This is a genomic window from Sphingomonas sp. Leaf67 (genome assembly GCF_001421965.1).
Taxonomy (GTDB): domain Bacteria; phylum Pseudomonadota; class Alphaproteobacteria; order Sphingomonadales; family Sphingomonadaceae; genus Sphingomonas.
This window is the reverse complement of the sequence record NZ_LMLP01000001.1, coordinates 786285-901627: the sequence shown is the minus strand read 5'-3', so window position 1 is coordinate 901627 and position 115343 is coordinate 786285. Positions and strand designations below refer to the sequence as shown.

The window sequence follows — 115343 nt, the reverse complement described above, 5'->3', positions numbered from 1 at the left end:
ATCGCTGGCGGGAAACGGTGCAGGATGGGGAGGTCAAAGGAGCGGGCATGGGTGAGGTGTGGGCGAAGCTGGCAAGGGACGCCGATGGCCGGGTGACCGCGATCCTGCCGCTGGTCGACCATATTCTCGACGTCGGTGCCGCGATGGCGGCGCTGTTGCCGGGCTGGACCCGGCCACTCGAAGCGGCGGCGGGGCGGCCACTGACGGGGCAGGACAGTGCGCGGCTTATCGCACTCGCGGCGTTGCACGATCTGGGCAAGGCCAATCGCGGATTTCAGGCGCGGATCGACCCGAAGGCGAACCAGAAGATCGGCCATACCGGCCCGGTCGCGGCGCTGCTGAACCATTCGAAGTTACGGGCGGGGGAGGCGGCGCGGGCGATCGGAGCGATGCTCGACGCATGGGGTGCGGCCGAGCATTTCGCGGCGGTGATGGCGCATCATGGCAGGCCGGTCGATGCGTTTGCCTTTCCGCCCGATACCGGTGTCTGGATGAAGTTCGCCGGATGCTGGATGCCCGAGCATGGTCACGATCCTGCCGCCGATGTGCTGCCGGTCATCGCGGCCGTCTGCGCGCGCTGGCCGCTGGCATGGGCGGCAGGCGAGCCGCTGCCGCAGGCACCGCGCTTCGTCGCGCTGTTTGCCGGGCTGGTGACGCTGGCCGACTGGCTCGGGTCCGACAGCGACCGCTTTCCGATCGAGGGACCGTACGGCACCGACCGGATTGCGGTGCGGGAGGTGGCCGCGGCGGCAGCGGCGCAGGCGCGCGGACTGGTGCCGTCGGCCACGCCGCCCGGCGATTTCAAGGCGGCGTTCGGCAAGGCCCCCTTCGCCTTTCAGGCGCAGGCCGCCGCCGACGACCTCGGCCCCGTCGCGCTGATCGAGGCGGAGACCGGGTCGGGCAAGACCGAGGCGGCGCTGTGGCGCTGGATCGAACTGCGGCGGCGGGGGCGGGTCGACGGCCTGTTCTTCGCGCTGCCGACGCGGTCGGCGGCGGTGCAGTTGCACCGGCGCGTCGACGCCATGCTGAAATCGGTATGGGGAGCCGATGCGCCGGAAGCGGTGCTCGCCGTGCCGGGCTATCTGCAGTCGGGCGACGCCACCGGGCAGGCGCTGCCGGATTATGCCGTGCGCTGGGACGATGGCGAAGCGGGCGGCAAGCCCGACGCGCGTTGGGCGGCGGAACGGGCCAACCGGTTCCTCGCCGCGCGGGTGGCGGTGGGGACGATCGATCAGGCATTGCTCGCGACGTTGCCGGTGCGCCACGCGCTGTTCCGTGCGGGGATGCTCGCGCGCAGCCTGCTGGTCGTCGATGAGGTCCATGCGTCGGACGCCTACATGGCCGGGCTGCTCGACCGGTTGCTGACCCATCATGTCGCGGTGGGCGGTCATGCGCTGCTGCTGTCGGCGACGCTCGGCGCGCGGGCGCGGGCGCAGCTGCTGCGGCAGCCGATGATGTCGCACGATCAGGCGGTGGCGGTCCCCTATCCGGCGCTGTCCGGTCGTGATGCCGTCCGCGCCGTGGCCGGGGCGGGGCACGAGAAGCAGGTTCGGATCGAGACGGCGGGCGAGATCGACGATCCGGTCGCCATCGCCGAACGCGCGGTGGCGGCGGCCCGCGCCGGCGCGGCGGTGCTGGTGGTGCGCAACAGCGTCGGCGGCGCGGCCGCTGTGGCGCAGGCGGTGGCGGCACGCGCGCCCGAACTGGCGTTCCGGGTCGGCGACGTCGCGACGCTGCACCATGGCCGGTTCGCGCCCGACGACCGGCGGCTGCTCGACGCGGCGGTGGAGAGCGCGTTCGGCAAGACGCGCGGTGCGGGCGGGCGGGTGCTGGTCGGCACGCAGACGCTCGAACAGTCGCTCGACATCGATGCCGATCTGCTCATCACCGATCTGGCCCCGATCGACGTGCTGCTCCAGCGGATCGGACGGCTGCACCGGCACGTGCGCGAGCGCGGTGCCTTTGCCGAGGCGCGCACGATCGTGCTGCGGCCGGCCGAGCGCGATCTGACGCCGTTGCTGACGCGCAAGGGCGGGTTTCATGGCCTTGGCGGGCATGTCTATCCCAACCTTGTCCAGCTCGAAGCGACGCTGCGGCGGATCGAGGCGACGCCCGACATCGTCATCCCGCGCGACAACCGCCGGCTGGTCGAAGGCGCGCTGCATCCCGACGCGTTGGCCGAGGTGGTGCGCGATCAGGGCGCGGCGTGGCAGAACCATGCCGCCATGCGATCGGGCGGGGTGTCGGCCGATGGACAGACCGCCGCGCAGGTCGCGCTCGACCTGTCGCAGCGTTTCAGCGAACTCGACTGGCGCGATGCGGAGAAGGCGGTGACCCGGCTGGGCGGGCGCGACCTGTTGATCGACCTCGACCCGCCGCTGCCCGGGCCGTTCGGCAAGTCGATCCACCGCATCCGGGTGCCGCACTGGATGGCGGGCAATGCGACGACGGTCGAGCATGACGGCGGTGGCGACTTCCGGCTCGGCGACCGCCTGTTGCGCTACGACCAATGGGGGCTGCGACACCGGTGAGGCGACAGCGCCGGTCATGGCCCGGTTGACGTGTCGGCGCGATCGTCGGAGGTTCGCGCTTTGTCACGACCGGAGCCGCCATGACCGCATCCGCCGCCGCCGCGGTCCCCTCCCTTCCGACGCTGCCGGGACGGCGGGCGATGCTGGTGTACGGGCTGCTCGGCTTTGCCGCCGGGCTGCCCTTCTACATGTTCTCGACGGTGCTGGTGCTGCGGTTGCAGGCGCATGGCGTGGCGCTGACCGTGCTGGGCTTCTTTGCATGGGTGCAGTTGCTGCCGACGCTGAAGTTCGTGTGGGCGCCACTGCTCGACCGCTATGACGTGCCGGGGTTCGCGCGCTTCTGGGGCAAACGGCGCGGGTGGATCATGCTGGCGCAGCTGGGCATCGTCACCGCGATGGCGGCGATGGCGTGGACGTCGGACGATGCGTCGCTGCCGCTGACCGCGTTGTTCGCGGTGCTGCTCGCCTTCTGGACCACGACGCTGGAGGTGGCGGCGGACGCGTGGCGGATCGAGCTGTTCCCGACGCAGGACCAGCAGGGGCCGATCGTCGCCGCGAACCTGTGGGGATATCGCAGCGCGATGGTCGCGGCGGGCAGCGGGGCGCTGTTGCTGGCCGACCATGGCGGCTGGGCGCTGGCCTATCTGGCGATCGCGGTGGCGGCGTTCCTGCCGTTTCCGATGCTGGTGGCGATGCGGCCCGATGCGGCGCGGGGTGGCGGGCGGATGGTGGCGCTGGCGACCGGGGTGCTGGGCGGGGCGGTGATTCTGGGCGTGGTCGCGGCGGTGACGGCGACGGTCGGCTATGCCCTGTTGCAGACGGCGGCATCGATCGGGATCGATGCCACGAGCAACGTGACGCCATGGGTGCTGGGGCTGTGCATGGTGCCGTTCCTTGCCATGGCGGCGGCGGTGCCGTGGATCCGGACGCTGCCGGCCACGCACCGGGCGCGGACCTCGACCGCGATCGGGCCGTATGTCGATTTCTTCTGGCGGTATCGGACGGCGGCGATCGTGCTGATGGCGTTCGTGTCGCTGTATCGGATGGGCGACGTGCTGGCGCTGAACCTGTCCAAACCGATGATCAAGGAACTGGGCTATTCGCTCAGCCAGATCGGGCGCGCCGATGGCGTGGTCGCGCTGGTGGCGAGCATGGTCGGGGTGGGCTTGGGCGGCTGGATGGTGACGCGGCGGCCGATGGCATGGGCGCTGGCGGTCGGGGCGGTGGTGGCCGCGATCGGCAATTTCGGCTTCGTCTGGCTGGCGCACCAGCAAGTGAGCGAGGCGATGCTGTATGTCGCCACGGGCCTCGACCAGTTCGGCAACGGCTTTGCGGGGGCGGTGTTCGTCGTCTATCTCTCGCTGCTGGTGAACCCGCGCTATCCGGGGGCGCAATATGCGTTCCTGACCGGCTTTGCGTTCCTGTTGCCGCGGATGCTGGCCGGGGCAGGGGGATCGATGGTCGGGGTCATCGGCTATGACGGGTTCTTCCTGCTGTCGGGTGCGCTCAGCCTGGCGGCGATCCCGATCCTGCCGGCGCTGACCCGCATCCGTGCGAGGAAGGACGACGCATGATCGACCGCGCCTTTGCCCTCGCCGCCGCCCATGTCGCCGACGGGCGGATACCGGGCGCGACGCTCGGCATCGTCACCGCCGATGGCAGGCGCACGGTGCGCTTCGCCGGGCTGGCGCAGCGCGTGCCGACGGTCGAGCCGCTGACCCGCGACCACTGGTTCGACCTAGCCTCGGTCAGCAAGGTCATCGCGACCACCCGTTTCGTGCTGCAACTGGCGGAAGACGGCCGGATCGACCTCGACCGGCCGCTGACCGATGCGATCCCCGACCTGCGGCAATATGACGTGGCGGGCGCCGCCGAGCGGCGGCTGACGTTCCGCGACTGTCTGGTCCATCGCACCTTCCTGCCGGCGGTCGAGCCGATCTATACCTATGGCGACGATCCCGCCCGGCTGCGCGCGTTCGTGTTGCAGCGGGCGTGGCGGCAGGGACCGCCGGTCTATTCGGACATCAACTTCATCCTGTTGGGGCTGGCCATCGAACGGATCATCGGTGCCGGGCTGGACGCGCTGCCGCTCGGGTCGGGCCTTAGCTGGGGTCCGCCGCCCGGACCGGCGGTCGCGACCGAGCATTGTCAGTGGCGCGGGCGGGTGCTGGTCGGCGAGGTGCATGACGAGAATTGCTCGTCGATGGGCGGGCGGACCGGTCATGCCGGGCTGTTCGGGACGGTCGATGGCGTGCTCGATTTCGCGCTCGGGCTGCTCGACGGCAGCGGGGCGTCGGCGGCGATGCTCGATGCGATTCGGACGCCGGTCGAAGGGCATCGGACGGCGGGCTGGGAAATCCGCTTTCCCGGATGGTCGGGCGGGCAAGCGTGTTCGGCGGACACGATCGGCCATACCGGCTTTACCGGGACCGGGCTGTGGATCGATTTCGAGCGCGGGCTGGCATGGACGCTGCTGACCAACCGGGTGCATCCGACGCGGCATTTCGACAGCGGGATTTTTGCGTTGCGGCCGGCGACCGGGGATGCGGTGGTGGCGGAGTTCGATGCGGCGGGCGGTATATAGTTTTTTTGCGTTTGGAATCAGGTGGTTGGGAGATCTCGCGCGTTTCAAAGGTCACAAAGGTCACACTTGCCGCGTTTTGGTGTGACGTTTTGGGTTGGGGCGCGGAAGGGCGGGGATGGCGATGGGAAAGAGCCTTGCGGTGGTAGCGGGGCGGGGTGGTGTAGGAAAGCGTGACAGGTTTGCCTGATCGTCACCCCGGGGTTGATCGAGCTTTTGCAAACGTCGCAAGCCTGGCCAAAAATGCGCCGTACCCCCGCGCAGGCGGGGGGCCAGAGCCAAGCAAAACATCGGCTTGTGCCTGGAACCCTGGACCCCCGCCTGCGCGGGGGTACGGCAGGGGACAGGAGTCGGTACTTTCGCAGAGGTCTCGCGGAGGCCTGGGTCCCGCTTCCCGGCCTGCATTCCCCGGCGGGTGGGATCGCCCTCACCCTTCCGTGGCTTTGCCGCTCCCTCCCTTCCCCGTCGGGACAGGGAAGGTTACGGCCCCTCGATCACTTCCCGCAATACGCCCAGAAACTCGCTGGCCAGTGCGCTGGGCGGGCGGTCGAGCAGGTGCATGGCGTGGAGGTCGAAGGTCAGCGACGGCTTCAACGGCCGCATCGCGAGACCTTCGGAGAGGGACGCTTCGGCGGTGAAATTGTCGACCACGCTCAACCCCACGCCCGCCCGGACCAGCGCGGCGGCGATGTAGAAGGTGCGGGCGGAGGCGATGTCGTGCAGTTCCAGCCCCAGCCGGTCGAGTTCCTGCGCGAACAGCTGGCCGATCGGGCCGCTGGCGGCGAGCGTGATGAACGGCCGCCCGGCCAGCTGCGGCAGTTCGATGCGCGGCGGGGAATCGGGCAGGTCGGCTTCGCGGTACAACGCGACCAGCTCGCCTTCGCCGAGCCATATCTTGCCCAGCGGTGCGCCGCGCGGCACTTCGGCGGCGATGGCGATATCGGTCTCGCGTTCGTAGAGTTTGCGCAGCAGGTCGTCATGATGGACGGTTTGCAGGTCGAAGCGCACGTCGGGGCGCTTCGCCATGAACCGTGCGACGGCGGTCGGCAGCGCGCCGAGCGCGAGGCTGGGCAGCGCCGAAATACGCAACGTCGCGCCGCCGCCGCTGCGCAGGTTGCGGCCCGCCTCGCGAAGCGCGCGGACCCGCTCCTGAATGTCCGCCACATCGCCGAACAGGGCATGGGCGTCCTCGGTGGGCACGAGGCGGCTGTTGGTCCGCTGGAACAGTTCGAAGCCGAGCAGCGTCTCGGCATGGCGCAGCGTCTTGGACACGGAAGGCTGCGAGATGTTGAGCGCGCGGGCCGCCGCGCTGACCGATCCGTTGACGTAGACGGCGTGGAAGATTTCGATGTGGCGCAGGTTCATGGGGCTGCCTGCCCGCGATAGCGCGCTTCGTCCAGCCCGTCCTCGGCGCGCGCCACCAACGTCGCGACGGTCAGGTTGGCGCTGGCCGAGGGGACCGTCCGCGTCATGTCGAGCAGCCGGTCGAACGGCAGCACCAGCCCGACGACCAATGCGGTCTGTTCCGCGCCGACCCCGACCGCACCCAGCATCGCCGCCAGCATGAACAGCGAGGCGGACGGTACCGGCGCCGTCCCGAACGCGGCGAGCGCACCGGTCAGCAGCATGACGCCCAGCATCCATGCGTCGGGGACGATGCCCAGCGCCTGCAACGCGAACTGGCCAAGCAGCCCGACATACATCGCCGTCCCGTCCTTGCCGATGCTGGCCCCCAGCGGCAGCACGGTCGAGGCGATCGGGCGGGCGATGCCGAGATGGTCCTGCGCCACGCGCAACGCCACCGGGAGTGTCGCCGAGGAGGAGGCGGTCGAAAACGCGACGACCAGCGCATCGATGATTCCGTGAAAGAAGCGCGCCACCGGCAACCGCGCGACGAAGCGCAGCAGCCCGGCATGGACCAGCATCTGCGTGCATGAGGCGAGGATCACGCACAGCGCCAGCCAGCCGACGTTGACGAATACCGCCATGCCGTTCGCCGCGACCGCATTGGCGATCAGCGCGAGCACCCCGAACGGTGTCACCTCCATGACGATGCGGACGAGGTGGAGCAGGACGGCAGCCAGCCCCTGCAACAGTGCCACGACCGGCTTGCCCGCTTCGCCCGACACGACGCTGGCGATGCCGAGCAGGACCGCGACGAAGATGATGGCGAGCATGTCGCCCTTGGCCAGCGCATCGACGATGTTGACCGGGACGATGCCGAGCAGCTGGTCGGCGGGCGTCACCGCCGGTCCCGGCACATGCGGCGCGACCCCGGCCAGCACGATGCCGTCGCCCGGTTGCAGCAACAGGCCGAACCCCATGCCGATCGATACCGCGAGCAGGGTGGTGAAGGCGAACAGCGCGACCGTCCGCCCGCCGATCCCGCCCAGCCGGCGCGGATCGCCGAGCGATGCGATGCCGGCGGCGATGGTGACGAGCACCACCGGCACGACCAGCATCTTGATGAGGCGGACGAACAGGTCGCCGATGATCTTGATCGCCGCCGCGGCCTGTGGCCATAGCAATCCGATCGCGATGCCGAGCAGCAGCGCGCCGACGACGCGCTTCCATAGCGGAATCGCGAACCAGCCGCGCATCAGGCGGCGTTGCCCCAGAAGCCGGGGGCGGGCGGGGACAACATGCCGTACCGGTCGATGACGCCGCCGGTGCGGTCTTCGCTGAGCCAGAGCGGCCCGTCGAGATCGACGAACGCGGCCTGTGCCCCGAGCAGCATCGCGGGGGCGATCCCCAGCGACGAACAGACCATGCACCCGACCATCAACCCGAACCCCTTTGCGCGTGCCGCGTTCGCCAGCGCCAGTGCTTCGGTCAAGCCGCCGGTCTTGTCGAGCTTGATGTTGACCACGGCGTAGCGGCCGGCGAGTGCGTCGAGATCGGCGGCGGTGTGCAACGCTTCGTCGGCGCAGACCGGGACCGGGCTGTCGAACCCGGCCAGCGCGCCGTCCTCGCCCGCCGGCAGCGGCTGTTCGAGCAGGTCGATGCGCCATTCGGCGAGACGCGGTTTCAGTGCCTCCAACGTGTCCAACGTCCAGCTTTCATTGGGATCGACGATCAGCCGGGGATCGGGTGCAGCCGCACGGACGGCGGCGATCTGTGCGGCGGGATCGCTGCGGTCGACCTTGATCTTGAGCAGCGGGACGTGCGCGACCTTCGCCGCCGCGCGCGCCATCGCGTCGGGATGATCGAGGCCGATGGTGATCGCGGAGGGCAGCGCGGCCGGCTCGGCGATCCCGGCCAGCGTAGCAACGCTGGTCCCGGCGAGGCGCGCTTCGAGATCCCACAGCGCACAGTCGACCGCGTTGCGCGCCGCGCCGGCGGGGAGCAGCGCGGCAAGGTCGGCACGGGTCGCTCCGGCGGCGATGTGTGATCCGATCGTGCGGATCGCAGCGAGGGTGTCGTCGATGGTCTCGCCATAGCGTGCATAGGGAACCGCCTCCCCGCGCCCGATCGCCTCGCCCTGCGCAATTGTCACCGTGACGACATCGGCCGCCGTCTTGACCCCGCGCGAGATGCGGAACGGGGTGCTCAGGCCGAAACGGTCATGGGCGACGTCGAGATGTCGAAGCATGTCTGCATCCAGTCGATGATCGGGTCCGCGCCGAAGCGATATGGGTCGGTGCACGGCAGGCCCAGCGCCGCGCCGGTTTCGGCGCACAGCGCGCGCGCTTCGTCCTCGCCCAGCTTCGCGGTGTTGAGCGCCACGCCGACCGCCTGCACGTCGGGGCTGGTCAGCCGCGCGACCGACAGGTTGGCGGCGAGGCAGGTGGCGAGGTCGGGCAGGGCGTAATGCGGCAGGCCGCGCATATGGTCGCGCGACGGATCGTGGCACAGCACCAGCGCGCGCGGCTGTGCGCCGTGGAGCAGCCCGGTCGACACGCCGGCGAAGGACGGGTGGAACAGCGATCCCTGCCCCTCGATCAGGTCCCAGCCGTCATCGTCGCGCGCCGGGGTGATCGTCTCGATCGCGCCCGAGATGAAGTCGGCGACCACCGCATCGACCGGTACGCCCGACCCGGCGATCAGAATGCCGGTCTGGCCGGTGGCGCGGAAATCGGCGCTGATCCCGCGTGCGACCATCGCATCACGCAACGCCAGCGTCGTATACATCTTGCCGACCGAACAATCGGTGCCGACGGTCAGCAACCGGTTGCCCGCGCGGCGCCTGCCATTGCCGACCGGCAGGTTGGCCGGCGGATCGCGCACGTCGAACAACTGCACGCCGGCTTGCCGCGCGGCGCCCACGATCTCCGGCACGTCGCGCAGCCGCTGGTGCAGGCCGGAGGCGATGTTCATGCCCACCGCGATCGCCGCCAGCGCGTCCTCGATCAGCGCGTCGCCCATCGTCCCGCCGGCATTGGCAATGCCGAGGATCAGCGTATTCGCCCCGGCTGCGCGCCCCTGCGCCGCATCCATGCGCGGCAGGCCCAGCGTCAGCGGGCAATCGTTATGCCGCCATTCCCCGACGCAATCGTCCGGCCGGAACGCCGCGACGCCCCGCGACGTCTTGATGCCGACCGCGTCGTCGGAATGGCCGAGATAGAGGAGAAAGGGTCCGGGGATCATCGCGCACCTGCTGACTGTCGGAACGATGGGATAGGGCCGGGGCGGGCGGATCGCCGTATCGCGCGAAAATGTCGACCTATAGATGGAAGCTATGGTGAGCTTTCCCCGCGCCGGAAGCGAGGGGAGTCAGGTCGCAGGACAGTGCGCGGGCGTCGGGCGCAGCAGCACCCGTCCCGGCGCGGCACCGGTGGTCGCCCCGTCCTTCAACGCCATCCGCCCGTTCACGAACAACGCCTTGACCCCGACGCTCGGCACCCGCGGGTTCACGTAATCGGCGCGTGGCGCGTAGCCTGCGGGATCGAACACCACGACATCGGCATAGCGACCGGGCTTCAGATACCCGCGCCCCGCCATCCGGTACATGTCGGCGGTGGCACCGGTCGACTGGCGGATGAACTGGCCTAGCGTCAGCACCTTCCGCTCGCGGACATAGACCTGATATTTGCGGGGAAAGGTCGCGTACTGGCGCGGATGGCCGTTCGATCCGTCCGAACTGGTCACTACCCATGGCTGGCGCATGATCCGGTCGACATCGGCGTCGATCATGTTGAAGCTGGCGACCGAGACGCCGGCGGGTTCCTTGCCGGTCGCATCGGCCACGCGCAGGATGCGAATCGCCGCGTCTACGGGATCGATGCCCCATTGGTCGGCCATCTGTCCCAGCGTCCTGCCGGTCCATGGCATGTCCCCGCTGGTCAGCAGCAGCGATTCCCTGCCGCCGCGACGGCGCAGATTTTCGGCCATCTCGATCTTGATCTTGGCCAGCGTCGCCGGATCGTCGAGCCGGGCGATCAGTTTCGGATAACCGCCGTCATTCGCCCAGCGCGGGACGAGCGCGGCATCGACGCTCGACCCCGATGCCAGCCACGGATATTGGTCGGCGGTGACGTTCTGCCCGGCGTTGCGCGCTGCCTCGATCACGGCGATCAGCTCGGGTGCCTTGCCCTGCACGTCGACGCCGAGGGCTTTGAGATGCGCGAAATGGACCGGCATCCCCGCCTGCCGCCCGATCTCGATCGCTTCCTTCGTCGAATTGAGCAGGCCGATCGTATAGTTGGATTCGTCGCGCTGGTGCGTGTCGTACATGCCGCCCCGGATCGCCGCCTCGCGCGCGACCGCGACCACTTCGTCGGTCTTGGCGAAGCTTTGCGGAGCATAGAACAGCCCGGTCGACAGGCCGTATGCGCCGGCGCACATCGCCTTTGCCACCAGCGCCTTTTCCTGCGCCAGTTCGGCGGGCGAGGGGGCGCGGTCGTCCTGTCCCAGCACGCGTCCGCGCACCGCGCCGAAGCCGATGAACGGCGAGACGTTGGTGCCGATGCCCGCCTTGGTCAGCGCGGCGGCATCCTCCGCGACGTCGGGGGTGCCGTATCCGTCGACGCCGATCACGATCGTCGACACCCCCTGCGCCAGCCATGGCAGGTTAAGCCGCGCGGTGGCGTCGGGGGAGCGGATATAGCTGTCGGGATGGGTATGCGCGTCGATGAAGCCCGGCGCGACGATCGCCCCGCGCGCATCGACGATCTGCGCCGCCCGCGTGCCCCGTGACCGCCCGACATAGACGATGCGGTCGCCCCTGATCTCGACATCGCCGGTGATCGGCTGGCCCTCGCCACCGTCGTAGATAGTGCCGCCCCGGATCACGACATTGACGTCGGGTACCGGCGCGGCGCCGATCAACAGCGCGCACAGCGCGATCGGCGGCAGGCGGGTCATCGGTTCTTCCTCTTCAACGTCATCCGGCGCGCGACCTTGCCATCGATCGCGACGCGACTGAACAGCAGCGGCAGCATCCGCCCTTCGATCCACGGTGCATATTGGTCGCGATAATAGGGCGAGCGCGGGTCGTTCGACTGGCCGGGAAGGTTCAGGAACAGCGAATTGTCCCACGCGCCGACATCGATGACCTGCATATAGCTCGCCCCGCCGCCGACGCGCCAGCCGGGGCCGTCGCCCAGCCAGCGGGCCATGACCGTGAAGCTGTCGCCACCCGATCCACTGCCCTCGATCGCGGGAAAGGCGGCGGCGATCGCCGGGATACGCGACAATGGATGCGCGATCCGTACCTGATGCAGCCGCCCCCAGCGCCACGTCGCCGGATCGGGACCGAGCAAGCCCTGCGCCGTCTCCCAAGACGACGCCAGCGCATCGCGCAGCATCGCCGGATGCTGTGGCAGCAAGTCCAGCAGCACCGAGGGATCGATTTCGGTCACCAGCGGCCTGGCCCGGGCGGGGACGATCGTCGCCAGCATCCGCTGCGACAGGTCGCGCCACAGGATTTCGAACAGCGCCGCCGGACCGCTGTCCGCCGCCAGCCGCCCGTCCCAGCGGCGCAGCATGTCGCCGGCGGGCGAGGGGGTGGGGGGCAGCAAGGCCACCAGTTGTCGCGCCGGGGTCGACAGCGTGTCGAATTGCAGCGCCACGCTGTCGGCGACGCTATGCTTGGGCTGGCGGGCAAGCACCTCGGCGATCCGTTCGTAGCGATAGGGCGCGCGGAACGAGAAGGCGGGGATGCGGTCGCGCGGCCAGTTTGCCGGCAGGTTGTTCTGGTTGGCCGACGCGAACCAGCCGTTCTTCGGATTATACTCGTTGGGCAGCGCGGTGAAATCGGTCATGCCGGTCCAGTCGAACCGTCCGTCGCCCGGCACCGGCAGCAGTCCGTCGCCCTGTTTGCGCACCGGCGCGAAGCCGATCACCTGCCACCCGGTATTGCCGTCGATATCGGCATAGTGAAAGTTGGTCGGCGAGGGGTGGAGGCGGAACGCCTTGCGCAGCGATGCCCAGTCGCGGGCGAGGTTGATCGCGATCATCGCGAACGATCCGCCGCCGCCCGGCAGCATCGCGATCGACGCCAGCACGCTCGCGCGCCGCTTGGCCGGATCGTGCATCACCACCGGTCCCTGCACCGAATAGCGCAGCGTCGCGACATAGGGTGCGCTGCCCTTGACCGGGATCGCCACCTCGACCCGCTCGAACCGCTTCCACCCGCCGTCATGGCGGTAGCGTTCGGGATCGGCGGGATCGAGGTCGAGGATGAACAGGTCCTGCTGATCGATATGGAAATTGGTCCGGCCGAACGCGAAGCGATCGGTATGGCCCTGCATGATCCCCGGCAGCCCCGGCGCGCCGCCGCCGATCACGTCCAGTCCCGGTGCGCTCAGATGCACGACATGGCGCGGCCCGAACCCGCCAATGCCCAGATGCGGATCGTTGGCGAGGATCGGGCGGCCGGTCGCGGTGCGGCTGCCCGCCACGGTCCATGCGTTGCTGCCGGCATTGGCGCGCTCGGCCGGTCCCTCCGCCGGCTCGCGCACCGGGGTATCGGGACCGAAGGGCAGGCCGCCCTGTCGCAACACGCCGAGATCGGCGGGCGACATGGCGGTCACGTCCAGTCCGGCAGGGACGGTCATCCGCCACGCCGGGCGCAGCGGCGCGACGATCGCGTCGAGGTCGAGTAGTCCGATCGCCGCCAGCTGCGCGCGGCGGACTTCGTCATCGGCGTTGCCGATCGCGCTGCCGCGCGCCAGCACCATATCCTCGATCGCCCATTTGATCGGGGTCACGCCAAGGATCGCATATTCCTGCGGCAGCAGCGTGCGATCGGCCAGCACCTCGTCGATGCGGGCGTTGATCCCGGCGATATAGGCGCGGGCGCAGGCCAGCACGTCGCCGGGCACGCGGCGCAGTTCGGCATGCAGGTCGCCGCGATAGTGGAACAGCCGAGCCGTCGCGTCGTGTTTCGCGAAATCCTCGCCGAACGCCTCGGCCAGTCGGCCCAGTTCACGGCGATGCGCCAGATCGATCTGGAACAACCGGTCGCGCGCGACGACATAGCCCTGTCCGTAGAAGGCGTCAGGGATCGTCGCGGCGCGGATATGCGGCACGCCGTGCACGTCGTCGACGATCTCGACCGGTGCGGTGAGCGTGTCGCCCCGCGGCGCGAAGGCGCGTGCCTCCAGCGCGAACGGGGTCAGCGCCAGTGCGGCGGCCGATCCGGTCAGAAAGGCTCGGCGGTGCATCATCGGCGTCCCTTGCGTTGTGCCGTCCCTCGTCCGACGGCGACGGGCCGATCCTATGTCAGCGTACCGGCGACCGGGTATGACAACCACTGTCCGCGCCATAGGGCATGTTTATGGCATAGGCATCGTTGGCCTCTCGTAATCCGCCAACTTCATCGTCACGCCGGGCTTCGCCGGGGTACGGCTCGGTTTGGTTTGGCGCGCGACGTTCGCAGAAGTCTCGGTCGTGCCCGGGGTGACGAAGCGGAAGCCGGTCACCAAACCATAACACCCGTCTATGCCCTGCCGAAACGATAGCATCACGTCTCGCTTGACGCGCATCCCTGCCGACGCGCAGCTTCGCCGATATCCGACACGACCGGCGCGCGAACGACCGGGTCGGCGGATGCCGCAGGAAAGCGCAATGTCAATGTATCGGCCCGAACCGGGGCCATAGGGGGCCATTATGACGACTTCGATGCACTTTCGGCGGTATCTGCCTGCCCTTGCCCGCGCCTCCAGCCTCGTCGCGCTGTGCGTCGCCGCGCCGGCCTTTGCCCAAAGCGCCGATCCGGTCGCGGTCGAGCAGGCCCCTGCAGGGCCGCAGGCCGATGGCGGTCCCGACATTCTGGTCACCGGATCGCGCGTCGTCCGCGACGGGTTTCAGGCGCCGACCCCGCTGACCGTGCTGACGCAGCAGGATATCCAGAACGGTTCGCCGTCGAACAACATCGCCGATTTCGTGAACCAGCTGCCGGCGCTCGCGGGCGGCTTTACCCCGGCGAACTCGCGGCTGAACCTGTCGAGCGGGCAGGCGGGCATCAACACCATGAACCTGCGCAATCTGGGGTCGGAGCGGACGCTGGTGCTGCTCGACGGTCGCCGTTCCGTCGGCTCGACCGTGACCGGACTGGTCGACGTCAACACCATCCCGCAGGCGCTGGTGAAGAGCGTCGAGGTCGTCACCGGCGGCGCGTCGTCGGCCTATGGCTCCGACGCGGTCGCTGGCGTCGTCAACTACGTCCTCGACAAGGACTATACCGGCCTGAAGGTCGCGATCGACAACGGCGTCACCGACAAGGGCGACGGCGGCAATTATTCGATGAGCGTCGCGGGCGGCTGGTCGTTCGGTGGCGGGCGCGGGCACCTGCTGCTCAGCGGAGAGGTCGCGCACCGCGACGGCATCTTTCAGGTCGATCGCGACTGGAACGCGACCGGCTATGTCCGCATCCAGGACCCCGCCTGGACCACCAGCAGCACGACGCCGCGCTATCTGATCCGTCGTCAGGTGGGTGCCGCCAACTCGACGCCGGGCGGCCTGATCACCGCGTCGGCGGGCGCCACCGCCAACAGCCTGCGCGGCCTGTATTTCGGCGATGGCGGGCAGGTCCTGCGCTACCAATATGGTGCGCTCACCTTCCCGTCGCCCACCGGCAGCGCCCCGCCGACGCTGACGCAGGGGGGATCGTGGCAGGTCAATGATTCGGGCCGCCGCATCGGCCTCGACCCGCGCGACGATCGCCACGGCGTGTTCGGGCGGCTGAGCTACGAAGTCGCCGACGGCGTCGAGCTGTTCGCGGAAGGGGCGTATAACCAGCAGAAGATCTTCTTCAACGCCGGGCCGAACCTGTCGACCGGCGTCGCGCTCAACGCCACCGGTTGCGGTGCCGCGGCGACGTCGGCCGCAGCACCGCTGACCTGCAACGCCTTCCTCTACAACGCGCTCGGGCGCGCGGCGCTGACCGGCGTTACTGGCGTCACGCTGGCTACGACCGCCGCCGACCTGCCGTTCCGCGCCGTCGACAACGAGCGGGAAGTGCAACGCTATGCGATCGGGGCGGAGGGCTCGACCGAAGTGTTCGGCAAGCGCGCGACGTGGAACCTCTATGGCCAATATGGCCGGACCGACCAGCATTCGCAGCTGCGCAACATCATGAACAACGCGGCGATGAACAACGCGACCGCCGCCGTATTCGCGCCCGCTGGCAATGCCGCCGGCTATGCGGCGGGGTCGATCCAGTGCCTCATCAACGTCGACGCCAACCCGAACAACAACGACCCGGCCTGCGTGCCGCTGAACCGGCTGGGCGTGGGCGTCGCGAACCCCGCCGCCTTTGCCTATATCCTCGGCAATCCGTATCGCGACGAGCTGATCGAGCAATATAACGCCGCCTTCAACGTCTCGGTCACGCCGTTCGCGACCTGGGCGGGCGATGTCAGCGTCGCGCTGGGCGCGGAATATCGCAAGGAAAAGATCCGCGGCTCGGTGCCGGCCGAGTTCCAGCCGGTTTCCTCGACCGACGCCAATGGCCGCCCGATCACGTCGAACCGCTGGTCGGTCGGCAACTACCTGCCGACCAATGGCGAATATGACGTGAAGGAAGCCTATGTCGAAACGGTGGTCCCGCTGGGCATGGGGCTCGAATTCAACGGTGCCGCCCGCGCGACACGCTATTCGACCGCCGGCTATGTCACGACGTGGAAGGCTGGCGCGACATGGCAGCCGATCGAGGACATTCGCTTCCGCGCCACCCGCTCGCGCGACATCCGCGCACCCAACCTGAACGACCTGTTCCAGGGCGGCTCGGCCAACAGCGATGCGATTCGCAACCCGATCTACACCGCCGACGGCGCCAACGGGCCGGCGACGTTCAGCTATTCGGGCTTCGTCACCGGTAATCGCGCGCTTGGCCCCGAAAAGGCCGATTCGTGGAATGCCGGCGTCGTCATCGCGCCGCGTTTCCTGCCCGGCTTCAACCTGTCGGTCGATTATTTCCGCATCGACGTGAAGCAGGCGATCACGACCTTCAGCGCGCAACAGATCGCGGACCTGTGCTATTTGCAGGACCAGCAGTCGTTCTGCGACGCGATCTCGGTCGATCCGGTCCGCACGCAGAATCCGGCACAGCCCTATCTGCTGATCCGCAGCCAGCCGTTCAACGCCGCGAGCCAGCTGGTGAAGGGGGTCGATATCGACGCTTCCTATCGCCTCGCGCTCGATGAATTGTTCGCCAGGGCGGAGGGCAATTTCACGGTGCGCGGTATCGCCACGCGCTACATCGACAATCTGCTCGACAATGGCGTGCCGGGCACGGTGGTGCTGAATTCGGTCGGGGTGAACGGTGGTCAGTTCAGCACGCCCAAATGGATCTACCGCGTCAGTGCGGCCTATGACACGCCCGACTTCTCGATCACCGCGGTCGGTCGCGGCGTCAGCGCGGGACGCTATGCCGCGAACGGGATCGAATGTTCGACCGCCTGCCCGCCAAACGACGCCAATTTCTTTACCTATGACGACAACCGCGTCTCGGGCACCTTCTACGCCGATCTCAACCTGACCCAGAAGATCCGCTGGGACGGGGCGGAGGCGCAGTTCTTCGTCAACGTGACCAACCTGTTCGACCGCTGGCCGCTGCTGCTGCCGGAAACCGGTCTGGCGGCGAACCCGACCTATTCGGACCTGCTGGGTCGCCGCTTCCGCGTCGGTATCCGGATGCAAACGCGCTGAACCACGTTGCCCGACCGCCGGGTGTCGGCGGCGGTCGGGTGGCGTTCCTGCTCGGGCGGCCACGCTGCTGCGTCAGTCGCGCGCCGTCGCGGCTGCCAAGATTGGTTCCAACGGTTCGTCGCAAAGTTCCAGAATGCTGTACCCGTGTTAAGCAGGTCGCAATCACGCGTGGATACAGACACGCGCAGGAACTTCGATGCGACATTTTCTCGTTCATCTTCTGCTTCTCGCAGTCCTTGCGGTGGCCCGGCCGGTCATGGCGGCCGCGCCGGCGGATGCGTGGGACGGCTGGCGCACCGCACGGTTCCTGACGCTCGATGCGACCGCCGGACTGCCGCATGCCACGACGACCGCGATCGTGCAGGGCAGCGACGGGCTGATGTGGATCGGCACGCGCGGCGGGCTCGCCCGCTATGACGGCCAACGGCTCAAGGTCTTTCGACAGGTCTTGCGCGACCGGGCCAGCCTGCCCGACAATTATATCCGTGCGCTCATTCCCCTGCCGAATGGCGGGATGCTGGTCGGTACCAATGTCGGCGGTGCGGTCCGCTTCGATCCCGTTTCGAATGCGTTCGTCGCGTTGCGGGGGGCGGCGGGGGTCGGCATCGGCACCCGCATCCTCGCACTGGCGTCCGATGGACAGGACGGGGCGCTGATCGCGTCGGACCATGGCGTGTTCCGCTACGACGCGCGGCGCAACCGCGTGGTGTCGCTGACGGAACCCGGCAGCGATCTGGCCGGCGGTGCCCTGGCGGTCTTTCGCGATGCCGACGGCACTATCCATGCCGGCGGGGAAAAGGGACTGTTCGTCCGCCGGACACGGGACCGCGCCTTTTCCCGCGTCGCGACCCCGACGATCGGCGATGTGTGGGCGATCCAGCGCGGGCCGTTCGGCCGGTTGTGGATCGGGACCGGCGCGCAGGGCATCATCGTACAGCTGACCGATGGCCGCTTCGTCCGGCCGCGCGCGCTTTCGGGTGATGCCCCGCTGATCGGCCACCGCACCATCCGCGCCTTTGCGACCGGGCCGGACGGGACGCTCTGGGCCGCTACCGATGGCATGGGCCTGTTGCGCATCGCGACGCGTGCGCCGTTCTCGGTCAGCGCGGTGCGCAACATCCCCGCCAATCACGCCTCGCTCGCCGGCGACACGGTCCGCGACGTGACCATCGACCGTACCGGCCGCCTGTGGGCGGCGACCGATGTCGGGGCGTCGCATACCGACCCGGCGCTCGATTCGATCTTCACCGTGACCAACGCCATGCCCGATCCCCGCCGGTCGCTGGCCGATCGCAACGTACGCGGGCTGATGGTCGACAGCCACGACCGGATCTGGGCCGGATTCAGCAACGGGGTGATCGACCGGATCGATCGTGTCGGCGGTACCATCCGCCATCTGCGCCTTTCGGGCGAACAGGCCGGACAGGATGTGACCGCGTTTCTCGAACAGCCTGACGGGACGGTGCTGGTCGGTGCGCGCGGCATCGTCGCCATCGATCCGGCGACGATGACGCCCCGGTCGCTGCCGGTGCCGCTGCCCGGCGACCTGCCGGTAATCTCGCTGGCGCGATCGGGCGACCTGCTGCTGATCGGTACCTACAAGGGGCTGTTCGTCTGGCACGCACGCACCCGGCAACTGCGCCAATATCGTCATGTCGATGGCGACCCGACCACGATCGCCAACAATGAAGTCATCAAGATCGTCGATCCGGGCGACGGCCGGCCATGGATCGCGACGCCCGGCGGGCTCAGCCGGTTCGATCCGGCGACCGGACGCTTCGTCGTCTATCGCAACGATCCGGCCGATCCGGCCAGCCTGCCGCAAAACTATACCGGTTCGATCGTGCAGTCGGGCGGCGCGCTGTGGGTCGGCACCTATGGCGGCGTCGCGCGCGGCACGGCGACGCCGGGCGGCCTGCGTTTCCGCGCGATTACCGAGGCGCAGGGACTGGCCAGCGATAACGTCGCAGCGGTCCTGCCCGACCGGCGCGGCCGGGTGTGGGCGACGGGGGCCAGTGGCATCTCGGTGCTCGATCCACAGGGGCGCCGGGTGCGCGTGGTCAGCCGGCGCGACGGTCTTCCCCCCGATACGTATAATCAGCGCGTCGCCGCGATCACGCGCGACGGCGACCTGCTGTTCGGCGGGACCGGCGGCTTGCTGGTGCTGCGGCCCGACCGGATGCTGACCGCGCGATCGGTGCGATCGCCGACACTGGCCCCGACCGATATCGAACAGGACGGCCGCACCCTGCCGTTCAACCCGTTTCCCGGGCGGCAGGCGATCCGTAGCGATGGCCATGCGCTGCGCGTCGCCTTCGCCCTGACCGATTATGCCGCGCCGCAGGAGGTGCATTACCGGTACCGGTTGCAGGGGTTCGACACTGATTGGGTCGGACTGCCCGATCCGGTGCCGGCGACCGCAATCTATACCAACCTGCCCGGCGGCGAATACGTGTTGCAGCTTCAGGCACAGATTCCGGGCGTGCATCCGCGCACGGTCACGACGTCGGTCGACCTGATCGTCGCGCGCGCGTGGCATGAACGATGGTTCGTGCGGCTGGCGATGGCGGTCGTCGGGCTGGCCGGCGTGTTCGGCATCGTCCACGTGCGGACCATGGTGCTGCGCCAGCGGACCCGCGCGCTCGAACGGATGGTCGAACAGCGGACCGGCGAACTGCGATCGGCCAATGTCACCTTGTCGCAACTGGCCAGCACCGATCCGCTGACCGGCCTTGCCAACCGCCGCACGCTGCTGGCGCGGCTGGAGGCGGCGCGCGAGACGGCGATGCGCAGCGGGCGCGGCTATGCCGTGGCGATGCTCGACATCGATCATTTCAAACGCGTCAACGACGGCTATGGCCACCACACCGGCGACATCGTGGTACAGGCGGTCGCCGCGCGCGTGGCCGGCGGGGTGCGCGCCGTCGATTGCGTCGCGCGCTATGGCGGCGAGGAACTGGCGATCCTGTTCGCCGACAGCGGTCTGGGCGATGCGGCGACGATCACCGAACGCTTGCGACAGGCGGTGGCGCGCGCCGTCATCGACGTGGACGGCGTGGAGATCCGCGTCACGATCAGCGGCGGGGTCGCGGCGGCGACCGGGGACGAACCGCCCGCCGCCGTGTTGCACCGGGCCGACCTCGCCATGTACCGGGCGAAGCGCGCCGGCCGTGACCGGATTGAATTGGCCGATGACCGCGACGACGCCGCGCTCGAACAGAGGGTTGTTCTCTAAAGCACTGCCATCCGGCGCCGGTCGTCGATGGCAAGTGTCAACATGATCCGCGTGGAACAGATCGCGCAATCCAGCGCGGATGCCCTGCCGGCATCGCATTGCAGGCAGTCGCGGCGCGGGCGCGTGCCATCGAGCATCCCCAGCACCAGCCGTTCGTCCGCCGATGCGGCCCCGCGCCGCCCGGTCGCGATCGGCCGGCCCAGCGCGCTTTCGTACATGCTGAACAGGCTGTCGAACACCGGTGCCAGCACGTCCAGCCCGACCGGCCGCAGCAACGCGTACAGGCAGTTCTGCGCATTCTCCCGCTCGTCCCGCGCGGTCCGCCAGCAGCGCGCGATCGTGGTGACCAGCGCCGAACGGATCGGCGACCGCATGCTGCCGGCGGGTGCTGCGACGGTGCGGGGTGGGGATGGGGCAGGGGCCATGATCCGTCTTCAATGGTGTGACCGGACAGTCATGCGTTAAATGCAAACGACTCGCAATAGTAATATGGGGTCAGCGGGGTGCGGTATGTGTAACCTTCGTCACCTTCCGAAACTGCAACACCCCGTCGTCCAGCCGCCCGAACCGGAACGCCGCGTAATCGAGGAAATAATTCTGCCGCAACCGCCACGGACTGCGTGATCCCTGTCCCGGCAACCGCGCCTCCGCCCGCTGGACATAGCCCGAACTGAAGTCGAGCAACGGTCGCCGCTCGATCCCCGCGCCCGGCGCGGCGGGCACGCAATAGTCATGGCCCCGCCGCCGCATATGGTCGAGCACCCGGCACATGCGCCGCGAGACGAGGTCGACCTTCAACGTCCACGATGCGTTGGTATAGCCCATCGCGAACACCAGATTGGGTACGCCCGACACCATCATCCCGCGATAGATCATCTGGTCCTGCGCCGCGAACGGCACGCCGTCGACCGTGATCGCGACCCCGCCCATCAGATGCAGTCTCAGCCCCGTCGCGGTGACGATCACGTCCGCCGCCACCCGCTCGCCCGATCCCAGTTCCAGCCCCTCGGGCGTGAAGCGCCGGATGGTGTCGGTGACGATCGCCGCCGATCCGTCGTTCAGCACCCTGAACAGATCGGCATCGGGCACGAGGCACAGCCGTTGGTCCCAAGGGTCGTAGCTCGGGGTAAAATGCCGGTCGACGTCGCGCATCTGTGGCAGCGCGGCGCGCGTGCCCCTCAGGATGAACGCGCGCATCTGCTTGGGCCAGGCCCGCGAAAACTGGAACGCGGCCAGCCCCATCGCGACATTCTTCCACCGCGCCAGCCGCCCCGCCGCCGCGACTGGCAGCCAGCGATACAGCAAGTCGGCGAGCGCATCCTGCGACGGATGCGCGACGATATAGCTTGGCGACCGCTGGACCATGGTCACCTGTGCGCCCTGTTCGGCGAGCGCCGGCACCAGCGTTACCGCCGTGGCACCGCTGCCGATCACTGCGATCCGCTTGCCCGCGACGGTCAGATCGGCGGGCCATTGCTGCGGATGGACGATCCGTCCGGCGAACGTCTCCTGCCCCTCGAACTGCGGAGCGTAGCCGCCGGCATAGTTGTAATAGCCCGATCCCATGAACAGGAACCGGCAGCGGACGACATGCTCGCCGCCCTCCGCCTGACAGCGCAGCGTCCAGCGCGCATCCGCCGACGACCAGTCCGCCGCGACGATGCGGTGGTGGAAGCGGATATGCCGGTCGATGCCGAACATCCGCGCCGTATCCTCGATATACTCGCGGATATCGTTGCCGGCGGCGATCGTCTTGCGGTCGCGCCATGGCCGGAACGGAAAGCCCAGCGTGTGCATGTCGGAATCCGACCGCACGCCCGGATAGCGGAACAGGTCCCATGTCCCGCCGATCGCCCCCCGCGCCTCGAAGATCGCGTAGCTCTCGTCGGGGCAACGCGTTTGCAGGTGATAGGCGGCATCGATGCCCGACAGCCCGGCGCCGACGATCACGACGTCGAGTTCGGTGGCGGGCGGGGTGGGGGCGGGCGCGGTCATCGCGCGCTTATCCGCCCGCCCGCGGCCCTTGCCAAGCGTCAGCGCGTGCCGAGCAGCAGCGCGGTCAGCACCGGATCGCCGGTCCGGCGCGGATCGGCCCGGATCGCCGCTTCCTCACGGCCGATCGCGCGGAAGATTGCGTTGCCGGCCTGATCGGCGGCGCTGTGCGCCAGCGCGCCGTAATCGATGCCGGTCTGCGCCGCGACGATCGCCGACAGGATTTCGGCGGTATCGGAGCGAAGGCCGCGCGAAAATTCGGGGAACATCGCGTCGATCACCGCGCCCCGCGCCGATCGCGCGAGCAGGTCGGTGGCGGCGGTCGGCCCGCCGCGCAGCACCGCCACCGCATCGGCCAGCGTCAGGCCGCGGATCGAATCGAGTACCACCGGCGTCGCACGATCGGCCGCGTCGACCGCGATATCGTTCAGCGCCAGCGCGACCCGCGAGCGCACCGCATTGGTCCGCAGCATCGCCGCCAGCACGTTGTTCTGCCCGGCGGTTTCCGGCAGCGTCAGCCGCGTCAGCTGATCGTCGTAAAAGCCGCCGGGGCGGATCAGCCGTTCGAATGCGCGCTGGCTCGACAGGGTCAGCAGCCGCCGCACGCCCGCCTCGACGCCATAGCTGCCGAGCGGGGTGGCGCAGCCGCCGAGGATGGCGACCGGCAGCATCAGCGCGGTCGCGCCGAGGATGCGGCGACGGGACATCGGGGCATGGATCATGGGCCGGTTCTCCAGGGGTAGATCGCGCTGCCAACGCAGCCAGGTGCTCCCGGTGCCGCCACCGGCGTGAACCGACGTTGAACCGGGGGTCGTTTTGCTTCCGTTTCGCGGGTTTGGACCATTGCCGAGCGCCGCGTAGCGCCCTAGCTACCGGACCATGGCTGATCCCTATGCAACGCTCGGTGTAGCGCGCGACGCGACCGAGACGGATATCAAGAAAGCGTATCGCAAGCTCGCCAAGGAGCTGCACCCCGACCGGAACAAGGACAATAAAGCCGCGTCCGACCGGTTTTCGAAGGTCACGCAGGCCTATGACCTGCTGACCGACAAGGACAAGCGCGCGCGCTTCGACCGGGGGGAGATCGATGGCGACGGCAATCCGGCGTCGCCGTTCGGCTATGGTGCGGGCGGCGGCGGGGCCGGCGGATTTCGCGCCGGGCCGGGCGGGCGCGGCGGTTTCGACATGGGCAGCGATGCGCAGGGTGGCGACTTTTCGGATATTTTCGAAGGGCTGTTCGGCGGACGGACGGGTGCCTCCGGCGGTGGCGGCTTTGCCAGCGGGTTCGGCAGGCGGCCGCAGCCCAAGGGCGGCAACGTCGCCTACAAGCTGAAAGTGCCGTTCGAGGATGCGGCGACGCTCAGTCCGCAGCGTATTACGCTGGCCGATGGCAAGACGATCGACCTGAAACTTCCCGCCGGGGTCGATGGCGGCACGCAGATGCGACTGAGCGGCAAGGGCGATCCGGGGCCGGGCGGGCCGGGCGACGCGATCGTCACCATCGAGGTCGAGCCGCATCGTTTCTATACCCGCGACGGCGACGATATCCGCATCGACCTGCCGATCAATCTGGCCGAGGCGGTGCTGGGGGCGAAGGTGCGCGTGCCGACCGTCGAGGGCGCGGTGATGCTGAGCGTGCCCAAGGGCGCGACCTCGGGCAAGACGCTGCGGCTGAAAGGGCGCGGTTTCCACCGCAAGGACGGGACGCGGGGCGATCAGTTGGTGACGCTGATGGTCGATCTGCCCGCCGACGACGCCGCGCTGACGGCGTTCGTCGAGGATTGGGACGGGCGGACGACGGACCCGCGCGCACGCTTCGGCGTTTGATGCGGTCCTGACCCGGCCGGAGCGCATTGCATGAATCAGCCGTCCCCGGAAAGTCCCGAGGTCCGCCGTCATCGGGGCCGACCCGCCCTGTCGCGCCTGCGCCCCTCGGCACGGGCGATCGAGGTGGTGAAGCGTGTCGCGATCGGGACGTTCAACGACGGCTTCACCCATGCCGGCAATCTCGCCTATCTTTCGCTGCTGACGCTGTTCCCGTTCTTCATCGTCGCCGCGGCGATCGCGCGCGCGGTCGGGCGCAGCGGCGACAGCATCCATGCGGTCACCGCCTTCCTCGAAACCGTGCCGCGCGACGTGGCGGTGGTGCTGGAACAGCCGATCCTTGACGTGTTGCAGGCACGATCGGGATCGCTGCTGTGGCTCGGCGCGCTGGTCGGTCTGTGGACGACGACCGGCTTCATCGAAACGGTGCGATCGATCCTGCGGCAGGCCTATGGCATCCCGTTTTCGCGGCCCTTCTGGGAATATCGGCTGGGATCGATCGGACTGATCGTCGGATCGGTGCTGATGCTGATGATCGCGTTCAGCCTCCAAGTCGTGCTGGTCGGCGTCGAGCAGCTGATCTACCGCGTGCTGCCGTTCCTGCAGCCCTACGCGGCCTATCTGTCGATCGCGAAGCTGTTTCCGGCACTGGCGCTGTTCGTGGCACTCTACACGCTGTTCTATTCGCTTAGCCCCAAGAAATACCGGACGTCGAATTGTCCGAAATGGCCGGGGGCGGTGGCGACGGCGACCGTATGGATCGGCACCACGCAGCTGCTGCCGCTGGCGATCGACGCACTGGGCGGATATGACCGCACCTATGGCAGCCTTGCCGGCGTCATGATCGCGCTGTTCTTCTTCTACATCGTGGGACTTGGCGTGGTGATCGGCGGCGAATTGAACGCGGCGCTGGCGGAAACGCCCGACCCTGCGCTAGAGGGTGCGGCTACAGACGAAAAAGGGAAAGTCGCGTGAACGGTTTGATGCAGGGCAAGCGCGGGGTCATCATGGGACTCGCCAATGATCGGTCGCTGGCCTGGGGCATCGCCAAGCAGCTGGCCGCGCAAGGAGCCGAACTGGCCTTCACCTATCAGGGCGAGGCGCTGGAGCGGCGCGTCCGTCCGCTGGCGGGCGAACTGGGTTCCGACTTCCTGATCGAATGCGACGTGGCCGATATGGGCGCGCTCGACACGGCGTTCGACACCATCGCCGCGCGCTGGCCGACGATCGATTTCGTCGTCCACGCTATCGGCTTTTCGGACAAGAACGAACTGCGCGGGCATTATTACGACACCAGCCTCGACAATTTCCTGATGACGATGAACATCAGCGTCTATTCGTTCACCGCCGTCGCGAAGCGTGCGCGGGCGTTGATGCCGAACGGCGGATCGCTGCTGACGCTGACCTATTACGGGTCGGAAAAGGTCGTGCCGCATTACAACGTCATGGGCGTGGCCAAGGCGGCGCTCGACATGTCGGTCAAATATCTGGCGATGGACATGGGCCCGGAGAATATCCGGGTGAACGCCATTTCGGCCGGTCCGATCAAGACGCTGGCCGCCAGCGGCATCGGCGATTTCCGCTATATCCTGAAGTGGAACGAGCTGAATTCGCCGCTGCGCCGCAACGTCACGATCGACGATGTCGGCGGGGCGGGGCTGTATCTGTTGAGCGATCTGGCGAGCGGCGTCACCGGCGAAATTCATCATGTCGACGCCGGCTACAACGTCATCGGCATGAAGGCCGAGGACGCCCCCGACATCGCGCTGGCCTGACGGTCATGAGCGTCATCCGCGCGGCGAGCGGCGCCGACGCACCGGTGGTCGATGCGCTGCTGCGCACCTGTTTCCCGCGCGATCAGGAGGCGCGGTTGGTCCAGCAACTGGCGATCGAAGGTGATCTGGTGCTGGTGCTGGTCGCCGAGGATGACGACGCGGTGGTCGGCATGATCGCCGCCAGCCGGATGCAGGTGACCGCCGACACGCGCGAAGTTGCGGCCGTCGCCATCGCGCCGCTGGCAGTGGCGAAGACCGCGCGGGGGCAGGGCGTGGGCGAGGCGCTGGTCGTCGCCGCCATCGCCCATCTGCGCAGCGCCGGGGTCGAACTGGCGTTCGTGCTCGGCGATCCGGCCTATTATGGCCGGTTCGGGTTCGAGGCGATAACGGCATCGGGCTTCGACAGCCCCTATGCCGGGGAATATTTCATGGGCATCCGGCTGAACGACGGGCCGTGCATCCACACGCCCGGTACGGCTGCCCATGCACGCGCCTTTGCGGCGCTGGGGGAGGACGCATGAGCCACAATAGTTTCGGCCACCTGTTCCGCTTCACGACGTGGGGCGAGAGTCATGGTCCGGCGCTGGGAGCGGTCGTCGACGGCTGCCCGCCGGGATTGTCGCTGAGCGAAGCCGATATCCAGCCGTTCCTCGACGCACGGCGGCCCGGGACCAGCCGGTTCACCACCCAGCGGCGCGAGCCGGATGCGGTGCGGATCCTGTCGGGCGTGTTCGAGGGCCGGACGACGGGGACGCCGATCAGCCTGATGATCGAGAATGTCGACCAGCGGTCGAAGGATTATTCGGACGTCGCCAAGGCGTATCGCCCCGGCCATGCCGATTATGCCTATGACTCCAAATACGGCTTTCGCGACTATCGCGGCGGCGGGCGGTCGTCGGCGCGCGAGACGGCGGCGCGGGTCGCGGCGGGCGCGGTGGCGCGGTTGGTCATCCCCGACGTGACCATCACCGCATGGGTCGAATCGATCGGCGGCGATGCGATCGACCCGGCGAACTTCGATGTGTCAGAAATCGGTCGCAACCCGTTCTTCTGCCCCGATGCGGCGGCGGCGTTGCGCTGGGAGGCGCTGGTCGACGGTGCGCGCAAGGCCGGATCGTCGCTGGGCGCGGTCGTCGCCTGTCGTGCCGAGGGCGTGCCGGCGGGCTGGGGCGCGCCGCTCTACGCCAAGCTGGATGCCGAACTGGCGAGCGCGGCCATGTCGATCAATGCGGTCAAGGGCGTGGAGATCGGCGACGGCTTCGCGGCGGCGGCGCTGTCGGGCGAGGCCAATGCCGATCCGATGCGGCCGGGTGAAGGTGGGCCGTCGTTCCTTGCCAACCATGCCGGTGGCATCGCTGGCGGCATCTCGACTGGCCAGCCGGTGACGTTGCGGGTCGCGTTCAAGCCGACCAGTTCGATCCTGACGCCTGTCGAGACGATCGGGCCCGATGGGCAGGCGACGACGATCGCGACCAAGGGGCGGCATGATCCCTGCGTCGGCATTCGCGGCGTACCGGTGGTCGAGGCGATGGTCGCACTGGTGCTGGCCGATCAGAAACTACGGCACCGCGGGCAGATCGGGTGATGGCCGGCCGCCGGTGAGCCACGGTCCGGCGCAGGAATGACCATATTTTACGATGGGTTGAGTGAAGCGGACGGACCCTTCGGGCCGTTCGCGACTTGAGTCCCCTGCTTGATGCAAGGAGACACTCGATGCGCAAGACCATTTTCGCGAGCCTGCTGATCCTCAGCGGCGCGACCACCGCAATCGCGCAGGTACCGACCACCCGGAACCAGCCGACTTCACCGAACAGTACCCCCGGTCCGGTCGATCCGGCCCGTCCGACCCAGCCGTTGCCGCAGACGACCGGCCCGACCAACCCGGTCCCCGAAAGTCCGGCCCGACCCGGCGAATCGACGACGGGCGACACGACGACGACCGACGACACGACCCCGCCGACCACGACGGGCGATGCGCCGACCACGACGCCGCCCGCCGGAACGACCGGCACGCCGCGGTAACAGCCAGCCGCAAAAAAAGCCCGTCCGGAGCGATCCGGGCGGGCCTTTTGCCGTGTGCCGTCGAGGGGCGATCAGTCGGCGAAAGGATCGCGCACGAGTATCGTGTCGTCGCGTTCCGGGCTGGTCGATACCAGCGTCACCGGGCACTGGATCAACTCTTCGATGCGGCGGATATATTTGATCGCCTGTGCCGGCAGTTCGGCCCAACTGCGAGCGCCGGCGGTCGATTCCGACCAGCCGGGCATGGTTTCGTAGACCGGCTCCACCTTCGCCTGATCGGCGGCGTGCGGCGGGAAATAGTCGAGCACCTGATCGCCCAGCCGATAGCCGGTGCAGATCGCCACTTCCTCGAACCCGTCGAGGACGTCGATCTTGGTCAGCGCGATGCCGGTGATGCCGCCGACCGCCGCCGCCTGTCGCACCAGCACGCTGTCGAACCAGCCGCAACGACGCTTGCGGCCGGTCACGGTGCCGAATTCATGCCCGCGCACGCCGAGGCGCTCGCCGGTTTCGTTCTCGAGTTCGGTCGGGAACGGCCCGGAGCCGACCCGGGTGGTATAGGCTTTGGCGATGCCCAGCACGAAGCCGACCGCGCCCGGCCCCATGCCCGAACCGCCGGCGGCGGTGCCGGCGATGGTGTTGGACGAGGTGACGAACGGATAGGTGCCGTGGTCGATATCGAGCAGCACGCCCTGCGCCCCTTCGAACAGGATGCGCTTGCCGGTCGCCTTGGCCTGCGCCAGCATCCGCCAGACCGGCTCGGCATAGGGCAGGACGAAATCGGCGATCTCGCGCAGTTCGGCGATCAGCCGTGCCCGGTCGACCGGAGGCTCGCCGAAGCCGGCGCGCAGCGCGTCGTGATGCGCGGTCAGGCGGTCGAGCTGCGCTTCGAGATCGTCGAGATGGGCGAGATCGCAGACGCGGATCGCGCGGCGGCCGACCTTGTCCTCATAGGCGGGGCCGATACCGCGACGGGTGGTGCCGATCTTGCCGGCCCCGCTCGCATCCTCGCGCAGGCCGTCGAGGTCGCGGTGGAAGGGCAGGATCAGCGTGCACGTCTCGGCGATCATCAGCGTGTCGGGCGTGACCGAGACGCCCTGTTCGCGCAGGCGTTCGATTTCGGCCTTCAGCGCCCACGGATCGAGGACGACGCCGTTGCCGACGATCGACGGGGTGCCGCGGACGATGCCAGAGGGGAGCAGCGACAATTTATAGACGGTGCCGCCGACGACCAGCGTGTGGCCGGCGTTATGGCCGCCCTGAAACCGCACGACCATGTCGGCGCGCTCCGCCAGCCAGTCGACGATCTTTCCCTTGCCCTCGTCACCCCATTGGGCGCCGATCACCGCTACGTTCGCCACGTCCTGAAACCCTCATGCCTGTCGGTATCGGCGCTGCACTAGGCCCCTCGCGCGGCTACGTCCACCTTGGCGACGGATCGCGTGTCAGGAATGTGACGATAGAGTTCGGCTTCCTCGCGCCGGATGCGTTCGCCGAGCCGGGCATACAGCGTGCGGGTGTCGCGTTCGAAGCCGTCGGGATCGCGCTGAATGCGTTCGGCGGTCCAGTCGAGCATATAGCCCCTGAACGTGTCGGCGAGGCCACCGAGTTCGGTGGCGAACCGGTCGGCCAGTTCCGCCGTTTTTCGGTCGGCGCTGCGACGGAGCATGGGGTAGAGTACGCGGTCCTCGGTCGCGAGATGGGCGAACAGCTGCCGGCTGAGCGACCAGCGCGTCGTCGCGATCGGTGCCGGATCGATCGGTCGCGCCTCGGCATGGCGCAGAAGATCGGTCGCCACCGACGCCAGTTGCAGATGTTCGAGGATCAAATCTTCGGCACGGAGCATGGCGGCGGTCCTGCGAATGGGCGATCGGTTTTCGATATGCCCAACTGGTTAAGAATCGGTGCGGCCCGGCCCTCGACATCGCTGGTGCGGGCGCGCAGAACCGGGACACAAAAACAACGATCAGGAGAGCGCATCCATGAAACTCGCCAGCCTCAAGCACGGCCGGGACGGTCGGCTGGTCGTCGTGTCGAGCGACCTTGCCTGGTATGCCGATGCGAGCGCGATCGTGCCGACGTTGCAGGCGGCGCTGGACGATTGGGACCGGGTCGAGGGCGATCTGCGCAACCTTGCCACCGATCTCGACCATGACGTGATCCCCAAGGACCGGTTCCACGAGCGCGAGGCCGCATCGCCGCTGCCGCGGGCGTATCAGTGGGCGGACGGATCGGCCTATGTGAACCATGTCGCGCTGGTGCGGCAGGCGCGCGGGGCGGAGATGCCCGACAGCTTCTGGCGCGACCCGCTGATGTATCAGGGCGGGTCGGACGGCTTCCTCGGCCCCCGCGACCCGATCCCGGCGGGCGACGATGGCTGGGGTCTGGATTTCGAGGGCGAGGTGGTGGTGGTCACCGGCGACGTCGCCATGGGCGCGTCGCGCGACGAGGCACTGGCGGCGGTGCGGCTGGTCGGGCTGACCAACGATGTGTCGTTGCGCGGGCTGATCCCGCAAGAACTGGCCAAGGGGTTCGGATTTTTCCAGTCGAAGCCGGCTTCCGCCTTTTCGCCGGTGTTCGTCACCCCCGATGCGCTGGGCGAATGGTGGAACGAGGGAAAGCTGCACCGCAAGCTGAACGTCGATCTGAACGGGCAGCCGTTCGGCCGGGCGGACGCGGGTGAGGACATGACGTTCGATTTCGGCACGCTGATCGCCCATGCCGCGAAGACACGGGTGCTGGGTGCCGGCACCATCATCGGGTCGGGCACGGTGTCGAACCGCGATGCGGATGGCGGACCGGGCAAGCCGGTAGCCGGTGGCGGGGTCGGATATTCGTGTCTGGCAGAGATCCGCACGGTCGAAACGATCCACGGCGGCAAGGCGGAGACGCCGTTCCTGAAGGCCGGCGACACCGTCCGCATCTGGGCCGAGGACGATCGGCATCACCCGATCTTCGGCGTGATCGAGCAGACGGTGGCGTGAGATGCTGCGCCGGTATCGTCTGTTGACGCCGTTCCTGCTGGCCGGATGCGCTGCGTCCGGTCCGGCGCCGCCGGTCGCCGTCACGGCCCCGGCGGCGGGGCTGGCGACCCCGGCCGACCGGTTCGGGCCGTTGTTCGAGGCGGTGCAGATGCGGCGCATCTTTCCCGACGGCAAGACCTTCGTCGATGCGGTGCCCAAGCGCGCCGATGCCGCGATCCTTGCCGATTTCCGGCGCGGCGACTTCCGGGACGATGCGGCGCTCAAGGCGTTCGTCCTGGCCAATTTCGACGTGCCCGGGCTGCTGCCGGTTCCCGAGTCCGATCACGGCCCGCGCCTGCCGATCGAGCGGCATATCGCCGGTCTGTGGCCGCATCTGACTCGCGATCCGGTGGCACCGCCGCCGGGATCGAGTGCGCTGGCAGTGGCCGACCGGTTCGTCGTGCCCGGCGGGCGGTTCCGGGAAATGTATTACTGGGACAGCTATTTCACGATGCTGAGCCTTGCCGCCGACAACCGGCAGGACCTGATCGAATCGATGGTCGCGGCGTTCACCGATCTGGTCGAGCGGTACGGCCATGTGCCCAACGGCACGCGCAGCTATTATCTCAGCCGGTCGCAGCCGCCGTTCCTGTACCTGATGATGGGGCTGTCGAAGGAAACCGACCCGGCGGTGCTGGCGCGGCGGGTGGCGGCGCTGAAGCGCGAACATGCGTTCTTCACCGCAACCGAGCGGTCGGTGACGCTGCCCGACGGCGCGGTGCTGCAACATTATTGGGATGCGCGGACCACGCCACGGGACGAATCGTGGCGCGAGGATGTCGAAACCGCAAAGGCCAGCGGCCGACCGGTGGCGGAAGTGTATCGTGAGCTGCGGGCCGGGGCGGAGAGCGGTTGGGATTTTTCGTCACGCTGGCTGGCCGATGGCACCACGCTGACGACGATCGACACGACCAACATCCTGCCGGCCGATCTCAACAGCTTGCTGTGGGGCATGGAGCGGGCGATCGCCGATGGTGCGGCCAAGACCGGCGACGCGGCGACGGCGCGGGACTTTGCCGACCGGGCGGCGAAGCGCGGGGCGGCGATCGAGCGCTGGCTGTGGAGCGAGGCCGGCGGGCGCTATGGCGATTACGACGTCAAGCGCCGGCAGCTTCGCGGCGGGGTGACGGCGGCAACCGCCTATCCGCTGTTCGTCGGGTTGACGACGGGCGCGCGCGCCGACCGGGTGGCGGCGACCATCGAGCGACAGTTGCTCGCACCGGGCGGGCTGCGATCGACGCTGGTCGATACCGGACAGCAATGGGACAAGCCCAATGGCTGGGCCCCGCTGCAATGGATCGCGGTCAGCGGGCTGGACCGTACCGGCCACAAGCCATTGGCGGACACGATTTCGCAGCGGTTTCTGGCGAGCGTCGCGCGCGAATATGCGGCGTCGGGCAAGCTGGTCGAGAAATATGACGTCGAGGAGGTCCGGCCGGGCGGGGGCGGCGAATATCCGCTGCAGGACGGCTTCGGGTGGACCAATGGGGTCACGCGGGCGCTGATGGTGCGGGCGCGCGGAAGTTGACGAAGTTGACAGTGTGTCAGGGTTTGTAGCAGGCGGGTGGTGTTAGTAGGTCGTTCATCTGGAACGGCTTTTAAGGTGACGATGCGGCGTTGGCTGTGCGGAAGTTGACACGGTCGCTGCAATTCGTCGCTGCGGTGCAGGTTGAAGCCTCTCGCGGCGATGGTGGCGTGCTGTCACCGGGAGATCCCAGCCTTCGCCGGGATGACGTGGTTGGCGGGCAGACCTGTCAAAGAACGGCGTGGGAATGACATTCGTCGCGGTTGTAGGAAAGCGTCACGCCGTCCACGCCGCGGCGTCGTCCTGCTGGCCGATCAGCGCGAGGCCGTGGGCGACCGAGGTCAGTTCGTTGCCCGACGCCAGCCGGTCCTGCCCGAACCGGTCGGCGAAGGCGCGGCGGATGGCGGGGGTGAGCGAGGTGCCGCCGGTCAGGAACACGCGGTCGATCGCGCTGGCTGCCAACCCGGCGGCGTCGAGCGCGCGGTCGACGGTCGCCATGATGCGGGCGAGGTCGTCGGCGATCCAGTGCTCGAACTGGTCGCGGGTAACCTCCGCCTCGATCGCGATGCCGCCCCCTGCGAAGGTGAAAGTGGCGGCGTCGCCCTTCGACAAGGCGCGCTTCACCTGTCCGACCGCGTCGTAGAGGGGATAGCCCTGTTCGCCCTCGATCACCGCGATCATCCGTTCGATCGCGTCGGGGTCGGTCGCGGCGCGGCGCAATTTGTCGAGTTCGGCCATGGTCTTGCGGTTGCGCATCAGCGCGAGGCGCGACCAGTCGGTGAAGTCGGTGAAATGGCCCGCCGGGATTTCCAGCACCTTGTCGAACGAGCGATAGGTGCCGCCCTTGCCGAGCAGCGGCAGGACGAGTTTGTCGAGGATGCGGCGGTCGAACTGGTCGCCGGCGATGCCGATCCCGGCATGGCCGAGCGGTTGGGCGCGACGGTCGGCACCGGGCGCTTCGAGGCGGACCACCGAAAAGTCGCTGGTGCCGCCGCCGAAATCGGCGACGAGGATGGTGGCGGCTTCGCGCAAGGTCGCGGCATGGCTGAACGCGGCCCCGAGCGGTTCGTAGACATAGAGGATTTCGGCACCCAGCGCGGCGAACATCGCGTCGTAGCGCTGACGGGCGAGCGCTTCGTCGGGGCGGTGGCCGGCATAGGTGATCGGGCGGCCGACGACGATCCGCTTCGCGTTGGTGAGGGCACCCTGCGCGCGGGCCGCCAGCCGGTCGAGAAAGGCGCGGCCGAGATCCTCGAACCGGTAGCGTTTGGTGAAGATCGGTGCGGTGTCGAAGCTGGGGCTGGCTGCGACCGATTTGAACGATTGCAGGAAGCGGCAACCTTCCGGAAAATGGAGATATTCGTCGATCGCCCACGGACCGGCCTCCACCGCGATGCCGCCGGGAACGTCGTCCTGCCAGAAGCACAGCGCCGAGCGGAAGACCGGATCGGCACCGTCGGGACCGTCGAGCGGGACCAACTGCGCATCGTCGGCCGTCGCGCGGGCGAGGACGGAATTGGTCGTGCCGAAATCTAGGCCGAGGGACATGGGGAAGCTCCGGGCAGCGGCGGGCCGCCGTACACCGGTTGCGTGGGTTTGTCTCGGGGGGTGTTGGGCGTCGCGCCTCTCGCACCGTCACCACGGACCAGGACCGATCGACCTTCGGCGATACCCACGGAATTTCGTCATTCCCGCGCAGGCGGGAATCGATGGACGCCGGGGGTTTGGCTGGACCCGCGACGCTGGCGTATAGGGACTCCCGCCTGCGCGGGAGTGACGAAAGAGATGGAGCGCTATTCCTGCACCCGGCGAACTCAATATCGATCCCGCTTGGGTCATGGGCCTCTTGGGCAGGCTGATAGCCGTGAAGGATTAGCCATACCCCGGCGGAGGCCGGGGTCCAGTTGGGAAGACGTTTCGGTAGGTTGCCAACCTCCACCCAACTGGGCCCCGGCCTTCGACGGGGTACGGTTGGGGGGGGACGCTCGCGGTGTTCTCGACCTGAACGGGGGTCCCGCTTGTTCTTCGGGCAGGGGCCGAAGAAGCGGGACCGCGGATCAAACCCAGACCTCTGCGAAAGTATCGATTCCTGCCCCCTGCCGTACCCCCGCGCAGGCGGGGGTCCAGGGTCCCGAGCGCAAGCCGTTGTTCTGCCTGGCTCTGGACCCCCGCCTGCGCGGGGGTACGGAGAGTTTTTGGCTCAGCTGGCGGCTTTCGCAGACGTCTCGATCAAGCCCGGGGTGACAGGTAAGTCGCTTGACGCTTAGCGGGTCGCTCCCGTCCGGGCCGGGGCGGGGGCTGCGGCGAGCGGGGCTCCGGCCGGTGCCGCGCCGGTGGGCGGGGGCGGAAGCTGGCCGTTGGCTGGTGGCGGCGGGGGAGCGCTGCCGTCGGCGGGCGGTGGCATTGCGCCGGGGGCACAGGGTGCGCCGGGGCCACCCGGACCACCGGGACCGCGTGCGCCCTCGGGGCCATGCTTCGGGCCGTGGCCGGGACGCGGCGGCGGTGGGCCGACCGGGGTGACCTTGCCATTCGCGTCGACCAGATAGGAGGCGCGGAGCTGGCCGTCGTCGTAGCGGCCCTGCACCTGCACCGGTGCGCCCTTGGTCACCGAGGCGTCGCGCCCGGCGTCGACCATCGTCCGGCCAGTGCCGTCCTGTACCACGAAGCGGTCGCCGAAGACTTCGGCGACGCGGCCCTTGACCGTGACGACGCCGTTACCGCTGGCGAGCTTGGCGACCGGGGTGGCGATGGTCGGGGCCATTTCGACCGCCGGCCGGGTCAGCGACACCGCGCTCGCCCCGCCCGCCGCGCCGATGGCAAGGCCGATCGCCACGCCCAGACCCAGCTTGCCCGGACCACCGAGAGAAAATTTAGCCATGTGTTTCGCTCCATTCGTTGTTCGATGAAGCCGTTCTAGCGATTCGCCCCCTCGCCACGCTGAACCCCGCGGTTCAGTTTCGGTTTAAGGGCGGTCGGCATTGGCGGTACGGTTCTTGCCAGTGTCGTCGGGCCTGTCGAAGGATTTCGCGCCAAATGCTTCGATGCGAGTGTTCGACGTCGCTCGGCCCCTGCTCAGCAGGAACGGGTGTGGCCGGGAAGGAAAGTGGGACGATCATGCGTATTCTGCTTGTCGAGGACGATCCCGATCTGGGGCCTGCCATCGCGCGGGCGTTGCGTGCGGAACATTGCGCGGTCGATCTGGTGGCGAGCGGGATCGACGCGCAGCATCTGGGCGATACCGAACGCTATGACGTGGCGGTGCTCGATCTGGGGCTGCCCGATCGCGAGGGGACGGCGGTGCTGAAAGGATGGCGCGAGGGTGGCCGCGACCTGCCGGTGCTGATCCTGACCGCGCGCGACGGATGGTCGGACAAGGTCGCCGGGTTCAAGGCGGGGGCCGATGACTTCCTGACCAAGCCGTTCCGGGTCGAGGAATTGATGATGCGGCTGCGCGCGCTGGTGCGGCGGGCGGCGGGGCATGGCGCGACGCGGGTGACCTGCGGTCCGCTGGCCTATGAGACGCAGACCGGGGTGTTCGAGCTGGACGGGCTGCCGATCAAGCTGACCGCGCTCGAATATCGGGTGCTGGCGGCGTTGATGCTGGCGAAGGAAGCGGTGATCGAGCGGCTGGATTTGATGGAGCGGGTCTATGAGGGCGATGCCGATGTCGACTCGAACAGCCTCGAGGTCATTATCGGGCGGCTGCGCAAGAAGATCGGCGCGCCGCTGATCGAGACGGTGCGGGGGCGGGGATACCGGCTGACGGCGGGGGCGGCGTGAGGCTGGCCCGGGCGATCCCGCGTTCGATCCATGGCCGGATGCTGGCGCTGTCGGTGGCGACGACGCTGGTCGCGCTGCCGGTGGCGGGGTTCGCGATCGGCGGGGTGCTCGACCATTTCGTGACGCGCAATATCGACGCGCGGCTGGGCGACCGGTTGCGGTTGTTGCGCGCGGTGGTGCGCGAGGACGGGACGATCGATCGGGCGCTGCTCGACCGGTCGGGACTGGCGACGGCGATCGGGGCGGATGCGGTGTGGCGGATCGATACGCCGGGCGGCACGGTGGGTGTCGGCCTGCCGGCGCTGGACGCGGTGCCGGGACGCGGGCCGCCCGGCCGGCCGGATCGCGGACCGCCGCCGGGGCGGGGGCCGGGATTTGGTGCGCCGTTCGACCTGATCCTGCCCGATGCGACGCGCGTGCATGGGCTGATGCTCGACCTGCCCGGCGATGGCGGGCGCGTGGCGGTGGCGGTGCCGCGCCGTCAGATCGACCAGCCGTTGCGCGGCGCGATGCTGCCGTTGCTGCTGACGCTGGCGATCGTGGCGGTGGTGCTGGCGGTGGCGACCCTGGTGCAGTTGCGGCTGGGGTTGCGACCGCTGCGGGCGCTGCGCGACCGGGTGGCGGCGGTGCGCGGCGGGGCGGCGGCGGATGTGCCCGAGGATCAGCCCGACGAATTGCGCCCGCTGGCGACCGAGCTGAACGCGCTGGTCCGCGACAATGCGGCGGCGCTGGTGACCGCGCGGGCGTCGGCGGCGAACCTTGCCCATGCGCTGAAGACACCGGTGGCGACGCTGGCGATCGAGCTGGGCGATGACCCGCTTGGCGGTCAGGTGGCGCGGATCGATGCGACGATCCGGCACCATCTGGCCCGCGCGCGCGGCGGGACGGTCGACCGGCGCGCGGCGACCGCGCTGCAACCCGCGGTCGAGGGGCTGGCGGCGGTGGTGGCGGCGCTGCACCGGGATCGGGGGCTGACCGTAGGCACGGACGTGCCGGAGGTGTCGGTGGCGGTCGATGCGGCCGATCTGGACGAACTGGTCGGAAATTTGATCGACAACGCCGCGCGCCATGCCCGGTCGAGCGTGCAGCTGTCGGCGGCGGTCAAGGGGGGCATGGCGGTGCTGACCGTCAGCGACGACGGCCCCGGCATCGCTGCCGCCGACCGGGTGCGGGCGACCGATCCCGGCGTTCGGCTGGACGAACGCGGCGACGGCCATGGCTTCGGCCTTGCCATCGTCCGCGATCTGGCGGCGCTCTATGGCGGGCGTCTGACGCTGGGGGAAGCGGACGGCGGCGGGCTGGTCGCCACCGTCACGCTTCCGCTCAGCCGGGAAGCTGGAACCGGAATCGCTGGATATTAGCCGAACAGGCGGTGTTGCCTTCGGGGCGGAAGCTGCTGCGATAGCGCGTCGCGCCGACCATCTTCTGCGCGGCATCGCCGAACACGAACGGCGGATAGGCGGCGATGGTGCGCTGGGTCATGGTGCGCCCGTCGGCGGCGATGTCGAATTCGACCTGCGCCCAACCCTGGAACCCCATCTGCACCGCTTCGGTCGGGTAGAGGCTGCTGGTCGCGCCGTTGCGCTGGATCATCGGGGTCGGTGCGATCAACGCGCATTGATCGCTGGTCAGGCCGGTACGATCGAAACTGGCCTTGGCCTGTGCCACCTCCCCCCGTTGCGCCAGCAGATCGGCCTGCCGCAGCAGCGCCGCCACCTTGAGCGGATGATTTTCGGGCAGCGGCGAGGCGACGACCGCGGCGAGCAGACGCTCGACATCCTCCTTCGGCGTGGGGGGATAGGCATGCGTCGCCAGCATCATCCGGATTGTCGCGGCGGACAGCGGGTCGCGGTTGATTTCCGGCCGGTTCAGCAGCGCGATCAGTTTGCGTGGGAAGGCGTCATAGGGCGTGTCGTTCTGCGCCAGCATGAGATAGGTCATGACGGGTGCAGGCGCCCGCATCGTGGTGGCGAGTGCGATGGCTTCGACGGCGGCAGCCCTGCGTTCCGCTTCGGGTGCGAGCGCCGATTGCGCCAGCCAGGCATCGGCCGCCAGCAGCGCGGAGCGGTCGTTCGCTGCGCGGGCGCGGGTCGCGTCGGCCCGGACCAGTGGCAGCGCGCGCGCCCGGTTCTGTTCCCACCAGTCGTTCGTCGTTCCCTGCGCGCGCATCCAGTCGGCAAAGGCTTCGTTCAGCGGTTCACCGATCGAGGGGCGCTCAACCGCCGTCGAGCAGCGCAGTTCGATACGGGTGGCCCTGCGGAAGAAGGCCGGGATCTTCACCGCTTCGGTCGGCGACCATGACCAGTCGGATACGGCGCGGGCAAAGGCCAGCGCGACGTCGCGCCCGCCGGTGGTGTAGATGGGGTTGACGGCTTCGACGGTGCCGGTGTCGCTGACCGAAAATTCGACGACGGCAAAATCGTCGGGCTTCAGGCCGGTCGCTGCACCGCACGACGCAGGCTTCATCTCGATCGCGGTGGAGAACGCGTCGTCCTTCATCCGGCCAGCACCGGTATAGGCCATGTACGTCTGCGCCTGTTGCCGGTCGCCGTTGAGCAGCGCCGCCAGCGCGAGGTCGGCGCGGGTGGCGACTTCGGAGGAACTCACCCGCTGGTCGAGGCCGCCCTGCTTGCGCAGCGAGTCCTTGAGGACGGTATAGGCTTCCGCCTTCTTGCCTTCGTTCAGCAGAACGCGGGCGTAGCGGGTCTGAATCAGCGCCAGCACGTCCTTGCCGATGCCGGGCGTTTTGGTCGCGAGGTCGCGCGCTTCCTGCGCATAGGCCAGCGCCTTGCCATCGCGGTCGAAGGCGAGCGTCCGCGTCAGTGCGAGCAGCGGGGCGACCCGATCGATCCCGGTCGCGAGCGCCAGCGCGTCGCGGTACGACGCTGCCGCCGCGTCATAGTCGAACGCATCGAACGCGGCGGTGCCGAGCGCCAGATGGGCGTCGCGCAGGTCGGCGGTGAATTCGGCGCCGTTCTTCGTCAGGGCGGGCAGGCCCTGCCGAATGAGCGCCGCGCCGCCCTGCGCATCGCCGCTGCGGGTGACGCAGATGCCCTTGCGCACCTTCACCGCGCCGACCAGCAGGGCGTTCTTCGACCCGGCGGTGCGTGCCTCGATCGCGTCGTACAGCTTGATCGCGTCGCTGCACTGGCGGGCTTCATAGGCGGCGTTGGCGGCATCGAACTGTGCCTGCAGCGTCGCCGGTTTGGCCGGCGCGGCGGGTGCGGGCGCGGTTGCCTGTGCCACTGCCATCAGCCCGTGCAAAATCGCGTCGATCATTCGTCATCCCCTTGTCCCCCGGCAACAAAGCACGCCAATGTGACAGCGTCGATGGGCGGGATGGACGAATGCGACGATATCGGACCTTGATCGCCGGCGCGCTGCTGCTGACCGGAGCCGCTCCGGCCGAACCGGCGCGCTATCCCCCGCGATCGATCCTGCTGTTCGTCGCCTCATGGTGTGCGCCGTGCCACGGCGAGTTGCGGCAGTTGCCGGCGATCGCGGCCGGTGCGGGGGCGTACCGCGTGCTGGTGGTGCCGATCGATCGCGGGCGCGTGACCGACGCGATGCTGCGCGTGGTGCCCGCTGAGCAGTTGTGGCGGCCCGACATGGAGCGGCTGGCCGAATTGCGCGGCGATTTGCTGGCGAAGACGGCGGGGTTGCCGTTCAGCGTCGCGATCGGCGGCGACGGGCGGGCGTGCGCGATGCATCGCGGCGGGATGACGGCGGCGAGTGCGCGGGAGATGCGCGTGGAATGCGAGGGGTAGGGACGTCGGCGACCCCTTCGTCGTTGCCGTGTGGGCGGGGGGGGGTACGGCCGGGTTTCGCATTCGATCCTATCCTCCGTCATTCCCCGCGCGGGCGGGGAATCCGTAGACGCTGCCGGTCGGGCAGGAGGGGGAACGTCAGCGTAAATGGACTCCCGCCTTCGCGGGAGTGACGGGGGCGATGGTTAGAGGGTCACACCACCCGTGCCCGCGCCGCGCAGGGTTAGCGACTTCACGACATTGCCCTGCCGGACGTTCACCTGATTGACCTGTCCGCGATAGACGTCGGTCAACACGCTCGAGCGGACTGCGACCGACTTCGGCTTGCGGGGCGCGCGGCCGGTATAGTCGATGCGGACCTCGGCGTGCGACAGGTCGGTGGTGGCGTAGGTCAGCGGAACCGGTTTGCCGTCGATCGTCAGGACGAAGCGGCGCTCGATATAGGTGCGCAGTGCCGCCATCGCTTCGGGATCGTCGAGGCTGGTCTGCGCCTGCGGGGCGATCTTCGCCAGCGCGGGTTCGATGTCGTGCGCCTCGAAGCGGTGCGACACGGTGACCGTGCCATCGGCCAGCGTCACGACGCTGAGCGAGTCGTGGCCGCGATGCGCCTGTGCCGGGGCGATCACCGCGACGGCGGCGAGGACCGCAAGCGCCCCCCTCATTTCGCCACCGGTGCGGGATAGGTGCGCAGCGAGCCGGGTTTCACCTGCACGTCGAAGTCCTTCATGCGATTCGCCAGATCCTCGATATCCTCGATCTCCAGCACTGCCGGGCGGATGGCACCGCGATAGACATTGTTCGACCGGTCGGCATCGGCGATTTCGAGCAGCGGATCGACCTCCGCCCCGGTGATCGTCTTGGCCGTAACATATTGCCACGTCACCGCCTTGGGATCGTAGCGCCACACTTCGGCGGGGATGCGGACGATCGTGTTGCTGCCGTCGCTGAAGGTCAGTTTCAGCGGGATCGGCATGACGAGCCCGCCGATGTTGCGGAACGAGAAGCGGTAGAATTTGTCCTTCACGTCGAACGCCGCGCGTTGTTCGGGCGTCAGCTTGTCGAGCTTTTCGGCAAGGTCGCGGCGCTGTTGCGGGCTGACGGCCAGGTCGTCCTGCTGGTCGTAGAAGTCGCGGGTCGACGGATCGCGTTCGGTCACGGTCTTCTGCCCGGCATTGTTGCGCACGGTCAGCGACGTGTTCTCGGCAGCGCGCAGCGCGCGGCGTTCGCGGGCATTGGCGTCCAGATCGCGGCCGGCGATGCGGCCCTCAACCACCTTGTCGAGCGCGATGTCGACATGGTCGGTCGAATAGAACCAGCCGCGCCAGAACCAGTCGAGATCGACGCCCGAACTTTCCTCCATCGTGCGGAAGAAGTCGTAGGGCGTCGGCCGCTTGAAGCGCCAGCGGGTCGCATATTCGCGAAAGGCACGGTCGAACAGGTCACGCCCCAGCACCGTTTCGCGCAGGATGGTGAGCGCGGTGGCGGGTTTGCCATAGCCGTTGGCACCGAATTGCAGCACCGAGTCCGACTGCGTCATCAGGGGGACCTGATCGTTCGACAGCATATATTCGGCGATGTCCTTCGGCTCGCCACGGCGCGACGGGAAGTCCTTGTCCCACAGCTTTTCAGCCTGGAACTGGAGGAAGGTGTTCAGCCCTTCGTCCATCCACGTCCATTGGCGTTCGTCGCTGTTGACGATCATCGGGAACCAGTCGTGGCCGACTTCGTGGATCACCACACCGATCAGGCCGGTCTTGGCGCGTTCGGTATAGGTCAGCTGGCCGGTCTTGGCGTCCTTCACCGGGCGCGGCCCGTTGAAGGTGATCATCGGATATTCCATGCCGCCGACCGGCCCGTTGACCGACTGCGCCACCGGATAGGGGTAGGGGAAGGCGAACTTGCCATAGACGTCGATGGTATGGGCGATCGCCTTGGTCGAGTACGCATCCCAGAGCGGACGTGCTTCCTTCGGGTAGAAGGACATCGCCATGACGTTGGGATTGGCGGCGAAATCCTGCCGCACGTTCATCGCGTCCCATGCGAACTTGCGCGACGATGCCCAGCCGAAGTCGCGAACATTCTGCGCGGCGAAGGTCCATGTCTTGGTGCCCGAGGCGCGGCTGCGTTCGGCGGCGAGCGCTTCGTCGGGGGTGACGATGTACATCGGTGCGGTGGCGCTCTTGGCCGCTTCCAGCCGCTGGCGCTGGGTCGCGGTCAGCACCTGATCGGCGTTCTGCAACACGCCGGTCGCCGAGACGACGTGATCGGACGGTACGGTCAGCGCGACCTTGTAATCGCCGAATTCGAGGGTGAATTCGCCGGCGTCGAGAAACGCCTTGTTGTGCCAGCCCTCGTAATCCGAATAGACGGCGAGGCGCGGGAACCACTGCGCCCCTTCGAAGATGCAGTTGCCGTCCTCGCCCGCCTGCGTGAAGCATTCATAGCCCGAGCGGCCGTCGACGACCTTTTGTTCGGCCATCGGGAACGACCAGTCGATCGACAGCGTGACCTCGCCGCCATTGCCAGCGACCGGGGTCGGCAGTTCGATGCGCAGCAGGGTATCGGTGACGCGGTGGGCGAGCGGCTGTCCGTCCGGCCCGCGCACCGCGGCGATGGTAAAGCCACCTTCCCATTTCTGCATCGCCTCGGCCCGGCGGATGTCACCGATGCTGATCGTCGTCGCATCGGGCACGGTCTGCGACAGCTGTGCGATCGAGCTGCGCTTATACTGGTTCTGGTCGAGCAGCAGCCAGAGATAGGGCAGCGCGTCGGGCGAGTTGTTGCGATAGCGGATCGTCTCGGTGCCGGTCACGACCTTCGTCGCTTCGTTCAGCGATACCTTGACGTCGTAATCGACCTTTTGCTGCCAGTAGCGATAGCCCGGCGCACCCGATGCGTTGCGATAATCGGTCGGGGTCGGCCAGTCCTCGCCCTCCAGCTGGCGGAACTTGTCCTGCCAGTCGCCCTTGGTCTGGCGGATCGGATCGGCGAAAGCGGGCGTCGAGGCGAGCAACAGCGCGACCAGCGCGAGACGGGATACGGCGGGCAAGGGGTAGCCTTTCGAACGGACGGACGGACGATCGTTGCCCGTGATACGATGCGCGTCAACCGTGCGGGATACGAATACCGCCCATGCTGTGACATTGGCGCACCGATGGTTGCGGTCGATCGCCGAGTGCGGCAATCGTGCCGTTCGACATGAGAGGGACGAGTGCGCGAGCTATGTGGTTGAACCGGCGGACGATGATCGGCGCGCTTGCTTCCCTGCCGATCGCGTCGCGGGCGATGGCCGCGCGAACCGACGATCCGCAGCTTTTCGCCTATTTCGGGACCGGCAAGGGCGAGGCGACGGGCCTGAAGTTCGCAATCAGCGACGATGGGTTCGCCTTTCGCGAACTGGGCGGCGGGCAAAGCTATCTGGCGCCGATGGTCGGCGAGGCGAAGCTGATGCGCGATCCGTTTGTGTTTCGCGGGGCCGGGCGCGACGCCCCGTGGCATATGGTGTGGACGACCGCATGGGATGGGGTGACGATCGGTCACGCCACCAGCCGCGACCTGCGCCACTGGTCGCCGCAGCGCGCGCTGCCGGTGATGGCGGGCGTGCCGGGCACGCGCAATTGCTGGGCGCCCGAGGCGATCTGGGATGCGAAGGCGCAGGCGTTCGTGCTCTTCTGGTCGAGCACGGTCGCTGGGCGGTTCGCGGAGACGGCGGGGACGTCTGAATCCGGGCACAACCACCGGCTATGGTTTGTGAAGACTCGCGATTTCGTGTCGTTCACCGATCCGGCGGTGCTGTACGATCCGGGGTTCAGCGTGATCGACGGGACGTTCGCGCGCGCGACGGGTGGCCGGCTGCACCTGATCGTCAAGGACGAGACGCTGACACCGCCGCGCAAATATCTGCAGGTCGCGTCGGCCGCGTCGCCGACCGGGCCGTTCGGGAAGCTGGGCACGCCGTTCACCCCATCCTGGGTCGAAGGACCGATGACGACCGCGATCGATGGTGAAACGGTGTGTTACTGGGACGTCTATCGCGACGGCAAATGGGGTGCGGCGGCGACGCGCGATTTCGTGCGGTGGCGCGACGTCAGCGCCCGACTGTCGATGCCGGCGGGCGCGCGGCACGGGTCGCTGGTGCGAATTCCGCGCGCGACGGCTGATGCGCTGGCGCTGGGGCCGGCATGACGATCGCGCCGTTCCTGAACGGCGGCGGTCGCGCGGCGGAGATGATCCGCGCCCGCGACTGGTCGGATCATCCGCTGGGGCCGCCGGAGCGATGGCCCGACGGGCTGTGCAGTGCGCTGAGCCTGGTCGTCAATTCGCCCGAGTCGATGATCCTGTGCTGGGGACCGGAACTCTGGTTCTTTTTCAACGACGCCTATTTCCCGTTGCTGGGGCCACGGCTCGACTGGGCAATGGGCGAACGCTTCGACCGGGTCTGGGCCGATGGCCTCGAACAGGCGATGCCGATCATCGACGCGGCCTTTGCCGGGAATAGCCCGCGCTATGTCGATGTGCCGTGGAAGCTGGACACCGACCGGGGTGCGGCGGACACGTGGTGGAGCTTTTCCTATTCGCGCATCCTCGACCGGCGGGGCGATATCGCCGGACTGTTCATCTTCACCAACGAGACGACGGCGCGGGTGCTGTCCGATGCGGCGCTGAAACGCAGCCAGACCGAGCTGACCACGGCGCTGAACGACCTGCGCCAGTTCAACCGCACGCTGGAATTGCGCGTCGATCAGCGGACGGCCGAGCGCAACCTGCTCGCATCGATCGTCGAGACGACCGATTCGATCGTCAACGTCATCGACCTCGATTACAACTGGATGGCGATCAACCGCGCCGGGGCCGATGCGTTCGACGCGGTGTTCGGCAAGCGGCCGCAGGTCGGCGACAATATCCTCGATCTGCTCGCCGACCTGCCCGATCAGCAGGCCGCGGTGCGCGCGGCATGGGACCCGGCGCTGGCGGGCGAGGAATATACCGCGACAGCCGAGTTCGGAGACCCGGCCCGTGGCCATATGCGCCGCGTATACGAGATGAAGTTCAATTCGGTCCGCGACGGCGCGGGGCAACAGATCGGCGCGTTCCAGTTCGTCACCGACGTGACCGAGCGCCGCCGGGCCGAAACGGCGCTGGGCGAGGCGCAGGCCGCGTTGCGCCAGGCGCAGAAAATGGAAGCGATGGGCCAGCTGACCGGTGGTGTCGCGCATGATTTCAACAATCTGCTGACCCCGATCCTCGGCAGCCTCGACCTGTTGCAACGGCGCGGCAGCCTGTCGCCGCGGGAGGCGCGGCTGGTCGACGGTGCGCTGCAATCGGCGGAACGGGCGCGGACACTGGTCCATCGGCTGCTGGCGTTCGCGCGGCGGCAACCGTTGCAGTCGGGACCGGTCGATCTGCTGGCGCTGGTCGGCGGGATGACCGATCTGATTGCCAGTACCGTCGGATCGCCGGTCGGCGTCCGGAGCGCTATTGCCGACGATCTGCCCCCGGCGCTGGCCGATGCGAACCAGCTGGAAATGGCGATCTTGAATTTGTGTGTGAATGCGCGCGACGCGATGCCCGATGGCGGCACGCTGACCATCGCCGCCGATGCGCCCGATCCGCCAGCGACGGCGGCGGCTGGGGTGGAGCCGGGCCAGTATGTCCGGCTGTCGGTGATCGATACCGGCACGGGCATGGATGGGGAGACGGCGGCGCGCGCGGTCGAGCCGTTCTTTTCGACCAAGGGCATCGGGCGCGGGACGGGGCTGGGTCTGTCGATGGTCCATGGGCTGGCGCTGCAACTGGGTGGCACGATGGCGATCGTCAGCGCGCCGGGGCTCGGCACCCGGATAGACCTGTGGCTGCCGGTCAGCGGTGAAGTCGCGCGGCCGGCGGAGGCGAGCGACGACGAGGTCGGCGGTGAGACCGGGTTCCGGGGCCGGGCGCTGGTAGTGGATGATGAGGCGCTGGTGCGGATGACGACCGCCGACATGCTCCAGAGCCTCGGCTACGAAGCGGTCGAGGCCGACAGCGCGACCGAGGCGGAACAAATGCTGGCGCAGCGGCGCTTCGACCTGGTGGTGACCGATCATCTGATGCCCGGCCGGACCGGCGTTTGGCTGGCCCGAGCGATTGAGGATCGGCATCCCGGACTGCCGGTGCTGATCGTATCGGGCTATGCCGATATCGACGGCCTCGCACCCGACCTGCCGCGCCTGACCAAGCCGTTCCGCGAGGCCGAACTGGCCCGTGCGATCGCCGGGATGGCAGGCATCCCCACCGATCGTTGAAGGAAATTGCGATGACCCGACCCGAAGGGACCGAGGGCTTTACCCTCAACCAGACCATGCTGCGCGTGCGCGACCCGAGCGCCAGCATCGCTTTCTATCAGGACGTGCTGGGCATGACGCTGTTGCAGAAGCTGGATTTCGAGGAGGCGGCGTTCTCGCTCTATTTCCTCGGTTTCCTGCGCGATGGCGAGACGGTGCCGGCCGATCCCAAGGAACGCGCGCGGTTCGTGTTCAGCCGCGAGACGACGCTGGAGCTGACCCATAACTGGGGGACCGAGGACGATGCCGATTTCTCGGGTTATCACAACGGCAATGACGATCCGCGCGGGTTCGGCCATCTGGGCATCAGCGTCCCCGACGTCGCCGCTGCGTGCGCGCGGTTCGAGGAACTGGGCGTCGATTTCCGCAAGCGGCCCGATGAGGGGCGGATGGAGGATATCGCGTTCATCGCCGATCCCGATGGCTATTGGATCGAAATCCTGTCGCCGAACGGCATGACGCAGGCGGTGGTCGATGCCGCGGGAGACGACGCATGAAGGCGGTCGAACTGCGCGCGCCCGGCGGGCTCGACCGGCTGGAACTGGTCGATCGCGCCGATCCGGGACAGCCGGGGCCGGGTGAAATCCGGGTGAAACTGCATGGCAGCTCGCTGAACTTCCACGACTATATCGTCGCCAGTGGCAAGTCGCCCGCCGAGGACGGGCGGGTGCCGATGGCCGACGGGGCGGGCACGGTCGAGGCGGTCGGCGCGGGGGTACGCGACTTTGCGGTCGGCGATCTGGTCGTGTCGTGCTTCTTCCCCGACTGGCAGGACGGCGCGCCGACCATCGGTGACTTCGCGCGGACGCCGGGCGACGGCATCGACGGGTTCGCGCAGGAGGTGGTCGTGCTGCCCGCCAGCGCCTTCACCCTTGCGCCCAAGGGCTGGGACGCGGTCGAAGCGGCGACGATCACCACCGCCGGCCTGACCGCATGGCGCGCCTTGGTCGTCGATGGCGGGCTGAAGGCGGGCGAGCGGGTGTTGCTGCTCGGTACCGGCGGCGTGTCGATCTGGGCATTGCAGATCGCCAAGGCGATGGGTGCGAAGGTCGCGATCACCTCGTCGAGCGACAACAAACTGGCCCGCGCGGCGGCGATGGGCGCGGATTTCACCGTCAATTACCGCAGCGATCCCGAATGGGGTGTGACCGTTGCCGAGTGGGCGGACGGGCGCGGCGTCGACCATGTCGTCGAGGTCGGCGGCCCGGCGACGCTGGCGCAGTCGATCGCGGCGGTGCGGGTCGGCGGGCATATTTCGCTGATCGGCGTGCTCACCGGTCGCGGCGGCGAGGTGCCGACGGCGGCGCTGATGGCGAAACAGGCGCGGTTGCAGGGGCTGATCGTCGGCAGCCGGCGCGAGCAGCAGGACTTCGTCCGCGCGCTGGAGGTGACCGGGATACGGCCGGTGGTGGACCGGCGCTTCGGGTTGGGCGAATTGGCCGATGCGTTTCGGTATCAGGAAGGCGGGGACCATTTTGGCAAGATCGGGGTGGCGTGGTAGGCTTTTGATCTTCGCCACTCGCAACCGTTGTGCTGCGTCGGGATTGCCGGAAGCTCGTGTCGAATGATGTGGGTCGGTCCTTCGATACGCCGCTTCGACGGGCTCAGCGGCTACTCAGGACGAACGGTGAGGGTGAGACGTTTTCCTCTCCCTCCATCCCCCGTTTGGTTCGAGCGGAGGTTCGAGCCTGTCGAGAACCGTAGTCGAGAAGGGGTTGCCTCAAACAATCGAGTTCTCGACGGACGCTTCTCGACAGGCTCGAAGCTGCTCGAACCGAACGGGATTTGGGGAAGCGGTGCGCCTGTTATTGGGTCACCGCCCCTGCATCTCTGACGCTACCGACAACAGTTGGCTGGTCAGACCAGAACCTTCTCCGGCGTCGGCACCGCGCCCAGTGGCGTCGTTGCGTCGATCTCCATCAGTGGTTTCAGCAACCCGTCGCGCAGGTCATAGACCCAGCCATGCAGTTCCAGCGGCTGGCCCGCGGCGAACGCCCGTTGCACCACGTCGGTCCTTGCCAGCGCCACGAGTTGGTCGCGCACGTTCAGTTCGACGAGCCGGTTGGCGCGCTGTTCCGGGGGCAGCAGATCAAGTTCGGTGCGATGGTTGTCGATCACATCGCGGGCGATCGCCAGCCAGTCATGGACATGGCCCTGTACGCCGCCGTCGAGCGCGGCATGGATGCCGCCGCAGCCATAATGGCCGCAGACGATGATATGGCCGACCTTCAGCACCTCGACCGCGAACTGGACCACCGACATCAAATTCTGGTCTTCGGGGTGGATCAGGTTGGCGATGTTGCGGTGCATGAACATGCCGCCCGGCTCGGTATTTGTGAGCTGGTCGGGGGCGACGCGGCTGTCCGAACAGCCGATCCACAGGAATTCGGGTTGTTGGCCCGCCATCTGGCGCGCGAAATAGTCGGGATTTTCCTCAAGCCGTTCGGCGGCCCACGCCTTGTTGGCGAGGAGGAGATGCTTGTATTCCCTCATGCGTACGCAACCTCCTTGCGCGGCGCCATGATCTGCGGCGCGGTCTTTTCACCGATATCGCCGCGCACCAGCACGTTGATCCCGCGATATTGCGCATTTTTGATGAAGCCGTTGATGATGTCGATATTGTCGAGATCGACATAGCTGGTCGCCGACAGGTCGATCACCACCGTGCACTCGTCGGGGACTTTTTCCAGTTCGCGGGTCAGTTCGACCTTGTGGATGAAATACAGGTTGCGCTTGGCGCGGACCATGCAGCTGGCACCGGGGCCTTCGCCGTCCTGTACGAACGTCACCGCCGGGCGGAAATTGCGGGCGATGACGAACACGAAACCGACGATCAGTCCGACGACGATGCCCTTGAGCAGGTCGGTGAACAGGATGGCGAGGATCGTGACGACGAATGGCACGAACTGGGTCATCCCCTGTTTCCAGCGTTTGGCGAATAGCTCTGGCTTGGTCAATTTGTACCCGGTCTGGATCAGCACCGCAGCCAGCGCCGACAGCGGGATGAGGTTGAGGAGCGCCGGGACCAGCAGGACACTGAGCAACAGCCATGTTCCGTGCAGGATCGTCGACATTTTCGACGCGGCGTTCGCATCGACGTTCGCCGACGACCGGACGATGACCGAGGTGACCGGCAGGCCGCCGATCAGGCCCGAAATGATGTTGCCGGTGCCCTGTGCCAGCAGTTCGTGGTTCTTGTTGGTGACCCGGCGCTTGGGGTCGAGTTCGTCGACCGCCTTCACCGACAGCAGCGATTCGAGGCTGGCGACGATCGCCAGCGTGACCGCGACCGTCCATACCGTCGCATTGCCGATCTGGCCGAAGTCGGGAAGGCTGAACAGCTTCACGAATCCGCCCAGACCATCGGCGATCGGTACGCTGACCAGATGGGTCGGCTTGACCTGAATGGCGGGAGCGACCAGCCCAAGCAGCGCGTTGATCGCGATCGATCCGACGACGACGACCAGCGGGCCGGGAACGAAACGCAGCGGACCATCCTTGGGCTTGTTCTTGTCCCACCAGAACAGGAAGGCGATGCTGATCGCGGCGATGATCGTGGCACCCCACACCACCTGTTCGCGCGCGACGAAGAGGATGGTGTTGAAGGTGTTCAGACCGTCGCCCTGACGAAACGCGAAATCGCCACCCGGATCGCCGTCATAGCCGATCGCGTGCGGCACCTGTTTCAGGATCAGGATCAGGCCGATCGCCGCCAGCATCCCGGTGATGACCGACGACGGCACGAATTCGCCGAGCACGCCCGATCGTGAGAAGGACAGCAGGATCTGCATGCAGCCCGCGAGGAACACGGCCAGCAGGAACGCTTCGAAACTGGGCAGCTTGGTGATCGCGTCGAGCACGATCACGGTCAGACCGGCGGCGGGGCCGCTGACCGACAGTGGCGATTTGCTGAGCGAGCCGACGACGATGCCGCCGACGATGCCCGCGATCAGTCCCGAAAACAGCGGCGCGCCCGACGCCAGGGCGACGCCGAGGCACAGCGGCAGCGCGACCAGCGCCACCACGATCGAGGCGGGTGCATCCTGGCGCAGATTGGCGAGCAGGGAGGGTTGCGACATGGCCGGCATTGCCTTGTTCTGAAACGGGGTGCGCCGGGCGCGCTTGGGGGAAGCACGCCCGGCGCGGTGCCCGGGATCGACGGAACGGGGGAGGGAAGGTTCGCCCCGCCGATCTCGCGGGAACGGCTATTCGGCGGCTTCCGCCGTGACGAAATCTGCGGCGAGCCGCTTGGCGGCGGGCAATGCCACCGGCAGCGCCCGATCCGGGTTGATCGGCGCGAACCGGCCGGTCGTGCCGTCCAGCGCGAGGATCGAGCCGGCATGGATGTCGACGAACCAGCCGTGCAGCGTCAATTCGCCCTTGGCGATGCGCGACGCGACCGCCGGATGGGTGCGCAGGTGCGAAATCTGGACCACGACGTTTTCGAGGCTGGCGGCGCGAACCGCGGCAGCATCGTCGAGATCGGGATAGCTGTTTTCGACCACCGAGTGGGCGGCATGGCTATGGCGCAGCCATGCGGCGACGCTGGGCAGTCCTTGCAGCGTTTCGGGCTTCATCAGCGCACCCATCGCGCCGCAACCCGAATGGCCGGACACGATGATGTCGGTGACGCCGAGGACCGCGACCGCATATTCGACGGTCGAGGTGGTGCCGCCATTCTGCTGGGTGAAGGGCGGGACGATGTTGCCGGCGTTGCGGATGACGAACACGTCGCCCGGTTTCGCCTGCAGGATATGTTCGGGCACGACGCGCGAATCGGAACAGGAAATCATCAGGACCTTCGGGCTTTGCCCATCGGTCGCGAGCTTCGAATAAAGGTCGGCATCGCTGCCGAACACATCCTTTTCGAACCCGAATACCCGGCCGATCACGTCGTTCACGCTCGTCTCCCTGAAACTTTCCGGCCGGTCGCAAGCCTGCGCCCTTGGGAAAGGGTATAGACGGAGGATTCTTGCTGCGTTCGCCTGTGGTGTAACGAATTATTGCTGAGCATCGAACGGGGCGGGCAGGATGATCGCGGCACACAGCCCGCCACGTGCGCGGTTGCGAAGTTCCAGCCGCCCGCCTTCGCCTTCCACGGCGCGCTGTACGATCGACAGGCCGAGACCGAAGCCGACCGTGTCGCGTTTGCGCGCGGCGTCGAGCCGGACGAAGGGTTCGAGCACGTCTTTCAACGATTCGTCGGGAATGCCCGGGCCGTCATCCTCGACCCGGACCACGGTTGCGCCATTCTCCACCGCCAGCGCGACGGTGACGCTGCCGCCATAATGGATCGCGTTCTCGACGAGATTGACGACCGCGCGGCGGAAGCTGGAGCGCCGCACGGCACGTTCGAAATGATCGGGGCCGGTATAGTTCGCGTCATGGCCATGGTCGGCGGCGTCGTCGACGATGCTGGCGCACAGTACCGCGAGGTCGACCAGCACCGGGCGTTCGGGCTCGCTCTCCCCGCCGAGGAACGCTAGCAGCGAGGTGACCATCGCCTCCATTTCCGCCAGATCGGTCTGCACCGTTTCGCGGACGTCGCGGTCGGGAATGGCATCGGTGCGCAGCCGCAACCGGGCGAGCGGGGTGCGCAGATCATGGCCGACCGCCGCCAGCGCGCGGGTGCGTTCGTCGATCAGGCGGTGGATGCGCGCCTGCAACCCGTTGAACGCGACGACGAGGCGGCGCACCTCGCTCGGCCCCGCTTCCTCGACGATCGGCAGCGACGATCCGCTGCCGGGTCCGAACCGGTCGACGGCGTCGGCCAGTTGCCGCATCGGGCGCAGCGTCCGCCGGATCAACAGCCCGCCGACCACCATCAACGCGATCGCCGGGATCAGCGCCAGCAGGATGCGGCCGATGGCGAGGTCGAAGGCGCGCAGCGGTTCGAGCGTGCGAAAATACAGCCAGCTTTTGTCGTCGAGCCGCAGCGCGCCACTGACCACCGATCGGCGGCCCTGTCCGATCAGCGTCAGGTGCAGGCCGGTGGGGGCCAGCGTCGGTTCCCATGCCAGTACCTGCTGTTCCATCTCGCGCAGTTCGGTGCCGCTGGCGGGCAGTTCGGGCGCGGTCGCGCGCCACTGGACGGCATAGCGTTCGGTGGTCAGTTCGGCCGCCATGCCGGCGCGTTCGCCGACCGTGCGTTCCTCGACGATCCGCCGCGCGATCACCAGATGTTCGGCCAGCCGGCGGGCTTCGTCGTCGCGCACCGAAAACTGGCTGGCGCGTTCGTACAACAGGACCGAGACGCCGAATTCGATGACGATCGTCAACAGCAGGATCGCGACGATCCGCCCGATCAGGCCGACCGGGAGCGTCGGTATCCGCCGCACCTCCACCGCGTCAGCGCCGCTCTACGGGTACGTTCAGCATATAGCCGACGCCGCGCACGGTGACGATCGGCGGGGTGCCGCCCGCGGTCGACAGCTTGCGGCGCAGGCGGCTAATAAGCACGTCGATGCTGCGGTCCGACGAATCGCCCAGCCGGGTGCGCGACAATTCGATCAGCCGTTCGCGCGCGATCACCCGCTGCGCATGGTCGAGCAGCACGACCAGCAGGTCGAATTCGGCCCCGGTCAGGTCGACGGCGGCACCGGTCGGCGAGGTCAGTTCGCGGCGCGGCAGGTTGGCGGTCCAGCCTTCGAAGTTGTAGATACCTTCCTCGCGCTGCGCCGCCTGCGCGTTCAATTCGCCCCGGCGCAGCACGGCGCGGACACGGGCGATCAGTTCGCGGGTACCGAAGGGTTTGGGCAGATAATCGTCGGCACCGAGTTCGAGGCCGATGACGCGGTCGACCTCGCTGCCCTTGGCCGACACGAAGATGATCGGCACGGCGCTGTTCTGCCGGATCTGGCGGCACAGGTCGATGCCGCTGGTGCCCGGCAACATGATGTCGAGCAGGATCAGGTCGACCGGCCCCTGTTCCAGCGCCAGCCACATTTCGGGTGCCGCCGAACAGGTACGAACGAGATAGCCATTTTCCTGCAACGCGCGTGCGGTCAGCGTGCGGAGCGCGGGATCGTCCTCGACGACGATGATCGACGGTGCGGTCATGGGGGCAGGCTCTCCATCGCGTTCTTCGGGGTCGATCGACCCAGTTCGTCCTTCCCGCGCAGGCGGGAATCCATAAACGCGACGGTTTCGGCTCGATCCGCGGTCGTGGCGTTTATGGATCCCCGCCGGCGCGGGGATGACGAGAGTTGGCCGGCAGGGTTCGTCCAATTTCGCCGAAATGTCCACCGGACCCAGTATCGGTCAATTCACCTCGCGCCCGATCGGATACAGCAGGTAGCGCGCATCATAATAGGGTGTGCGGGCATAGAACCATTGCAGCCGCGCGGTGGCATCCCTGGCAAAGGCGGGGTCGGCGGCGAGTTTGGCGTCGAATTCGGCCTTCAATTTCGGATCGGTCGCCAGCATCCGGTCGGCGAGCGGAGCGATCGCATAGCCCTCGATATATTCGGTGCGGGCGAGCATCGCCGGGGCCATGTTCCACGCCAGCACCCCGTCCTCGCTTTCGGGTTCGAGCAGGAAGGCGGCGAGCAGCCCCAGCGGCTGGTCGGCGGGGACGCGGACCGATCCGGGTGGCATGGTTTCGCGGCAGCGTTCGTGGACGATCGTCGCGTCCAGCGGGACATGGCCTTCGCTGGCGGCTTGCAGCTTCGGTTCGGTCGCGCGCGCCATGTCGAGGTCGAGCGTTCGCGTCGCGTCAACGGTCTCGTAGCGGATGCCGTGCAGCTTCAGCAGGTCGATGACGTGGGGCAGGGTGGCGGGCACCCACCATGCTGTCGGCAGGGTCACCACCTTGTCGGGCAGGCTGCCGAACACCGGCATTCTGAAGGTCAAGGGCTTGGGCAGCCAGCGCAGTTCGTCGCGGCCCGACGCGGGCGACAGGTAATTGTCGTGCGCTAGCCCGAGGAAGTCGACGCTGTAGAGCGGGGTCGGGTTCGCCCGCCACGTCATCGTCGCGGTCGCCGGGCGGTCGGCGCGGTCGGTATCGATCGCGGTGCGCAGGGCCGATGCCTGTCCGGCGGCGATGCGCAACGCTTCCTCGACGAAGACATAGGTGCCGAGCACGCGCTGGCGGTAGGGTTTGAGCGAGTGCGTCTCGACCAGCACGGTCGGGATGTGGGCGATGTCGCCATAGCCGGTCGAGAAACGCGGCGTGTCGACGTCCTGGCTCATGCCCTTTTCCGGCTCGCGATTGTCGAGCGTGCTGACATAATAGCCGGGCGTATGGCCGCCGCGTTTGAGCGCGGCATCCATTGCCGGGCGCAACCGCGTGTCGAGGAACCGGCCGATCGCCGCCGACCGCGCATAGTAACCGCGCCAGCCGGAAAAGGCATAGGTCACGTCATAACGATGGTCGATGCCGTCGGTGACGTGCAGGTCGAGATACAGAACCGGGTCGAGCCGCCGGATCAGGCCGATCATCGCCTGCGTCTCCGGCGCATCGGCCTTCAGATAGTCGCGGTTGAGGTTCAGGTTCTGCGCGGTGGTGCGCCAGCCCATGTCCCGGGGGCCGCGCTGGTTCGGGCGGTTATAGGGACCGGAGCGTTCGTGGCCGTCGACATTGTAGATCGGAACAAACACCAGATCGACCTTGTCGAGCAGGCTGTCCTTGCCGCGCAGCGCGATGTCGCGCAGCAGCATCAGCCCGGCGTCCTTGCCCTCGATCTCGCCGGCATGGATGCCTGCCTGCACCAGCACGACCGGCTTGCCCGCCGCGCCCTTGTGCGCGCGGACGGCATAGAGGTCGCGGCCCTGCGGGCTTTTGCCGAAGGTTTCGATGGTCAGCAGCGGCGAGGCGGCGACCAGCCTGTCGAGCCAGATGCGGGTTTCGGCGTAGCTGGGCGTGGTGGCGAAGGCGCTGGCTTCTGCCGGGGTGATCCAAGGGTCGGTCGGTTTGGCGACCAGCTTCTCGCTGGCCCCGTGCCATGGGCGGACGGGCGGCAGGGGCGCTTCGAGCGGGGTTTGGGCGGTGGCGGTGGTGGCGAGGAGGGCGGCGGCGAGGAACAGGGTGCGCATCGCGCGATCCTAGCCGATGGGTGCGGGGATGCCAGTCCTTCTCCTCTCCCTCATAAGGAAGGGCGTAATCGGCGTCCATTCCTCAACCGGAACGATCCGTTCCGTTACAAGTTGTTGCCGTGCACTATCCCGATCTGGAGCCACGGCGATCGCCACGGCCTATAAATTCAAGCCGCACGAACGGCCGTTCCTGCCCGGTTCGCCCGCCACGCCCGAGCACCCGTTCGCGCGTCGGATCGGCTATTTCGCGATCGGCATGCTGTTGGGGATTACCGGCGGGTTCAACAACGGACTGCTGATCGCCAACCTGCCGCAGATTCAGGGATCGCTGGGGCTGACCCCGGTCGAGGGCGGGTGGCTGACCGCGATCTATTCGATGACCAGCGTGTGCATGTCGATGCTGCTCATCAAGTTCCGCCAGCAATTCGGGCTGCAGCGCTTTACCCGCATCTTCCTGATCGCGTTCCTGATCCTGAACGTGTTGCAGGTGTTCGTGCACAGCTATGGCGTGCAGTTGATCGTGCGGGGTGCGGCGGGGGTCGCGGGCAGCGCGCTGACGACGCTGTGCTTCCTGTATATCATGCAGGCGCTGCCCGCCGCCGCGCGGCTGTCGGGGATGATCATCGGGTTCGGCGCGTCGCAGGTGGCGTTGCCGCTGGCGCGCACCCTGTCGCCGCTGTTGCTGGCCGATGGGCGGATCGAAGCGCTGTTCCTGTTCGAACTCGGGCTGACGCTGATGTGCCTCGCTTCGGTCGCGCTGCTGCGGTTGCCGCCGTCGGACCGGACGCCGGCGTTCGAGCGGATCGATTTCCTGACCTTCGCGCTGTTCGCGCCGGGGATCGCGCTGTTGTGCGCGGTGCTGGTGCAGGGGCGCATCCAGTGGTGGTCGACGCCGTGGCTGGGATACGCCACCGCCGCCGCGATCCCGCTGATCGGCGGTGCGCTGCTGATCGAGCATAACCGCGCCAATCCGCTGCTCAACACCCGCTGGATGCTGGGGCGCAACATCGTCCGCTTCGCGATCGTCGCTGCGTCGCTGCGCATCCTGCTGTCCGAACAGACGTTCGGCACGGTCGGCTTGCTGACCGTGGTCGGCATGGGCAACGACCAGATGGTGACGCTCAGCCTCGTCATGACGCTGGCGTCGATCGCCGGGCTGGTCGTTTGTCTGAAGACGCTGAACATGCAGGATCTGTACAAGCCGGTGGTGATCGCGATCGCGCTGATCGGCATCGGCGCATGGATGGATTCGGATTCGACCAACCTGACCCGGCCGTCGAGCCTGTATGTCAGTCAGGCGATCATCGCCTTTGCCGCGCTCTATTTCCTTGGGCCGATGGTGATGATCGGCATCTTCCGCGCATTGGCGCGGGGGCCGAGCCATATCATCAGCTTCTCGGCGATCTTCAGCATTTCGCAGACGATGGGCGGCCTGGCCGGTACCGCGCTTCTCGGGTCGTTCCAGATCGTGCGCGAGAAATATCATGCGTTCGAACTGACCCAGAGCCTGACCGTCACCGACCCGCTGGTCGTGCAGCGTATCCAGCAACTGGGCGGTGCCTATACCCGCGTCCTCGGCGATCCGACGCTGCGACAGGCGTCGGGCGCGGGGCTGCTGGGGCAACAGGTGACGCGCGAGGCCAATATTCTTGCCTATAACGACGTGTTCCTTGCCGTCGCCATCCTGTCGGCGGCGATGGTGGTGTGGCTGGGGGCGCTGTGGCTGCGCTTCCGGTGGAAGGGCGTGAACCCGCTCGCCGCCGATCTCGCCGCCGTTCAACGCATGCGACAGCAGCAGATGTCATGACCGATACGAAACTCACCGAAGACGAAAAACAGCGACTGGTCGACCCGGTCGAGGTGCCGGGCGAACCGGCGCGGGCGCGGGGATGGGCACCACCGCGCGGGTCGTTGAAATCGACGATCGGGTTCGTCGCACTGTTGCTGGGCGGCGTTGCGCTGGCGCTGTACGCGTGGGGGCTGTGGCCGTTCGGCAGCGCCATTCAGGCGACCGACAACGCCTATGTGCGCGGGCAAACGACGATCATCGCGCCGCAGGTGAACGGGTATGTCACGCAGGTGCTGGTCCGCGATTTTCAGGATGTGAAGGCGGGACAGGTGCTCGCCCGGATCGACGACCGCATCTATCGTCAGCGCGTCGATCAGGCACAGGCCGGGCTGGCGGCACAGCAGGCCAACCTCGCCAATTCGCAGCAGAGCGAACGGTCGAGCGAGGCCAGTCTGGGCGGACAGGCAGCGGCGGTCGTCAATGCGCAGGCACAGCTGGCCCGGGCGCAGGCCGATATGGCGCGGGTCAACGATCTGGTGGCGCAAGGGTCGGTGTCGCTGCGCGAACGCGACCAGACGCTGGCGGCACTGCGCGCGGCACAGGCGGGCGTGTTGCAGGCGCAGGCGCAACGCAGCGTGGCACAGGAACAGGTTCGGACGGTGACGGTCGGGCGCGGCGGGCTGAACGCGGCGGTCGAGAATGCCCGCGCGGCGGTGCGGCTGGCCGAGATCGATCTGGCGAACACGGTCATCCGCGCGCCGCAGGACGGGCGGCTGGGCGAGGTCGGCGTGCGGCTGGGGCAATATGTCACGGCGGGGACGCAGATGATGTTCCTCGTGCCGCCGACCGTCTGGGTCACCGCGAATTTCAAGGAAGCGCAGACGGCGCGAATGGCACCGGGCCAGCCGGCCCGCGTCCGGGTCGACGCGCTCGACCGCGCCGAATTGCGGGGGCGGGTCGAACGCATCGCGCCTGCTGCCGCCAATGAGTTCGCAGTGATCCGGGCGGACAATGCCACCGGCAATTTCGTGAAGGTCGCACAGCGCATATCGGTGCGCATCGCGATCGATCCGCGCGATCCGCTGTTCGGGCGCTTGCGGCCGGGCATGTCGGTCGAGGCGCGGGTCGATACCGGCAGCGGCGTATCGCCGGCGGCACGATGAAGCGGCGGATCGCATGGGCGACGCTGGCGCTGCTGGCCGCGTGCGCCCCGGCCGAACGGCCCCGGCCGCAGGCTGCAGAAATCGCGCCGCCGGGGGGGTGGCGGACGCCGCTGCCGGGCAGCGCGCCGATCACCGCGACCTGGTGGCAGGCGTTCGGCGACCCCGAACTGACCCGGTTGGTGGAGGCGGCGCTGGCCAACAATCCCGACATCGCCATCGCCGCCGCGCGGGTCGCGGAAGCGCGCGGGCAGGAGCGGGTGGCGCGGGCGGCGCGCTTCCCGACGCTCGATGCCGGGGTCGGCCTGATCGAACAGCGTGCGCTCAACGCGTTCGGGACGGCATCGACCGGCACGTCGCTGCAACCGGTGTTCCAGTCGGCGTATGAGATCGACCTGTTCGGACGGGTCGGGCAGACGATCGCGGCGGCGCGATTGACCGGCGATGCCGCTGCGGCGGCCGCCGACAGCGCCCGGCTGGCGGTCGCCGCCGCCACCGCCAGCGGCTATGTGACGTTGCACAGCCTCGACGCCCGGATCGCCACGGTACGGGCGACGATCGCGTCGCGCGGCGAGGCGCTGCGGATTGCCCGGTCGCGCGCGGAGGCGGGCTATACGTCGCAACTCGAACTGCGACAGGCCGAGGCGGAATATGCCGGGGTGACGCAGACGCTGCCGCAACTCGAACTGCTGGCACGGCGGCAGGAAAATGCGCTGGCGTTGCTGACCGGAACGCCGCCGCGCGCGATCGATCGGGGGCGCTCGCTCGACGCGCTGGTCGCGCCGCCGATCCCGGCGGGGCTGCCCTCCGATCTGCTCCGCCGTCGGCCCGACATCGCACAGGCCGAAGCGACGCTGGCGGCGAGCGATGCGTCGCTGTCGGCTGCGCGGGCGCAGTTCCTGCCGTCCCTGCGACTGAACGGATCGACCGGCGAGGTGCTGTCGAGTGCCTTGCCAAATCCGGTCGGCATCTGGTCGATCGGGGCGAGCGTGCTGGCACCGTTGTTCCGGGGCGGGCAGTTGCGCGGCAATTACGACGCGGCGACGGCGCGGCGCGATCAGGCGGCGTTCGCCTATCAGCGCAGCGTCCTGACCGCGTTCCGCGAGGTCGAGGATGCGCTGGCGGCGGTCGATCGGCTGGCGGTGCAGCGACGCGCGTTGGAGACGCAGCGGACCGCGACCGCCGAAGCGCTGCGCCATGCGACCAATCGCTATCGTGCGGGATATAGCCCGTATCTGGAACAGCTGGATGCGCAGCGCGCCTTGTTCAGCGCCGAACTGTCGCTGGAACAGGTGCGCGCCGATCAGCTGACCGCGCTGGTCGCGCTGTATCAGGCGATGGGCGGCGGCTGGGGGGCGGGGACATGATCCGCGTGGCGACGGCGGCCGATATCCCGGCGCTGCACGATCTGGTCGAATCGGCGTTTCGCGGGGATGCGGCACGGGCCGGATGGACGCACGAGGCCGATCTGCTCGACGGACAACGCACCGATCGGGCCGCGCTGGCGGACGTGATCGCCGATCCCGACCGGACGATCCTGATGACCGGCGACGCAACGGGCTGCGTACAGGTGTCGCGCATCGCGCCGGGGCTGTCGGCGCTGGGCCTGCTGGCGGTACGTCCGGACGTGCAGGCCGTCGGACTCGGGCGACGGCTGGTCGCGGCGGCGGAAGACTATGCGGCGCGCGCGCATGGTGCCGGGCGGATCGAGATGACGGTCATCGCCGCGCGCGGCGAGCTGATCGCATGGTATGAGCGGCAGGGCTATGTCAGGACCGGTGAGAGCCGGCCGTTCCCGATGGACGACGTGCGGTTCGGCCTGCCGCGCCAGTCGCTGTCGTTCATCGTCCTGGAGCGCGGATTGTCGCGATGAGGCCTGAAACGACAAGCCCCGCCCGGGGGACCGGACGGGGCCTGCGACGGCAGCGCAAGGGAGTGCGCCGAACCGGTTTAGTCCACTGCAACAAATCCGCAATGGTTCTTTTGGAGACTCGGGTACGTCCTACTGTCCAACAATTGGTCAACCCAGCGCTCGACCAGTGTCGTCAGGCGACGATATGCCGTGGCGTCATCGAAATCGGGGTCCGCGATACGGCGATGCATTATCCCCGCACCGACGGTCATGATCATCTCGGCGAGTTCGGCGCGCGACTCGGCCTGCTCCGGCCGGGGGGCCAGTCCGGTCAGCGACCGCAACAGCGCCTGCTTCACCCTGCGGTTGATATCGTGCGCGATCGTTTTGATGCGGTCGTTGCGGGCGGCCTCCGCGATGATTTCGGGCATGAGTTGTCCCGACTCGATATCCCTGCCGCACTGCAAAAACATGTGGAGCCATTGACGGATCGCAGCGACGTCGCCGCTTTCGACCGCCTGCTCGATTTCCGCCTCGTGCAGAAAGGTCGCGAGGTCGCCCTCGACGATCGCGGCAACGATCGCTTCCTTGTCGGCAAAATCCCGATAGATCTGCCCGACCTTGATCCCGGAAACCGCCGCGATCTGCGCGACTCCGGTGCCGTGAAAGCCATGTTCGGCGAACAGCGTCCGCGCCACTGTCACCAGTTTTTCGCGTCGGGCCGTGGCTTTGCTCGCCCGACATGCGACCCCGCACTGCAACAAATTCACGTCAGATTCACCTGTAAGCCCTTGCCAGTTTCCGCCGGGCGGCGTACGCGCAGCCAATGTGTGAGTGATCGATCACTCACGTTTAGCACATCCGTCGAGGACGTTCATGAAAAATCGCATGGCCCCACTGGCACTGGCGCTCATTCTTTCTGCCTGTGGCGGGGGGGGCGGCGAGTCGCAACCGCAAAAGGGCGCACCACAAGGCCCGCCACAGGTCGGCTTCGTGACCGTTCAGGCACAGCCGGTGACGCTGACCACCCAGCTGCCCGGTCGCACGGCGGCGTATGAGACGTCGGAGGTCCGGCCACAGGTCAACGGCCTGATTCTCGCCCGCCTGTTCCAGGAGGGCGACACCGTCCGACAGGGTCAGCCGCTCTATCGCATCGACCCGGCGCCCTATCAGGCAGCGGTGGCGAGCGCACGGGCCGCATTGTCGCGGGCGCAGGCATCGATCGCCTCCACCCGCAATCTGGCCCGGCGCTATGGCGAACTGGTCAAGATCAACGCGATCAGCCGGCAGGAATATGAGAATGCGGTGACCGGCGCGCAGCAGGCGCAGGCGGACATCGCCGCGCAGCAGGCCGCGTTGCGCCAGGCGCAGATCGACCTGTCGCGCACCACGATCACCGCGCCGATTTCGGGCCGGATCGGCCGGTCGGTGTCCACCACCGGCGCGCTGGTGTCGGCGGCGCAGACCGAGGCGCTGACCACGATCCAGCGGCTCGACCCGATTTATGTCGATATCCAGCAGTCGAGCGCCGACCTGTTGAAGCTGCGCCAGCAGATCATGGACGGCGACCTGTCGCGCGGGAGCGGGGCAGCGCGGGTCCGGCTGAAGCTGGAGGATGGCAGCACCTATCCGATTGAGGGGACGCTGAAGTTCACCGACGTGACCGTCGACCCGGCCACGGGGACGCAGGCGATCCGGGCGGTCTTCGCCAATCCGCGCGGTCTGCTGCTGCCGGGCATGTATGTCCGCGCCGAACTGGCGCAGGGGACCAAGGCGAACGGGATACTGGTGCCGCAGCGGGCGGTTACCCGCGATCCCAAGGGCAGCGCGACGGTGCTGGTCATCGGCGCCGACGGCAAGCTCGCCCCGCGTCCGCTGACCACCGACCGTACCATCGGCGATGCATGGCTGGTGACCGGCGGATTGCAGCCCGGCGACAAGGTGGTCGTCGAAGGCGCGCAGATGTTGCAGCCCGGCACCCCGGTCAAGGGCTATCCATGGACTCCGCAGACCGCCGGCGCGGCACCGCAGGGCGCTGCCCCCGGTGCTGCGGGCGGTCCGCAGGCACAGGCGAAGTAACCGCTGATGTCCCGTTATTTCATCGACCGACCCATCTTCGCATGGGTTATCGCCGTCGTCATGATGCTGGCCGGCGCGATCGCGATCCGCAGTCTGCCGATCGCGCAGTTCCCCGAAATCGCGCCGCCCGCGGTCGCGATCACCGCCACCTATCCGGGTGCCGATGCGGAAACACTCGAACGGACGACGACCCAGATCATCGAGCAGCAGCTCAAGGGCATCGACAATCTGCGCTATTTCTCGTCCTCGTCCTCCTCGGCGGGGACGGTGTCGATCACGCTGACCTTCGAACAGGGCACCGATCCCGACATCGCGCAGGTGCAGGTCCAGAACAAGCTGCAGGCGGCGACCCCGCTTCTGCCGCAGGAGGTCCAGCGGCAGGGGATTCAGGTCACCAAGTCCGCCGCCAGCTTCCTGGTGGTCGTCGGCCTCGTGTCGACCGACGGATCGCACAGCAACAACGACCTGTCCGACATGGTCGTCTCGCAGTTTCAGGACCCGATCAGCCGCGTATCCGGCGTCGGCGAGTTGCAGGTGTTCGGCGCGCAATATGCGATGCGCATCTGGGTCGATCCGCTGAAGCTGAACAGCTATCAGTTGACGATCGGCGATGTCACGGCGGCGGTGCAGGCACAGAACGCGCAGGTTTCCGCCGGGCAGATCGGCGCGTTGCCGGCGCCCAAGGAGCAGATGCTGAACGCCACGGTCAGCGTCCAGTCGCGCCTGCAAACCCCCGAACAATTCGCCAATATCCGTCTGAAGACCAATGCCACCGGCGCGGTCGTCCGGCTGGGCGACGTCGCGCGGGTCGAGATCGGGGCCGAGAATTACGGCTTCGACGTGCAGTATAACGGCAAGCCGGCATCGGGCTTCGGCGTCCGGCTGGCGGCGGGTGCCAACGCACTCGACACGGTCGAGCTGGTCAAGGCGCGCGCGCAGGAAATCGGCCGGACGCTGCCGAGCGACGTCAAGGTCATCTATCCATATGATACGACGCCGTTCGTCCGCCTGTCGGTCGAACAGGTCATCCACACGCTGATCGAGGCGGTGGTGCTCGTCTTCCTCGTGATGTTCCTGTTCCTGCAGAACTGGCGGGCGACGATCATCCCGACCATCGCGGTGCCGGTGGTGCTGCTCGGCACCTTCGGGGTGATGGCGGTCGCGGGCTTCACCATCAACACGCTGACGCTGTTCGGCATGGTGCTGGCGATCGGCCTGCTGGTCGATGACGCGATCGTCGTCGTGGAGAACGTGGAACGCCTGATCCAGACCGAGGGGCTGTCCCCGCGGGAAGCCGCGCGCAAGTCGATGGACGAGATCACCGGTGCGCTGGTCGGTATCGGCCTGGTCCTGTCGGCGGTGTTCCTGCCGATGGCGTTCTTCGGCGGGTCGACCGGCGTCATTTATCGCCAGTTCTCGATCACGATCGTATCGGCGATGGTGCTGTCGGTGGTGGTCGCGCTGATCCTGACACCCGCCTTGTGCGCGACGATCCTGAAGCCGCATGATCCGCACCAGCACGAACAGGGCAATGGCCTGCTGGCGCGTTTCTTCCGCTGGTTCAACGACCGGTTCGAACGCGGGCAGAACAAATATGAAGGCGGCGTCCGGCGCACCACGCGCAACTGGAAACGCTCGATGCTGGTCTATCTGCTGATTGTCGGCGGCATGGTGTTCGTGTTCACGCGCCTGCCCTCGGGCTTCCTGCCCGACGAGGATCAGGGCACGGTGCTGGCGCTGGTGCAGGGTCCGGCGGGTTCGACCAGCGGTCGTACCGAAAAGGGCCTGAATCTCGTGCGCGATCATTTCCTGAAGCAGGAAAGCGCCAACGTCGCAGGTGTCTTCACGATCAATGGCTTCAGCTTCGCGGGGCAGGGACAGAATGCCGGTCTGGTATTCGTCAACCTGAAGCCGTGGGACGAGCGCAGCGGGGCTGAGAACAAGGCGCAGTCGATCGTCGGTCGCGCCATGGGCACCTTTGCCGGGTATAAGGACGGGCTGATCTTCGCACTGGTTCCGCCGGCGGTACAGGAACTGGGCAACGCCACCGGGTTCGACGTGCAGCTGGTCGATACCGGCGGCATCGGCCACGACCGGCTGCTGCAGGCGCGCAACATGATGCTCGGCATGGCCGCGCAGGATGGCCGCTTGGCACAGGTGCGTCCGCTCAGCCTCGACGATGCGCCGCAGCTGAAGGTCAATATCGACGAGGACAAGGCGCGCGCGCTGGGTCTCGACCTTGCCGACGTCAACTCGACGATCGCGACCGCATGGGGCGGCGGCTATATCAACGACTTCATCGACCGTGGTCGCGTGAAGCGCGTCTATATCCAGGCCGATACGCCCTATCGCTTAAGTCCGGAGGATATCGGCGACCTGTACGTGCGCAATGCGACCGGACAGATGGTGCCGTTCACCGCCTTCTCGACGCTCGAATGGGCCAATGCGCCGGTACAGCTGACCCGCTATAACGGGCAGTCGGCGATGCAGCTGCAGGGTTCGCCGGGGCCTGGCCTGAGCACCGGTGCGGCGATGGAGGCGATGGAGGAAATCCATGCCAAGCTGCCGCCGGGCACCGCGCTCGAATGGACCGGCCTGTCGTTCGAGGAACGGCTGTCCGGGGGACAGGCGCCGGCGCTGTACGGGTTGTCGCTGCTCATCGTGTTCCTGTGCCTTGCCGCGTTGTACGAAAGCTGGTCGGTGCCGATCTCGGTCCTGCTGGTGGTGCCGCTGGGCATTCTCGGTGCGCTGCTGGCGGCGTGGCTGACGGGGCTGAATAACGACATCTACCTGCAGGTGGGTCTCATCACCACGATCGGCGTGTCGGCGAAGAACGCGATCCTGATCGTCGAATTCGCCGAAGAGCGGATGGCCGACGGCATGAACCCGATCGACGCGGCGGCGGAGGCGGCACGGCTGCGCCTGCGGCCGATCCTGATGACCTCGCTCGCCTTCGTCTTCGGCGTGCTGCCGCTGGCGCTGTCGACCGGTGCTGGTGCCGGCGGACAGAATGCGATCGGCCGCGCGGTGGTCGGCGGCATGTTGTCGGCGACGATCCTCGCCATCTTCTTCGTGCCGATGTTCTTCGTCGTCGTCCTGCGCCTGTTCGGCCATGGCGGTGACAAGGGCACCCCGTCCGCCAACCGGGACGTCGAACCCGATGGCGGCAACCGGTCCTCCGATGGCGGCGAACCTGCGCCGCAGGGGGCATGACCATGAGCAACCATGTGATGACGCTGCGTAGCCTGATCCTCCTTGCCGCCACCACTGCGCTGGCGGGATGCAACTTCGCGCCGGGCAATGTCCGGCCGGAGGGGGCGATCCCGCTGACCCTGCCGCAGGGCGGGGCGTATCCGCCGCTGGGGGCCGAACAGGCGGACGTGACCGCGATCGCCTATCGCGATTTCTTCACCGATCCGCGGTTGCAGGCGGTGATCGCCACCGCGCTCGACAATAACCGCGATTATCGCGTCACGGCCGCCAACGTACTGGTCGCCCGTGCGCAATATCGCGTGACCCGCGCCAGTCAGGTGCCGGCGACCGGCGTCAATGGCGGCGTCACCTATACCAACAATCCGTTCGGCGCGTTGGGCGGGGCAGGGGGTGCCACCGGCGGAACCGGGACCGGGACCGGCGGTACGGGTGGAACCGGCGGCGGCGGTACTGGTGCCGGCGTCGGCGGCGTGCCGGCGCAGACGAGCAACCTCGAAATCTATCAGGCGTCGGTCGGCTTTTCGGCGTTCGAACTCGACCTGTTCGGCCGGGTCCGCAACCTGAGTCAGGCCGCGCTGCAGGAATATTTCGCGACCGAGGAAGCACAGCGGGCGGCGCGCATTGCGCTGGTCGGCGAAGTGGCGACGGCTTGGCTGACGATGGCGGCCGATCAGGATCAGTTGCGGCTGTCGCGCGAAACGCTGAACAGTTTCGGGCGGACGCTCGAACTGACGCGTGCGCAGTTTCGCGTCGGCGTCATCTCCGAACTGGAGGTGCAGCAGGCCGAAACCACGTACCAGCAGGCGCGCAACGACATCGCGGCGCTGACCGCACAGATCGCGCAGGACCAGAACGCGATCAACCTGCTCGCCGGCACGACCATCCCCCTCGAACAGCTGCCGACCGAACTGGGCGACCGCGATCCGGTGCTGACCGATCTGCCGACCGGCGTGTCGTCGGCGGTGTTGTTGCGGCGACCCGATGTGTTGCAGGCCGAACGGCGCCTCTATGCGGCCAACGCCAATATCGGCGCGGCGCGTGCGGCGCTGTTTCCGACCATCTCGCTGACGGCGACGCTGGGCACGATCAGCACCGCGCTGGGCGGGCTGTTCGGTGCGGGAACACAGAACTTCTCGATCTCGCCGGCCGCCTCGCTGCCGTTGTTCGATGGCGGGCAGCGGCGCGGCAATGTCGAGGTTGCGCGGGGCCAGCAGCTGGCGGCGGTCGCCACCTATGAAGGAACGCTCCAGACCGCGTTTCGCGAGGTTGCGGATGCGTTGGCGACGCGCGGCACGATCGGCGAGCAATTGTCGGCCCAGACCGCGCGGGCACGGGCGGCGGCGACCGCCGAGCGCCTGTCCGATGCGCGTTATCGGGCAGGAATCGATTCGTTCCTCAACACGCTCGATGCGCAGCGGACCAGCTATGCCGCGCGGCAGACGCTGGTGCAGACGCGCCTTGCCCGGGCGACCAATCTGGTGACCCTGTATCGGACACTGGGCGGTGGGCTGAACTAGGCTCGCCCGCTTGCATCATCGCCCGATCGGCATATGCTCTCCGGCATAACATAAAGGAGAGGAACGATGAATCCGATCGAACCGGGCTATGCTGCCGGCGAAAAGAGCATGGTGATCCTGCAAAGCCTGCTCTGCCTGCTGCGCGAGAAGAACCTGCTGTCGCGCGCCGATATCGAGGAACTGGCGGCCAAGGTCGCGAGTCGCGCGGCCGAGCACGACCGCGACCCGCTGCCGTGTCAGTCCGACGCGGTGGTTGCGGCTGCGAGCGAGATGAATCGGCTGGGCGCGTATATCGGCGGGCGCTATGGCGGAAAGCATCGCCGGATGTGATCCGGCGGATGCCATTGTAATCACTACGTCAGAATTTGCAGCGACAGGCATCCCTCGTAGCCGCCAAGCGTTTTAGCGAGGTCCGGTTGCACCGGGCGAGTGTAATAAGCGGGCGGCAAACGCCCTTGAGAGGTTGTCGTGTCTTTGATCGGACCGGACGAAATGTCCTACTTTGTACGCCGTGCGGAACAGCAGTTGGAATTGGCGCAGCAGGCCGACCATGAGCAGGTTGTGCATGCGCATTACGAACTCGCCAACCTCTACCTCGACAAAGCCTATGCCGATGCTGCTGCGGTCGTGGAGGTCGCTGCGCAGGCGGCCTGAACGGTCGTTGATGGTCGTGTTGTTGGCCGACGGTTGCAGTGGACTGGGCGGCGGCGACGCGGTCCGCCCTGAAGCGTGGGCACCGCCTGATATGTAGTCCGCTTTGACCGCTTGGTGAAGGTTGCTCGGTCTGCGATCGCGCACGAACCATGCTGCAAACACCGTAGCCATTCCGAACACGCGGTGCCTGCCGCAAATTGGGAGCAGCGTCAGGAACGAGGCGGGTGGCGTCGAAGTGCCCGGAACGAGGCGCGGCAGGCTCCCGAGCGAGTGACTTTTACGAAAGTCTCGCGTTCCACCGCCTCCATTCCGACGCCGCAATCCCGGTATCGGCCATGGGCATGGCCGATACCAAAACTTCACTGACCTTGCTGGTTCGACATCGCATCGTCGACCGGGGCATCCGCGGCGTCGTCCGTCGCCTTTTCCTCGCCGCGCGTTGAGCGTGACGTCATGCCCGTCGCCGATGCGTCGTCGAGCACCTGCTGATCGGGCTCGATCGGCGGGGGTGGGGGGAGTTCCTCAGCCGGTGCGACCGCGCTCAGATTCTCCATCACCGGCGGCGCGGCTTCGTAATTTTCCTCGGGCAGAGGCGTCGGCGGTGGCGCTTCCTCATCGAACGCGCTGTTTTCGATCGGTGCCTCGTCGACATTGTCGTTCGAACAGGCTGCCAGCCCGGCCGTCAGCAACAGGCCGCTGCCCGCCAGCAGCATCGCACGCCATCCGCTCTTCATCGCCATCCCCTTATCGTGCCGCCAACTGGCTGGCTTCGGCGCGGGCGGCGATCTTGTTCGCCAGCACGCCGTCCCATTTATACGGATCCTCGCGGAAGCTCATCGTGCCGTTGGGCGTCGCGAACGCGGTCCAATACAGCAGATAGACCTTTACGGGGTCGGCAACGCGCGCGCGTACCGTCTTGCCCGACGCCAGCGTCGTGTCGATCTGCCCGGCCGACCAGTCGGGGGTGGTCCGCAACAACAGCCGCGCCAGATCCTCAGGCTTTTCCAGCCGGACGCAGCCATGGCTGGCCAGCCGGTCGAAATTGGCGAAGCCCGACTGGGCCGGCGTGTCGTGCAGATACACCGCGAACGGATTGTCGAAATCGAACTTGAACCGGCCCAGCGCGCTCCGCTCCGACGCCTGTTGCAGGCGACGCCCGCCGCCTTCGGTTTCGATGACGCGGAACCCGTTGCGCTTCAGATAGCCGGGATTGGCGCGTTCCTTCGGCCACAATTCCTTGTCGGCGATCGACGATGGCACGTTCCATGGCGGATTGAGCACGATCGAATGGATCGTCGAGGTCAGCATCGGCGTCTCGTCGCCCGGTCGCCCGGTCACCGCCTTCATCGACGTCACCGGCTGATCGCCGTCGAACACCGTCAGCACCGCCGCGGCGATGTTGACCTGAATGCGGTTCTTTTCCAGCTCGGTCGGCAGCCAGCGCCACCGTTCCATATTTGCCTTGATCTGCTTGATCCGCTCCCCGACGGGGACGTTCAGCGAAGCGATGGTCTGTGCGCCAACCTGTCCGGCAGGGTTCAGGCCATAGCGGCGTTGCGCCCGGCGGACGGCGTCGAGCAGCGCCGGATCGAAGCTGTCGCCGCTGGCCGACAATTCGGAATCCTCGACTGCCAACCGCTTGCGCAGCGCCGCGACCTGCGGACCACGTCCGCCCATGCGCAGGTCGGAACCGGCGGCAACGATCGGCCAGCCGCCATTCGCGGCGATCTTGCGATAGCGCGCAAGGCCCGCGACCAGCGTGTCATATCCGGCATAGGGCGGCGGCAGCGACGCGACCCACGCCGCCAGCCGGTCCTTCGCCACCGCATCGCGAAACGCGGGCAGCGGGTCATAGGATTGCGGGCGCATCGCCCAGTCCTTCTGGAAATCGGCGGTGTCGAGCCGACCGGCGCGGACCGCATGGGCATGGTCGAGCGCCGCCTGCACCAGCGCCGGTCCGCTCAGCGCACCCAGCAGCGGCTCGCGGTCCTTCAGCCCCTGTGCCACCGCATCGCGCGCGAGCAGCCGGGCAAGCTCGCTCTCCTGCGCGGCGGTCAGTGTCGGCAGCGGCAAGGGCGCAAGAATCGGTTGCACCATCGGCGCGGCCATCGGGACGGTCGGCACGACCGGCGGCGGCAGGACCTGCGCCGAAGCGACGTTCGCGAGCGTCAGGCCCGCGCCGGCGAACAGGGCACGCCGCAGCGCACGGGCGAAACATAGGCGGTGATCGGTAATCGCTTTCATCCCAGACTCTGTTGGTACGGTGGTCGTCCTATACGGATCCCAACCTTCCGCACGATGAACCGTTGCCCCCTGGCGACCTGTTACCACAAGCGGGGAACGGTTTCGAACCCCCATGGGTCAGGAAAGATGCCGTTTGTCCAGTTTCCGGGCAAGCGTCCGGCGATGCATGCCCAGCCGGCGCGCCGCTTCGGAGATATTGAAGCCGGTATCGGCCAGCGTCTGGTGGATATGTTCCCATTCCAGCGTCTTGATCGAGGTCGGCGCGGCGGTCAGGTCGGCTTCGGGATTGCCGTCGACCTTGGCGAAGGCCGCCTCGATTTCGTCGGTATTCGCGGGCTTGGTCAGATAGTTGGTGGCCCCCAGCTTGATCGCCTCGACCGCCGTCGCGATGCTGGCAAATCCGGTCAGCACGACGATCCGCATGGTCGAGTCGATCGCCGACAGCGCGGAGACGCAGGCTAGGCCCGATGCGCCGCCCAGCCGCAGATCGACGACCGCATATTCGGGTTCGAAGCCGCGCGCGACATCGTCCAGCCGGTCGGGGCCGCCGATCACCTCCACCGCATAGCCGCGCCGTTCGAACGAGCGACACAGCGTGCGGGCAAACGTCGCATCGTCCTCGACGATCAGCAGGCGACGGTCGGTCATTTCGTCTTCTCCAGCGCCAGCGACTCGATCGGCAGGATCAGCGTTGTCTCCGCACCGCCGCTATCACGGTTCACCGCCTCGATCGTTCCGCCGAGCGGCCGCAGCACGTTGGTCGCGAGATAGAGGCCAAGGCCGGCCCCCTGCCGATCCTTGCTGGTATTATAGGGCTTGCCGAGGCTGGAAAGAATACGGTCGGCGAAGCCGTTGCCGTCGTCGCGCACCGTCAGCCGGAGCATCGCGCCGTCGCGCAGCGCGACCAGCGCGATATTGCGGCCGCCGGCCTCGACCGCATTGTCGAGCAGGTTGGTCAGCGCCTGTGCCAGCGCACGATCGGCAACGATCGGCACGTCTGGTCCCAGTCGGTCGTCGAACGCAGCGCGGGCGGGATCGGTGCCGCGCCAGCGGTCGAGCGTGGCGGTCAGGAAGGTGCGGAGCGTGGTTCGGGTCGGGGCCTCGCCCTTCACCTCACCCGCCGCGAACAGGATGCCCGACACGATCTCCTTGCAGCGCGCGACTTCGGATCGCATGTCGTCGACCTCGGCAGCGAAACGCGGGTCGCGGCGCACCGCCGGTTCGTTCTTCCAGTCGCCCAGCAGCACCGAGATCGACGATAGCGGCGTGCCCAGCTCATGGGCCGCGCCACTCGCCAGCAGGCCCATGCGGACGATATGCTCCTCCTCGACCGCACGCTGGTGGAGTTGCGCGACCTTGGTATCGCGGTTGCGCAGATTGGCGGCGATCCGCGTCACGAACGCGACCAGCAGCGTCGCCGCCAGCACGAAATTGATCCAGTTGCCGAGCAGGAACGCATCGGACAGACTGCTCGCATAGGTCGGCGGAAGTTGCAGCGGACGGTGGAACGGTCCCATCAGCGCAAAGGCGACGCTGGTGATCGCGACCAGTGCCCAACTCGACCAGACGTTGAGCAGGATCGCGCCGATGACCACCTGCAACAGGTAGAGCGACACGAACGGGTTGCGTGCCCCGCCCGACAGATAGAGTTGTGCGGTCAGCGCGGCGACATCCAACAGCAGTGCGGCGAACAGCGGCAGGTTCGTGTCGCTCCACCGCGACCGGCGTGCGAGGGTCAGCAGGTTGAGCAGCACCAGCGCCGCGAGGACGCCCGCCATCGGCACCAGCGGCAGATGGATGCCCAGCAACCCGTCGACAACGAGGATCGTCGCCAACTGCCCACCGACCGCCAGCCAGCGCAGCTGAACCAGCAGCAGCATGTTGCGTCCGACACCCTCGGCGGGCGGCACATAGGGAGTCGGGGCGGCGGCGGGCTGCATCGGGCGCATGTTACGCCCGTTTGTTCGGCCGCGCGACAAACCACGTCATGCCCGCCAGCAGTGCGGCGAGACCGAACCAGGTCAGCGCATATACCAGATGGCTGTTGCGGAAATTGACCACCGTCAGGCCGCCGCGCGGCCAAGGCGCGCCCGGTGTCGCGGCGGCATCGATGAAATAGGGAGCGACGCCGGACAGGCCGCGTCTGGTCGCGATCGCGGCGACGTCGCGCGAATGCCATCGGTCGGTGGCGGGATCGTTGCTGCGCAGGAAGCCGCCGCCCGGTTCGGTGACGCGCAACAATCCCGTGACGGTGACGGTGCCCGCGGGTGGCGAAACCTTGCCGCGCTGATCTGGCGGCACAAAGCCGCGGTTGATCAGAACGGTGAAGCGCCCGGTATCGAGCGGGGTGAGAACCCAGAAGCCACTGCCGAGGGCGGTCGCAGCCTGCGTATAGGTGTCTGCCTTGGCGCGATAGCGACCGGTAACGGTGACCGGCCGGTAAACGTCGTCGGTGCCGATCGTGCCCCATGCCGATGGCGGCGGGGTGGGGATGGGGGGGGAGCGCAGCATCGTCTCGGTCCGCTGGATCAGGTCCAGTTTCCACGTCCGACGCTGCAACTGCCACACCCCCAGCGCGAGGAGGCCGGCGATGACGCATCCGATCAGGATTCCGATCAGGATGCGCCGCATGCCCCCCGCTCGGGTCACATCCCGCTCATTTCCCCGGACATCTGCGGCATCATGTTCAGGTTCATGTGGTACATCACCCACAACGACCCCGACAGCACGATGACGACGAGGATGGCGGTGAAGATCAGCGCCATCAGCGTCCAGCCATTCTCCGACTTCGTGTTCATGTGCAGGAAATAGATCATGTGCACGACGATCTGCACGATCGCACTGATCATGACGATGCCGGCGGTGATTCGGGTATCGGCGAAGGCGTTGGTCATGACAAGCGCGAACGGGATCGCAGTCAGCACCACCGACAGCAGGAAACCGGTGATATATTCGCGGCGCGAGCCGTGGGCGGGCGCATCGCCATGGCCGCCATGACCATGCGCGTCGTGATGAGCGTGGCCGGCCATTACAGCACTCCCAGCAGATAGACGAAGGTGAAGACGCCGATCCAGACGACGTCGAGGAAGTGCCAGAACAGCGACAGGCACATCAGGCGGCGCATATTGGCGGCCCCCAGCCCGAACTTGGCGACCTGCACCATCAGCGTCACCAGCCAGACGATGCCGAAGGTGACGTGCAGGCCGTGCGTGCCGACCAGCGTGAAGAAGCTGGACAGGAACGCGCTGCGCTGCGGACCGGCGCCTTCGTGGATCAAGTGGCTGAACTCGTAGAGTTCGATGCCGAGGAAGCACAGTCCGAACACGCCGGTGATGGCAAGCCAGCGCAGCGTCGCTGCCTTCTTGCCCTCTTCGGCGGCGATCATCGCGAAGCCATAGGTGATCGACGAGAACAGCAGCATCGCGGTGTTGAGCGCGACGAGCGGCAGGTCGAACAGCTCCTTGGCGTCCGGGCCACCCGCGGTGCTGCCCGAATAGACGCCATAGGAGGCGAAGAGCATGGCGAAGATGAGACAATCGCTCATCAGGTAGAGCCAGAAGCCGAGCATCGTGCTCGACCCGGCTTCATGCTCATGCTCCTCCGCCAGATGGAAGGCGCGTTCGGACGCGCCTGCGGGGACTTGAACCGACGAACCCATATTCCTTACGCCCCCGCGGCCTGGAGGTCGGCGGTACGCCGGCGCTCCGTCTCGATGACTTCCTCGACCGGAATGTGGAAGTCGCGCTTGTAGTTGAAGGTGTGGAAGATGGCGACGCCGATCACCGCGACGAACGACAGTGCCGCCAGCCACCAGATGTACCAGACCATCGCCAGACCGAAGACCGTCGACAGGCCCGCCAGCACGATGCCGGCCCAGGTGTTGCTCGGCATGTGGATCGGCTGGAAGCCGTCGGTCGGCCGGGCATATTTGTGGCTCTTCATGTCGTACCATGCGTCCATGTCGTGGACGACCGGCGTGAACGCGAAGTTATAGTCCGGTGGCGGCGACGAGGTCGCCCATTCGAGGCTGCGTCCGTTCCAAGGATCGCCGGTGAAGTCGCGCAGCTTTTCGCGGTTCATGATGCTGACGGCGATCTGGATCAGGAAGGCGGCGATGCCAACCGCGATGATCGCGGCACCCACGGCGGCGATGACGAACCAGATCTGCAGGCTCGGATCGTCGAAGTGGCGCAGGCGGCGGGTGATACCCATCAGGCCCAGCACATAGAGCGGGGTGAAGGCGACCCAGAAGCCGACGAACCAGCACCAGAAGCTGACCAGACCCCATTTCTTGTCGAGCTTGAAGCCGAACGCCTTGGGGAACCAGTAGTTGATGCCCGCGAACATCCCGAACACCACGCCGCCGATGATGACGTTGTGGAAGTGAGCGACGAGGAACAGCGAGTTGTGCAGTACGAAGTCGGCGGGCGGCACCGCGAGCAACACGCCGGTCATGCCACCGATGGTGAAGGTCAGCATGAAGGCGATCGCCCACAGCATCGGCAGTTCGTAGCGGATACGACCGCGATACATGGTGAACAGCCAGTTGAAGATCTTCGCGCCCGTCGGGATCGAGATGATCATCGTGGTGATGCCGAAGAACGAGTTGACGCTCGCCCCCGACCCCATGGTGAAGAAGTGGTGCAACCACACGAGATACGACAGGATGGTGATGACCAGCAGCGCGTAGACCATCGACGTATAGCCGAACAGCCGCTTGCCAGAGAAGGTCGACACGATTTCCGAGAACACGCCGAACGCCGGCAGGATCAGGATGTAGACTTCCGGGTGGCCCCAGATCCAGATCATGTTCACGTACATCATCGGGTTGCCGCCCAACGTGTTGGTGAAAAAGTTGGTGCCGACATAGCGGTCGAGCGACAGCAGCGCGAGCACGGCGGTCAGCACCGGGAAGGCCGCGACGATCAGGATGTTGGTGACCAGCGCCGACCAGGTAAAGATCGGCATCTTCATCAAGCCCATGCCCGGCGCGCGCATCTTGACGATGGTCGCGATCAGGTTGACGCCCGACAACAAGGTCCCGACGCCCGCCAACTGGAGCGCCCAGATATAATAGTCGACGCCGACGTCCGGCGAGTAATCGAGGCCCGACAGCGGCGCGAACGCCAGCCAGCCGGTGCGGGCGAATTCGCCGACGAACAGGCTGGCCATGACGATCACGACACCTGAGGCGGTCATCCAGAAGCTGAAATTGTTCAGGAACGGGAACGACACGTCGCGCGCGCCGATCTGGAGCGGGACGATGTAGTTCATCAGACCCGTCACCAGCGGCATCGCCACGAAGAAGATCATGATGACGCCGTGCGCGGTGAACACCTGGTCATAGTGATGGGCGTTCAGAAACCCTTCGTTCTGGCCGAAGGCGATCGCCTGCTGGCTGCGCATCATGATCGCGTCGGCGAAACCTCGCAGCAGCATGACGATGCCGAGGATCATGTACATGATCCCGATCCGCTTGTGATCGACCGTCGTGAACCACTCTTTCCAGAGATAGCCCCACAGCTTGAAATAGGTCAGCGCGCCGAGCACCGCCGCGCCGCCGATGGCGACCGCCGCGAAGGTCATGACGATGATCGGTTCGTGGATCGGGAAGCTTTCGATCGTCAGGCGACCGAAGATCAGCTTGGTAAGGGTATCGGACATGATGTTTCTCAGCCTTGCGCCGAAGCGCGGCGGCCCGGGATCGCCAGCGGTGCGATGCGGGTCATGTTACGGTTGTTGGCGCTGCCCGGCTTGTTGCTGCCGGGCGCGGCCTTCGATCCTTCGGGCGCGTCGCCGCTGCTGTGCGGGCTGACGCCATAGTCGGACGGGGCTTTTTCGAGGGCGCCCTTGGTGTCCTCGCCCTGCGGCGGCAGACGATTGTTGGTCGGGCCGCCCAGCGCGCCGTCGTGACCGCCATGCTGCATGCTTTCGGTCATGCACGGCGTGCCGGGCTTCACGCACATCTGGACGATGCGGGTGAACAGGCCCTGTTCAACGCCGCCAAAGCCCATCGGCGCGACCTTCTCGCTCGGTCGTTCCAATACCAGATAGCGGCCGGTGTCGAGGCGGTTGGGCATCGCCTTCACGCCTGCGACGAAACGATCGAAGCCGGCCTGGTCGGTGCTGGTGGTTTTGAAGTTCATATAGGAGAAGCCGGCACCGCTATAATGCGCCGACATGCCGTCATAGGTCCCCGCCTTGTTCATCACCGCGTGCAGCTTCGTTTCCATGCCGGGCATGGTGTAGATCATGCCGGCCATCGCAGGCACGTAGAAGGTGTTCATCACCGATGACGACGACAGGCGGAACCGGACCTGTCGGTCGACCGGCAGGACCAGCCGGTTGACGGTCGCAATGCCCTGTTCGGGATAGATAAACAGCCACTTCCAGTCGAGCGAGACGACCTGGATCTCCAGTGGCTGCTGATCTTCCGGTACCGGCTTGCCGGCCGAAATCTGGCCAATCGGCCGATACGGATCGAGCAGGTGGGTGCTGATCCACGTCAGTGCGCCGAGCGCGATGACGATCAGCAGCGGCCCCGACCAGATAATCAGCTCCAGACCGGTCGAATGGTCCCAATCGGGTTTGTACGTCGCCTTTTCGTTGGTCGCGCGATATTTCCACGCGAACCAGACGGTCAATGCCATCACCGGAATGATGATCAGCAGCATCAGCCCGACCGATATCATCAGGACGTCGGCTTGCTGTCGCGCGACGTCGCCGGCGGGATTGAGCACGACCATGTTGCAGCCGCCGACCAGCGGCAGGGCCGCGAGGGGCAGGAGCGAGCGCAGTGGCCGATGCCACGGAATCGAGCGGGGCAGGATCATGGGGGCGACCTATGCCGAGCGATGCTGCACTGCGATAGGACATTTTGTCCTATCCCCGCGTTTGGTGCATTGCGATAACGGGCGAGCAGTCAGTCTTACCGCGCCTTCGTCCGCGCAACGTTTGGAGTCCCTATGGCCGAGGCCTTCGTCCATTCCCAAGAAATCGAGGCCGATGCCCGGGCCGTCAACGCGTCCCCGAACGGCGAGGCGCAGATCAGCGTCCAGTCCGAAGAGATCGCGATCGGCGTCATCATCGGGCGTACGTCGGAATTTTTCGACTTCTTCGTGTATGCGATCGCATCGGTCATCGTGTTCCCGCAGCTGGTCTTTCCGTTCGTCGATCGGCTGACCGGCACGCTGTATTCGTTCGCGCTGTTCCCGCTGGCGTTTTTCGCCCGTCCGTTCGGTACGCTGTTGTTCATGTGGGTCGACCGCCGGCATGGTCGCGGCACGAAGCTGACCATGGCGCTGTTCCTGCTCGGCACCGCGACCGTGGCGATGGGCTTCCTGCCCGGCTATGCCGCGGTCGGCGTGTGGTCGGCGATCCTGCTGTCGGCACTGCGCATCCTGCAGGGTATCGCGCTCGGCGGGGCATGGGACGGCCTTGCGTCGCTCCTCGCGCTCAACGTGCCGCAGGACCGGCGCGGCTGGTATGCGATGATCCCGCAGCTGGGCGCGCCGCTCGGCCTGATGGTCGCCAGCGCGCTGTTCGCGTTCTTCACCGCCTATATGAGCGCCGAGGATTTCATCAGCTGGGGCTGGCGCTATCCGTTCTTCGTCGCGTTCGCGCTGAACGTCGTCGCGCTGTTCGCCCGGCTGCGCATCGTCGTTACGCCGGAATATACCGCGCTATTCGAGAATCGCGAATTGAAGGCGTCGCCGGTGCTGCCGACGGTGGCGCGCGAATGGAAGACGATCGTGATCGGCGCGCTGGTGCCGTTGGCCAGCTTTGCGCTGTTCCACATGGTCACCGTGTTTCCGCTGTCGTGGATCCTGCTGTTCACCGAACAGGAGATCGCGCGCTTCCTGTGGATCGAGACCGCCTGCGCCGTCTTCTTCATCTTCGCGATCATCATTTCCGGCGTGCTGGCCGACCATATCGGTCGCCGGACGCTGCTGGGCATCGGCGCGGTCGCGATCGCGCTGTTCTCCGGACTTGCACCGTTGCTGCTGAACGGTGGCGATGCCGGCGAAATCGCGTTCATGATCACCGGCTTCATCCTGCTGGGTCTGTCGTTCGGCCAGTCGTCGGGCACGGTCGCGGCGAACTTCGCCAAAGATTCGCGCTACACCGGCGCGGCGCTGACCTCGGACCTTGCATGGCTGTTCGGTGCCGGTTTCGCGCCGCTGGTCGCGCTGGCGCTGGCCGACAAGCTGGGGCTGATCGCGTCGGGCCTGTACCTGTTGTCGGGTGCGGTGGGTACGCTGGCGGCGCTGGCGCTGAACAAGGAACTGGCGCGCAGGCTCGACTGACCGCCATGCTGCGCTGGATGGTGGCGGCGCTTGCGATGGTGGCGGGATATCCCGTCGCGGCGCAGGATGCCGCCACGATCGTTTCGGGCGAGGCGGCGTTGGCGCAGGATGCCGCCGAGGTCGCGCGTCTTCGTGGCATCGACCCGGCGGCCGCACTGATCCTGCTGCGCAAGCAGGTCGCCAGCATCGCCGCGACCGACTGGATCGAAGGCCGCTATCGCGATCGGCTCACCGGCGTCGCGATCGAGCCGGATGGCGCGGTATCGGTGCTGCTGACCGGCAATCGACCGGTCGCGGATGGCGAGGTCCGGGCGGGCGATCTGGTCGTTCCGGTCCGCTTTCGGATCGGGGCGAAATCGACCCGGGTAGAACTGCTCGACGCCCTCAACCGGCATCAGGCGGCGATCCGTGCGATGCTGACGCGCCCGCCGGCGATCGGCGTCGATGCCCGACAGGGAGCGCTGCTGGTCCAGATCGGTACAGCCGATGCTGCCGGCGATGTCACAGCATTGCGGCGTCGGATCGCCGACCTGACCGGCGTGCCGATTCGGATCGCGACGACCGGGCGGCCCGACCTCGACCTTACCGGGGAAGTCATTGGTGGCTCGCGGCTGATCGGGCCGGACCCGGTCACCGGTCGCCGCTATTATTGCACGACCGGCTTCGTCGTCACCGATGGCGCACAGACCGGCATCGTCACCGCCGCGCATTGCCCCAATCAACTCGACCATATCGGCCCCGACCGATCGGTCACGCCGACGACGTTCGTCGGACAATGGGGCTGGGGCTTTCACGACGTACAGGTCAACGCGACGCCGCAGGCGGCCCGCCCGCTGTTCTTTGCCGACGCGGCCCGGACGCAGATCCGGACGGTCGAGGGACAGCGCAGTCGTGCCGCCACGCGGGTCGGCGATATCGTGTGCCACCGGGGCGAGAATAGCGGCTATAGCTGTGCCGAGGTGATGATGGTCGATTTCGCGCCATCGGGCGATCTGTGCGGTGGGCCGTGCCTGCCGACCTGGGTCGCCGTTGCCGGGTCGGGATGTCGTGGTGGCGACAGCGGGGGGCCAGTGTTTCTGGGCGGCATCGCGATCGGGCTGTTGAAGGGCGCGAGCTATCGGCCCGACCGGTCGTGCGTGTTCTATTATTATATGTCGCTCGACTATCTGCCCGAGGGCTGGCGGTTGCTGGTTGGGCCGCCGATCGTGCCGCCGAACTGACTTCACATCGTGTCCGCCGCTCCCCACGTCGGGGTGGATGACCGCTGCCATTCCCGCCGCCACGCTGATCGTCCTTCGCGACCGATTCAATGGCCCGCCCGATATCCTGATGGTCGAACGTGCGGCGACGATGGCGTTTGCCGGCGGGGCACTGGTGTTTCCGGGTGGCCGGATCGACGCCGGCGACCATGCGTTGGCACTGGCGATGGGGGATGGCGATCTGGCACCGCGACTGGCCGCGATCCGCGAAACGATCGAGGAGGCAGGGATCGCGATCGGTATCGTCGGCGATGTCGAGTCGATGCGGGTCGCGTTGGCGAGGGGTGCCGCGATTGCCGACCTGGGGCCGGTCGATCCGACCCTGCTGGTGCCCTATGCGCGGTGGCGGCCGACGCACGTACCGGTTCGGGTGTTCGACACGCATTTCTTTCTGGCGCGCTTGCCGGACCATGCCCCGGACGCGCGCGTCGATGCGACCGAGAATAGCCGCGTGCTGTGGACGACGGCGGCGGCTGCCCTGGCGGCGGCGGACAGGGGAGAGGCGACCCTGTTGTTTCCGACGCGGCGGGTGCTGGAGCGGCTGGCCGAACATGGCGATGTCGATGCGGCCTTCGCATCGGCGGCGCGCTGGTCGGTGCGGACCATCATGCCATGGGTCGAAACCCGTACCGATGGTGACTGGATCTGCATTCCCGACGATCTCGGCTATCCGGTTACCGCCGAACGGGCATCGCGCGCGGTGCGGGGGTGAAGGCGCTGTCGGCAGGCATCCGTGCGCTGGTGTGGTTCGCGATCCTCGCCGCGATCGCCTTCGCCCTATACGCCTTTGCGCGCAGCCGGCCGCAGGACGTGCCATGGACGCCGCTCGACCTGTCGCAGCCGATCGGCATGTTCACGCGCGGCAAGATCGGGGAACTGCGCGGCGACTTTGCCGGCTGTCGGGCGCTGCTCGATGCGGCGGGGGTCCGCTATACCGTACTGCCGCCGCGTGAGGGATCGGCACAATGTGGCTATGACGACGCCGTGCGGATGCGCGGCGGCGGATCGCGCACCATCGCCATCACGCCCGATGTCGGTGTCTCGTGCCGGGTGGCGACCGCCATGGCGCTATGGGAATGGCAGGTCGTACAGCCGGCCGCCCGGAAGCATTTCGGATCGCCGGTCGCCCGGATCCAGAATTTCGGCAGCTATAATTGCCGGCGGCTCTATGGCCGCGACACCGGCGCGTTCAGCGAGCATGCGACGGCGAATGCGCTGGATATCGCCGCCTTCGTGCTGGGCGATGGTCGCCGGATCAGTGTCGTCGGCGACTGGACGGCGGGGGAGGGGCGCGACGACGCGGCGAAGGCGGCGTTCCTGCGCGAGGTTCGCGACGGGGCGTGCGGCGTGTTTTCGACGGCGTTGTCCCCCGATTACAACGCCGCCCATCGCGACCATTTCCACTTCGATCAGGCGGCACGCGGGTTCGGCGGCGCGTGCCGCTGAACCCGCCGGTCGATCAATGCATCGGCGCGCCGGCTTCGACCTTTTCGACCCATGCCGGATAGAATGCGGGCGGCCGCAGCGACCAGCCCGATGCGGTCGCTGCCGCTTCGCTGAGCGACTGCAACAGCTTGCGCCGTAGTTCGGGATGCAGATGCGGCAGCGCCGCCGATGCGCAGAAGGCGGCGGGCAGCCACGGCCGCGCCTCGGCACCGACCAGCCGTTCGTACAGGAAGCGATAGGCGCCGAACGTCGTCAGCCGTCCCTGACCCAGATCGAAGGCGGTAACCATGAGCAGTGGCGTCATGAACGGCTCGGTCGCATCGAGGCCGCTGTCTTCGGGGATGCAGGCACGGATATCGGGAAGGCGGTCGTAGATGCGGGCCTGGGCGCGGATGCTGGCGGCTTCCACGACGTCGCGCGACCAGCGCCGCATCGCGTCGTCCCGGTCGAGACCGATGTCGAGCGAGCGACGGATGTACCGCTGCGTCGCCGACGAAAACGTCGCGAATTCCTTCATTTCGGCCAGCGTCATCGCCCCTTCGGCTGGTCTGCGTGCAATCGCCATCATCAACTCCCCGCCCAAATAGCCAACGACCGGATGTTACGCGGAAACGGTTAACAGCTTACTGAACGAACATGTCGCAACCCGGTCGACGACACATCCGATCATGCCGGGTGCTGCATTGCAACATCCTTGTCATGCGGTTCGTCGCATCGGCGCGAACCCGACGAAGCGTTGAAATGGTAAAGGGCGGAGCAGGAAAGTGGCGGCCGGATCGGTTCATCTGCCAGTCATCGCCGCCGCAACACGCTTCGTCCGAATTGGTTCCCGATCGGCGGGCCATGGGGTTTCCGTGGCCATCAAACCCTGCTTCATGCCGCTCACGACATTCGTTGGGCCGTGGGGATCAGATGAATTTTGGTGCTTTGGCAGCGCGTTTTGCGCTGGTGGCTTCGTGCGCCCTGGCGATGGTAGCCCCGGCGCAGGCCCGGTTCTGGCAATGCGCCCCCTATGCCCGCGAAATCTCCGGCGTCGAAATCTTCGGCAACGCCCATACGTGGTGGGGTCAGGCGGCCGGCAAGTACGAACGCGGCCATGCGCCGAAGGAAGGCGCGGTACTGTCGTTCGCAGCAACGTCGAAGATGCGCTTAGGTCATGTCGCCATGGTGTCGAAGGTCGTCAGCGACCGCGAAGTGTTGCTCACCCACGCCAACTGGTCGCAGCGCGGCGGCATCGAACGCGACGTCCGCGCGATCGATGTGTCGGCAGCGGGCGACTGGAGCGAAGTGAAGGTATGGTTCGGTCCACTCGGCGGGCTCGGCACCTCTGCCTATCCTGCCAATGGCTTCATCTATGCCGGCCACGCACCTGTCCCCGCCGAATTCGCGGCGCCGATGGAAATCGCCAAGGTCGATCCGCCGGCCCCGACCGGTGGAGCGAGCATCCAGCCGCAGCACGCCCGGCAGGTCGTCGCGCTCAACGACTGATGGCTTCCACCGAACTGCTGCACGGCCCGCCGTACCGACCGGTATTGCGGGCCGTGCGCCGTTTCAGGCCGGGCGGAAGGTCATCGCCACGCCGTTCATGCAATAGCGTTTGCCGGTCGGCCTGGGGCCGTCGTCGAACACATGGCCGAGATGTCCGCCGCAGCGTGCGCACCGCACTTCGATCCGGGTCATCAGCATCGAGCGATCGGTCGCGGTCGCCACCGCGCCGTTCAGCGGTGCGTAGAAGCTGGGCCAGCCGGTCCCGCTTTCGAACTTGGTCATCGACGCGAACAATGGATGGCCGCACCCGACGCAGGCGAACTGTCCCTTGCGCTTCTCGCCGTTCAGCGGGCTGCTATAGGGGCGCTCGGTCCCTTCCTGGCGCAATACATTATATTGTGCGGGTGTCAGACGGGCCTTCCACTGCGCATCGGTCAGCTTGAACGGAAAACCGGGCGCGGCCTCGCTTGTCTCGGGCGCGCAACCGATCAGGGCGGCAAGTCCCGATAATCCGGTCAGTTCCAGCAGGCGGCGGCGATCGATCGACATGAAAATTCCTTTCGAAAGACCGATGTGGGTGGCCGCGCCGGAGCCGACAACGGCGCGTGTACGCTTCCCGACCGAACCGGCAGCAGCCGGGAATTTGCACGTCACGCTACATGCATTGGTGTGAAGCCGCCGTCTTGGCCTTGTAGTGGCCGCAATTTGGGGCCATTTGGCGCTTTATGCCTTTTTCGACGTTGCCCGAACCGTTAGCCGCGGCGCTTTCCGCGCGCGGCTATGAATCCCCGACCGCCGTGCAGGCGGCCGTCCTTACCCCCGAAGCCGAGGGACGCGACCTGCTCGTGTCCGCCCAGACCGGATCGGGCAAGACCGTTGCCTTCGGCCTTGCCATGGCGCGCGACCTGCTCGACGCCGACGACAAGATGCCGCGCGCCGGCGCGCCGCTCGCGCTGGCCATCGCTCCGACCCGCGAACTCGCGTTGCAGGTCGCGCGCGAACTGCAGTGGCTATATGGCGAGAACGGCGCGCGCATCGTGTCGTGCGTCGGCGGCATGGACGCGGCGCGCGAACGCCGCAACCTGAGCCACGGCACGCACATCGTGGTGGGGACGCCGGGCCGGCTGCGCGATCATATCGAACGCGGGGCGCTCGACCTGTCGAGCCTGAAGGTCGCGATCCTCGATGAAGCCGACGAGATGCTCGACATGGGCTTTCGCGAGGATCTCGAAGGGATTTTGGACCGTACGCCCGCCGAACGCCGCACGATGCTGTTCTCGGCGACGCTGGCCAAGCCGATCGTCGCGCTGGCCAAGCGGTACCAGAAGGACGCGTTCCGCATCGACACGCGCGAGGCGGAGCGGGGCCATGGCGACATCAGCTATCAGGCGATGACCGTCGCCCCGAACGATATCGAGAATGCGGTCGTCAACCTGCTGCGCCTGCACGAACCGGACACCGCGTTCCTGTTCTGCGCGACGCGTGAGGCGGTGCGGCACCTGCACGCCAATCTGGTCGAGCGCGGTTTCGACGCGGTGGCGCTGTCGGGTGAGCATTCGCAGTCGGAGCGCAATCACGCGTTGCAGGCACTGCGCGACCGCCGCGCCCGCGTCTGCGTCGCGACCGACGTCGCCGCGCGCGGGATCGATCTGCCGTCGCTGAGCCTCGTCGTCCACGTCGAACTGCCGCGCGATGCCGAGGCGTTGCAGCACCGGTCGGGTCGGACCGGTCGTGCGGGCAAGAAGGGGATTGCTGCGCTGATCGTGCCGTTCCAGCGTCGTCGCCGGGTCGAAGGGCTGTTGCGCGATGCGAAGATCAACGCCGAATGGATCGGCGTGCCGACGCCCGAACAGATCCATGCCGCCGATCGCGAGCGCCTGCTCGCCAAGCTGGCGGAGCCGGTCGAATTCGACGAGGCCGATGTCGAGCTGGGTGCGCGGTTGCTGACCGAGAAGTCGCCCGAGGATATTGCGGCGTTGCTGGTTCGCGCCTATCGCGCCAAGCTGCCCGCGCCCGAGGAATTGTCGGCAGCCGGTGCACCCGAACGGCGGGAGCGTCCGGAAGGGCCGCGTCCGGGCTTCGAGGATACGGTGTGGTTCCGCATGAATGTCGGCCGCCGTCACAATGCCGATCCGCGCTGGTTGTTGCCGCTGCTGTGCCGCCGCGGTCACATTACCAAAAGCGAGATCGGTGCGATCCGCATCGGCAACGACGAGTCGGCGTTCGAAATTCCCAAGGCGATCGCCGGCAAGTTCGTCGCATCGGTCAAGCGCACCGCGACGCCCGATGACGATCTGATGTTCGAACAGATGGCCGGCCCGCCCGCCGCGCCGCAGCGGCGCACGAACAGCGCACCGCCGCGGCATTCGGCAAAACCGTATCGGCCGGGCGCGCGGCGCGGGTGATCTTGTTTTCACGCGAAGGCGCGAAGACGCGAAGGTAAGGGCAGAAGGTTGGATTTCGCGCGAAGGCGCGGAGTCGCAGAGGGGGTTGCGTGGTGGACGGCGGATGGTTGTCCGGCACAGCCTTTCGATATCGCTGCAACTATAGATGACAGCCGCTGGCGCGGCAGGACGTCGCCGCGATCGCAACCTATCTGCGATTCCGCGCCTCTGCGCGAAATCCAACCTTCGCGCTTCTTCTCCGCGTCTTCGCGCCTTCGCGCCTTCGCGTGAACCAATCCCTTCTTCTACCCGAGCGCGAACCTCAAACCGTTGCACCCTCCGCCCAAAAAGCGTATGGCGCGCCGGTTCGACGAGCACAGACTCGCGAGGGCCGGGTGCTTGCGCGCCCTTTCCGCATAGCCGGGGCAAGCCTTTCGTGACGACGGGGTCGCCGAATGCCGCGTGTCGTATTCGGCGCGCGCGGCAATCCCGGTCAAAGACCGCCGGAGACAACCGGCCGGCCGGAAATCAGTACGTTCAGGAACCAAGATTTATATGGCCAGCATGGCAAATCCCACCCGTGACGATTTCGCGTCGATGCTCGACGACATGTTCGGCGCCTCGGAAAGCTTCGAGGGCCGCGTTGTCATCGGCACCGTCACCGGGATCGAAAACGACCTCGCCGTCATCGACGTCGGCCTGAAGTCCGAAGGCCGCGTGCCGCTGCGCGAATTCGCTGCGCCGGGTCAGAAGGCCGATCTGAAGGTTGGTGACGAAGTCGAAGTCTATGTCGACCGCGTAGAGAATTCGAACGGCGAAGCGATGCTGAGCCGCGACCGCGCCCGTCGCGAAGCCGCGTGGGACAAGCTGGAAACCGAATTCGCCAAGACCGCCCGCGTCGAGGGCGTCATCTTCGGTCGCGTCAAGGGCGGCTTCACGGTCGACCTGTCGGGCGCCGTTGCGTTCCTGCCGGGTTCGCAGGTCGATATCCGTCCGGTGCGCGACGTCACCCCGCTGATGGACATTCCGCAGCCGTTCCAGATCCTGAAGATGGACCGCAAGCGCGGCAACATCGTCGTGTCGCGTCGCGCCGTGCTGGAAGAAACCCGCGCCGAGCAGCGTTCGGGCCTGATCCAGAGCCTGGCCGAAGGTCAGGTCATCGACGGCGTTGTCAAGAACATCACCGATTACGGTGCGTTCGTCGACCTCGGCGGTATCGACGGCCTGCTGCACGTCACCGACCTGTCGTACAAGCGCGTTGGTCACCCGTCGGAAGTCCTGAACATCGGCGACACCGTCAAGGTTCAGATCATCCGCATCAACCGCGACACGCAGCGCATCTCGCTCGGCATGAAGCAGCTTGAGAGCGATCCGTGGGATGGCGCCGGTGCCAAGTATCCGGTCGGCGCGAAGCTGTCGGGCCGCGTCACGAACATCACCGAATATGGTGCGTTCGTCGAACTGGAGCCGGGCATCGAAGGTCTGGTCCACGTGTCGGAAATGAGCTGGACCAAGAAGAACGTCCATCCGGGCAAGATCGTGTCGACCAGCCAGGAAGTCGATGTGATCGTTCTCGAAGTCGATCAGGACAAGCGCCGCATCTCGCTGGGCCTCAAGCAGGCGCAGGCCAATCCGTGGGAGAAGTTCGCGGAGGATCACCCCGTCGGCTCGACCGTCGAGGGCGAAGTCAAGAACGCGACCGAATTCGGCCTGTTCATTGGTCTGGACGGCGACGTCGACGGCATGGTCCACATGTCGGACATCGCATGGGGCATTTCGGGCGAAGACGCGCTGAACCTGCATCGCAAGGGCGAGACGGTTCAGGCCGTCGTGCTGGCGATCGAGCCGGACAAGGAGCGTATCTCGCTCGGCATGAAGCAGCTTGAGCGTGGCGGCCCGGTCGCGGCGCAGGCGGGCGACCGTCTGAACAAGAGTGCGATCGTGACCGTGACCGTGCTCGAAGTCCGCGATGCGGGCCTCGAAGTGCAGCAGGGCGACGATGGCGCGACCGGCTTCATCAAGCGCACCGATCTCGGCCGCGACCGCGACGAACAGCGTCCGGAGCGTTTCCAGGTCGGCCAGAAGTTTGACGCGATGGTCACCGGCTTCGATCGTTCGAAGAAGCCGACCTTCTCGATCAAGGCGATGCAGATCGCCGAAGAGAAGCAGGCCGTTGCGCAGTACGGTTCGTCGGACTCGGGTGCGTCGCTCGGCGACATCCTCGGCGAAGCGTTGAAGGCTCGGGGCGAGCAGAAGTAAGCTTCGCCTTCCTTTGCAGGACGATCGACGGGGTGCTCCAAACTGGAGCGCCCCGTTTTTCGTTCATTCGAAAGGCGGATTGTCGCCGCAAATAAATTCAGGGTAGGCGTTCGTTGCCCAGCCGAGATAATTTTGGCGTAGATATCTGGATTGCCGAGGAAAAGATGATCCGATCCGAACTGGTTCAAAAGGTTGCGCAGGATAATCCGACACTGCCACTGCGCGATGTGGAACGGATCGTCTCGATCTTTTTCGACACCATTACCGAACGGCTCCATGCCGGTGGGCGCGTCGAACTGCGCGGCTTCGGTGCCTTTTCGACCCGTGCCCGCGAAGCCCGCACCGGCCGCAATCCGCGCACCGGCGAAGCGGTCGAAGTCGATGCGAAACGCGTGCCCTATTTCAAGCCGGGCAAGGAAATGCGCGCGCGGCTGAACGTCTGATCATGCGTGTCACGGCGGGACGGGGACAGGGCTGATTTAGCGCTTCCGCCGACCGCTGCGGCGGCGCATGGCGGGTCCGACATTGTCGAGGTTCGCCGGATGAACGTTCGTATCGTATCGCCCCTGATCCTGCTGCTTGCCGCCGCGCCGCTGCCGGCGCAGGAGCGCACCGCGCCGTTCGTGATCGAGCAGACCGGTGTCGGCTATGCCACGATCGATGCCGCGGTGACGGCGGTGCGCGATGACACCGCGACGATCCTGATCGCGCCGGGCACCTATCGCGACTGCACCGTCCAGACCGGCGGCGACATCACCTATCGTGCCCGCGTACCGGGCACCGTCATCTTCGATGGCGGCGCGTGCGAGGGAAAGGCGACGTTCGTCCTGCGCGGACGGCGGTCGACGGTCGACGGCATCATCTTTCGTGGCATCCGCGTACCCGATGGCAATGGCGCAGGCATCCGGACCGAAATCGGCGACCTGACAGTCACCAACTCAACCTTTCTCGACAGTCAGGAAGGGATTCTCGGCGGCAATCCCGAGGGGCAGCAGCGCATCACGATCGACCGCTCGACCTTTGCCGGGCTGGGGCAATGCGACGAGACGGTCGATTGCTCGCATTCGGTCTATCTTAGCAACAACGGCTCGATCACGATCCGGCGGTCGCGCTTCGAACGCGGCACCGGCGGCCATTACGTCAAGATTCGCGCGCCCCGCATCGAGATCGTCGATTCGAGCTTCGATGATAGCCGCGGCACCAAGACCAATTACATGATCGACCTGCCCGAAGGCGCGACCGGGCTGATCGCGCGCAACACCTTCGTACAGGGCAAGGCGAAGGAGAATTGGACCGGCTTCATCGTCGTGGGGGCGGAAAAGCGGACATTTCCGGCCAATGGGCTGCGCGTCGAGGAGAATGACGCGCGACTGGCCCCGGGCATGACCAAGAGCCCGGCGTTCGTCGCCGACTATACCGGCGACGGCGTCGCCATCGGCGTGAATCGCCTGGGACCGGGGGTGCGCAAGTTCGAACGGCGGTGACAGCCAGCAACGTCACCCAAATGGTGCAGTGCTTTCGCCTCGACATCGGTCTGATAGCCAGTAGGCGTATCGCATGCGTATACATTCTCTTCTCGCTCCGTTGCTCCTCCTGACCATACCGGTTGCGGCTTCCTCCAAATCGCCGCCGGCCCATTCGTTGAACGCGCTGTCCGACTGGCTCACCGGTGCGGGCAAGAGGAACGCGGACGCGCCGGCGCTGCATCGGCCGCTGTCTCGACGCGAAGCGAAGACGGCGATCGATTTGATCGCGGCTGCCCGGACGCGGGAAGTGGCCGCGTCGGCAAAGTCGGCGATGGACACGAAGGCGATCACGATCGGCGACCGGACGCTGCGCTGGGAAAGCCGGTCGTTCGGCAACGCGCCGTTCGGCAAACGCAGCCTGTGGATATCGATGCACGGCGGCGGCAACGCGCCACCGGCGGTCAACGATCAGCAGTGGCGCAACCAGATCACCCTGTATCAACCGGCGGAGGGCATCTATCTCGCGCCGCGGGCACCGACCGATACGTGGAATTTGTGGCATGAGCCGCAGATCGACCCGCTGTTCCAGCAACTGATCGATGCGCAGGTCGCGATCAACGGAGTCGATCCCGATCGCGTCTATTTGATGGGCTATTCGGCGGGCGGCGATGGCGTGTGGCAATTGGCACCGCGCATGGCCGATCGTTTCGCGGCGGCGGCGATGATGGCGGGGCATCCGAACGAGGCGGGGGTCGCGTCGCTCCGCAACCTGCCGTTCGCGATCTTCATGGGTGGCGCGGACAGTGCCTATGATCGCAACCGAATCGCTGCCGAGCGCGGGGCGGAGCTGGAGCGGCTCCACGCCGCCGATCCGGGCGGTTATGTATCGATGACGCGCATCTATCCGGGACTGCCTCACTGGATGAACCGGAAGGATGCGGAGGCGCTGCCCTGGATGGCGCAGTTCACCCGCAATCCGTGGCCGAACCGGATCGTGTGGGTGCAGGACGATGTCACGCACGACCGCTTCTACTGGCTTCGCATTCCCAATGCGGCGGCGGCGAAGGCAGGCGACCGGATCGAGGCCGTGGTAAAGGGGCAGACGATCACGCTGACCGGCAGCGTCCCTGCCGGAACGGTCGTCCGCCTGTCCGACCGGCTGTTGAATCTCGACCAGCGGGTGCGGATCGTCGTCAATGGTCGCGAAGTGTTCGACGGCAGGGTGCAACGGACGGCGGCGGCGATCGTCCAGTCGTTGCAGGATCGGCTCGATCCGTCGTCGGCAGCGACGGCGTCGGTGACGCTGCCCTGATCGAACCATCCGTCCGGCATCGTCCCCGACGGATGGTCCTCCGATGCCGGACGATTACCGGCAGGTCGTTCCCTCGCCCGGATCGAGGTCGAGGCAACGGCCGTCGATCTCGTTCTTCGCCACCGGCAGGCGGATCGTCGCGGCCAGCGTCGGCAGGATGTCGACGGTCTCGACGCCGAACGGCTCCTCGAACCCGCCCTGACCCTTTCGCCAGAACAGGATCGGCACACGGCGGTCATAGTCCCAGAAGCTGCCATGCGTCGCGACGGAGGTGCCGGCGACCGGGTGCGGGATGGTCAGCACGCGCGGCTTCATCGCGACCAGGAGATCGCCCGAGCGCGCCGGATAATAGGATGCGCGGGCCCGTTCGATCAGCGACCATGTTTCGGGCGGCGTGTTCGGCACCGTCGTCGCGAGGATCTGCGCGCGGGTGAACACCGCCTGCGTTTGCGGATGGGCGGCGAACATGGCGATCGCCTCGCGTTCGACCGCAGCCTTCTGCGCCGCCGTCAGCTTGATGTCGTACCAGACATCGCCATTCACTCCGCCGAACAGCACCGGACCGGCGATCTTCAGCTTCTCGCCGATCGCCTTGCCGATGCGTTCGACGGTGAAGTCACCGTCGAGGCGCACCGCGTCGGGTACGGCGTGATGTGCCAGCCGCTCGCTGGCGTCGCTGCCGCCATGATCGGCGGTCAGCACGACCTGATAGTCGAAGCCGGTCGCATCGAGCACGCGGAAAAATTCGCCGAGGCTCTGGTCGAGCGAGGTCAGTTGCAGGCACATCTCGCTGCCCTCGGTGCCATAGCCATGGCCGACATAGTCGGTGGCCGACGCGCCGATCGAGATGATGTCGGTCTGCGGACCCTGACCCAGTTTCATATCCTGGATCAGCCCGGCGGCAAGTGCCAGCACCGCCGCGTCATATTCGGGCGACCGACGGAAATTGGCGACGTCGCCCGCCGCGCGTTCGAACCGGCCGGTGCCGACGGTCTTGTCGCCGACCCGTACCGCGCGGGCCAGCGGCTGGCAGAAGGTGGGCAGCGTCATCGCCGGCTGTGCGGTCGCGATCCGCGTGGCGACGGCGGCGTTGGCGCGGGCCACGACTGGCGGCATCGCCCGGCCGGCATAGCTGACGAAGCCGTCCTTGCCGAACCACCAGAGTTCGTCGACCTTGTGGCCGCCCATCATCACCGCCGCGCGGTCCTTGCCCGCGACCGACACGACGCGGGTCCGCGGATCGGCCGCCTTCATGCGTTCGCCGAGCGTCGGCACCATCAGGTGCGCGTCGGACACCGTGTAGTTGTCGAAGGTCGACCCGGGGACGCGTTCGTCTTCCGCGCAATAGACCTTGAACCCCGGACGGGTGTTGCTGCGCTGGTCGATCCAGTCATTGGCGATGATGCCGGTGCGCGACGGACGCGATCCGGTGAGGATCGTCGAATGGCCGGGGCAGGTCTCGGTCGCGGCATGGCTCTGATATCCCGACGGGAATACCACCCCCTGCAGCAACCGGGCGAAACCGCCGGTGAACCGACCGCGATATTCGGCGAACAGATCGGCCGAGAATTGATCGACCGAGATCGCGACGATCAGCTTGGGCGGGGTCGCCGGATAGGTCGGCGGGGCCGGATCGGCGGCGGCAGGCGCGGCGGTCTGCGCCAGCGCGGGGGTAGCGGTTGCCAGCAACAGCGCGGCAAGGGAAACGAGGCGCATCGGGTACTCCGCGGACGGTGCATCCGTCCTGGAACTCCGCTACTCCCCGACCATGACAGCAGCAAGAATAGTATCGGGTCGAATCGCCTTGTTGCTCGCGGGGCTGCTGGCGCTGGTCCTTGGTACCGGGCCGGCGGCGGCGCAGGTTCCGGGGCAGCGTCACGTGCAGATGCGGATCGTCGCCGAAAGCGACTCGCCCGCTGCCGGATCGGGCGTCGCGATCGCGCTGGTGTCGGTGCCCGATGCCGGCTGGCACGGCTATTGGCAGAATCCGGGTGCGGTGGGGACCCAGCCGCGGCTCAACTGGACGTTGCCGGCCGGCGCGAGCTTCGGCGACCTTCGCTATCCGGTGCCCGAACGGCTGACCGTTGCAGGCATCATGAACTACGTCTATGAACGCCCTTGGACGTTACTGACCGAACTGCGGGTGCCGGCCGGACTGGCCGTCGGTACGAGGCTGCCGATCCGGCTGGCGATCGATTATCTGGTCTGCACCCGGGAAATCTGCGTGCCGGAAAAGGCGGTGCTGACCGCCGATCTGACTATCGGCGACGGTGTGATCGATCCGGCACGGCGTGCGGCGTTCGACGGCTGGCGGCGGGCCCTGCCCAAACCGATCGGATCGCCGGCCGTGTTCCAGCCCGGCGAGCAACTGCGGTTGCGGGTGCCGTTCCCGGCCGATGTCGCAATCAGCACTGCCTATTTCTTTCCGCTGACCGAGGATGCCGTCGATTATGACGCGCCGCAGACGATCCGGCGCGACGGCGACGCGATCGTCGTCGCGACGAAAGGCACCGGGCGTCCGGCGGTCCTCGAAGGCGTGCTGGCGACCGGACAAGGTCAGGGGTTCGAGATTCGCGCGACACCGGGGGTCGTCGCCGCGCCCGCCGAACCGGCACCGATCCGCGCCGCGCTGATCGCCTTTGCCGGGGCGTTGCTGGGCGGGTTGCTGCTCAACATCATGCCGTGCGTCTTTCCGATCCTGAGCCTGAAGGCGTTAAGCCTTGCCCGATCGGGCGAGTCGGCGTCCCATGCGCGCGCGGAGGGGGTGGCGTACACCGCCGGTGCCGTGGCGATGTGCCTGCTGCTCGGCGGTGTGCTGCTCGCGATCCGGGCGGCGGGGGTGGCGGCGGGCTGGGCGTTTCAGCTGACCGATCCGCGGGTCGTGCTGCTGTTGCTGGTGCTGACCGGCGGCATCGCGCTGAACCTTGCCGGGCTGTTCGAACTCCCGACGCCGCAGGTGGGGGCACGCAGCGGGCGGGGCGGGGCGTTCGCGACCGGCGCGCTGGCCGCGTTCGTCGCGACGCCGTGCACCGGGCCGTTCATGGGCGCAGCGCTGGGATCGGCGCTGGTCCTGCCGCCGGTCGCGGCGATGGCGGTGTTCGCCGGGCTGGGCTTCGGGCTGGCGCTGCCGTTCCTGCTGCTCGGCTTCGTGCCGGCGCTGCGCCGTCGCCTGCCGCGACCGGGTGCGTGGATGGACGTGTTCCGCAAATGCCTGTCGGTGCCGATGTTCCTGACGGCGCTGGCGCTGGCATGGATATTGGGGCGACAGGCGGGGGTCGACGGGATGGCGACGGGACTGGCGGCGCTGCTGGTGGCGGCGCTCGGCCTGTGGTGGACCGGACGGCGGCAGTTGCGCGGGCTCGATCGGCCATGGTGGCCGGGTCTGGCGGCGCTAGTGCTTGCGGTCGGTTCGGCCATGCTGGTGCATCGCGCGCCGCCCGCCGGTGCCGCACCGACCGGCATCGCCGGGGCCGAACCGTTCAGCGAGGCGCGACTGGCGTCGCTGCGGGCCGAGGGCAAGCCGGTCTTCGCCTATTTCACCGCAGACTGGTGCCTCACGTGCAAGGTCAACGAACGTGCCGCGATCGAGACTCGAGTGGTCGCGGACGCGTTCGGCAAGGGCGGCGTGAAGGTGCTGGTCGGCGACTGGACCGATGGCGACCCGGTGCTGGGCCGTTTCATCGAGGCGCATAACCGCGCCGGCGTACCGCTGTATCTATTTTATGCACCGGGCAGCCGCGATGCCCGGGTTCTGCCGCAGGTACTTACACCGGCGACCCTCACCGATATCGTCTCCTGACCCCGAACTTGCTTGCCAGCGCGCGCTTCGCAACGCAGCATAGGGAGAAATTAGCGGCAGGCGGCGTTGGGGGACGAATGGGGCAAGCGTTCGATGAAATCTGGGGACATGGTGGGCCGGACAATCCGCGCGCTGACCTTGCGGCTCTGGCGCGGTGGATGCGCGAGGTGCCGCCGCACGAGTTGAAACGACGCCTGCAATCGGCCGAGGCGACCTTCCGCCAGCTCGGCATCACCTTTGCCGTCTATGGCGAGAGCGAGGCGGCCGAGCGGATCATTCCGTTCGACATCGTGCCGCGCGTGTTCAAGGCCGACGAATGGACCCGCCTGTCCCAGGGGCTGATTCAGCGGACGCAGGCGATCAATGCGTTCCTCGACGATATCTACGGCGAGCGCCGTATTCTGAAAGCCGGCGTGCTGCCCGCCGACCTGATCTTCGGTAACGCCCAATTCCGTCCTGAAATCGCCGGCATCCGGCCGCCGCACGGCGTGTGGGCGCATATTTGCGGCATCGATCTGGTACGGACCGGGCCGGACGAATTCTTCGTGCTGGAGGACAATGCCCGTACGCCGTCGGGCGTGTCGTACATGCTGGAGAATCGCGAGGCGATGATCCGGCTGTGCCCCGAACTGTTCCGCAATTTCCGGGTGGCGGCGGTCGACAGCTATCCCGACCTGTTGCTCGAAACGATGCGATCGGTCGCACCGCCGGGTGCCGGCGCGCATCCCAATTGCGTGGTGCTGACACCGGGGCATTTCAATTCTGCCTATTACGAACACAGTTTCCTCGCCGATTCGATGGGGATCGAACTGGTCGAGCCGGCCGATCTGGTCGTCGATGGCGATGTGGTGTGGATGCAGACCATCGCCGGGCGGGTCCGGGTCGACGTGATCTATCGCCGGATCGACGACGACTTCATCGACCCCGTCGTGTTCCGGCCCGATTCGCTGTTGGGCGTACCGGGGCTGATCGCCGCCTATCGCGCGGGCAACGTCGCGCTGGTCAACGCGCCGGGCAACGGCATTGCCGATGACAAGGCGATCTACAGCTACATGCCCGAGATCGTGAAATTCTACGCGGAGAGCGAGCCTTTGCTCCCCAATGTCGAGACGTGGCGCTGCCGCGAGCCCGACGCGCTGAAATATGTCCTCGACCATCTGGGCGAAGTGGTGGTGAAGCTGGTCGATGGATCGGGCGGCTATGGCATGCTCGTCGGACCGACCGCGTCGAAGGCGGAGATCGAGAATTTCCGCCGCGCGCTGATCGCCGAGCCGCAGCGCTACATCGCGCAGCCGACGCTGGCGCTATCGACGGTGCCGACACTGACCGATGCCGGGCTGGCACCCCGCCATGTCGACTTCCGTCCGTTCGTGCTGACCGGTGCCGACAAGATACAGGTCGTGCCGGGCGGCCTGACCCGCGTCGCGCTGAAGGAAGGGTCGCTGGTCGTCAATTCCAGCCAAGGCGGCGGGACCAAGGACAGTTTCGTGCTGATGGACGATCCGCCGATGCAGTCGCAGACGTTGGGCGGCATGACCCAGTCGCAGGGGGGACGCTGACATGGCGATGCTCTCCCGTACCGCCGCCTCGCTCTACTGGCTTGGCCGCTATGTCGAACGCGCCGATTTTCTCGCACGGCTGGTCGAGGCGACGGTGCGGCTCGACGCGCTGTCGTCGCGCCCGGCGGGCGATGCGGCATGGGCCAGCGCGCTGGCGGTCAGCTATACCGAGGACAGTTTCGCCGCGACGGACCAGCCGGTCGGACAGGCATCGGTCGCGCGGTTCCTGACCTGCGACCGCAGCCATCCGGGGTCTATCCTGTGGTGCCTCGACGCCGCCCGCAACAATGCGAAGGCGGTGCGCACCGCGCTGACCCGCGACGCATGGACCGCGATCAATCGCGCCTGGATCGTCTTCAACGCGCCGCGCGGCGAGGAGGGCGAGGACATTCTCGACTTGGTCGAGGCGATCAAGGCCGAGGCGCGAGGCTTCGAAGGCGCGGTCCAGCGCATGATGAAGAACGAGGCGACGTGGTTCGTGCAACTGGGTGCTGCGATCGAGCGGGCCGACAACACCGCGCGACTGATCGACGTCAAATATCACCTGTTGCTGCCCGAGGGGGAGCGGATCGGTGGTGCGATCGACCGCGATCAATGGACGACGATCCTGCAGACCGTGTCGGCGGTCACCGCCTATCGCTGGCTCTACAGTGACGGATTGAAGCCGGCCAGCGTCATCGAGCTGCTGCTGTCGCGGGGCGAGGTGCCGCGCAGTCTGGCAGCGTGCGTCGATGAAACGGTCGATATGCTCAACATGCTGGGCAAGCGCACCGGCTTTCAGGGGGAGGCCGATCGCATGGCGCGTGCCCGGCTGGCGCGGATGCAGAAGACCCGCGCGCATGAGGTCATCGTCAACGGCCTCCACGAATATCTGACCGCTTTCATCCGGGAGAATGCGATGCTCGACGCCGCGATCGCCCGCCAGTTCCGCTTCATCTGATGCGGCTGTCGGTCCAACACGAAACGCACTATCACTTCACCGAACCGCAGGCGCGCATCGTCCAGCTGCTGCGCCTGTTCCCCGGCGATACCAGTCAGCAGACGGTGGTGAACTGGCGGATCGACGTCGACTGCGACGCGCGGTTGCGCGAGAGCATCGACGGCTACGGCAATCGGACGCGGATGTTGTATGCCGAGGGGCCGGTCGAGACGCTGAACCTGATCGTCACCGGCGAAGCGCTGTTGAGCGAGAGCGATGGGCCGATTGAGGGCACCGACGAACCGTTTCCGCCCGATCTGTTCCTGCGGACGACGCCGCTGACGATCGCCGATGACGCGATCGCCGCGCTGGCGACAGGCAATGATCTGGCGGCGATGACGGCGCTGGCGGCGGCGATCCATGCCCGTTGGCCGCTCGACCGGCGACCCACGCCGACGATCCGCAGCGCGGTCGACGCGACGGCGGACGACCGGCTGTCGCCGCGTGACATGGCGCAGATCTTCGTCGCCGCTGCCCGCGCACAGGGCGTTCCTGCGCGCTATGTGTCGGGGTACAGCCTGTCGGGCGATGACGCGCGCCGTACTGCCGCGCCGCATGCTTGGGCTGAGGCGTTCGTGGCGGACGGCTGGTATGCGTTCGACCCCGCTATGGGTGGCCGATCGGGCCTCGATCATATCCGCGTCGCGGTGGCGCTGGACGCCGCTGCGGCCGCGCCGATCGCTGGGGTGCGGATGGGCGCGGGCGACGAGGTGCTCGACGTCGATGTACGGGTAGAAGAGGCGTAACCCCCCCCGGCACTGGGAGGGGGACCGGCGACGCTGGCGAAGGGAGATTTCCGCGTACGGATCGCTCGTGGAGCGCCCCCTCCACCATCGCCTTCGGCAATGATTTCCCTCCCCTTGCCGGGGAGGAATTGCAGCTTACGCCTCGGCTTTTTTGTAGTTCTTCAATTCGTCGCCGACGATCTGCACGACGTGCAGCACGTTGGTCGACCCCGGCGTCCCGAACGGCACGCCCGCGCAGACGACGACGCGGTCGCCGGCACCCGCGATATTGTGACGCAGCACCATGCGCTTGGCCTTGGCCACCATTTCCTCGAACGACGCGACATCCCGCGTATGGACAGCGTGGACACCCCACAACAGCCCCAGCCGGCGTGCGGTATCGATCTGCGGGGTCAGTACCATGATCGGCACCGCCGGACGCTCGCGCGCGATCCGGCGCGCGGTCGAACCCGATTTGGTGAAGCACAGGATCGCCTTCGCATCGACCGTCGCCGCGATGTTCTTGGCGGCTTCGGCCAGCGCGTCGGCGGTGGTCGGATCGGGACGCAGCACGGTGAAGTGGACGCGGTCGCCATGCGCCGGGTCTCGTTCGACCGCGTGCGAGATGTCGTTCATCATCGTGACCGATTCGACCGGCCAGCTGCCCGCGGCGCTTTCCGCCGACAGCATGATCGCGTCGGCACCGTCATAGACGGCGGTGGCGACGTCGGACACTTCCGCCCGGGTCGGCGAGGGTGACGTAATCATCGATTCGAGCATCTGCGTCGCGACGACCACCGGGCGGCCGAGGCGGCGGGCGGTCTCGACGATGCGCTTCTGCAGCGGCGGCACCGACTGCGGCGGCAATTCGACGCCCAGATCGCCGCGCGCGACCATCACGCCGTCGCACTGCTCGACGATCTCCTCCAGCCGCGCGACCGCCGACGGCTTCTCGATCTTGGCGAGCAGTGCGGCCTTGCCCTGGATCAACTTGCGCGCCTCCGCCAGATCCTCCGGCCGCTGCACGAACGACAGCGCGATCCAGTCGACGCCCTGTTCGACCGCGAAGTGCAGGTCGGAAATATCCTTGGGCGTCAGCGCCGCCATCGGCAGCACCACATCGGGGACGTTCAGCCCCTTCGAATTGGACAGCGCGCCGCCGACCACGACCTCGGTGACGATCTTCTGATCGTCATGGTCGAGCACGCGCAACACCAGCTTGCCGTCGTCCAGCAGCAGACGGGCATCGCGCGCGATCGCGGCAAAGATTTCCTGATGCGGCAATTCGACGCGGGTCGCATCGCCCGGCTCGTTCGACCGGTCGAGCGTGAAACGCTGCCCGGTTTCGAGCATCACCTTGCCCTCGGCGAAGCGGCCGACGCGCAGCTTGGGTCCCTGCAGATCGGCGAGGATCGTGGTCGGGCGGCCATATTGGCGCTCCAGCCCGCGAATCGCCTCGATCACCGCGATCTTCGACTGCTGGTCGCCATGGCTCATATTCACCCGGAATGCATCGGCGCCGGCTTCATACAGCTTCGCGATCATTTCCGGGGTGTTGCTGGCGGGACCGAGCGTGGCGAGAACGCGAACCTTGCGCGAACGGGGGCTAATGGCCTTGGTCATAATCACTCTCCGGGCGTTGCGCGCCTGCCTCTAGCCCTTATTCGTAAACGATCAACCTTGGAGGCCAATGTCATGGCAACAATCGATTCAATGGGCGAACAGGCACAGGCGGCGGCGTTCCGGCGTCTGGTGCGTCACCTGCAACATCGCACCGACGCGCAGAATGTCGACCTGATGGGACTGGCCGGTTTCTGCCGCAACTGCCTCGGCGATTGGCTGGGTGAAGCGGCGGGCGTGTCGAAGGACGAGGGACGTGAGGCGGTGTACGGCATGCCCTATGCCCGGTGGAAGGCGACGCACCAGTTTCCTGCCACGCCGGAGCAGATCGCGAAAATGGAAGAAAGCGTCGCGCGGAACCAGACCGACGACGCGCTCGACGAGGCGCTGGAGGACAGCTTCCCGGCCAGCGACCCGCCGGCGATCACCGAGCCGCGCTGATCGGTTGAGGCGGGCGCGCGGATCGGCTAGGCGCGCCCGTTCCCTATTCGCGTGAAATTCGAGGACCGCATGACCGACAATGTTTCGGCGGAACAGCTCCGCCTGCTGATCGAACGTATCGAACGGCTGGAAGAAGAAAAGAAGGGCATCAGCGACGACATCAAGGACGTCTATGGCGAAGCCAAGTCGACCGGGTTCGACGTGAAGACGATGCGCAAGATCATCAGCCTGCGCCGGATGGAAAAGCATCACCGCGACGAAGCGGACATGCTGCTCGAAACCTATAAACAGGCACTCGGTATCTGAACACCGGACAAGGGGGCAGCGACATGGCCAGCGTCTTTCACTTCGCGACGCGCCTGCTCAAGGGGCATGGCGATCCGCATGGCGAGGAAGAAGCCCATGTCCTGTCCGCGATCGAACGCGGCGCGCCGGTCTCGCGCGATGCGGCCGACGAATCGGACCTGCGCTCGACGGTCGGCGACCGGCTGGCGGATCGGGTGGCGGCGGTCGGCGGGTCGTGGGGGTTCATCATCGCCTTCACGGCGGTGCTGCTCGGGTGGATGCTGCTCAATTCCGACGTGCTGTCGCATTTCGGGCTGGCGTTCGACCCCTATCCCTACATCTTCCTGAACCTGATGTTGTCGACACTGGCCGCGATCCAGGCACCGGTCATCATGATGAGCCAGAACCGGCAGTCGGAAAAGGATCGGCTGGCGGCGCGGCTCGACTATGAAACCAACCTGCGCGCAGAGATCGACATCCTCGCGCTGCATGCCAAGCTGGACGTCGACGTGATCGACCGGCTGGCGGCGCTGGAGGCGAAAATCGACGCGCTGGCGCAACGCGCGCCGTCCGCCTAAGAGCGGACACAGAACATAAAGAGGCACCGATGGCAGGCCATAGCAAATTCAAGAACATCATGCACCGCAAGGGTGCGCAGGATAAGAAGCGGTCGGGCATGTTCAGCAAGCTCAGCCGCGAAATCACCGTCGCGGCGAAGATGGGCCTGCCCGATCCCGACATGAACCCGCGCCTGCGCGCGGCGATCAACGCCGCCAAGGCGCAGTCGATGCCCAAGGACAATATCCAGCGTGCGGTCGACAAGGCGTCGAAGGGCGATCTCGAGAATTACGAGGAAATCCGCTACGAGGGCTTCGGCCCGGCCGGAGTTTCGCTGATCATCGAGGCATTGTCCGACAACCGGAACCGCACCGCGACCAATGTGCGGACCGCCGTGTCGAAGAATGGCGGCAATCTGGGCACCGCCGGTTCGGTCAGCCACGGCTTCGACCGGGTGGGCCTGATCAATTATCCTGCCAAGGCCGGCGACGCCGAAAAGGTGTTCGAAGCCGCATTGGAAGCAGGAGCCGAGGACGTGACGTCGAGCGAGGACGGCCACGAAATCTGGACTGCCGTGGGCGATCTCCACGAAGTCGCCAAGGCGCTGGAACCGGTGCTGGGCGAGGCGGAGGGTGCCAAGCTGGCATGGCGGCCGCAGACGATGGTCGCGGTCGGCGAGGACGATGCGGCGACGTTGTTCAAGCTGCTCGACGCGCTCGACGACGACGACGACGTCCAGACCGTATGGGGCAATTACGAAGTGTCCGACGAGGTCATGGAGAAGCTGGGTTGACGCCTTTCATCCTCCCCGCCTGCGGGGAGGGGGACCGCCGCGCAGCGGTGGTGGAGGGGGAGCACCTCGCAGCACAGCGCTCGCGGAAGCCCCCCTCCACCAGCTACGCTGGTCGCCCTCCCCGTGAACGGGGAGGGTCTGGAACGTGCTGATCCTCGGCCTCGACCCCGGTCTCGGCACCACCGGCTGGGGCATCATCCGGGCCGATGGCAACCGCCTCAGCCACATCGCCAACGGCCAGATCCGTACCGACCCCTCGATGCAGCTTCCCCGCCGTCTCGCGCTGCTGTTCGGTGCGTTGGGCGAGGTGATCCGCACCGAACGCCCCGATGGCGCGGCGGTCGAGGAGGTGCTGGGCAACAGCAACGCGCAGTCGACGCTGAAGCTGGGGCAGGCGCGCGGCGTCGTGCTGTTGTCCGCCTCCACCGCAGGACTTCCGATCGGTGAATATCATCCGAGCATCGTCAAGAAGGCGGTGGTCGGCACCGGCGGCGCGGACAAGAAGCAGATTCAGGCGATGGTCGGCCATTTGTTGCCCGGCGTGAAGCTGTCGGGTCCCGATGCCGCCGACGCGCTGGCGGTGGCGATTACCCATGCCCATCACCTTGCCAGTGCCCATGCGCGGGCGCGGCGGTCGACAGGGATCGGGGCGTGACCCTTGCCGCGCCCGTATCCCCGCGCAGGTGGGGATCCAGAGCCATACAGAACCGGCGTCGATTGTCGCCCTGGATCCCCGCCTGCGCGGGGATACGGTGTATTGAGAGAAATCCTGCATGATCGCCCATCTCAAAGGCACGCTGTCCGTCTCCGGCATCGACCACGCCGTCATCGACGTGAACGGCGTCGGTTATCTGGTCGGCGCGTCGTCACGGACGTTGCAGGCGCTGGGGCCGGTCGGCGGCAGCGTGACGATCCATACCGAGATGCTGGTCGCCGAGGATTTCATCCGGTTGGTCGGTTTCGCCACGGCGGACGAGCGCGACTGGTTCCGGCTGCTGACCGGCGTGCAGGGGGTCGGCGCGCGGGTGGCGCTCGGCATTCTGTCGACGCTGTCGCCCGAGGAAGTCCGCACCGCGATCGCGCGCGGCGACAAGGCGAGCATTGCCCGCGCCAACGGCGTCGGCCCGAAACTGGCGCAGCGTATCGCGATGGAACTGAAGGACAAGGTCGGCGGCATCGCGATCGGTCCGGGGGTGGTGGCACCCGCGGCGGGCGGTGACGGGGTCGAGGGGGACGCGGTGTCGGCGTTGCTCAACCTCGGTTTCCGGCCGGCCGAAGCGGCGACGGCGGTCGGCAAGGCGGCGGAGGAACTGGGCGCGGGTGCCAGTCTCGACGCGATGGTCAGGCTCGCGCTGCGAAAAGCGTCCCGCACCTAAAGCTCCTCCCCGGCACGGGGAGGATTTTGAAGCAGCTTTCTTCCTCCCACGCGAACAGCTAGGGAACACGCGTGACCGACGACCGCATGACCACCCCGCTTCGCCGTCCCGAGGACGTCGACGCAGCACTCCGCCCCAAGGCGCTGGACGAATTCGTCGGGCAGCAGGCGGCGCGTGAAAATCTGCGGGTGTTCATCGATGCCGCGCGCGGGCGGGGCGACGTGCTTGACCATGTGCTGTTCTTCGGTCCCCCCGGCCTCGGCAAGACGACGCTGGCGCAGATCGTCGCGCGCGAAATGGGCGTGGGGTTCCGCGCCACGTCTGGCCCGGTCATCGCCAAGTCGGGCGACCTCGCCGCGCTGCTCACCAACCTCGAAGACGGCGACGTCCTGTTCATCGATGAAATCCACCGGCTGAATCCGGCAGTCGAGGAAGTACTGTACCCGGCAATGGAGGACCGTGCGCTCGACCTGATGATCGGTGAGGGGCCGTCGGCGCGGAGCGTCCGCATCGACCTGCCGCGCTTCACGCTGGTCGGGGCGACGACCCGGCAGGGGTTGCTGACCACGCCGCTGCGCGACCGTTTCGGCATTCCGGTTCGCCTGCAGTTCTACACCGTCGACGAACTGACCCGCGTCGTCATCCGCGCGGCCGGGTTGCTGGGGCTCGGCATCGCGAGGGACGGCGCGACCGAAGTCGCGCGGCGTGCCCGTGGTACGCCGCGGATCGCCGGTCGCCTGCTGCGCCGGGTCCGCGACTTCGCCAATGTCGCGGGGGTCGAGACCGTCGATGCGCGCACCGCCGATGCCGCACTCAACCGGCTGGAGGTCGATGCCAAGGGGCTTGATGCGATGGACCGCCGCTATCTGACGATGATCGCCGATGTGTATCGCGGCGGCCCGGTCGGCGTCGAGACGCTGGCCGCCGGCCTGTCCGAACCGCGCGACACGATCGAGGAAGTGATCGAACCCTATCTGATCCAGATCGGCATGGTCGCGCGCACGGCGCGGGGGCGCTGCCTGAACGCCGGCGGATGGAAGCATCTCGGCTTCGAACCGCCGGCCGGATCGCAGGACGGTCTGTTCGACTGAGGAATCGCCATGAAGAAGACTTTGCTGACGTCGGCTGCGCTGGGTTTGATAAACGCGCCCGTTGGTGCCGCCGAAACGCCGCTCACGATCGGCGTGACGATGCGTGGCGATGCCGCCGCACGGATCGACATCGAAGGGGTGCAGTTCGTGCTGCCCGATGAACAGGACGCGATGTCAGCGGCGCTCAAGGCGTTGCCGGACAAGGACCGCCCGGTCACGATCGCGGTGCTGGGAAAGGTCGCGGCCCCGTACCGGGTGATCGGTGGTATCCTGTATCTGACCCAGTCGGCCGGCTTTACCCAGGTCACGGTCCTGAACGAATCGCCGGCGGATTGACGGGTCGGACGGGCCCTTCACCCCTTTCCCCGTCCGGTCGCAGTGGTTAAAGCGGACGAATGACCGACCCCGACCAGCCGGCCGGCGGCCGCTTCACGGGCGGTACGCATCGCTTTCCCGTTCGCATCTATTTCGAGGACACCGATCTGTCGGGTGTCGTCTATCATGCGAATTATTTGCGCTATTTCGAACGCGCGCGCAGCGACATGCTGATGATCGCCGGTATCGATCAACGCGCCGCGCACGAAACGGGTGAGGGGGCCTATGCCGTCCGCTCGATGCAGCTCGACTGGCGGGCGCCCGCGCGACTGAACGATGCGCTGGTCGTGGTCAGTACCGTCGAACGCGTGCGCGCGGCGGCGGTCGATATTCATCAGACAGTCATCCGCGACACACTCTTACTGGCATCGGCCCGGGTTGAGGTTGCGTTCGTGGCCCCGAACGGGCGTCCGCGTCGTCAACCGGCCGCGTGGGTCGACACCTTCCAGCGCCTGGTCGCAACCGAAAAAGGGGCATGATGGACGTACTCGTGAACACCGACGCCGCGACCATGTCGCCCGTCGCGCTCTTCCTCGCCGCCGACTGGGTGGTGAAGGCGGTGATGCTCGGCCTGCTGCTGGCCAGCATCTGGACGTGGGCGATCATCATCGGCTTCCTCGTCCGCGCGCGAAAGGTGCGGCGCGACATCGACCGGTTCGAAACCGAGTTCGAACAGGCCGAGGATATCGACGCCTTCCACCGGTTGCAGGGGACGCGCGACACCGCCATCGCCCGCATCTTTTCGTCGGGGGTGCGCGAATGGCGTCGCTCGACCGCATCGAAGCAGATCGATCGCGACGGCACCCGCGAACGGCTCGCCACCGCGATGGCATCGAGCGTGGCGGACGAGAGCGAGACGCTGGCCGACCGGCTGAACGTGCTGGCGACGATCGGGTCGGTCGCACCGTTCGTCGGGCTGTTCGGCACAGTGTGGGGCATCATGCGGTCGTTCACCGCGATCGCGTCCGAACAGAATACGTCGCTGGCCGTCGTCGCGCCCGGCATCGCTGAGGCATTGTTCGCCACCGCGATCGGCCTGTTCGCCGCCATCCCCGCCGTCATCGCTTATAACCGCTTCAGCCACAGCGTGAACCGGATCGAGTCGCGGCTGAACCGCTTTGCCGACGCGTTCCATGCCACGCTGTCGCGTCAGCTCGAAGGGGTCTGAACGATGGGCATCAACCTGCCGTCCGCGAAGGGTAAAGGGCGTCGTGCGCCGATGGCGGAGATCAACGTCACGCCGCTGGTCGACGTGATGCTGGTGCTGCTCATCATCTTCATGGTCACCGCGCCACTGATGACCGCGGGCGTGCCGGTGAACCTGCCCGACAGCCGCGCGAAGGCGGTCGAACAGACGCAGCAGCCGGTGACGCTGTCGATCGATGCCGATGGCCGGACCTATCTCGACGATGTCGAAGTGTCGGCCGACAATCTGCCCGGCGAACTGGAAAAGATCGCGGCGGCGGGTGCCGGGGCGACCGAACCACGACAGGTGATGCTGCGCGCCGACCGCGCGCTCGATTACGGCCGGGTCAACGGCGTACTCGGCGAACTGAACCGCGCGGGGCTGAACCGGGTGTCGCTGATCAGCGTGGCGCAGTAACGCGATGCAGAAGGCGGAGAAGATCGGGCTTGGCATCGCGGTTGCGGGACATGCCGTCCTGTTCGGCCTGCTGTCGGTCGGCTTCCTCGCCACGCCGAATCCGGTGAAGTTGAAGAGCCAGCCGATGGACGTCAGCTTTGCGGAGGACGTCGCCGCCGAGCAGAGCGCGCCTGCCCAGACCGACGCTCCGGCGGTTGCCCAGGCCCCCGACACCGGCGCGCCGGAAGACGCCGCCCCGCCCGAGGCGGTGGAAGAACCGGCTCCGGAACCCGCACCCGCGCCGCCGGCGCCGGCACCGCGTCCGCAGCCGGCACCGCGCCCTGAACCAAAGCCCGCGCGGAAGCCCGTTCCGGCTCCCAAGCCGGTGGCGAAGCCGGTCCCCAAGCCTGCGCCGAAACCCGCGCCCGCGCCCAAGCCGGAACCGAAGCCGGCTCCGGCCAGGCCGGCGCAGCGTCCCGCGCCGGCACCGGCACGGCCCGCACCAGCGGCGAAGGCTCCGGCGAAACCTGCAGCCGCCAAACCCGCCGCGACCAAGGGGCAAGGCACCAATGCGCAGGCGACCGCCCCCCGGCCGCGAGGCGGGCGTCTGGGCGACAATTTCCTGAAGGGCATTGCCGACACGCCCAAGCCTGGCAAGGCGGAGGCACCGCGCGGTACGGCAGTTTCGACGCAGCAGGTCGCTGGCCTGGGCGCCGCAATCCGCCGGCAAGTGCAGCCCTGCGCCAATCGGGTGCCCAGCCCCGGACCCGGTGCCAACCAGATCACCTCCAAGGTTGTGCTGAACATGCGTCCCGACGGTACGCTTGCGGCCAAGCCGACCATTCGTGGCCAGACCGGCGTCGATGGCGAGAACGAGCGGTACGCCCAGCGGGTTGGTGAAATGGCGATTGCCGCGTTCATCCAGTGCGCACCTTACGAACTCCCAGACGAACTATATGAAGGCGGCTGGAAAACGATCATCATCAACTACAAACTACCCGGCTGACCGGAGAGGATTTATGCGTAGAAAGACCCTGGCTTTTGGTGCGGCGCTGGCAGGCGTGCTGGCCGCGCCCGCCGCGTTCGCGCAGGTCGAGGTGGATATCGAGGGCGGTATCTCCGAACCGTTGCCGATCGCGGTGCCGGTGATGCCGACGCCGCAGGTCGCCTCGACCCCCGCCGGGTCGACCGATGCGCTCGGGCGGCAACTGGCGGAAATCGTCGCGGGCGACCTGCGCAATTCCGGCCTGTTCAAGCCCGCCGGCCCCGCCGGCCTTCCCGCCGTCGCCATGGCACAGGTCCAGTCGCCCGATTATGCGGTGTGGAGCGGCGCGCAGGCGCTGGTGCAGGGCTATGTCCGTGCCGAGGCGAACGGCACGCTGACGATCGGCTGCTATCTCTACGACACGTTCGGCCGCACCGAACTGACGCGGCAGGGGTTCAACGTGCCGCCGGCCGAATGGCGTCGCGCCGCACATAAATGCGCCGATGCCGTCTATACCCGCCTGTCGGGCGAAGGCCCCTATTTCGACAGCCGCATCGTCTATGTCAGCGAAACCGGGCCGAAGGGCAAACGGATCAAGCGGCTGGCGATCATGGATCAGGACGGGGCCAACCACCGCTTCCTGACCAACGGCCAGTCGATCGTGCTGACCCCGCGTTTCGCGCCGGGCCAGCAGTCGATCGTGTATATGAGCTATGTCAACGACCGGCCGGCGATCTACATTCTCGATCTCGGCACCGGGCGGCAGCGGCTGCTGGTGCAGAATGCGTCGCTGACCTTCGCGCCGCGCTTCTCGCCCGATGGCCGTTATGTCCTGTTCTCGATGGCGCAGGCCGGCAATACCGATATCTACCGCGTGCCGGCAGCGGGCGGCAGTCCGCAGCGGCTGACCAATGCGCCCGGCATCGACACCGGCGGCAGCTATTCGCCCGACGGGTCGAAGATCGTATTCGAAAGCGACCGCTCGGGCACCCAGCAGCTATACGTCATGAACGCCGACGGATCGAACCAGCAGCGGATCAGCTTTGGCGGCGGGCGCTATGCAACGCCGGTCTGGAGCCCGCGCGGCGACCTGATCGCCTTCACCCGGCAAGGCGGTGGATCGTTCCGCATCGGCATCATGTCCCCTTCGGGCGGTGGCGAAAAGCTGCTGAGCGATGCCTGGGGCGACGAAGGACCGAGCTGGTCGCCCAATGGCCGCGTGCTGACCTTTTTCCGCAGCGCACAGGGATCGGGCAAGACACAGATCTGGTCGGTCGACCTGACCGGATCGAACATCCGCCGCATTCCGACCGCGCTCGACGGGTCGGACCCGAGCTGGGGCCCGATCCGGTCCTGAGGCTTTCACCAACAGGGGCAACTCCGGTACAGGGGCATTGTAGCGGGTGCGATACGACCAAGGGAGGTTTTGATGACCAAGTTTTCGACCACGCTGATCGTCGGCGCGGCGCTGCTGACGACCGCCGGCTGCGCCAAGAAGCGACCCGAGGTGCTGCCGCCGGCACCGGGCCAGACAGTCGATTCGAACGCCGGTACCGGCAATACCGGAACGGGCACCGGCACCACGGGCGTCGTGCCGGGATCGCGCGCCGATTTTCAGCAGTCGGTGGCAAGCGACACGATCAATTTCGGTCTCGACCAATATGATATTGATGCGTCGGCACGCGCGGTACTCGACAGCCAGGCACAGTGGCTGGCGCGCTATCCGAATGTGCGCGTGACGATCGAGGGGCATTGCGACGAACGCGGTACCCGCGAATACAACCTCGCCCTCGGCGATCGCCGGGCCAATGCGGCGTCCAGCTATCTGGCGACCCGCGGCATTTCGCCGTCGCGGATCACCACGATCAGCTATGGCAAGGAACGCCCGCTGGCGCTCGGTTCGGACGAAGGTGCATGGGCGCAGAACCGTCGCGCGGTGACGGTGGTGCTGCAGTAAAAGGATCATACCTGCCCGGTCGAGCGGCGATCGGGCAGGGGATCAACCCGCCAGCTTCAGCCGGCCGCGCCCCTCCGCCTTTGCGGCGTAGAGCGCGCGGTCGGTGCGGGTATAGACGGTCGATACAGTATCGTCGGCGCGGACCATGGTCATGCCGGCAGAGAAATCGATTCGGAAGTCCGGCTGCGTCGCGATTACCGAAACCTCGCGGACTTTGTCGCGCAAGCGGCCGACCGCCGTTTCGGCATCGGCGATCCCTTGATCGGGGAACAGGATCAGAAACTCCTCGCCGCCAATCCGTCCGAACGCGTCGCACGTGCGCAGGCCGGCGCGGACCGTCCGTGCGAAGGCTTGCAGGACCTGGTCCCCGGCGACATGGCCGAAGCGGTCGTTGACCTGTTTGAAATGATCGAGATCGATCAGCATTGCCGCCGTGTCGGTCGAACGACCGGCCTGCAATGCCGTGATCCGGCAGCCGAGCAATTCCATGATGTGCGCCCGGTTCGACAGCCCGGTCAGCGGATCGGTCGAGGCCGACTTCAACGCGATGTCACGTTCCTGGCGCAGGGCACGCTCCGATTCCCCCAGCCGGGTAATGTCGAGCGCGGTGAACAGGATATGGCCGTCAGGCAAGGTTTGCTCGACGATATGCAGCCACGTTCCGTCATGCATGTCGGTCTCGATCGACAGCGACGGCACCTTGCCGCGGCGCGATAGCGATGAGCTTAACCAGACCTCGAAATCATCGTGCGACACGATCGGACCGCGCCGATGGGCATGATTCCGACGCATCATCGACACCCAGTCGATCCGCTCGTCCGGTCCGAGAAAGAAGGCGCGCCGAAACGCGGGATTGGCGAACAGGATCAGTCCGGCGGGGTCGTAGAGCGCGATCATCGCGTCGGCCTGGCCGACCCCTTCGATCAGTTTTGCGACGGTTGCGGACACGATACTGTTCCGTACGGAGTGACAGGCAAACCGATCGAGTAGAAGACTTGACCGGCCAGACGTTTCGTTGTCGATCCGCAACAGAATTCTACGATAGAGTGTTTAAGATTTGCCCGCCGCCAGTCGTGGCTGGCGGCGGGACAACGGCGTTACGCTTCGGCTGGAGCCTTGGCCTTGCCGCCCTTGCGAGGTTTTTTGGGAGCGGCCGGTGTGATTTCGAACGCCAGTGCATTGTCCTTGAGCGTCACGCTGACCTCACCGCCATGGACCAGCTTGCCGAACAACAGTTCCTCGGCGAGTGGCTGCTTGATCTTGTCCTGAATCAACCGACCCATCGGACGCGCACCGTACAGCTTGTCATAGCCCTTTTCGGTCAGCCACGTCTTCGCCGCTTCGTCGAGGCGGATATGAACGCTGCGATCGGCCAGCTGCAGTTCAAGCTGAAGGATGAACTTGTCGACCACCCGCGCGACGACTTCCGGCGGCAGGTAGCCGAACGGCACGATCGCATCCAGCCGGTTGCGGAATTCCGGCGTGAACAGCTTGCGCACCGCCTCTTCCTGCACATCCTCGCGATCGATCTGGCCGAAACCGATCGATTCCTTGGCCATGTCCGACGCGCCCGCATTGGTTGTCATGATCAGGATGACGTTGCGGAAATCGACGGTCTTGCCGTGGTGGTCGGTCAGTTTGCCATTGTCCATCACCTGCAACAGGATGTTGAACAGGTCGGGATGTGCCTTCTCGATCTCGTCGAGCAGCAGCACGCAATGCGGCTGCTGATCGATCGCATCGGTGAGCAGACCACCCTGATCGTACCCGACATAGCCCGGAGGCGCACCGATCAGCCGGCTGACCGAATGGCGTTCCATATATTCGGACATGTCGAACCGCTGGAGCGGGATGCCCATGATTTCCGACAGCTGGCGCGCGACTTCGGTCTTACCGACGCCGGTGGGGCCGGTGAACAGATAGTTGCCGATCGGCTTGTCGGGATCGCGCAGGCCCGCACGCGACAGCTTGATCGCCGAGGACAACGCCTTGATCGCATCGTCCTGTCCGAACACCACCCGTTTCAGGTCGAGTTCGAGATTGGCGAGCGCGCGCGTATCGTCGGTCGAAACCGTTTTCGGCGGGATACGCGCCATCGTTGCGATGACCGCCTCGATTTCCTTCGAGGTGATGGTCTTCTTGCGCTTGGGGGCCGGCACCAGCATCTGCATCGCGCCGACTTCGTCGATCACGTCGATCGCCTTGTCGGGCAGCTTGCGGTCGTTGATGTAGCGCGCCGAGAGTTCCACCGCCGACTTGATCGAATCGGGGGTGTACTTGACCTTGTGATGCTCCTCGAACGCGGTGCGCAAGCCGGTCAGGATCTTGATCGTATCCTCGACCGTCGGTTCGTTCACGTCGATTTTCTGGAACCGGCGCAGCAGTGCGCGATCCTTTTCGAAGTGGTTGCGGAACTCCTTGTAGGTGGTCGAGCCGATACAGCGGATTTGCCCGCCCGACAGCGCAGGCTTGAGCAGGTTCGACGCGTCCATCGCCCCGCCGCTGGTGGCACCAGCGCCGATGACGGTGTGGATTTCGTCGATGAACAGCACCGCGTGTGGCAGCTTCTCCAGCTCGGTCACGACCTGTTTCAGTCGCTCTTCGAAATCGCCGCGATAGCGGGTGCCGGCGAGCAGTGCGCCCATATCGAGCGAGTAGATGACAGCGGGCAACAGCACTTCGGGCACGTCGCCCTCGACGATCTTGCGCGCCAGCCCTTCCGCGATCGCGGTCTTGCCGACGCCCGGATCACCGACATACAGCGGATTGTTCTTCGACCGGCGGCACAGGATCTGTACCGTGCGATCGACCTCGGCCGACCGACCGATCAACGGGTCGACCTTGCCGATCTTCGCCTTTTCGTTCAGGTCGACGCAGAACTGCTTGAGCGCGCTTTCGCCCTTGCCCTTGTCGGCCACCTTCGGCGTTTCCTTTTCCTCGGTACCCTTGGGGCTAGGAGTTTCGGTGGCGGTCGATCCGCCCTTGCCGACGCCGTGGCTGATGAAGCTGACCGCGTCGAGCCGGCTCATGTCCTGCTGTTGCAGGAAATAGACGGCATAGGTCTCGCGCTCGCTGAACATCGCGACCAGCACGTTGGCGCCGGTCACTTCGTCGCGGCCCGACGACTGGACGTGCAGGATCGCGCGCTGCACCACGCGCTGGAAACTGCTGGTCGGCGACGGATCGGTCGCGGCGTCCAGTTTGAACGTGTCGAGTTCGGTGTCGAGATAATGCGCGACGGTGGTGCGCAGTTCGTCGAGCTCGACGCCGCAGCCGGTCATCACCTTCGCCGCGTCCGGATCGTCGGTCAGCGCGAAGAGCAGATGTTCGAGCGTCGCATATTCGTGCCGGCGCGAGGATGCGGCCTCAAGCGCCTTGTGCAGCGTGGATTCCAATGCGGATGCGAAGGATGGCATTCAATTCACTCCGGTCGGCCGGCGGGAACGCGCCGGCCCTGCGTCCCGGTGTCCCGGGTCTTCCACCATGTCGGTACGCCGCCGCCCGGCATCAAGCGGGGGGCGGAACATCTCATGACCGGAACAGCGCGTCGGCACTGGACCGGTGGCTACGCGCGGCGTCGATTCGCGCACGGCATCGCACGATCTCGCCTTCCAGCGCGTCGATTCGCGCGGTCAGCTCGTCTTGAGACAACGGGTCAAGATCCTCGCGCAACAGCATGGCGAGCAGGTTGCCACGAACATGGTTAACATTTTCGTCGGGTTCCATTGCAAGCAGCGTTGACCCTGTGGCCGACGATGTCAATAACGCGCCGGTGCAGGGGGAAGACTATATGGACGTGCCAGCGGCGATGCGTGCGATCGATCCGGCCGAACCGGGTGGCCCGGAAGTGCTGACGATCGTCGAACGCCCGACGCCGCAACCGGCGCAGGGGGAGGTGCTGATCCGCATCGCCGCCGCCGGGGTCAACCGGCCCGACGTCCTGCAACGCACCGGCGGCTATCCGCCACCGCCCGGCGCATCGTCGATCCCCGGTCTCGAAATATCGGGCGAGGTCGTGGCACTGGGTGAGGGCGTCGATCTGCATTGGCTGGGGCAATCGGTCTGCGCGTTGCTGGCGGGCGGGGGCTATGCCGAATATGCCGCGGTCCCGGCCGGCCAGTGCCTGCCCGTGCCCGAAGCGCTGTCGATGGTCGAGGCGGCGGCGCTGCCCGAAACGCTGTTCACCGTGTGGACCAACCTGTTCGAACGTGGGTATGCGGCGGACGGGGACACGGTGCTGGTCCATGGCGGCACCAGCGGTATCGGCACGATGGCGATCCTGCTCGGTCGCGTCTTCGGTCTGGAGGTCATCGTAACCGTCGGCAGTGAGGCGAAAGCGCGCGCGGCGCTCGACCTTGGGGCAGCGCACGTGATCAACTACCGTACCGAGGATTTCGTCGAACGTGTAGCCGACATCACCGGCGGCAAGGGCGTCAGCGTCGTGCTCGACATGGTCGGTGGCGACTATGTCCCGCGCAATATCAAATGCCTCGCCGAGGATGGCCGCCACGTCTCGATCGCGGTGCAGGGCGGGGCGAGCGCCACCGTTCCGCTCTGGGATATCATGCGCCGCCGCCTGACCCTGACCGGGTCGACGCTGCGTGCCCGTGATGCGGCGTTCAAGGAAATGGTTGCCGATGAACTGTCGCGGACCGTGTGGCCGCATGTCGAGGCAGGGCGGCTGCGTCCGGTGATCGACAAGACCTTTCCCCTTGATCGGGCGGACGAGGCGCATCGACGCATGGAGGCGGGCGATCATGTCGGCAAAATCGTGCTGACGGTTGCGTCCACAGCCTGAAACGCGCTGCAAAGCGCCAAAACCCGCGACCGCTTGCCCTTTTCGGCAAGCGGTACTAAGTCCGTTCCCAACGTGGCCGCCCGGTTTGGGCGGCCCTTTCTATTTCGGAGACCCGTCGTGGCCCAGCCGCTGATGCCGCACGCGACCGCTTCCTGGCTGGTCGACAACACCGCCTTGTCCTTTCCGCAGATCGCCGATTTTTGCGGCCTTCACGTTCTTGAAGTGCAGGCGATTGCCGACGATACCGCCGCGACCAAGCTGACCGGTCGCGATCCCGTCCGCGCGCACGAACTGACGATGGACGAAATCGAGAAGGGGCAGAAGAACCCCGAGTATCGTCTGGTGATGATGAAGGGACCCGATCAGGTCCGCCGGACCAAGGGCCCGCGCTATACCCCGGTGAGCAAGCGGCAGGACAAGCCGGACGGCATCGCGTGGATCATCCGCAACCATCCGGAAATCAGCGACGGCGCGATCGGCAAGCTGATCGGCACCACCCGCACCACGATCGCCGCAATCCGCGACCGCACCCATTGGAACATCGGTAACATCACGCCGAAGGACCCGGTTACGCTGGGCCTGTGTTCGCAGCGCGAACTCGACGCGCTGGTCGGCAAGGCCGCGAAGGCGGCCGGGATCGAAGCCCCCGCCGACACCCGTCTGGAGGGCGATCGCGAGGCGCTGATCGAACAGCTCCGTAACGAACGTACCCAGGCCGCCCGCGACGCCGAACTGGCCGAACGCGGCGAACTGCCCGAAACGTCGGGCTCGTTCTTCGATCCGTTCAAGCGCTGAACTGCTAAAGCGCATCCGCGCTTATGATGGCCCGGTCGCTCTTATCGAGCGGCCGGGCTATTTGCGTAAACCGACCAGTCGGTTAGGTTGCCGGCATCCCCGGTGGAGTGAGCAGCCATGTCCGACCTTCGTGCCCGCGCGATCGCGCTTTACGACGCCTTCACCCACGAACATCGCGACCGGCGCGCGTTCATGGCCGATATGGTGGCACTGGCGGGGTCTGTCGCCGCTGCCGAAACGCTGATCGCGGGCATCGCCGCATCGCCCGCCGCCGCGCAACAGATCGCGCCGACCGATAGCCGGCTCGATACCGCCAAACGCAGCGGCACCGAGGCCGGCCAACCGGCCACCGCTTATTTCGCGGCGCTGAAGGGCATGAAGCAGCCGCTGCCGATCGTGCTGGTCATCCATGAAAATCGCGGGCTGAACGCGCATATTGAGGATGTCGCACGTCGCGTCGCACTGGCGGGCTTCCGTGCGATTGCGCCCGATTTTCTAGCACCACAGGGGGGCACCCCCGCCGATGAGGATCGCGCCCGCACCCTGATCGGGACGATCGATTACGACCTTGCGCTGGCGCAGGCCAAATCCTTCCTCGCAAAGGCACGCGGCCAGCGGGGCGGATCGCACGCCGGTGCGGTCGGCTTTTGCTGGGGTGGCGCGTTCGTCAACCGGCTGGCGGTGGCTGATCCGGCGCTGACCGCCGGGGTCAGCTATTACGGCCCGGCCCCCGATCCGGCCGAGGCGGCGAAGGTCCGCGCGGCGCTGATGCTGCAACTCGCCGAAAAGGATGCGCGGGTGAATGCGACCGCGCTTCCATGGGGAGAGGCGCTGCGCAAGGCGGGCAGGAACGCGACGACCCATGTCTATCCGGGCGTCGATCATGCGTTCAACAACGACACCTCGGCGATGCGCTACGACGCGGCGGCGGCGAAGCTGGCATGGGAGCGCACCACGGCGTTCCTGCATCACGAACTTGACGCGAAACGCGGATAAGTTCCATCTTTGTTCCAGGGCGAATCGCGGGGAAGATGCAGAATGACCGGACTGACGCTTTACACCAACCCGATGTCGCGTGGCCGGATCGCCCGCTGGATGCTGGAGGAGGTCGGTGCCAAGTATGATGTCGAGGTGCTCGGCTATGGCGGCTCGATGAAGGCCGATGCTTATCTCGCGCTGAACCCGATGGGTAAGGTGCCGGCGATCGTCCATGACGGTCGCGTCGTCACCGAATGTGCGGCGATCTGCGCCTATCTCGCCGACGCCTTTCCCGCCGCCGGCCTCACGCCGACGGCGGACGAACGCGCCGATTATTATCGCTGGATGTTCTTTGCCGCCGGGCCGCTGGAACAGGCGATCACCAACCGGTCGCTCGGGGTGACGCCGAGCGAGGATCAGCAGCGCATGGTCGGCTATGGCGATTACGACCGGGTCGTCGCGGTGCTGGAGCAGGCGGTGTCGGCGCACGACTATATCGCCGGCGACCGCTTCACCGCCGCCGATGTCTATGTCGGGTCGCACGTGATGTGGGGAACGCAGTTCGGGACGCTGCCGAAGCTGGACCCCTTCATGGCCTATCTGGCGCGGCTGGCGGACCGCCCGGCGCATCTGCGGGCGAGCCAGTTGGACGATGCGGCGGTGGCGGAGATGCAGGCGGCGGGGTGAGGGGCTTCGCCACCTTCCGTTCGCGCTGAGT

At 67.0% G+C, this 115343-nt stretch carries 100 protein-coding genes; 61 read left to right on the top strand and 39 right to left on the bottom strand.

Annotation, left to right across the window (positions count from 1 at the left end; all coding sequences use genetic code 11):
• Positions 1–47 precede the first annotated feature (47 nt).
• The 3 genes from ASE90_RS04345 (at position 48) to ASE90_RS04335 (ending at position 5115) form a co-directional block, all read left to right on the top strand.
• Positions 48–2531, top strand: coding sequence for a CRISPR-associated helicase/endonuclease Cas3 (locus tag ASE90_RS04345; RefSeq protein WP_055996383.1), 2484 nt, complete (start codon positions 48–50; stop codon positions 2529–2531).
• 80 nt (positions 2532–2611) lie between these two features.
• Positions 2612–4105, top strand: coding sequence for a hypothetical protein (locus ASE90_RS04340; protein ID WP_055996380.1), 1494 nt, complete (start codon positions 2612–2614; stop codon positions 4103–4105).
• The gene (locus tag ASE90_RS04335; RefSeq protein WP_055996377.1) at positions 4102–5115 is read left to right on the top strand and encodes a serine hydrolase domain-containing protein; all 1014 of its coding nucleotides are present in this window, start codon (positions 4102–4104) and stop codon (positions 5113–5115) included. Before ASE90_RS04340 ends, ASE90_RS04335 begins: the two co-directional genes overlap by 4 nt.
• Positions 5116–5592: 477 nt before the next feature.
• Here the strand turns inward: ASE90_RS04335 and ASE90_RS04330 are convergent, their stop codons facing one another.
• The 6 genes from ASE90_RS04330 to ASE90_RS04305 form a co-directional block, all read right to left on the bottom strand.
• Positions 5593–6477 carry a LysR family transcriptional regulator gene (locus ASE90_RS04330; protein WP_055996374.1) on the bottom strand — a complete coding sequence of 295 codons (885 nt, stop codon included), beginning with the start codon at positions 6475–6477 and terminating at the stop codon, positions 5593–5595.
• Complete coding sequence (locus ASE90_RS04325; protein WP_055996371.1) at positions 6474–7712, bottom strand: dicarboxylate/amino acid:cation symporter; 1239 nt, start codon at positions 7710–7712, stop codon at positions 6474–6476. The genes ASE90_RS04330 and ASE90_RS04325 overlap by 4 nt, the downstream gene beginning before the upstream one ends.
• Positions 7712–8704 carry an N-acetyl-D-Glu racemase DgcA gene (dgcA, locus tag ASE90_RS04320; protein WP_055996368.1) on the bottom strand — a complete coding sequence of 331 codons (993 nt, stop codon included), beginning with the start codon at positions 8702–8704 and terminating at the stop codon, positions 7712–7714. The genes ASE90_RS04325 and dgcA overlap by 1 nt, the downstream gene beginning before the upstream one ends.
• Entirely contained in the window at positions 8662–9699 is a 1038-nt protein-coding gene (gene dgcN / locus ASE90_RS04315; RefSeq protein ID WP_055996365.1) for an N-acetyltransferase DgcN, read from the bottom strand. Before dgcN ends, dgcA begins: the two co-directional genes overlap by 43 nt.
• A gap of 126 nt (positions 9700–9825) precedes the next feature.
• Complete coding sequence (locus tag ASE90_RS04310; protein WP_055996362.1) at positions 9826–11415, bottom strand: N-acyl-D-amino-acid deacylase family protein; 1590 nt, start codon at positions 11413–11415, stop codon at positions 9826–9828.
• Entirely contained in the window at positions 11412–13721 is a 2310-nt protein-coding gene (locus ASE90_RS04305) for a penicillin acylase family protein (RefSeq protein ID WP_055996358.1), read from the bottom strand. Before ASE90_RS04305 ends, ASE90_RS04310 begins: the two co-directional genes overlap by 4 nt.
• 442 nt (positions 13722–14163) lie before the next feature.
• Between ASE90_RS04305 and ASE90_RS04295 the strand changes: the two genes are divergently transcribed.
• Together ASE90_RS04295 and ASE90_RS04290 are read left to right on the top strand one after the other, a co-directional pair.
• Entirely contained in the window at positions 14164–17205 is a 3042-nt protein-coding gene (locus ASE90_RS04295; RefSeq protein ID WP_055996352.1) for a TonB-dependent receptor plug domain-containing protein, read from the top strand.
• 196 nt (positions 17206–17401) lie between these two features.
• Positions 17402–20440, top strand: coding sequence for a diguanylate cyclase (locus ASE90_RS04290; protein WP_055996349.1), 3039 nt, complete (start codon positions 17402–17404; stop codon positions 20438–20440).
• Here the strand turns inward: ASE90_RS04290 and ASE90_RS04285 are convergent.
• The 3 genes from ASE90_RS04285 to ASE90_RS04275 all read right to left on the bottom strand — a co-directional run bounded on the left by ASE90_RS04285 (position 20437) and on the right by ASE90_RS04275 (position 23154).
• On the bottom strand, positions 20437–20814 hold the full coding sequence (locus tag ASE90_RS04285; protein WP_055996346.1) for a hypothetical protein: 378 nt from the start codon (positions 20812–20814) through the stop codon (positions 20437–20439). The two genes, ASE90_RS04290 and ASE90_RS04285, sit on opposite strands and share 4 nt — an antisense overlap.
• 121 nt (positions 20815–20935) lie before the next feature.
• The gene (locus ASE90_RS04280) at positions 20936–22435 is read right to left on the bottom strand and encodes a flavin-containing monooxygenase (protein WP_055996343.1); all 1500 of its coding nucleotides are present in this window, start codon (positions 22433–22435) and stop codon (positions 20936–20938) included.
• 38 nt (positions 22436–22473) lie between these two features.
• Positions 22474–23154 (bottom strand): DUF4197 domain-containing protein, encoded by a 681-nt coding sequence (locus ASE90_RS04275; protein WP_082449388.1) that lies wholly within the window; start codon positions 23152–23154, stop codon positions 22474–22476.
• A gap of 157 nt (positions 23155–23311) precedes the next feature.
• Between ASE90_RS04275 and ASE90_RS04270 the strand changes: the two genes are divergently transcribed.
• The 6 genes from ASE90_RS04270 to ASE90_RS04245 all read left to right on the top strand — a co-directional run bounded on the left by ASE90_RS04270 (position 23312) and on the right by ASE90_RS04245 (position 28053).
• Entirely contained in the window at positions 23312–24259 is a 948-nt protein-coding gene (locus ASE90_RS04270; RefSeq protein WP_055996340.1) for a DnaJ C-terminal domain-containing protein, read from the top strand.
• A 30-nt stretch (positions 24260–24289) separates the two neighbouring features.
• Positions 24290–25231, top strand: coding sequence for a YihY/virulence factor BrkB family protein (locus tag ASE90_RS04265; RefSeq protein ID WP_055996337.1), 942 nt, complete (start codon positions 24290–24292; stop codon positions 25229–25231).
• Positions 25228–26031, top strand: a complete 804-nt coding sequence (gene fabI / locus ASE90_RS04260; RefSeq protein WP_055996334.1) for an enoyl-ACP reductase FabI — start codon at positions 25228–25230, stop codon at positions 26029–26031. Before ASE90_RS04265 ends, fabI begins: the two co-directional genes overlap by 4 nt.
• A gap of 5 nt (positions 26032–26036) precedes the next feature.
• Positions 26037–26552 (top strand): GNAT family N-acetyltransferase, encoded by a 516-nt coding sequence (locus ASE90_RS04255; RefSeq protein WP_055996331.1) that lies wholly within the window; start codon positions 26037–26039, stop codon positions 26550–26552.
• Positions 26549–27616 carry a chorismate synthase gene (gene aroC, locus ASE90_RS04250; protein ID WP_055996328.1) on the top strand — a complete coding sequence of 356 codons (1068 nt, stop codon included), beginning with the start codon at positions 26549–26551 and terminating at the stop codon, positions 27614–27616. The genes ASE90_RS04255 and aroC overlap by 4 nt, the downstream gene beginning before the upstream one ends.
• Before the next feature lie 128 nt (positions 27617–27744).
• Positions 27745–28053 (top strand): hypothetical protein, encoded by a 309-nt coding sequence (locus ASE90_RS04245; RefSeq protein ID WP_055996325.1) that lies wholly within the window; start codon positions 27745–27747, stop codon positions 28051–28053.
• Between the two features lie 71 nt (positions 28054–28124).
• Here the strand turns inward: ASE90_RS04245 and ASE90_RS04240 are convergent, their stop codons facing one another.
• Both ASE90_RS04240 and ASE90_RS04235 read right to left on the bottom strand, forming a co-directional pair.
• Positions 28125–29414, bottom strand: coding sequence for an adenylosuccinate synthase (locus tag ASE90_RS04240; RefSeq protein WP_055996322.1), 1290 nt, complete (start codon positions 29412–29414; stop codon positions 28125–28127).
• A 38-nt stretch (positions 29415–29452) separates the two neighbouring features.
• A complete protein-coding gene (locus ASE90_RS04235; RefSeq protein ID WP_055996317.1) occupies positions 29453–29899 on the bottom strand; it encodes a hemerythrin domain-containing protein in 447 nt (148 codons plus the stop codon).
• A gap of 136 nt (positions 29900–30035) precedes the next feature.
• Here ASE90_RS04235 and ASE90_RS04230 point away from each other — a divergent pair, with 136 nt between their 5' ends.
• The gene (locus ASE90_RS04230; RefSeq protein WP_055996314.1) at positions 30036–31037 is read left to right on the top strand and encodes a fumarylacetoacetate hydrolase family protein; all 1002 of its coding nucleotides are present in this window, start codon (positions 30036–30038) and stop codon (positions 31035–31037) included.
• A gap of 1 nt (position 31038) precedes the next feature.
• Positions 31039–32604, top strand: coding sequence for an alpha,alpha-trehalase TreF (treF, locus tag ASE90_RS04225; protein WP_055996311.1), 1566 nt, complete (start codon positions 31039–31041; stop codon positions 32602–32604).
• Between the two features lie 273 nt (positions 32605–32877).
• Here the strand turns inward: treF and ASE90_RS04220 are convergent, their stop codons facing one another.
• A complete protein-coding gene (locus ASE90_RS04220; RefSeq protein WP_055996308.1) occupies positions 32878–34149 on the bottom strand; it encodes an Hsp70 family protein in 1272 nt (423 codons plus the stop codon).
• A gap of 715 nt (positions 34150–34864) precedes the next feature.
• Positions 34865–35479: a hypothetical protein gene (locus ASE90_RS04215; protein WP_055996305.1), complete on the bottom strand. Its 615-nt coding sequence runs from the start codon at positions 35477–35479 to the stop codon at positions 34865–34867.
• A 236-nt stretch (positions 35480–35715) separates the two neighbouring features.
• On the opposite strand from ASE90_RS04215, the gene ASE90_RS04210 reads away from it, so the two are divergent.
• A complete protein-coding gene (locus tag ASE90_RS04210) occupies positions 35716–36381 on the top strand; it encodes a response regulator transcription factor (RefSeq protein WP_055996302.1) in 666 nt (221 codons plus the stop codon).
• On the top strand, positions 36378–37742 hold the full coding sequence (locus ASE90_RS04205) for a sensor histidine kinase (RefSeq protein WP_235531643.1): 1365 nt from the start codon (positions 36378–36380) through the stop codon (positions 37740–37742). Before ASE90_RS04210 ends, ASE90_RS04205 begins: the two co-directional genes overlap by 4 nt.
• Here the strand turns inward: ASE90_RS04205 and ASE90_RS04200 are convergent.
• Entirely contained in the window at positions 37705–39660 is a 1956-nt protein-coding gene (locus ASE90_RS04200; protein ID WP_055996299.1) for an energy transducer TonB, read from the bottom strand. The two genes, ASE90_RS04205 and ASE90_RS04200, sit on opposite strands and share 38 nt — an antisense overlap.
• Before the next feature lie 68 nt (positions 39661–39728).
• Here ASE90_RS04200 and ASE90_RS04195 point away from each other — a divergent pair, with 68 nt between their 5' ends.
• Positions 39729–40148 (top strand): hypothetical protein, encoded by a 420-nt coding sequence (locus ASE90_RS04195; RefSeq protein WP_055996296.1) that lies wholly within the window; start codon positions 39729–39731, stop codon positions 40146–40148.
• A gap of 185 nt (positions 40149–40333) precedes the next feature.
• Here ASE90_RS04195 and ASE90_RS04190 read toward each other — a convergent pair whose 3' ends face one another.
• A complete protein-coding gene (locus tag ASE90_RS04190; RefSeq protein ID WP_055996293.1) occupies positions 40334–40810 on the bottom strand; it encodes a DUF6702 family protein in 477 nt (158 codons plus the stop codon).
• Entirely contained in the window at positions 40807–43197 is a 2391-nt protein-coding gene (locus tag ASE90_RS04185; protein ID WP_055997275.1) for a M1 family metallopeptidase, read from the bottom strand. The genes ASE90_RS04190 and ASE90_RS04185 overlap by 4 nt, the downstream gene beginning before the upstream one ends.
• A 194-nt stretch (positions 43198–43391) precedes the next feature.
• Here ASE90_RS04185 and ASE90_RS04180 point away from each other — a divergent pair, with 194 nt between their 5' ends.
• From ASE90_RS04180 to ASE90_RS04165, 4 genes are read left to right on the top strand one after another with little or no spacing between them, the layout of a single operon-like run.
• Positions 43392–44333, top strand: a complete 942-nt coding sequence (locus ASE90_RS04180) for a glycoside hydrolase family 43 protein (RefSeq protein WP_235531642.1) — start codon at positions 43392–43394, stop codon at positions 44331–44333.
• Positions 44330–46429 (top strand): PAS domain-containing sensor histidine kinase, encoded by a 2100-nt coding sequence (locus ASE90_RS04175; RefSeq protein ID WP_055996287.1) that lies wholly within the window; start codon positions 44330–44332, stop codon positions 46427–46429. The genes ASE90_RS04180 and ASE90_RS04175 overlap by 4 nt, the downstream gene beginning before the upstream one ends.
• A gap of 11 nt (positions 46430–46440) precedes the next feature.
• Positions 46441–46965 carry a lactoylglutathione lyase gene (gene gloA, locus ASE90_RS04170; protein ID WP_055997272.1) on the top strand — a complete coding sequence of 175 codons (525 nt, stop codon included), beginning with the start codon at positions 46441–46443 and terminating at the stop codon, positions 46963–46965.
• Positions 46962–47969: a zinc-dependent alcohol dehydrogenase family protein gene (locus ASE90_RS04165; protein ID WP_055996284.1), complete on the top strand. Its 1008-nt coding sequence runs from the start codon at positions 46962–46964 to the stop codon at positions 47967–47969. Before gloA ends, ASE90_RS04165 begins: the two co-directional genes overlap by 4 nt.
• Before the next feature lie 356 nt (positions 47970–48325).
• Here ASE90_RS04165 and ASE90_RS04160 read toward each other — a convergent pair whose 3' ends face one another.
• The 6 genes from ASE90_RS04160 to ASE90_RS04135 all read right to left on the bottom strand — a co-directional run bounded on the left by ASE90_RS04160 (position 48326) and on the right by ASE90_RS04135 (position 55501).
• Complete coding sequence (locus ASE90_RS04160; RefSeq protein ID WP_055996281.1) at positions 48326–48961, bottom strand: carbonic anhydrase; 636 nt, start codon at positions 48959–48961, stop codon at positions 48326–48328.
• Positions 48958–50547: a SulP family inorganic anion transporter gene (locus tag ASE90_RS04155; RefSeq protein WP_200910773.1), complete on the bottom strand. Its 1590-nt coding sequence runs from the start codon at positions 50545–50547 to the stop codon at positions 48958–48960. Before ASE90_RS04155 ends, ASE90_RS04160 begins: the two co-directional genes overlap by 4 nt.
• A 126-nt stretch (positions 50548–50673) precedes the next feature.
• Entirely contained in the window at positions 50674–51369 is a 696-nt protein-coding gene (locus ASE90_RS04150; RefSeq protein WP_055996275.1) for a carbonic anhydrase, read from the bottom strand.
• Between the two features lie 99 nt (positions 51370–51468).
• Positions 51469–52806 carry an ATP-binding protein gene (locus ASE90_RS04145; RefSeq protein WP_055997269.1) on the bottom strand — a complete coding sequence of 446 codons (1338 nt, stop codon included), beginning with the start codon at positions 52804–52806 and terminating at the stop codon, positions 51469–51471.
• A gap of 10 nt (positions 52807–52816) precedes the next feature.
• Positions 52817–53527 carry a response regulator gene (locus ASE90_RS04140; RefSeq protein WP_055996272.1) on the bottom strand — a complete coding sequence of 237 codons (711 nt, stop codon included), beginning with the start codon at positions 53525–53527 and terminating at the stop codon, positions 52817–52819.
• Between the two features lie 201 nt (positions 53528–53728).
• On the bottom strand, positions 53729–55501 hold the full coding sequence (locus ASE90_RS04135; protein ID WP_055996269.1) for a M14 family metallopeptidase: 1773 nt from the start codon (positions 55499–55501) through the stop codon (positions 53729–53731).
• Positions 55502–55757: 256 nt separating this feature from the next.
• Here ASE90_RS04135 and ASE90_RS04130 point away from each other — a divergent pair, with 256 nt between their 5' ends.
• From ASE90_RS04130 to ASE90_RS04115, 4 genes are read left to right on the top strand one after another with little or no spacing between them, the layout of a single operon-like run.
• Positions 55758–57308 (top strand): MFS transporter, encoded by a 1551-nt coding sequence (locus ASE90_RS04130; RefSeq protein WP_235531641.1) that lies wholly within the window; start codon positions 55758–55760, stop codon positions 57306–57308.
• Positions 57305–58453 carry an HlyD family secretion protein gene (locus tag ASE90_RS04125; RefSeq protein ID WP_055996267.1) on the top strand — a complete coding sequence of 383 codons (1149 nt, stop codon included), beginning with the start codon at positions 57305–57307 and terminating at the stop codon, positions 58451–58453. Before ASE90_RS04130 ends, ASE90_RS04125 begins: the two co-directional genes overlap by 4 nt.
• Positions 58450–59817, top strand: coding sequence for an efflux transporter outer membrane subunit (locus ASE90_RS04120; protein WP_055996265.1), 1368 nt, complete (start codon positions 58450–58452; stop codon positions 59815–59817). Before ASE90_RS04125 ends, ASE90_RS04120 begins: the two co-directional genes overlap by 4 nt.
• Entirely contained in the window at positions 59814–60323 is a 510-nt protein-coding gene (locus ASE90_RS04115; RefSeq protein WP_055996262.1) for a GNAT family N-acetyltransferase, read from the top strand. Before ASE90_RS04120 ends, ASE90_RS04115 begins: the two co-directional genes overlap by 4 nt.
• Positions 60324–60400: 77 nt before the next feature.
• On the opposite strand, the gene ASE90_RS04110 is transcribed toward ASE90_RS04115, so the two are convergent.
• Positions 60401–61072: a TetR/AcrR family transcriptional regulator gene (locus ASE90_RS04110; RefSeq protein ID WP_162235042.1), complete on the bottom strand. Its 672-nt coding sequence runs from the start codon at positions 61070–61072 to the stop codon at positions 60401–60403.
• Positions 61073–61178: 106 nt separating this feature from the next.
• Here ASE90_RS04110 and ASE90_RS04105 point away from each other — a divergent pair, with 106 nt between their 5' ends.
• The 5 genes from ASE90_RS04105 (at position 61179) to ASE90_RS20255 (ending at position 67765) form a co-directional block, all read left to right on the top strand.
• Positions 61179–62381 (top strand): efflux RND transporter periplasmic adaptor subunit, encoded by a 1203-nt coding sequence (locus ASE90_RS04105; RefSeq protein ID WP_082449382.1) that lies wholly within the window; start codon positions 61179–61181, stop codon positions 62379–62381.
• A gap of 6 nt (positions 62382–62387) precedes the next feature.
• Positions 62388–65594: an efflux RND transporter permease subunit gene (locus ASE90_RS04100; RefSeq protein WP_055996257.1), complete on the top strand. Its 3207-nt coding sequence runs from the start codon at positions 62388–62390 to the stop codon at positions 65592–65594.
• 2 nt (positions 65595–65596) lie between these two features.
• On the top strand, positions 65597–67111 hold the full coding sequence (locus ASE90_RS04095; RefSeq protein WP_235531640.1) for an efflux transporter outer membrane subunit: 1515 nt from the start codon (positions 65597–65599) through the stop codon (positions 67109–67111).
• A 66-nt stretch (positions 67112–67177) separates the two neighbouring features.
• Positions 67178–67441, top strand: coding sequence for a hypothetical protein (locus tag ASE90_RS04090; RefSeq protein WP_055996250.1), 264 nt, complete (start codon positions 67178–67180; stop codon positions 67439–67441).
• A 162-nt stretch (positions 67442–67603) separates the two neighbouring features.
• Complete coding sequence (locus ASE90_RS20255; RefSeq protein WP_200910772.1) at positions 67604–67765, top strand: hypothetical protein; 162 nt, start codon at positions 67604–67606, stop codon at positions 67763–67765.
• Between the two features lie 359 nt (positions 67766–68124).
• Here the strand turns inward: ASE90_RS20255 and ASE90_RS04080 are convergent, their stop codons facing one another.
• The 9 genes from ASE90_RS04080 to cyoA all read right to left on the bottom strand — a co-directional run bounded on the left by ASE90_RS04080 (position 68125) and on the right by cyoA (position 76842).
• On the bottom strand, positions 68125–68499 hold the full coding sequence (locus ASE90_RS04080; RefSeq protein ID WP_200910771.1) for a hypothetical protein: 375 nt from the start codon (positions 68497–68499) through the stop codon (positions 68125–68127).
• 10 nt (positions 68500–68509) lie between these two features.
• Positions 68510–70009, bottom strand: a complete 1500-nt coding sequence (locus ASE90_RS04075; RefSeq protein ID WP_082438706.1) for a L,D-transpeptidase family protein — start codon at positions 70007–70009, stop codon at positions 68510–68512.
• Positions 70010–70126: 117 nt separating this feature from the next.
• Positions 70127–70657, bottom strand: coding sequence for a response regulator transcription factor (locus ASE90_RS04070; RefSeq protein WP_055996241.1), 531 nt, complete (start codon positions 70655–70657; stop codon positions 70127–70129).
• Complete coding sequence (locus ASE90_RS04065) at positions 70654–71958, bottom strand: ATP-binding protein (RefSeq protein ID WP_321163767.1); 1305 nt, start codon at positions 71956–71958, stop codon at positions 70654–70656. Before ASE90_RS04065 ends, ASE90_RS04070 begins: the two co-directional genes overlap by 4 nt.
• A gap of 1 nt (position 71959) precedes the next feature.
• Complete coding sequence (locus tag ASE90_RS04060; protein WP_156361402.1) at positions 71960–72640, bottom strand: SURF1 family protein; 681 nt, start codon at positions 72638–72640, stop codon at positions 71960–71962.
• Between the two features lie 14 nt (positions 72641–72654).
• The gene (cyoD, locus tag ASE90_RS04055) at positions 72655–73038 is read right to left on the bottom strand and encodes a cytochrome o ubiquinol oxidase subunit IV (protein ID WP_055996234.1); all 384 of its coding nucleotides are present in this window, start codon (positions 73036–73038) and stop codon (positions 72655–72657) included.
• On the bottom strand, positions 73038–73667 hold the full coding sequence (gene cyoC, locus ASE90_RS04050) for a cytochrome o ubiquinol oxidase subunit III (RefSeq protein WP_055996231.1): 630 nt from the start codon (positions 73665–73667) through the stop codon (positions 73038–73040). The genes cyoD and cyoC overlap by 1 nt, the downstream gene beginning before the upstream one ends.
• 5 nt (positions 73668–73672) lie before the next feature.
• Positions 73673–75673 carry a cytochrome o ubiquinol oxidase subunit I gene (cyoB, locus tag ASE90_RS04045; RefSeq protein ID WP_055996228.1) on the bottom strand — a complete coding sequence of 667 codons (2001 nt, stop codon included), beginning with the start codon at positions 75671–75673 and terminating at the stop codon, positions 73673–73675.
• A gap of 8 nt (positions 75674–75681) precedes the next feature.
• Entirely contained in the window at positions 75682–76842 is a 1161-nt protein-coding gene (gene cyoA / locus ASE90_RS04040; protein ID WP_200910770.1) for a ubiquinol oxidase subunit II, read from the bottom strand.
• A gap of 132 nt (positions 76843–76974) precedes the next feature.
• Here cyoA and ASE90_RS04035 point away from each other — a divergent pair, with 132 nt between their 5' ends.
• The 4 genes from ASE90_RS04035 to ASE90_RS04020 are packed head-to-tail and all read left to right on the top strand — an operon-like array spanning position 76975 to position 81020.
• Positions 76975–78315 (top strand): MFS transporter, encoded by a 1341-nt coding sequence (locus ASE90_RS04035; protein WP_055996226.1) that lies wholly within the window; start codon positions 76975–76977, stop codon positions 78313–78315.
• Positions 78316–78320: 5 nt separating this feature from the next.
• Complete coding sequence (locus ASE90_RS04030) at positions 78321–79535, top strand: S1 family peptidase (protein ID WP_235531639.1); 1215 nt, start codon at positions 78321–78323, stop codon at positions 79533–79535.
• Positions 79536–79572: 37 nt separating this feature from the next.
• Positions 79573–80286, top strand: a complete 714-nt coding sequence (locus ASE90_RS04025) for an NUDIX hydrolase (protein ID WP_055996223.1) — start codon at positions 79573–79575, stop codon at positions 80284–80286.
• A complete protein-coding gene (locus ASE90_RS04020; protein WP_055996220.1) occupies positions 80283–81020 on the top strand; it encodes an extensin family protein in 738 nt (245 codons plus the stop codon). Before ASE90_RS04025 ends, ASE90_RS04020 begins: the two co-directional genes overlap by 4 nt.
• 13 nt (positions 81021–81033) lie before the next feature.
• Here ASE90_RS04020 and ASE90_RS04015 read toward each other — a convergent pair whose 3' ends face one another.
• Entirely contained in the window at positions 81034–81585 is a 552-nt protein-coding gene (locus ASE90_RS04015; RefSeq protein WP_055997247.1) for a hypothetical protein, read from the bottom strand.
• A 347-nt stretch (positions 81586–81932) separates the two neighbouring features.
• On the opposite strand from ASE90_RS04015, the gene ASE90_RS04010 reads away from it, so the two are divergent.
• The gene (locus ASE90_RS04010) at positions 81933–82508 is read left to right on the top strand and encodes a CHAP domain-containing protein (protein WP_055996217.1); all 576 of its coding nucleotides are present in this window, start codon (positions 81933–81935) and stop codon (positions 82506–82508) included.
• A 63-nt stretch (positions 82509–82571) separates the two neighbouring features.
• On the opposite strand, the gene msrB is transcribed toward ASE90_RS04010, so the two are convergent.
• A complete protein-coding gene (gene msrB, locus ASE90_RS04005) occupies positions 82572–83057 on the bottom strand; it encodes a peptide-methionine (R)-S-oxide reductase MsrB (protein ID WP_055996214.1) in 486 nt (161 codons plus the stop codon).
• A gap of 176 nt (positions 83058–83233) precedes the next feature.
• On the opposite strand from msrB, the gene ASE90_RS04000 reads away from it, so the two are divergent.
• From ASE90_RS04000 to ASE90_RS03980, 5 genes are all read left to right on the top strand, one after another.
• Complete coding sequence (locus ASE90_RS04000) at positions 83234–84913, top strand: DEAD/DEAH box helicase (protein ID WP_055996211.1); 1680 nt, start codon at positions 83234–83236, stop codon at positions 84911–84913.
• A gap of 534 nt (positions 84914–85447) precedes the next feature.
• Positions 85448–87151: a 30S ribosomal protein S1 gene (gene rpsA, locus ASE90_RS03995; RefSeq protein ID WP_055996208.1), complete on the top strand. Its 1704-nt coding sequence runs from the start codon at positions 85448–85450 to the stop codon at positions 87149–87151.
• Positions 87152–87315: 164 nt separating this feature from the next.
• Positions 87316–87594: an integration host factor subunit beta gene (locus tag ASE90_RS03990; protein ID WP_055996205.1), complete on the top strand. Its 279-nt coding sequence runs from the start codon at positions 87316–87318 to the stop codon at positions 87592–87594.
• Between the two features lie 99 nt (positions 87595–87693).
• Positions 87694–88635 carry a right-handed parallel beta-helix repeat-containing protein gene (locus ASE90_RS03985; protein ID WP_055996202.1) on the top strand — a complete coding sequence of 314 codons (942 nt, stop codon included), beginning with the start codon at positions 87694–87696 and terminating at the stop codon, positions 88633–88635.
• Positions 88636–88792: 157 nt separating this feature from the next.
• A complete protein-coding gene (locus ASE90_RS03980; RefSeq protein ID WP_055996199.1) occupies positions 88793–89929 on the top strand; it encodes a dienelactone hydrolase family protein in 1137 nt (378 codons plus the stop codon).
• Positions 89930–89983: 54 nt separating this feature from the next.
• Here ASE90_RS03980 and ASE90_RS03975 read toward each other — a convergent pair whose 3' ends face one another.
• Positions 89984–91645 (bottom strand): alkaline phosphatase family protein, encoded by a 1662-nt coding sequence (locus tag ASE90_RS03975; RefSeq protein WP_055996196.1) that lies wholly within the window; start codon positions 91643–91645, stop codon positions 89984–89986.
• Positions 91646–91697: 52 nt separating this feature from the next.
• Here ASE90_RS03975 and ASE90_RS03970 point away from each other — a divergent pair, with 52 nt between their 5' ends.
• The 4 genes from ASE90_RS03970 (at position 91698) to ASE90_RS03955 (ending at position 97012) form a co-directional block, all read left to right on the top strand.
• Positions 91698–93728 (top strand): protein-disulfide reductase DsbD family protein, encoded by a 2031-nt coding sequence (locus ASE90_RS03970; RefSeq protein ID WP_055996193.1) that lies wholly within the window; start codon positions 91698–91700, stop codon positions 93726–93728.
• A 77-nt stretch (positions 93729–93805) separates the two neighbouring features.
• A complete protein-coding gene (locus ASE90_RS03965) occupies positions 93806–95287 on the top strand; it encodes a circularly permuted type 2 ATP-grasp protein (RefSeq protein ID WP_055996190.1) in 1482 nt (493 codons plus the stop codon).
• A 7-nt stretch (positions 95288–95294) separates the two neighbouring features.
• A complete protein-coding gene (locus ASE90_RS03960; RefSeq protein WP_200910782.1) occupies positions 95295–96227 on the top strand; it encodes an alpha-E domain-containing protein in 933 nt (310 codons plus the stop codon).
• Positions 96227–97012 (top strand): transglutaminase family protein, encoded by a 786-nt coding sequence (locus ASE90_RS03955; RefSeq protein WP_055996186.1) that lies wholly within the window; start codon positions 96227–96229, stop codon positions 97010–97012. The genes ASE90_RS03960 and ASE90_RS03955 overlap by 1 nt, the downstream gene beginning before the upstream one ends.
• A 135-nt stretch (positions 97013–97147) precedes the next feature.
• Here the strand turns inward: ASE90_RS03955 and pyk are convergent, their stop codons facing one another.
• Positions 97148–98614, bottom strand: a complete 1467-nt coding sequence (gene pyk / locus ASE90_RS03950; protein ID WP_055996183.1) for a pyruvate kinase — start codon at positions 98612–98614, stop codon at positions 97148–97150.
• 72 nt (positions 98615–98686) lie between these two features.
• Here pyk and ASE90_RS03945 point away from each other — a divergent pair, with 72 nt between their 5' ends.
• The 14 genes from ASE90_RS03945 (at position 98687) to pal (ending at position 108054) form a co-directional block, all read left to right on the top strand.
• Positions 98687–99052 (top strand): DUF1244 domain-containing protein, encoded by a 366-nt coding sequence (locus ASE90_RS03945; protein WP_055996181.1) that lies wholly within the window; start codon positions 98687–98689, stop codon positions 99050–99052.
• Between the two features lie 69 nt (positions 99053–99121).
• Positions 99122–99358, top strand: coding sequence for a DUF2312 domain-containing protein (locus tag ASE90_RS03940; RefSeq protein WP_055997244.1), 237 nt, complete (start codon positions 99122–99124; stop codon positions 99356–99358).
• Positions 99359–99381: 23 nt separating this feature from the next.
• A complete protein-coding gene (locus ASE90_RS03935; RefSeq protein ID WP_055996180.1) occupies positions 99382–99915 on the top strand; it encodes a DUF1003 domain-containing protein in 534 nt (177 codons plus the stop codon).
• Between the two features lie 29 nt (positions 99916–99944).
• Positions 99945–100688: a YebC/PmpR family DNA-binding transcriptional regulator gene (locus ASE90_RS03930; protein WP_055996177.1), complete on the top strand. Its 744-nt coding sequence runs from the start codon at positions 99945–99947 to the stop codon at positions 100686–100688.
• Positions 100689–100833: 145 nt separating this feature from the next.
• Positions 100834–101343, top strand: a complete 510-nt coding sequence (gene ruvC, locus ASE90_RS03925) for a crossover junction endodeoxyribonuclease RuvC (RefSeq protein WP_055996174.1) — start codon at positions 100834–100836, stop codon at positions 101341–101343.
• 118 nt (positions 101344–101461) lie between these two features.
• Positions 101462–102064: a Holliday junction branch migration protein RuvA gene (ruvA, locus tag ASE90_RS03920; protein WP_055996171.1), complete on the top strand. Its 603-nt coding sequence runs from the start codon at positions 101462–101464 to the stop codon at positions 102062–102064.
• Positions 102065–102135: 71 nt separating this feature from the next.
• Positions 102136–103155 carry a Holliday junction branch migration DNA helicase RuvB gene (ruvB, locus tag ASE90_RS03915; RefSeq protein WP_055996168.1) on the top strand — a complete coding sequence of 340 codons (1020 nt, stop codon included), beginning with the start codon at positions 102136–102138 and terminating at the stop codon, positions 103153–103155.
• 9 nt (positions 103156–103164) lie between these two features.
• Positions 103165–103491, top strand: a complete 327-nt coding sequence (locus ASE90_RS03910) for a hypothetical protein (RefSeq protein ID WP_055996166.1) — start codon at positions 103165–103167, stop codon at positions 103489–103491.
• A gap of 59 nt (positions 103492–103550) precedes the next feature.
• A complete protein-coding gene (locus ASE90_RS03905) occupies positions 103551–104009 on the top strand; it encodes a YbgC/FadM family acyl-CoA thioesterase (RefSeq protein WP_055996163.1) in 459 nt (152 codons plus the stop codon).
• On the top strand, positions 104009–104698 hold the full coding sequence (gene tolQ, locus ASE90_RS03900; RefSeq protein WP_414888890.1) for a protein TolQ: 690 nt from the start codon (positions 104009–104011) through the stop codon (positions 104696–104698). Before ASE90_RS03905 ends, tolQ begins: the two co-directional genes overlap by 1 nt.
• A 3-nt stretch (positions 104699–104701) precedes the next feature.
• The gene (gene tolR / locus ASE90_RS03895) at positions 104702–105133 is read left to right on the top strand and encodes a protein TolR (RefSeq protein WP_055996157.1); all 432 of its coding nucleotides are present in this window, start codon (positions 104702–104704) and stop codon (positions 105131–105133) included.
• Positions 105134–105137: 4 nt separating this feature from the next.
• Positions 105138–106118, top strand: a complete 981-nt coding sequence (locus tag ASE90_RS03890; protein WP_055996154.1) for a hypothetical protein — start codon at positions 105138–105140, stop codon at positions 106116–106118.
• A 13-nt stretch (positions 106119–106131) separates the two neighbouring features.
• Positions 106132–107454: a Tol-Pal system beta propeller repeat protein TolB gene (gene tolB / locus ASE90_RS03885; RefSeq protein ID WP_055996151.1), complete on the top strand. Its 1323-nt coding sequence runs from the start codon at positions 106132–106134 to the stop codon at positions 107452–107454.
• A gap of 72 nt (positions 107455–107526) precedes the next feature.
• Complete coding sequence (gene pal / locus ASE90_RS03880) at positions 107527–108054, top strand: peptidoglycan-associated lipoprotein Pal (RefSeq protein WP_055996148.1); 528 nt, start codon at positions 107527–107529, stop codon at positions 108052–108054.
• 42 nt (positions 108055–108096) lie between these two features.
• Here the strand turns inward: pal and ASE90_RS03875 are convergent, their stop codons facing one another.
• The 3 genes from ASE90_RS03875 to ASE90_RS03865 form a co-directional block, all read right to left on the bottom strand.
• Entirely contained in the window at positions 108097–109002 is a 906-nt protein-coding gene (locus tag ASE90_RS03875; protein WP_200910769.1) for a GGDEF domain-containing protein, read from the bottom strand.
• 149 nt (positions 109003–109151) lie between these two features.
• The gene (gene clpA, locus ASE90_RS03870; protein ID WP_055996145.1) at positions 109152–111470 is read right to left on the bottom strand and encodes an ATP-dependent Clp protease ATP-binding subunit ClpA; all 2319 of its coding nucleotides are present in this window, start codon (positions 111468–111470) and stop codon (positions 109152–109154) included.
• Positions 111471–111582: 112 nt separating this feature from the next.
• Positions 111583–111780, bottom strand: coding sequence for a DUF1192 domain-containing protein (locus ASE90_RS03865; RefSeq protein WP_055996142.1), 198 nt, complete (start codon positions 111778–111780; stop codon positions 111583–111585).
• An 82-nt stretch (positions 111781–111862) separates the two neighbouring features.
• On the opposite strand from ASE90_RS03865, the gene ASE90_RS03860 reads away from it, so the two are divergent.
• From ASE90_RS03860 to ASE90_RS03845, 4 genes are all read left to right on the top strand, one after another.
• Positions 111863–112852 carry an NAD(P)H-quinone oxidoreductase gene (locus tag ASE90_RS03860; protein ID WP_055997238.1) on the top strand — a complete coding sequence of 330 codons (990 nt, stop codon included), beginning with the start codon at positions 111863–111865 and terminating at the stop codon, positions 112850–112852.
• Positions 112853–112984: 132 nt separating this feature from the next.
• On the top strand, positions 112985–113647 hold the full coding sequence (locus tag ASE90_RS03855) for a DUF1013 domain-containing protein (protein WP_082449530.1): 663 nt from the start codon (positions 112985–112987) through the stop codon (positions 113645–113647).
• A 117-nt stretch (positions 113648–113764) separates the two neighbouring features.
• Positions 113765–114643 (top strand): dienelactone hydrolase family protein, encoded by an 879-nt coding sequence (locus ASE90_RS03850; protein WP_055996136.1) that lies wholly within the window; start codon positions 113765–113767, stop codon positions 114641–114643.
• Positions 114644–114685: 42 nt separating this feature from the next.
• The gene (locus ASE90_RS03845; RefSeq protein WP_055996133.1) at positions 114686–115312 is read left to right on the top strand and encodes a glutathione S-transferase family protein; all 627 of its coding nucleotides are present in this window, start codon (positions 114686–114688) and stop codon (positions 115310–115312) included.
• Positions 115313–115343: the final 31 nt, after the last annotated feature.

Coding starts and splice junctions, on each gene's coding strand:
- ASE90_RS04210 (WP_055996302.1), top strand. CDS start 35,716: ATGCGTATTCTGCTTGTCGAGGACGATCCCGATCTGGGGCCTGCCATC.
- ASE90_RS04265 (WP_055996337.1), top strand. CDS start 24,290: ATGAATCAGCCGTCCCCGGAAAGTCCCGAGGTCCGCCGTCATCGGGGC.
- ASE90_RS04195 (WP_055996296.1), top strand. CDS start 39,729: ATGCGACGATATCGGACCTTGATCGCCGGCGCGCTGCTGCTGACCGGA.
- ASE90_RS03955 (WP_055996186.1), top strand. CDS start 96,227: ATGCGGCTGTCGGTCCAACACGAAACGCACTATCACTTCACCGAACCG.
- ASE90_RS20255 (WP_200910772.1), top strand. CDS start 67,604: ATGTCCTACTTTGTACGCCGTGCGGAACAGCAGTTGGAATTGGCGCAG.
- tolB (WP_055996151.1), top strand. CDS start 106,132: ATGCGTAGAAAGACCCTGGCTTTTGGTGCGGCGCTGGCAGGCGTGCTG.
- ASE90_RS04125 (WP_055996267.1), top strand. CDS start 57,305: ATGACCGATACGAAACTCACCGAAGACGAAAAACAGCGACTGGTCGAC.
- ASE90_RS04065 (WP_321163767.1), bottom strand. CDS start 71,958: ATGCGCCCGATGCAGCCCGCCGCCGCCCCGACTCCCTATGTGCCGCCC.
- ASE90_RS04295 (WP_055996352.1), top strand. CDS start 14,164: ATGACGACTTCGATGCACTTTCGGCGGTATCTGCCTGCCCTTGCCCGC.
- ASE90_RS04345 (WP_055996383.1), top strand. CDS start 48: ATGGGTGAGGTGTGGGCGAAGCTGGCAAGGGACGCCGATGGCCGGGTG.
- ASE90_RS04010 (WP_055996217.1), top strand. CDS start 81,933: ATGAATTTTGGTGCTTTGGCAGCGCGTTTTGCGCTGGTGGCTTCGTGC.
- ASE90_RS04060 (WP_156361402.1), bottom strand. CDS start 72,640: ATGCGGCGCATCCTGATCGGAATCCTGATCGGATGCGTCATCGCCGGC.
- ASE90_RS04190 (WP_055996293.1), bottom strand. CDS start 40,810: ATGAGGGGGGCGCTTGCGGTCCTCGCCGCCGTCGCGGTGATCGCCCCG.
- ASE90_RS04035 (WP_055996226.1), top strand. CDS start 76,975: ATGGCCGAGGCCTTCGTCCATTCCCAAGAAATCGAGGCCGATGCCCGG.
- ASE90_RS04275 (WP_082449388.1), bottom strand. CDS start 23,154: ATGATCCATGCCCCGATGTCCCGTCGCCGCATCCTCGGCGCGACCGCG.
- pal (WP_055996148.1), top strand. CDS start 107,527: ATGACCAAGTTTTCGACCACGCTGATCGTCGGCGCGGCGCTGCTGACG.
- ASE90_RS04070 (WP_055996241.1), bottom strand. CDS start 70,657: ATGACCGACCGTCGCCTGCTGATCGTCGAGGACGATGCGACGTTTGCC.
- ASE90_RS04230 (WP_055996314.1), top strand. CDS start 30,036: ATGAAACTCGCCAGCCTCAAGCACGGCCGGGACGGTCGGCTGGTCGTC.
- clpA (WP_055996145.1), bottom strand. CDS start 111,470: ATGCCATCCTTCGCATCCGCATTGGAATCCACGCTGCACAAGGCGCTT.
- ASE90_RS04075 (WP_082438706.1), bottom strand. CDS start 70,009: ATGAAAGCGATTACCGATCACCGCCTATGTTTCGCCCGTGCGCTGCGG.
- ASE90_RS04305 (WP_055996358.1), bottom strand. CDS start 13,721: ATGATGCACCGCCGAGCCTTTCTGACCGGATCGGCCGCCGCACTGGCG.
- ASE90_RS04235 (WP_055996317.1), bottom strand. CDS start 29,899: ATGCTCCGTGCCGAAGATTTGATCCTCGAACATCTGCAACTGGCGTCG.
- ASE90_RS03855 (WP_082449530.1), top strand. CDS start 112,985: ATGCCGCACGCGACCGCTTCCTGGCTGGTCGACAACACCGCCTTGTCC.
- ASE90_RS04215 (WP_055996305.1), bottom strand. CDS start 35,479: ATGGCTAAATTTTCTCTCGGTGGTCCGGGCAAGCTGGGTCTGGGCGTG.
- ASE90_RS04135 (WP_055996269.1), bottom strand. CDS start 55,501: ATGCGCACCCTGTTCCTCGCCGCCGCCCTCCTCGCCACCACCGCCACC.
- ASE90_RS04160 (WP_055996281.1), bottom strand. CDS start 48,961: ATGAGGGAATACAAGCATCTCCTCCTCGCCAACAAGGCGTGGGCCGCC.
- ASE90_RS04330 (WP_055996374.1), bottom strand. CDS start 6,477: ATGAACCTGCGCCACATCGAAATCTTCCACGCCGTCTACGTCAACGGA.
- ASE90_RS04000 (WP_055996211.1), top strand. CDS start 83,234: ATGCCTTTTTCGACGTTGCCCGAACCGTTAGCCGCGGCGCTTTCCGCG.
- ASE90_RS04200 (WP_055996299.1), bottom strand. CDS start 39,660: ATGATCGACGCGATTTTGCACGGGCTGATGGCAGTGGCACAGGCAACC.
- ASE90_RS03960 (WP_200910782.1), top strand. CDS start 95,295: ATGCTCTCCCGTACCGCCGCCTCGCTCTACTGGCTTGGCCGCTATGTC.
- ASE90_RS04030 (WP_235531639.1), top strand. CDS start 78,321: ATGCTGCGCTGGATGGTGGCGGCGCTTGCGATGGTGGCGGGATATCCC.
- ASE90_RS03890 (WP_055996154.1), top strand. CDS start 105,138: ATGCAGAAGGCGGAGAAGATCGGGCTTGGCATCGCGGTTGCGGGACAT.
- aroC (WP_055996328.1), top strand. CDS start 26,549: ATGAGCCACAATAGTTTCGGCCACCTGTTCCGCTTCACGACGTGGGGC.
- msrB (WP_055996214.1), bottom strand. CDS start 83,057: ATGTCGATCGATCGCCGCCGCCTGCTGGAACTGACCGGATTATCGGGA.
- ASE90_RS04285 (WP_055996346.1), bottom strand. CDS start 20,814: ATGCGGTCGCCGATCCGTTCGGCGCTGGTCACCACGATCGCGCGCTGC.
- ASE90_RS04165 (WP_055996284.1), top strand. CDS start 46,962: ATGAAGGCGGTCGAACTGCGCGCGCCCGGCGGGCTCGACCGGCTGGAA.
- ASE90_RS04175 (WP_055996287.1), top strand. CDS start 44,330: ATGACGATCGCGCCGTTCCTGAACGGCGGCGGTCGCGCGGCGGAGATG.
- ASE90_RS04255 (WP_055996331.1), top strand. CDS start 26,037: ATGAGCGTCATCCGCGCGGCGAGCGGCGCCGACGCACCGGTGGTCGAT.
- ASE90_RS04095 (WP_235531640.1), top strand. CDS start 65,597: ATGAGCAACCATGTGATGACGCTGCGTAGCCTGATCCTCCTTGCCGCC.
- cyoB (WP_055996228.1), bottom strand. CDS start 75,673: ATGTCCGATACCCTTACCAAGCTGATCTTCGGTCGCCTGACGATCGAA.
- tolQ (WP_414888890.1), top strand. CDS start 104,009: ATGGACGTACTCGTGAACACCGACGCCGCGACCATGTCGCCCGTCGCG.
- ASE90_RS03850 (WP_055996136.1), top strand. CDS start 113,765: ATGTCCGACCTTCGTGCCCGCGCGATCGCGCTTTACGACGCCTTCACC.
- ASE90_RS04080 (WP_200910771.1), bottom strand. CDS start 68,499: ATGAAGAGCGGATGGCGTGCGATGCTGCTGGCGGGCAGCGGCCTGTTG.
- ASE90_RS03945 (WP_055996181.1), top strand. CDS start 98,687: ATGGCAACAATCGATTCAATGGGCGAACAGGCACAGGCGGCGGCGTTC.
- ASE90_RS04220 (WP_055996308.1), bottom strand. CDS start 34,149: ATGTCCCTCGGCCTAGATTTCGGCACGACCAATTCCGTCCTCGCCCGC.
- cyoD (WP_055996234.1), bottom strand. CDS start 73,038: ATGGCCGGCCACGCTCATCACGACGCGCATGGTCATGGCGGCCATGGC.
- ASE90_RS04120 (WP_055996265.1), top strand. CDS start 58,450: ATGAAGCGGCGGATCGCATGGGCGACGCTGGCGCTGCTGGCCGCGTGC.
- rpsA (WP_055996208.1), top strand. CDS start 85,448: ATGGCCAGCATGGCAAATCCCACCCGTGACGATTTCGCGTCGATGCTC.
- ASE90_RS03905 (WP_055996163.1), top strand. CDS start 103,551: ATGACCGACCCCGACCAGCCGGCCGGCGGCCGCTTCACGGGCGGTACG.
- ASE90_RS04325 (WP_055996371.1), bottom strand. CDS start 7,712: ATGCGCGGCTGGTTCGCGATTCCGCTATGGAAGCGCGTCGTCGGCGCG.
- ASE90_RS03985 (WP_055996202.1), top strand. CDS start 87,694: ATGAACGTTCGTATCGTATCGCCCCTGATCCTGCTGCTTGCCGCCGCG.
- ASE90_RS03930 (WP_055996177.1), top strand. CDS start 99,945: ATGGCAGGCCATAGCAAATTCAAGAACATCATGCACCGCAAGGGTGCG.
- ASE90_RS03970 (WP_055996193.1), top strand. CDS start 91,698: ATGACAGCAGCAAGAATAGTATCGGGTCGAATCGCCTTGTTGCTCGCG.
- ASE90_RS04130 (WP_235531641.1), top strand. CDS start 55,758: ATGCTGTTGGGGATTACCGGCGGGTTCAACAACGGACTGCTGATCGCC.
- cyoA (WP_200910770.1), bottom strand. CDS start 76,842: ATGATCCTGCCCCGCTCGATTCCGTGGCATCGGCCACTGCGCTCGCTC.
- ASE90_RS04280 (WP_055996343.1), bottom strand. CDS start 22,435: ATGACCGCGCCCGCCCCCACCCCGCCCGCCACCGAACTCGACGTCGTG.
- treF (WP_055996311.1), top strand. CDS start 31,039: ATGCTGCGCCGGTATCGTCTGTTGACGCCGTTCCTGCTGGCCGGATGC.
- ASE90_RS04105 (WP_082449382.1), top strand. CDS start 61,179: ATGAAAAATCGCATGGCCCCACTGGCACTGGCGCTCATTCTTTCTGCC.
- ASE90_RS04245 (WP_055996325.1), top strand. CDS start 27,745: ATGCGCAAGACCATTTTCGCGAGCCTGCTGATCCTCAGCGGCGCGACC.
- ASE90_RS04025 (WP_055996223.1), top strand. CDS start 79,573: ATGACCGCTGCCATTCCCGCCGCCACGCTGATCGTCCTTCGCGACCGA.
- dgcN (WP_055996365.1), bottom strand. CDS start 9,699: ATGATCCCCGGACCCTTTCTCCTCTATCTCGGCCATTCCGACGACGCG.
- gloA (WP_055997272.1), top strand. CDS start 46,441: ATGACCCGACCCGAAGGGACCGAGGGCTTTACCCTCAACCAGACCATG.
- ASE90_RS03865 (WP_055996142.1), bottom strand. CDS start 111,780: ATGGAACCCGACGAAAATGTTAACCATGTTCGTGGCAACCTGCTCGCC.
- ASE90_RS03910 (WP_055996166.1), top strand. CDS start 103,165: ATGAAGAAGACTTTGCTGACGTCGGCTGCGCTGGGTTTGATAAACGCG.
- ASE90_RS03935 (WP_055996180.1), top strand. CDS start 99,382: ATGGCCAGCGTCTTTCACTTCGCGACGCGCCTGCTCAAGGGGCATGGC.
- dgcA (WP_055996368.1), bottom strand. CDS start 8,704: ATGCTTCGACATCTCGACGTCGCCCATGACCGTTTCGGCCTGAGCACC.
- cyoC (WP_055996231.1), bottom strand. CDS start 73,667: ATGGGTTCGTCGGTTCAAGTCCCCGCAGGCGCGTCCGAACGCGCCTTC.
- ASE90_RS04290 (WP_055996349.1), top strand. CDS start 17,402: ATGCGACATTTTCTCGTTCATCTTCTGCTTCTCGCAGTCCTTGCGGTG.
- ASE90_RS04115 (WP_055996262.1), top strand. CDS start 59,814: ATGATCCGCGTGGCGACGGCGGCCGATATCCCGGCGCTGCACGATCTG.
- ASE90_RS03845 (WP_055996133.1), top strand. CDS start 114,686: ATGACCGGACTGACGCTTTACACCAACCCGATGTCGCGTGGCCGGATC.
- ASE90_RS03965 (WP_055996190.1), top strand. CDS start 93,806: ATGGGGCAAGCGTTCGATGAAATCTGGGGACATGGTGGGCCGGACAAT.
- ASE90_RS04310 (WP_055996362.1), bottom strand. CDS start 11,415: ATGACCCGCCTGCCGCCGATCGCGCTGTGCGCGCTGTTGATCGGCGCC.
- ASE90_RS04180 (WP_235531642.1), top strand. CDS start 43,392: ATGATCGGCGCGCTTGCTTCCCTGCCGATCGCGTCGCGGGCGATGGCC.
- ruvA (WP_055996171.1), top strand. CDS start 101,462: ATGATCGCCCATCTCAAAGGCACGCTGTCCGTCTCCGGCATCGACCAC.
- ASE90_RS03940 (WP_055997244.1), top strand. CDS start 99,122: ATGACCGACAATGTTTCGGCGGAACAGCTCCGCCTGCTGATCGAACGT.
- pyk (WP_055996183.1), bottom strand. CDS start 98,614: ATGACCAAGGCCATTAGCCCCCGTTCGCGCAAGGTTCGCGTTCTCGCC.
- ASE90_RS04270 (WP_055996340.1), top strand. CDS start 23,312: ATGGCTGATCCCTATGCAACGCTCGGTGTAGCGCGCGACGCGACCGAG.
- ASE90_RS03860 (WP_055997238.1), top strand. CDS start 111,863: ATGCGTGCGATCGATCCGGCCGAACCGGGTGGCCCGGAAGTGCTGACG.
- ASE90_RS03975 (WP_055996196.1), bottom strand. CDS start 91,645: ATGCGCCTCGTTTCCCTTGCCGCGCTGTTGCTGGCAACCGCTACCCCC.
- ASE90_RS04100 (WP_055996257.1), top strand. CDS start 62,388: ATGTCCCGTTATTTCATCGACCGACCCATCTTCGCATGGGTTATCGCC.
- ASE90_RS04155 (WP_200910773.1), bottom strand. CDS start 50,547: ATGTCGCAACCCTCCCTGCTCGCCAATCTGCGCCAGGATGCACCCGCC.
- ASE90_RS04335 (WP_055996377.1), top strand. CDS start 4,102: ATGATCGACCGCGCCTTTGCCCTCGCCGCCGCCCATGTCGCCGACGGG.
- ASE90_RS03990 (WP_055996205.1), top strand. CDS start 87,316: ATGATCCGATCCGAACTGGTTCAAAAGGTTGCGCAGGATAATCCGACA.
- ASE90_RS04340 (WP_055996380.1), top strand. CDS start 2,612: ATGACCGCATCCGCCGCCGCCGCGGTCCCCTCCCTTCCGACGCTGCCG.
- ASE90_RS04090 (WP_055996250.1), top strand. CDS start 67,178: ATGAATCCGATCGAACCGGGCTATGCTGCCGGCGAAAAGAGCATGGTG.
- ASE90_RS04140 (WP_055996272.1), bottom strand. CDS start 53,527: ATGACCGCACCGTCGATCATCGTCGTCGAGGACGATCCCGCGCTCCGC.
- ASE90_RS04015 (WP_055997247.1), bottom strand. CDS start 81,585: ATGGCGATTGCACGCAGACCAGCCGAAGGGGCGATGACGCTGGCCGAA.
- tolR (WP_055996157.1), top strand. CDS start 104,702: ATGGGCATCAACCTGCCGTCCGCGAAGGGTAAAGGGCGTCGTGCGCCG.